The organism is Snodgrassella sp. W8158 (genome assembly GCF_016100435.1).
Lineage (GTDB): Bacteria > Pseudomonadota > Gammaproteobacteria > Burkholderiales > Neisseriaceae > Snodgrassella > Snodgrassella alvi.
The window spans coordinates 401,154-516,496 of record NZ_JACFSM010000002.1 but is presented as its reverse complement, the minus strand read 5'-3'; the positions used below and the strand labels follow the sequence as shown (position 1 = coordinate 516,496).

The following is a 115,343-nucleotide window of genomic DNA, read 5'->3' as shown; positions in this document are numbered from 1 at the left end:
AACAACCTGCATAAAGGCAGTGTCGACCAGGCAAATTTTGCCGTCCTGAAAGCACCGGATATCCCATCAATTCTGGTTGAAACAGCTTTTATTTCCAATCCGACTGAAGAACGCTTACTATCTAACAGCGATTTCAGAAAAAAAGTTGCAAACTCAATTAGCAGCGGAATTAAGGATTATCTGTCTACAGCAGTGCTGGCGCGCCGCTGATAAGAATCTCCGGAAAAACAAAAAGAAAATGACTAAATGATATTAATTTTAAGCAATCAATATTATATAAACATAATAAAGACAAATCGGATACCTAAATATCAAAATAATTTATTTTATAAATTTAAAGTTTGAACAAATTGGTATCAGATAAAAAGAAATACAGGATATTGATTGTGGTTATTCATTCCGCCAACAATCAATATTCTGTAATAATTGAAAATTAGTAAGTATTAATAGAATTATTAATTAATTATTAAAATAACAAAAAAACAATTTATTTAATAAATTTGATAATATTTCGTAGCTATTAATAACTATGAACTTATTACAAAGCTATAGATTAAATTATTAAAAATAATTCAATTAAATATTACTGGCTTCATGCCATATATCAAATATTTGCTTTTCACCCAGTTGCAAAACATCAGTTAAATATTTCCACCAGTTATCATCGTTTAAAGCAAAAAACTGAGTTTCCAGAATGTAATTGCGAATCTTGATTAAATCAATTCCCTTTAACACATCTTCTGCATCTTTCACTAATGCTTCTTTATTTTTCCCCAGAGTGATTTCCAATTGAGAAAGCATTTGTGTGCGGGATAATGAACCGGCATTGTTACGTTTATCCTGCAAGCGTAACTGTTCAGCATCGGCTTTTTCTATCCAGCTATTTGTTTTATCAGACCATTGATGGTAAATATCAGGACAAGGTATTGTAGTTACAGTAGCTGGCAATACGCCCAATTCATTGATTACCACCATTTCTCCGGTTTTCTTACTATAAACGGTTTCTCCGCGATGATCTTCAATATACTTCCATGTTTTACCCGTCCATTGAGCAACAAATCCATGTTTGAATTCCGGCTGTTCAGTCTGAATACATAATGCGGGAATTAAATAATGACCATTATTTGCCAGAGGGTCTAAGTCAGCGATAGTTATTCCAACAAAATAATTATTTTCGTCTAACTGGCATACAGGAATAGTTTTTGCTTGTATTTCCATTTTCATTCCTTAAATTTTAATGCAGGCTAATAATGCGATATTTTTTGGACGATTTTCGTTTGCGGTAGGTACTACTCTACTAGCATCAAAACCAAAATCATCAGTCTTGTTATTTTTGTCCATCAAATTAGTGTTTGCTGAATAACGAGTGCCTACATCGTAGAAAGCGCCAGTAAGTGTATCAAAACTTACACCTCCGGCTCCACTACAGATGCCTGTAATATTTCTGATTGCATCACTTTGTTTACTACCAAATACTCTTTCAGAATCAATATTGTTTCCATCATCCCATGCCCTAAGAAAATAACCTCTTAAATCAGGCAAATTAAACGTCGTTTTACCATCACCTGCTCCAAATATCGTTCCAATGGCAGCAAATAAATTTGCATATACCGTTCGAGACAATGCAGTTCCATTAGCTTTTAGCCAGCCAACAGGTGCTGTTTCCATGGCGAAAAACTGAACAGCTCCAGCTGGCGTGGCATTAATATCTGCACTACCATCAAATGGCACACCATTTATTGTACATATTGTTTGTAATCTGGTAGCAGTAGCAGCATTACCCGATGTATCCTGATTACCCTTAATATTGACACCCGGTAAATTTATATCTGTTTTGGCATTAAATATAACACCACCAATTTTTCTGGCTGCTATCTGAGCTGCATACGAGGCTGTAGCCGCATTTCCGGAAGTATTCTGATTTCCGGGCTTATTTACTCCGGGTAAATCAATATCTGCTGAACCATCAAATGCGACCCCACCCACATTTCTGGCTTTGCTAAGTTTGTCAGCTACCTGTGCTTTTTTGGCCAAATCTGCGCTGGCAGCTGTAGCTGATTTATCCAGTTTATTGTCTTTGAGCCATTTGGTTCGATTGGCTAACTGTCGTGTCGGTACATTATCGATACCATTTTCACCACCCAATACCGGATCGGATGTTTCCCATTGATAAATACCTTCTTCCCAGAACGAAGATTCTTTTAAATTTGCCATTAAGCAGTTCCTTTGTTAAATGAGCCATCCCGCTGTGCCTTTCCGTTATGCTGTAGTGGTACAGCAGTATAATCGAGACTGGAAAGCACACAGCGTGCCGGAGCAAAAGCAGCCAGAGTTTGACGTAATAAAGCTGCCTGTTGATTGGTAATCGGGTGATTCAGTAAAATACGGTAATGCGCCCAGTAACTATTATGTCCGTGTACATAGATACCATCGCGCTGAATATTACCGTTGTGCCTCTGGTGATTGAGCCCTTCAATAATCGTTATTTCACCAAAGCCAAGGCGGCGGACAATCTCCCGTAACGACCAGGGTGTTCCCTTGTTACGGTGAAGCTCGTATGCACCTTTAATCAATTGCCTTTTAGCTTGATCGCTTTCTGCCAGCCAGTATCCGTTTACTCCGAGAATACAATGGCTTTCAGCCAGAAGTTCAAGATGATCGGTCAATACCAGTTCTACTAGCCGAGGCATAAGCTGTGGTGTAGACACCAAATCAAGACGTAATCCCAGAGCAGCCAGTGCCCGCATACGCTGATCACGCTCAATCACTTCTGCATATGTCAGCCTAGCCATCCACTGCCTCCTCTGCTATGCTCAGGGTCAGATCAGTACAGTGTGCCCATGTATCAGCAGCAATCTTAGTCAACGCTAAATCCGGTGTGGCAACGTTATAAACACCATTAACTTTTAATAATGACTGTATAACTAAAGGGACTACATCTACTCCGAGTCGTTGCTCCTGACTAATCTGATATTGCTGCCAGGCAGTTCGGGCTGCTGCAAGTACAGCTCGTGCGTCAGTTCCTATATACAAAGTTAATATTGCATTTACCTGATAAGTAAAAGTTTTAGGAGCCCGTACAATTACCTGATCACATAGTGGGCGTACCCGCTCATCAGACAAAGCTGACTGAACCTGATTAACTAGTTCTGCTGAAGGCAAGCCGGTTTTTGTAAGCAAATTCACTGCAACAACACCCCCCAAGGGTTTACCTTGTTTATCAGTATCATTGCTTACATAGACATCAATGATGTCCTGACTTACCTGTCTGGCAAAATATTCATAGGCTCCTACAGGTCCGGCAACTGAAAATGATTCAGGAGCAAGCAGAATACGTACCCGATAAGCATCATCGCTTTCAACATCTACTCCGCCACTTGATGTCGTGACATTGCTGACCTTAATTTCAGTAATATCGGTCAAATGATCAGCTAAAGTGTTTATCTGGCCTGGTGACCAGCCATTTCCTATGATTCCCGTTGCCTGACAGACAGCATTGAGCTCAATGCTGGGAGTGGTTGCGGTAAGCATACCTGCTACTGTAGTAGTAAATATCAGCGAGTCCACTGTAACTCTGGTTTCTTTCGGGATCACAATCTGCTCTTTACCTTTTAGTACAGCCTGAAAGCGAAGTGTTGTTTGTGCCGGCTGGGCCTGTAATCGCGGAGTGTTAACATCATCACCACATAAATCCAGCATCAGGCCGGTAGCAAAACGAACATGCTGCTGCCTGTAAGCCTCATTTACCTGTTGACGTGTTAATGCTTCACGATAGGCGTAAGTATTAATCAGTAAGCGTTCAATATGCGCCGGCTGTAGTGTTTTGCCGGTACGATTCTGATAATCATTTATGGTATCGGCCAGAATCGTTGCCAGATCGTCCTCAACTATTTTTACATCTGTTCGTGAAAGCTTAGTTAAATCTGTCATTTTTGTACCAACCCAATATTTGTTTGATAAATTTCACCGGCTACCTCTTCTGCGATCCGCCAATGAACAGTTATCGTCAGTTCAGGTGCGTGACCAGTAAAAGAGACTTGCTCCACTACCACACGCTTTTCCCAGGTTTGAATAGCGAGAATCACCTCACGCGTTACTCCCGGAATAAAGACATCTTCTGGTGTATCCAGATAGTCCAGATGGTCTGAACCAAAAGTCGGCCGGGTTACATCTGTCCCTTTACGGGTTATTAAAATATTCAAAATACATTGATTAATATCATCAATACCGGTAACAATATCGCAGCCACTATCCAGTGGCGCTAGCTGCCAGTGGCGGGTAAGCGGTGTTATGGTCATAGCGGTTTTCCAAAAATAAAAAATCCCTGTCAGAATGAACAGGGATATAAAAAATAAGAATTAGCAGAGCGTTTCGCTGATTATCAGTTTGGTTTGCCCGTATTTCCACCTGAAGTCAGATCAGGATGAGTATGACTCTTAAGACTTTTACCATCGGCTACCACATCTCCGTTTTCAACCTTAATTGTGCCGGTTATTGAGGCTGCCGTACCACCACCGCCGGAACCGGCCATTCCGCCCTGATAGGTCAGTTGCCCCTGTACCAGTAAGCTGCCGGTAGCAGTAGTAGTAGGTGCATCAAGAGTAATATCACCTGCTTTAACCAGTACCGTATCTGCTTCTACAATTACTGCTCCACCAGTCTGAACACATACTTCACCACTATTGCGATTATGGCTGATCACCGTACCATTACTGAATTTTTTCATCCAGACATTATTATTATTTACCGGTGTGCTATCAGCCTGATTGTATAAGGCTCCCAAAACCACACCATTTTCTCCCCGTGCATCCAGAATACAGGCGACTAGCTCCCCTCTGTCAGGCAGTGAATAAAAACTGTTTCCGCCTGCAGCAGCAGTCAGCATTGGCAGCCAGTCAGTCTGAATATTTTCTAATGCCGGTAAACTGACTTTAAGCATATGCCGTCCGGCATCTATGGATTCAATAATACCAAACTGTAAAGTCGCACCGAATTCATACAGTTTCTGCATGTTTATCACCATCTGCGTTATCAGCAATATATTCAATCATATTTATTTCCAGAGACGTTACATAACCTGAACTGCGGCCCAAATTATGGCTTGCCTGCTTAATCTGGTAATTTCCCGACATTTTGCCATAACCGCTCAGACGAATAATCTGACCGGCTACCAGCTTGACATTACCAAAAAGATCCAGAGTGCCGGTTACCTGACACTTGCGTGCATCGGCCAATGCAGCATCTGCACGTGCAGCTAATTGCTGCTGTGATTCCCCTTTATTAGCCACAATTTTCAGCTGGTCACCGCTTGCACCCTGTTTACTTTGCGGGCGTAACGGCTGTCCTTTACGCTTAACCGTACGTACTTGTTTAGCCTTAGGGTCGTAGCCTGAAGCAACCACTTCATTAGGAACGCCTTTGATCTGATCGCGAAAACTGGCTGACTCAATATCTTCTGGCAGCAACACCAGTACCGGTTCCTGTGCAGTTAATTCCGTATTGGCAATAAAAGCCAGAGTCTTATCAACAATTTTAAAAGTATAGCCAAACTGTTTTGCTAGTCGCGCCAGAAATTCAACATCACTTTCCTGATACTGTGTGATACGTTCAATTTCCAGCTTGGCAATCGGATTTTTAACCACCAGTTGTAATCGTGCGGCTACTGTCTGTACAATTTTTTCCAGAGTGGTTTTTTCATACGCCTTAGGCTGTAAAGTCCGGCTGGCCGAAGTAATGCCAGTTGAAAGCGCTTTCAGAGTAATCACATTTGGTTTAAATGCATAATCGATATCCGCAATCTCAAAACTACCAAGATTCACCAGACCGGTAAACTGATCACCCAGAGAAAACGACAGCAAATCACCCTGTTCAGGATACCAGTTACGCAACCATCTGCCATCTGTATCTTCAAACGACACAGAAAGCTCATCTGATTGCTCCCCCAGATAATCCGTATAACTAATGCTGATAAGATAAGGCTTAATTGCTAATGTAATGTCTTTTTTTTCGTATTCGATAGTGAAATCCGGCATAGTAACCGGATGTGTTTTGCTTAAGCCTGATAATCCTTTTAGCATATTTACCGCATCCATGGTGGCATATCCTCTTGAGCAGCATGAGTATCAGACCGGATAACCGGAATCAGTACAGTCAGATTTGCCGTAAACTGTTCAGCCAGCGCTAAATGCGGGTTGGCCGCAATCAGCCTGTCAATCATCGTGGCATCACCATAGTATTTATGTGCAATCAAATCCCAGCGATCCCCTTCACTGGTCTGATATTGCAAGACTGAATCAACCATAATCAGACCTCATCTTTTCTTGCAGCCAGCCATGCCGTCAATGACTGGGTACCTGCAGTTGCATTTCCAATACTGTCTTCTACCGTTGCTAACACTTGTTCACTGGTATTCAGCCAGTCGCCCCACTCTCCGCTATCGTAACCGGTTTGTATTAAATTAATACATGTTTGCAGCTGACAGGCTGCCTGACCTGTGTAAGACAGAAAATCTGCTGCTCCGGCCAGATTTCCGAACCATTCACCAATCTCAGGTAAAGTATTCAGTTTATCCAGAGTCTGACCACCTATAGACAATACATCTGCAATCAACCCCATCCAGCCCGCAGTATTATGCTGAACAGTACGCGCGCGCGTAATCAGGTTCTGAATATCAGTAATATTCTGTTCAACAGAATGATAAATACGCACACCAGTCTGAACCGCTGCGGAAACTTTATTAACCGCGCCTTTAACCGACTCCGGTAAAAGAGCAAGCAACGGATTCTGTCCGGTCATGATTCCCGGTGTTGGTAACGGATTATTCGGATCACCAACAAATTCAAGCAATTCAACACTAATTTCGCGCGCCGCCGTACGCCCTTTAGCATCCTGGATCAAAGTTGTACTGCTTAATTGCTGTATCACAAACCAGCCCGCAAACCGCCCGGAACCGAACACCAGTGCCAGCGCCTGCTGCGCTTCTTTAGCACTAATCAGCGCATTATAGGCATTATCCGGATTAGCCAGTTTCCAATGCAGCAGCATACCAAAACGTATCGTAGTCAAATCATTACCGGTAGCCTGCAGGCGCGGTCGCCCGGCCAATACATCATGTTTGGCAAAAACAGCACTGTGCGTTTCTTCATAACTGGTGAAACTATCCAGCACTTCAAAGCGAATATCCCCTAGCATTGCATACATCAGTAACTCCTCAACTCTTTTGCCTGCATCATGCGCCGGTACATATGTTCAAATTCACGCTGGCTCAGTGCAAGCGCCTGCTGAATGACTGAACGGTCAGCATTACCATTAACCTGAATTGTTGGATTAAAATTAATGGTTACAGCACTTGAATCATGTCCGGCCGGATAACGCTTCTGTGCAAACTCTGCTGCATTTAGCTGCATTTTTTCATTTAACTGTGCAGTCAGCTTTCCGGAACCGGCTTTAAATTTCTGCTGTAAACGCTCAGCTACCTGACCTATCGCCGAAACAGGTTTATCCGCCCCAAGATCAACTCCCAGATGCATTCCCTCCATCAGCGAGCTGCCTATACTTTTAAATACCCGGCTGGGGGAATTAATACCCAATACTGATTTAGCCTTATTAATAATTTTACTGGCAAACTCACCTACAGCATTAACAGCTTTACTGATACCTTCAGTAAAGCTTCGGACCAGACTATCAATAATATTGCGCCCGAATTCACTGAATTTAGCAGGTAATTCTCTGAAAAAATTCATACCGGCTTCAAATTTGGTCTTAACCGTATCCCATAAACCAATAAAGAATTTCTTGATTGGCTGCCAATATTTATAAATCAATAAGGCGGCCACACCAATTGCCAGCGCAACCCAGCCTATCGGTGACATCAAGAAGGCTCGGCCTACTGCCATAATTCCCTGACGCAGCAAATTAAGTACAAACCTGCCTTTACCTAAAACACTAAACCCCTTCCCTAAATTCGAAAAAACCGAAAACAGAGGTTTCACCGCCTTAGAAATCAGACCAAAAGACTGCACAATTTTTTTGATGGGAGCCATTGCTGCACGACCAATTGCACCAAATGCTTTTTTCAATAAACCTAATGCAGCACGACCTTTACTAAAAACAGCAAACTTTTTTCCAATGCCGGACAGCTTACTGCCAAAAGACATCAGTTTCTGACGCAATGAACCTGCAGATTTTCCTACTGAGGAAATTGCAGTTCGAAGACGCTTAAATACAGAACCACTTTGCTTAAGCTCACGTGCCACCTGAAAACGGGCAAAAATAGTACGCAGAACAGCCAGCGGACCGGTAACCATAGTAATCGCATAACGAACAGTCAGTAATACCATCCGTAAGCCTGCCATTCCAATACCAAAAGCCACTACAGATTTAATCAGCGTCGGATGTTTCTGAATAAAAGGCAATACAGTATTAAGCAGCACATCTTTAGCCACCTGAGCGAAAGTATTAATCTCCGGTGCAAGAATAGCACCAAAAGCATTCCCGACTTCAGCAACCGAATTTTGCAGATTTTCCATACTGACAGCCAGCGTATTTGTCTGCAGCTCTGCTCGCTGATCAAGAGAAGGCTGCTGATTTATTTTAGTTTGCATGGCCTGATAACCGGAATGACCACCTTTAGCAGCGGCTGAAGCAACTTGTCCGCCCTTCCCGCCAAACACAGCATCCATCATATTCAGTGCAGCGCGTTCACCATACTTAGTTTTAACAGCTTTAAAGTTCGTTTCCAGCTCACTAATAACCACACGCATGTCTTTAAGTGAACCGTCTTTATTAAATAAATCAAACTTTACACCGGATTTCTGCATCATCTGGCGCATTTCCGCATTCATAGCTGACGTAGCCAGATGCATAGCTTTAGGCCCCTGAGCCAGCCTATTCAGAAATTCTTCCATCCCATCTGCGGCCACAGCTTTACTGATACCGCCTTGTATTGCCATACCTTCTAAAGCATATATTTTTTGCTGGTTCTGTAAACCGGTCAGATGAAGCCTTTGCAGAGGAGAGGCCATAGCACTTTGAAATTTTTCTATATCTTCCAAACTCATTCCGGTCGAATAAGCCATTTTCTGTACAGCATCCAGACCGGCTGATAATTCAGTATCTTTCAGCTTATAAGTTTGCATCAGCCCATTGGCAACAGAAATATCCTCAATTTTTTTACCGAATAATGCATTAAAACTGGCTATTGACTTCATACCTCCCTGAAGTAGCGAATCATCAGACATATTAGCCATCTTCATATTAGTGGCAAGACTGGTAAAATCATTTTTATTTCCCCGCTGCTCAAGGCTTAGCTGTGCTGTTCGGGCATTAATCTGATCAAATCCGCCTAATCTGCTATCATTTTGCATCATAGCCTGCTTCAGCCCGGTTTCAGATGTTTCGCGCTCCATATAAATTTTTACAGACTTTTCAACTGGTTTCATCAAAGCTTGCAGCGTGCTCTTAGTTTTGCTTAATTCACTACCGATTTTAGTGCGTTGCTCCAGAACCTTATTTTGTCTTTCAATTGCCTGAGTTAATTTATCCTGAGCATTACCCGCTTTAGCCGTCGCTGCTGAAAAACTATCAATAGAGCGAATTTGTCCATGTAAACCTTGTAAAGCTTTTCCCATCTCCTCAACATGCCGGGTCGCTGTACTGATAGCAAAGCCAAAAGCCTTTACAGAACGGTGCACCTCACCAAAATCAGAAACGAATCCATTATCCATAACGGCACCAATATATTTTTCTCCAATTACCTAACTGTATTGGAATCTACTTATTTATATTATTTGTTGTTTCGATTACTGTGACTGTCAACTTATTATCACTTCATAACCACGCTTATAAGCTTACAACAAGTTAACAGCACAGTTACTTCAGACAGCAACCAGTTATAGTTTGCTGTATTTGGCTTTAATCTGCCGGTTAGCCTGTTGCTGCCATTGCAAAATTTCCTCTAGAGACATTTCATCAATATCTGCCGGAGAAAAACCAAACCACCACGCTAAATCCGCAGCTGCCTGATAAAAACTATCCCAATCAGTGAGTACCCAGACAAAACTGACGCACCTGCGTGTAGTCCTCCCATGACAACTCATCAAAATCTTCACTTTGCAGACCAGATGCCATAGCCAGACACTGAGCTTCCTGTAATACTGCATTATCAGGATACTGTTCTGCAGCACGTTTAAAATCTTTAACCCGTACCCGGCGCAATGTCAGCTCCGTTATCGCACCACTTGGTGTTTGCAGTGGTTCCGCCAGTTTAATTACTTTGCCTGTACCCAATTGTTCTTGCAGATTTTGCGCTTCAGTTTGTGCCATATTTATTCCTCGACTAATCAATAATTACTGAATCAATTCAGCATATAAAAATACTTCAACCATAAAAAAGCTCACTCCAGTAATCAGAGTGAGCATTCAAATACATCAATACAAATAAAAATTACATACCAATATTTGCACGCATCTGCGCCAACATATCCACACCATTTACCCGGTACTGATTGGTAAATGCGTTGTAATACAACACTTCACGACCAGCTACTGTCTGATGAATTTCGGTAGCCTGAAAAGTGCTGGCGAATTCAGCTTTTTCTTTCGGTTTATAAGTTCCCAACGGATTTTTGCTGAAAGTTGCCATTACAGTCACGACCATCGGAGCCTCAGCTGCAAGTCCAGAAGCATTAAATGCCTGCACATTGGCACGAACCATTAACTGACAAGCTTTGAAAGGGTTATATACTTTTGTAAACACATCCGGATAGAAACTATTCCAGGTGATTTCCCCTTCCAGTGCCTCAATCCCGCTAGGCAGTTTTACTGAGCCCACCAGACCCAGACCTTTAGTTTCTGTCTGACCAACAGAAATATCCGGTAATTTAAACTGACTGGCACGGCCTAACTGACTATTACCATTAACATAAACATTGGCATTATAAATTGCATTAAATTCTGTCATAACTCTTTCCTAAGCGGCAGACTGGTTACTAATCAAATTAGCCAGATAAGTACGGGTCATCACACTGGTATTAGTGATACGTTCTGCAGGCAGTTTAGGCGTATAGTCATACTTAATTGGTACCTGCCCTTTACTGAAAGCATCAGCCAGATCATAGTCATAATCCAAGCTAACACTAAAACCAACAATACTCTTCAGCGTACCCAGATAGGTGCGCACTGTACCCAGAAGGCTGTCAATCAGCGCATCATCAATCGGCAAATCAATATACTGTAACTGAGCACGGCGAATTGATTCATTAATCAAATCACCAGTACGCTGTGCAGTTTCAAAGTTTTTAATATGTGTTACTGCCGGGAAACAGGCCAGACGGTTACCCCATAAACGGAAACCAGTACCATAACTATTAAATACCGTCGTGATACCCTTTTCATTCAGACGATTGGTTTCTGCCTGCGGATCATCAATACGTGCAGTCAGCGAAACCTCCATACCCGTTACACCGGACAGTTCACGATTGGAAATACTGAACCAATAACCCTGTTCAACATCAGTTCGCATCCGTAAACCGGCCGCATGAGTAGCCAGACTTTCCAGCTCACCACTGGTACCGGTAACATAGGGATAAAATAATTGCGCCCGATCCGAAGACGTCTGAAAATTAATATTACCGAGTGAACCGCGCCCCTGAACAGCCTGAGTAAGCGTTGTTCCTTTCGGTGCAGCAATATAGGCAATAGCTTCAAGCTTATCAGCCAGAGTAACCATAGCTGCCGCCACAGTCGCTTCCGCATCAAACTGAGGCACAATAATAATTTTTGCATCTGCTCCCAGCCGGGTAAAACCTTCCGTAAGCAGTTCCATCCCTTTGCGTTTACCGGTAGCTGCCTCGTAACCGCCGATAATATCCTTTGAAGTTACCTTACTTGGATCAAGATAAGTATAACTAATAGATACATCTGAACGCATTTGAACAAAAGTCAGCTCACCTGTTTCATTATTCAAAGCATAGTCAGTACCCTCTGATAATGTCTGATTACCAGCTAGAACTGTATAACCTGCCTGTACAGCCGGATGTGCTGTTTTTGCAGTCAGCGTATCACCGTCAATAATCAGTAACTCAGAATCAACGACCGTTTTATGTTTATCCGGATCCAGTACATTCACTACATAAGCAACACCAGACTGATAACGAGTCCAGATATTGGCCGCATCAGGTAAAGTGAAACCTGCACCAGTCAGCAAACCAAACCGACTGAAATCTTTAACAGTCTGACATACAGTTAACTCATTAACCGGACCAGACATACCGGTACCGACAATTGCAGTAATTGCCCCGTCTACGGTATAGACAGGGCTGCTGCCACCATCAATACGAATTGTTTCAACACCATGCAAATAGGCTGCTGCCATGATGATTTTTACTCCTTCGAAATTACAGAATGTGAAATAGCTCTGGCCTTAATCTCACCACGAGTTGGTATAGACTTGACCAAATTTTGCTGATTAATCACCGGACGCTGCTCCACCTGAAGTGTCTCGGTGCGAGCGCGTAACCGGTATTGCCAGACTCCGTCGGCCTCACCCAGAAAGCGCTCACTCAACAATCGGATTTGCTGGCAATGTTCAGGCTGGAATCCCACTAATGCCAGACGTAAAGAATCGAGTAAATCCAGAACACCGTTTTCACCATCCAAAGCACGTGCAAAAACAATAAAACGCAATTGCAAATGCCTTTCCTGTACAATCAGATCCGTACTGCGCGGCTTTTTAAATTTACTGCGCTGATAACCGATTAAGACCGTACCCAGCGAATGAACAAACTGATAATTCTTTAAATTATTTGGCATCAGCTGTACCGAATAATCCGGCAGAGCCTGCTGAATATGTATCAGAATATGGTTCAGAAGAGCCCTTGTTACAGCCATTGACATACCTTTCTTTAATGATCATGCTTCAAAATTTAAGCAATCTTCCCTATTCATCCCGTTAATTTCATTTAAATTGATATAAAAATAATGAATAGTTATGTTCAATGAATAATTATTGAAAGTTAGTTTTATATATATTAAATAAAATTAATCAAAAATCTTAAAATTAAAAAAAGCTACCATAAATTCAAGGCAGCTTGCATATCAACAATAAACTATTGTATTTTAAAACATCTAATTAAATTTCATTCAGCTTTAGATAATAAACAAATATTACGTTCAAACTTATCTTTATTGTTAATATAAAATTCTTGTGTTAAGGGATATCCTCCACCAAAACCACTAATTTTTTCGTTTGCTTTTGCACAAATTGAATAAATAATATTATGATTTTTATCAATAATATCTGTTCGCTTAAGTAACGATCCAACTTTAGGAAATGCAAAATTTCCACTTATTGGTGCCCACCAAAAGCCATTCTGTATCCATGTGGCTCCATCATTGTAAGATATACTGTAATAACCATATTTATAACCTGTGGAATTATTTTCGAAATCCGGTTTTGGAAAATCATTTTGTTCTTCACTATTTATAATGGTAGTCATGTCCAGCTTATTCTCCATAATTCAATCCTTTTATAAAAATTCAAACGGATGTTTTAGTTAAAATTACGTAGCAAGATTTTTTCTTAGTTATCTGCTATGTAATTTAAATTTCAACCTCCATAAATATGAGTATAAAATCACGCGAAAACCGCAATTTAGCAAATAAGTATTATTAATATTGATCTTAATTTATCAATATTAAATAAATATATAATTGCAATTTTTATACCCATAAAAAAATCCGCTTATTTCAAAGCGGATTTAATCTAAAATCTGGCGGAGAGGAAGGGATTCGAACCCTCGATACGCTATTCACGTATACACGCTTTCCAGGCGTGCGACTTCAACCACTCATCCACCTCTCCGTGAGAATGGAATTGCGCGCATTATAACGAGAGCGTATCTTTCTGGCAAGAACTTCGCAATCCGGCTACTATAAAATCAGCGATAACAATCCTGCCGCAATCAGAGGTCCGACCGGTACTCCGCGTAAAAAAGCCACACCAATAATAGTGCCAATCATTAAACCAGTGACAATGGTCGGATTAACCTGCATCAAATGAACACCGCGTCCGCCCAACCATGCCACCACTATACCTACCACTACCGCAGCCATGGTTTTCCAACTGGTTACCAAAGCTGCAATTTGTGCGGGCTGAACCTTACCAGTAATTAAAGGAGCCAGTACCCCTATCATAAGTAACATAATACCCAGTTGCACACCGTATTTTTCCAGTACAGGCGCATATTTAAGCAAAGGCGTTTGCTGCACCAGCAAAATAATCAGTGCAGAAATGGTTACAGAAGGGTTATGCCCGATAATACCCAAAGCCACAAACAATAATAGCAACAAAGCATTTGCATTACTTGCCCAGAAAGACATATTCATCCCCTGATTTAAGATTATTGAAAATAAATACCCGTATCAATCCCATTGCAACGATATGGGTAACTGATACAAATGTACAAAACAATAAACCATAATCAAAGCCTGAGCAATTCATGTTTGTATATCAGAAATTTTTCCGATTTCATGAGGGTTTAAACGAGCCTCATCTTCCTGCCCCAATCCGACCAGACTGCGTAAACGTGTCATATAATCATTAACATCCAGCCCCTGACCATATCGTTGCGCCTGCCATAAAGTTTCAGCCAGAACTTCTATCATATCGTGTTCCGCTTTTACCCAGTCGCCAGCATACTGCTGACACAAACGCTGATGAATAGCAGCAATCCCGAAAGGCTGATCTATCGCTACCTGCTCCTGTACAGACAAATGTAAAGATAAATGCAGAAACGGATTAGTTTCTCCTTCTTCAGGCCGCCATACCCGGGTTAAATACTGCTCGATATTTTCCAGATAAGGTGCATATTCAGTGTGTGCAGTAATAATTCTTAACGCTTTTTGTTGCAGCGCATCCAGCAACTGCGGCTGCTGACGTTTACGCCATACATCCGCAAAAAAATGACGTACATCATTAGTATTGACATCATACATAACAGCACTCATTGCAGACAAAATAATGCAAATTATAAAACAATGACCTTATTACTGATAATTTATTACTTCTATCGCAACCAGTTTCTTCTTAATAATCCTTATTTCTGTAACAGCACATATTTTCAAAATAGATTAATAATCGGACATCAATAACTATTCATTTAATTGTATATCAATCAAAATAAAGAAAAATTAGCTGATGTATACAGTAATTACTGCTAGCCTTACCGCAGCTGAAATAATAAACAAATCATAGATTTTTTATTTTCTTATAAGACAGACTCATCCTATCAATTGGCATTATCAGATTGCCAGTACCGTAACTTCATAAAAAGCTGGCAAATAACATACGATATGAGTTAACTGTTTGCACTAAATGTGCTATGGCATACATTTTACCTGTACTGGTGCCGTTGTTCTTTCACAATAAGCTGCCCCCTTCGCATTAAGAACAATGTAATGAGGGATTTTCTCATACGCACAAACTACTGATGGATCCCTTAATGTATCTAGAACCCATACTTCTTTGTTTTTTTTATACTCAGGTACTAATGATGCTTTCATACATACTGGACCATCATATACCATGACTTCAGTAAGTTTATGAATACCATGTCCGTCAGAAAATGTTGGTGGACAACTCACAACAGGTGTCTGAGCATAGCAATTAAATGAAATTAGTCCAAGAAAATAGACTGAAAATAATATCGCATTTTTCTGATTATTCAATAACATAAAATTGATCCCCATCATTAGAAACGTAGCCATGACCCTTAAATTGGATTGAGCGAAAATGTAAAGGTACGCTATTCCATTGATCATAAACATTTATAGCGGCAGCTGTTCGACTAATATAAATTGCAGTATGGTCATAAAATTTACCATTATTATTGAATGCTGCTATATCTGTAACATATTGAATATTAATTATTTCCTTTAACCCTGGTGCCTTTTTCCAAAAACAAACATGTAGTGCTTTTGCAAAATATTTGACTACAGCAACACATTCATGCAAGTGATTCTCCAACCCAAATTCCATGCTCTTTAAACTCCTCAATTGATAATAATTTATCATTTTCTTCGGAAGTGAAGATTATTTTTCTGGGAAAAGAACCGGTAGCATAGATAACTATGCAAAATCACCAAAAAAAAGTATAATTGCCAGACCATCTGGGGGCGACCTTGGTTTCGACGGGGGTTGCAAAGCAGATGCGTGCATACCGGGGTCTCAGATTCCCGTTAAACACTGAATTTATATAGTCGCAAACGACGAAACTTACGCTTTAGCCGCTTAAGGCTAAACGTTGCAGCGGTTCGCCAATGGGCCGTGTGAGGCAACTCACCGCAACGACATTTACATTGGCTGGTTTAATGTCGTGTTGTCTGGCATTAAACAAGATTTATGGCAACTGGTTTACAAACAGCCTGTCTGTCGGCGGTTTGTGAATAAGATTCGAAGTTGGCAAGACTAAGTATGTAGATCGCTCTGTAGAGGACTTTCGGACGGGGGTTCGATTCCCCCCGCCTCCACCAGTCTTTCTATTTTTATTTCAAATTCTTTCTAATTTCTAAATATCTATATATTACAACCTGTCAAAAATTATAAATATAAAGTTTCATTTCTTTGAAATGCAAAAAAGCTCCCTTGCGGGAACTTGTGTAATCAGCTGTTTAAGGTTAAGCATACCTGTTAATTTTTAAGAATTATAACATATTTTATGATTTAGTCAATAATAATTTTTAATTAATTAAAAATTATTATTGGTAATATTTAAAAAATAAATTATATAATTAATTTTGCTAGACTTTTATCCAATAAACTAATAATCAAAATTATATTATTAAACAAAAATAGACATACTGTTACCAGAAAAATATATCGTTTTATAATCATTTTTATATATAAAAGACTTTAATCAACTGATTTAATCTGATCTTTTTAGCTTGAAAAAAGCAAAAAAATAATTTAAATCAGATAAATTATAGCTATAATTATAAAAATATTTATAAAATTTCAAAATGAGGATAATCCTTACTGGTTTTCCAGTCTCCGCCCCAGATTATCTTCACTCCAAGTTCAGCAGCCGCTTGCTTCATTGCCAGCGCAATAGTCCGGAATTTATTCAAATCAGTCCAGTCAACAGGATATGGAACCAGATCCACAGCTTTGCCTGTAACATGTTTACTGGCATAAGGATTATTTAACCAGGTCACCTTACTTAAATTTGGCTGAGCATATTTTACCGGTATTCCTTTCTGGCTGCATTGTTGTGCCGTTCGCCCCTTACCATAATTAATACAGCATTGCTCACGCGAACGCACCCCTTCAGTTATCATAAAATCCTGATTTGTTATCTGTATAGCCCGCTTTACCACGTTGGCCAGGCTGCAATTGACTCCATACAAACGCTGTAAGGATCGGTTACTTAATTTATACATATTTATCACCCAAAAAAAGCAGCCCAAAGGCCGCTTGATTTATATTTATATTTAATCTTTTGTTGATTTATCACTGCCAATAAACTCTTCTGCTTTTTTACTAACAATATTCATTATGCGTTGTGCCAGTTTCGGTGCAGCAGCTTTAAATGCATCAAGAAACGATGTAGTTGACATTCCTGCAAATACACCAACTCCGGCAAAAAGCCATGGATGATTCTGTGGGAAAAAATAATCAGTTATTGCCGCAGCAAAAATCATTCCCAACAAGACAAATAAAATTGTCATAAACCAACCATAGCGTTTGTAATCTGTAACCAGTAAAGAACCAGCCAGCCCACCTACCAGCGCAAATAAAATACAGACGGAAAAAGCATCTTTTAAAAACTCCATACTTTATCGTCCTTTATATTTAGAATCTTCAATCCGTTTAGCGTAGTTGATCAAATTTCTCCCTGCCAGAGCACATACCACAGCCAGCACAGGATAAGTTGTCATTCCGGTTGTTAATGGTGGATAAGAGGCCCAGAAAGTAGCTGAAATTACAGCCCATATCAATGCTGAAAAAATCAGCAAATATCCAGACAGTACACTGCATCGATTAGACTTAAATATTGCAATAACCAGCTGTGTTAAAGCCACACCTATCAGTAACACAGACAGTGTTAAAGGATGCAATAGCAAAAAACCTTTATATAGTTTCAGATGAAAAACTTCGCTGCCACCCAAAATAAATATGCCAGCAAAACCAATCATAACCATCGCACTGGTAACAGTAATCACTCTTGTACCAGTATCAAACAACCATCTTTGTAATTTATCTGGTAAAAATCTTAAATCCAGCAGTGAATAAAGTAATTGAAATACCAATTCCACATTTTTCATAAATCTTCCATCAAATCCTCAAAAAAAACCGGCTAAAAGCCGGCTTTAATACCAATAGATTATAAATATCTATTTATAATCATAAATATAAACAAATATCTTCCAATATATTTTTAATCTTTTATGAAATTTAAAATACAATTAAATAATATAAAACTATATTTTATATTCATAATTCTGATTTAAATCGTTTGTAATATTGCGAAATATCTTTAACAACAAATTAGCCATACCTTTAATTTTATAGAGCATGGCTAATACTCAGTGAAAATTAAAATACCTCTTCAGCCTGAATGTTTACATCAATTTAGCGAGGTATTCACGTGCTGATTCCTTGGCAGGAGAGTCCGGTATTTTTTCAAATAAAGGTAAGAAAGCTTTATGACATTTATTAAAAATGCTATCCATACCATAGCCAAATTCATGAATTTGAGATTCATATTTACTACCCAGGATACGGAAAGCAGGTAATAAATGTTCATACATCAAACGCATTTTCTGAGAACAAACAAATGATTCATATAAATTTACCAGACTTTGTACCGAAACATGAATTTCGTCTGAACAGTTTTTAGTAACTTCCTTACTGTTAAAATTAACTTTTTTAACAGCAACCCGGCTTAAAAGGCAAATTACATCAATAAATTTAGATGATGGGACTTTTTCATAGCTGACACCATAACGTGTGCGTACAGCCTGCCATAATGTCATAGCCAGTTCAGTCTGTTTTTCAGGTTCAACAGACATTACCAGCTGTTTGTGCAAAGTCTTGATCATGGTAATCTGTGCCGGTAACAATCCAGAAGCGCCATTTTCTTTAACCAATCCAGGTCGGCCACGCTTTTTAGCTACTCTTGATTTACGCCAATGTGAATGAATGGCTTGAGAACACTCATTCTGATACACCCCAACCAATTCCTTCAAACTGTCTTTTACTTTTTTCGGATTAATGCTTTGCAACCAGTTAGTCAGTTTTTTTAACGGAATAACCAGAATTTTTTTAGTGCCACTTTTGTTTGGTATAGATAAAAATCCACAACCATATTTTTGGTAGCAGCCTTTTAATTTACGATGCTGGGTTGACCAATCCAGTCCAATCCCCTGCACCACGGATTTCATGCAAACGTAAATAGTATTTTTGACCTTGACAGTAGCCAAACTACTCCCATGAAAAGAAACAAATGTGATATCATTATCCATTCAAAACTCCTTAAATTAGTCTTGGGTTTTGTTTATTTAATACCTCATAGGTGGCAGCCTTTGAGGTATTTCCTTTTTAAAAATAAATTCTATGTATCTAAATTTTAGTTTTTCAATTTTAACCTTATACAAATTAACCAATATTTAATAAAATATATTTACAAACTATATAATAAGTTGATTAGCTGTTTTAACTTTATGTAAGTTTAAGGTAATATAAACTTAATTGGTTATTAAAATAACCATTTAAAAGCTATAACTTCTATGAATATCCAGATGAAATCTGTATCATTAAATGATATTGAATTAATCGGCCAAATCATTTACAGAGGAGGCTTCTTATAGACTCTTTAATTACAACCTCAATATTTATAATAAATGTTTTCATGAGATATTGAGTCGAGTACTAGAAATGTGCATTCGACTTAATATATAAATATAAAATTCTAAAAAATATTAATAAATTGACTTTTATGAATTACTGTCAATTTGAAAATTTCAACATTTATATATCTTATATTTTAAAATACAAATATTTAATCTATTTTATAAATATTCAATTTCAATTTATTAATATATAAATATTAAACTAAAATTAAATATAAAATAATTAATTAGATACTACTTTAAAAATAAAATATAAGCTGAGCTATAAACCTGCTTTAATTTTACTCATTCAATAACGAAATAAAAAATTTAACTTAATAGCAAAAGGAAGTGAAAACGCTATCTCAAGACGCAAAAAAGCTCCCTTTCGGGAACTTTAATTATCAGCTGTTTAAGGTTAAGCATACCTATAAAATATAAATGTATTATAATCATTGTAAACTAATTGTCAAGAAGAAAACCGAAAATATTTTTTAAAATCTGATTGTGTTTTCATTTCTTGCCAAAAAAGCCACAAACTTTGTTCAATTGACTCATTCCAGTCCTTACTGGAATAACGTCTACGCTGATTACGTTTGATTGTATTTTGGTTCTGACGTTTATATAAAGGACTTAATTTACAGTATTTACTGGATAATAAAGCAAAAGCTTCACGATTTTTGTAAAACAGATTTCCCATAGATGCTTTTACCATATCATACACTTCTGGCTGATAAGTAGGATAAAGTGTCTGCTGAACTTTTTTTTCCGGTGTATGTGCCTGATATTTCCATTCTATACTTCGGCAATGCCCTTTTTTGATTGTGTCTCTCATGCAATATTCATAAGCGCGCAATACATTTTCCGCCAGATCTACTTCAAATTTATAGTCTTTCATAGATATACCTTAATCTAATAAATATGCTATTTGATTTTATTTTACAATAAATGGTTTAATTTATTATATTTTTCAATTAGGAATTAATATTTAAAATATACACTCAGATTAATATTGGTTAAATATTTTTTTGTAAAATCATATGATTCCTTTTTTATATAATAGATATTCCTTATAAATTAAATTATGCATTTGTATTATCATATAATTTAATAAATATATCTTTACTTATGCCTTAAATAAAATTGATTATAATTAATAGAAGCAGTAATTATCTATTAAAATTGTCATAATAATAAGTTAATAACTAATAAAATGCAATTCATTGCCTAATTATATAATCACTAAATAAGATTAGGTATAAACTAAGGGTCAATTATGTATACTGGTAAAAAATTAGGTGAGGCAATTAAATCGGCGATTGAACTCAAAGGCGTCCGCAAAGCGGATGTAGCTCGTGCATTTGGAATCAAGCCGCCTTCAGTAACTAGTTGGATCCAGACTGGTCGTGTAGATAAAACACATATTGACAAGCTGGTTTCATATTTTGCCGATGTTGTTCAACCTGAGCATTTTGGTATTGGTTCATTTGAAACTAACGAAATTTTGTTTAATGGTTATAAAGTGCCCTTACTATCATGGGTAGATGCTAACAAACAGCTGGACAAAAATGCTCTAACAGAAAGCAATATTATCTGGGTACCAACACTACGCAAACCTGGAAACCAAGCATTTGCACTTGAAGTTAAAGGTGATAGCATGGAACCTGAATTTACTACAGGCGACAGAATTATTGTTGATCCAGAGCATTCTGTAAAAAATGGCTGTTTTGTTATTGTGCGTGAAAATGACAGCGAAGCCATGTTTAAGCAGTATATCAGTGAGGGTAGCTATCATTATTTGAAACCACTTAATAATCGCTACCCGATTATTAAAATGTCTGATAACTTTTATATTTGCGGGGTTGTCATAGAAAAATTTAAAATATATATCTAAAAATTTGACTTGTTTATTGCTAATTTTTGAATACTTATAGCATTAAATGAATAAACATAGAAAAATATTTATTACTAGCTTAGATATTTTGGAACCAAGGAAATTATCCCCTACCAATCTGAAAAAATCAAGATTAATTAAAATGAATTTTATTCATATAAATTCATATTTTCTGCAAATCAGTTTAATATAAATCAGCACAATGCGTAAAATTAATTCCGTCTTATTATGTGTTAATAAATTTTAATTTTACAATAAATATTTAAAATCAAAATATTATTTTTATAGCAAAATGGATGAATCAATTATCACTTAAGAATTGAACTATTAATAGCAAATTTGTGCAGCGTTTTTTATTGGTAATTATGACCATACTAGCTCTGATTAACTCTTAATACTTTACTAGTTAATATATAGCTCTAAATATTAATAGTAGCATATAGCATAGTTGTTACTATTTTTTAATAAAATGTGATGGGATTATAATTAAGCCAATATTTGATAACAAATCTGAAGCCTATAATAAATTCGATAACACTTTAAAATATAATATAACCGCTCATTTATGATGAATTATAAACAAATCTTTATATAAATTTATATTAAATAAATGATAAAATTAGGCTATTGAAGCATTATTACAAATGTGATAAATTTTGACTTTTATTCAGAAAGTGATCCATGACCACATTCGGCGAACGTCTGGCTAAGCTTCGTGAGGGTAAAAATCTTTCACAGGCTAAATTAGCAAAAATGGCAGGCGTTCCACAAAGTACAATAGCTCAAATTGAAACAGGCAGAAATAAAAGCACCAAAAAAATCATAGAGCTTGCAGAGGTTCTTGATACCACACCGAATTACTTATTAAACGGTGTAAAGGACTTAAGCGTCGTTCCGTTATCCTCTGAAATTGGTAGTTATTCTGACAAAAATATTAGTAACAGTATTGGGGCATATGTGAAGATTCCATATTATGATATTAGTTTATCTGCAGGTATGGGTAACGCAACCTGGATAGTTCGTGATACTCAAGATAAATTGCTTTTCAGAGAAAGCTGGTTACAAAGAAAGGGGCTTGATGAGTCATCTCTTAAAGCAATGTATGTCCGTGGCGAATCTATGGAGCCATTACTCTATGACATGGATACAATTTTGTTAAACATAAATGATCTGGAAATTGTAGATGGCGGTGTATATGCAATAATCTATAAAAACAGATTATATATAAAAGAATTACGCAACACAGAAAATGGTATAGATATTATTAGCTATCATCGTGACTATGAAACTATGCATGTTACACAGGAAACATATGATCAATTCAAAGTGCTTGGTAAGATGGTCTGGCGAGGAGGTTAAAAGTCTAAATTCATACCGCTATCCAATAGCGGTTTTTTTTACGTCATTCAATCACAAAATTAATCTTTAAAACATATAATAATCAAATAATTATAAAATTTACACTTAAATTATCACAAAAATGATTGCAAATATTTAATTACAATTGTAATATATACACATGGAAAAAGTTAAGAAACTAATGGCTTTAACATTAAACAAAACTTTAAAAAGGAAGAAATTTATGACGGAACTAATTACTCTTTTTCATAAACTTAGGTTAAATAACTTTTGTATATTTTATTTGTTAATTATTTTCTAAATAGACTTTAGCCAAAACAGAATTAAAGTGAGTTTAAAAACTACAGCATATTTGTCACATATAAGTATGTTTCAGTTTTTAGAACTTGGTAATAGCAAATTTTTTATTACTACCACTTAATCATATTTTCAAGGAGCTAATTATGTTGGAAATTGTCAAACCTTCAAGCGAGAGAATTACATATCCGGTAGCTCGCAGAGATCCGGAATATGGATTTATTGTTTTATTTTTTTCTGAAAGCCATGGAGTAGTTATTTCTACAACTGAAGAAAATGAGTACAACATCGGCGACACATCTCTTAGTTGGTTATCTTGTAAAAATAGTGATGATTGGGAACCAATCGATATAACCATTTCTGGCTAAAATCAACCGTTATAAGTACTGAGAACATAATAAAAATAGATTTGAATAAAATTAATACACTTACCTTATTTTGATTAAAACATAAATAAGAATTTAAATAAATACATAAAAATATTAATTTATTAATTAATAAAAGCATGATGAAATAGTATATTTGCCAAAACACATAAGCAGGTCTACAAAGGAGAAACATTGATAAATTATTGATTATCATGCAGGTTAATTTTTTGACTACCTTTATCAGTATCAAATTTTTTTAATCATCTGAAAAATTGTGATAGTCAGTATTTAATAAAGAGAAACATGAGGAAATCAAACGAGGAAAAAAATAAGAAAAAAGTTATGAACAGTAAAGAATATAATCTTATAAGCGCTGTTATATGAGAGGCATAGTAATGATTAACAATAAAATAACTTTACTCCATTTTAAAGACGAGGAACTGATTAACTATGTATGGCAAAATAGTGAAAAATTTACCAACACCTGTTTAGAAACAGAACTTTGTAAACGCCTGGATAATCGTCTGAATTGGATAAATCCGCTGCTATTACAGCAATATGGCTATGCAGATTGTAGTGCTTTAATAGCAGATCTGGATATGCTTGCCCGACTACGCAACTACTTTTACCCTAATATTGAATAATAAAATAAATAAAAAGATATATGAATACATTCATTGTATCAGCTGCTAAAATTCCTTATGACATAATCGTAAATTTCTATGAAATAAACCCAACTGATTAAATGCTATCCATGATATAAGACTAATTACTGTTGATCTTAAATATAATAATAAATTATATAAGCAAAATTTATATAAATAATGATAATATGTTTTATTAATTGTCAGAATTCTTCTTAATTTAAAGGAATTTCTATGTGGCTGAAATTTAAAAAATGTTTTTTAATATTCGCAGTTGTAGAAATAGTTACTTCATGTAGCCATATAATTGAAAACTCACTAGATACAAAATCATCTACTCATGCATCAGATACCATACCTGACAATAAACGGATGATAAATAACAAGGATATTCAACCACCAATTTCACAGGAAACCATATCTGATATCTCTGTATCAGATTTATTAAAAAATTTACCCGATTATACATCTGATAGCTACGCCGCCGATCGAGGTGTCTTCAAAAAAGTAAATATTTATGACAGTTATGCAGCAATTAATCCCAATGCTTTCAAAAAGGTAAATGTTGACAAGTACGGCAAAAGGCTAAAGGCAAAATATCAGCTCAAGCTGAATACAGATAATATTGCAAGTTTGAAACATAATACTACATATCTTGATAACCTGAATATTTCTACGATATTAAAAGAAAGGTTATACAAAGCATATCCTGATAGTAAATATAAACCTGAGTTAGACGCTGCTGTAAAGAATATAGCTGCTTCATTATCTGATAGAAATAATTTTTTTATAAATAACTCAGATCAATTCGAATATCAATTTCTTCCAATGGTAAGCGATTTCTATTTTGATTCAAACGGAAAATTCATTAGTATAAGCTATCGTATTAAGATTCAAATAGAAATCAAAAATATAAACAAACCAATAAAAATAATTGTACCAATAGTATTCAGAGCCAAAAAATATAATTATCTGAATTAATACTTTAAGCCGGTATGCACTGCATACCGGCTGTTTGATCCTGACAAATTATTCAGAGGAGATAATCTGAATTTAAATCCAATAATATAAATCAGACAAAAATATCTGACCCGTTTTTTAATATCCTCATAACCAGCTAAGCTGGTTTAACAAACGCTAAACCGCCTGCAAATACTGACGCCAGCGAGCAACCTGTGCGCGTACCTGAACCGGCGCAGTACCGCCAATATGATTACGGGCAAGAAGACTGCCCTCAGGAGAAAGTACCTGATAAACGTCTTCTTCTATCAAGCCGGAGAAAGACTGTAATATATCCAGCGGTAACTCACTTAATTCCCGTTGCTGCTCTTCTGCCAGTCGGACAGCACGTGCAACGACCTCATGACTATCGCGAAAAGGTAAACCTTTTTTAACCAGATAATCAGCCAGGTCTGTTGCTGTTGCAAAACCTTGCAAAACTGCCGCACGCATATTTGCAGGTTTAACGCTAACACCTCGCATCATCTCTGCGTAAATACGCAAAGTATCTGTCAAAGTATCAACTGTATCAAAAAGCGGCTCCTTATCTTCCTGATTATCTTTGTTGTATGCCAGTGGCTGTGATTTCATTAAAGTAATCAGCCCCATCAGATGTCCTACAACTCTTGCGCTTTTTCCACGTACAAGCTCAGGTACATCAGGATTCTTTTTCTGCGGCATGATACTGGAACCAGTACAGAACCGGTCGGCAATGTCAATAAAGCCAAAACGCGGACTCATCCAGTAAATTAATTCTTCACTCAGACGGGAAAGATGTACCATCAGAATGGATGCTGCAGCAGTAAACTCAATGGCAAAATCGCGATCAGACACTGCATCCAGAGAATTCTGGCAAATTTCTTCAAAACCAAGTAATTGAGCAGTTATCTCGCGTTGAATAGGAAATGTCGTTCCGGCCAGAGCAGCCGCACCCAATGGCATACGGTTTACACGATGACGGCAGTCCAGCATCCGTTCACTATCACGCCCCAGCATTTCCACATATGCCAGCATATGGTGGCCGAAGCTTACAGGCTGAGCTACCTGCATATGAGTAAAGCCCGGCATCACCACCTCTGCATTTTTATCGGCCAGATCAACCAAAGCAGATTGTAAATCTTTAATTAACAGAACAATACTGTCTATTTCATCACGCAGCCACAAACGAATATCTGTAGCAACCTGGTCATTACGACTACGTCCAGTATGTAAACGTTTACCGGCATCCCCTACTTTCTGAGTCAGTAAATGTTCTACATTCATATGAACATCTTCCAGATCTACTGACCAGTCAATTTTACCGGCAGCAATTTCTGCCAGGATTTCCTGCATACCGGTTTTAATTGCTGCAAGATCTTCTGCACTAAGCACGCCAGACTGATGCAGCATCTGTGCATGCGCCAGAGAACCCTGAATATCACATTGTGCCAAACGTTTATCAAAAGTTATTGATGCTGTGTACTGTTTAACCAGTTCACTTACCGGTTCATGAAAACGGCCTGACCAGGCTTTTTCACTCATACTTGCTCTCCACTATAACTCAACAATATTCAAAAAATTTACTAACTGCAGATTATAACCACTAGCCTGACATCATTTGCCTCTATCATATAAAGACAATAGTCGCTACCGTGCTTTTTCTGATCACAATACACCCCGGGCACGCTCAGCATGAAAGCGTGTTTGAAAATCTTCGAATTTACCAGCTTCAATAGCCAGACGCATTTCTGCAGTCAGTATCTGATAATAGCGCAAATTATGTATCGTATTTAACTGTGCACCCAAAATCTCGCCCACACGCTGTAAATGATGCAGATAAGCCCTGCTGAAATTGCGACATGTGTAACAGTCACAGCTTTCGTCCAGCGGACGCTGGTCATGCCAGTATATGGCATTTCGGATTTTTACATCACCAAAACGGGTAAACAGCCAGCCATTGCGAGCATTGCGGGTAGGCATAACACAATCAAACATATCAATGCCGCATGCCACACCGTATACCAAATCTTCAGGTGTACCTACTCCCATCAGATAATGTGGTTTATGTGCCGGAAGTTTAGGTCCGATAGCACGCAAAATACGGTACATTTCAGGTTTTGGTTCACCCACAGACAGCCCGCCTACAGATAATCCGGGAAAACCAATTTCCTCCAGTCCGGCCAGTGATTGTTCTCGCAGATCCTCGTACATTCCACCCTGAACAATACCGAATAAAGCATTCGGATTATTCAGGCGTTCAAACTCATTTTTACTGCGTTCAGCCCAGCGCAAACTCATTTGCAGAGATTTTTCGGCTTCTCTGGCATCTACATTTCCGTCAGGACACTCATCCAGCTGCATGACAATATCTGAATTGAGTACCGTCTGAATCTGCATAGAAATTTCAGGAGACAAAAACAGCTTGTCGCCATTAATAGGACTGCGGAAAGTACAGCCTTCTTCTGTTAATTTACGCATTTGTGCCAGTGAAAATACCTGAAAACCACCGGAGTCTGTCAGTATTGGCCGGTTCCAGCCAATAAAATCATGTAACCCGCCAAAATCACGGATAACATCGAGTCCGGGTCTGAGCCACAGATGAAAAGTATTGCCCAGAATAATCTGTGCCTTGATTTCTTCCAGATTACGCGGCGACATAGCCTTAACTGAACCGTATGTTCCTACCGGCATAAATACTGGTGTTTCCACCGTACCATGATTCAACTCCAGAGTACCACGACGCGCAAAGCCATCCGTGCGCTTTAAAGAAAATTTCAGCATATTAAATAATTCAGAGGCAAAAATTATGACAGAATATATTATTATAGCCTAAAGCACCACATTTCGCCGACCAAGCATTGCCAAGCAAAATCCAAATCGCTAAAATAAATTATTTGACAGAAGCAAAAGTGCATTTAAGTAACTTTGGCTTCTATTTACCCTTATAAATATAATCAAAAGCAGCCATTTGATTTTCTCACTTGTATCAAGCGAGTCTGGTCTGTTGTTTGTGGAGTATGCATGCTGAACATCACCCTGCCTGACGGTTCTGTCCGTCAGTTTGAAGCGCCATTAAGCATAGCTGACATTGCCGCTTCCATAGGTGCAGGCTTAGCCAAAGCCGCAATTGCCGGTAAAATTAACGGTAAACTGGTAGATACATGTGATCAGGTAACAGAAGATGCACAAGTCAGCATTATTACAGCCAAAGATAAAGAAGGTGTCGAAATCATTCGTCACTCCTGTGCACATCTGGTTGGTCATGCTGTTAAGCAATTGTATCCGGAAGCCAAAATGGTTATCGGGCCGGTAATTGAAGACGGCTTTTATTATGACATCTGGTACGAGCGCCCATTTACACCCGAAGATATTGCTGCAATTGAAACTCGCATGAAAGAATTGATTGCACAAAATTATGATGTAATTAAAAAAGTTACCCCTCGCGAAGAGGTAATTAATGTATTTAAGCAGCGTCATGAAGATTATAAGCTGCGCCTGATTGAAGATATGCCTGATGAAAAAGCTATGGGTCTGTATTACCATCAGGAATATGTAGATATGTGTCGCGGACCACATGTCCCTAATACTCGCTTCCTCAAGAATTTCAAACTGACCAAGCTTTCAGGTGCCTACTGGCGCGGCGATGCTAAAAATGAACAGCTGCAACGTATTTACGGCACAGCCTGGGCTAGTAAAGAAGATCTGAATGCTTACATCCAGCGTATTGAAGAAGCAGAAAAACGCGATCACCGCAAACTGGCAAAACAAATGGATTTATTCCATTTGCAGGATGAAGCACCGGGTATGGTATTCTGGCATCCCAAAGGCTGGTCACTGTGGCAGGTTATTGAACAGCATATGCGTCGCGAGCTGTCTGCTGCCGGCTATCAGGAAATCAAAACACCCATGATTATGGATCGCACATTATGGGAAAAATCCGGTCACTGGGATAACTACAAAGAAAACATGTTTATTACTGAATCAGAAAAACGTGTTTATGCTGTAAAACCCATGAACTGCCCTGGTCACATCCAGATTTTTAATCAGGGGCTGCGCTCATATCGTGATTTACCGCTGCGTCTCGCTGAATTTGGTTCTTGCCATCGTAATGAACCATCTGGTGCCCTGCATGGCCTGATGCGCGTACGCGGCTTTACTCAGGATGATGCGCATATATTCTGTACCGAAGATCAGATTGTCAGTGAAGCAAAAGCATTCAATGAGCTGGTAATGCGTATTTACCGTCAGTTCGAATTCAATGATGTAGCGGTTAAATTATCCTTGCGTCCGGAAAAGCGCGCTGGCTCTGACGCCATCTGGGACAAAGCTGAACAAGGACTGCGTGATGCACTGACAGCCTGTGGTGTAACCTGGGAAGAACTGCCCGGAGAAGGCGCTTTCTACGGACCTAAAGTAGAGTACCATATTAAGGATGCATTAGGCCGCTCATGGCAATGCGGTACCATTCAGCTGGATTTCGTTCTTCCGGAACGTCTGGGTGCAGAATATGTAACAGAAGAAAACGGACGAGCCCGTCCGGTAATGCTGCATCGCGCCATTCTAGGTTCACTGGAACGCTTTATCGGCATCCTGATTGAACATCATGCAGGTGCATTTCCTCTGTGGCTGGCACCTGTACAAATGGTAATCATGAATATTACTGAATCACAAACCGAATATTGTCAGCAACTTGCCACGCGATTAACCGCAGAAGGATTCCGCGTGCATTTAGACTTGCGTAATGAGAAAATTGGATACAAAATCCGAGATAACAGTACGCAACGCCTACCCTATCAACTAGTTATAGGCGAAAAAGAAAAACAGGACAACAAGGTTGCCGTTCGCAAACGCGGCGGTGAAGATCTTGGTCAGATGGATATTGAAACATTCATTAGCCAGCTGAAACAAGAAGCCTTGTCTCTTCATTAAACCGTGAATAAGGAGTACGACCATCGCTCAAGAACGCGAAGCACGCATCAACGGTGAAATCACCATTAAAGAAGTGCGTTTGATTGGTCCAACTGGCGAACAGTTGGGTGTAGTATCGACTCAGCAAGCCCTGAAACTGGCCGAAGAGCACGATGTGGATCTGGTGGAAATTGCCCCCACTGCCAAACCGCCCGTCTGCAAATTAATGGATTTCGGTAAATTCAAATACGAGCAATCCAAAAAACGCGACGAGCAACGCAAAAAGCAGAAACAGGTACAGGTTAAGGAAATTAAATTCCGGCCTGGTACCGATGAAGGTGACTATCAGATTAAATTGCGTAACATTGTTCGCTTTTTGACTGACGGTGATAAAGTAAAAGTTACCTTACGTTTCCGCGGACGCGAAATGGCACATCAGCATCTGGGCGCAGAACTACTCAAGCGTATTCAGGCTGATTTAATCGAAATTGGTACCGTTGAGCAGTTTCCAAAAATGGAAGGTCGCCAGATGGTAATGATTATTGCAACGAAGAAAAAATAATCATTAACCGGAATTTCAGCCTGTCTTAAAAAAGTCTCATTTTATCTCAGTAAAATGAGACTTTTCATTTTATTAAAAACACAAATAATAACTTAACAAATTCGGATATATCTGGTCATAAGTTATTAACGCTATATTGTCTTAGCAGTACAGGTATATTATAATCCGCATCTTGTGCATCGCCGCTGTGCATGAATCAAATTTTAAGCGGCAAAAACCGTGGTGTGCGGGTTAAAGTGCTGAATTCAGCCACCCCTCGCCTGATCAAACAACAATGGAGTTTTCCCATGCCGAAAATGAAATCCAAATCAAGCGCGAAAAAACGCTTTAAAGTATTGGGTAACGGTGGTGTAAAACGCGCTCATGCGTTCAAACGTCACATTCTGACGAAAAAAACCACCAAAAACAAACGTCAATTGCGTGGCACCTCTATGGTGAATGAACGCGATATGGCTTCTGTTCATAAAATGTTACCCTACGCTTAAGGAGTTTAAATTATGCCTCGCGTAAAACGTGGTGTTACCGCTCGTGCACGTCATAAAAAAGTTTTAGCGTTAGCCAAAGGCTATCGTGGTCGTCGTAAAAACGTCTATCGCATTGCCAAACAGGCAGTAATGAAAGCCGGTCAGTATGCTTATCGTGACCGTCGTCAGCGTAAACGTCAGTTCCGTCAGTTGTGGATCGTTCGTATTAATGCAGCAGCCCGTCAGAATGGTTTGTCTTACAGCAAATTCATGAATGGCCTGAAAAAAGCTGCCATTGTTATTGACCGCAAAGTACTGGCTGATCTGGCTGTATTCGATCAGGCTGCATTTGCTCAATTGGCAGCACAGGCAAAAGCTGCTTTGGTCTAACAGACAAAAAGCTTAGCAAAAAGGAAACTTCGGTTTCCTTTTTTTGTATTTCTGCTTTAGTAAAAAATTTCCTTCATTGTTCCATCAATATTTAGCATTGTTGAACAGATGAATTTCGCGCTAAAATAATCTTTTAGTACATATTTTATTATAAATTGTTATATAGCTCATTTAAGATCTGATATACGGTAATCGATAAAATACAGCTGCCATATTCAGCAAAACTAAAGAGCATCAAAACATATTTTCATTATATTTTAAGTAAAGAATCTTGTTATGGAAAATGCCAACCGCATCGTTGCCGAAGGCATCGCTGCTGTTAATTCAGCCATTGATTTACCTGCATTAGAATTAGTAAAAGCCCGCTATCTTGGTAAAACAGGTGAATTGAATGCTTTATTAAAAACATTGGGTAAAATGTCGCCAGAAGAACGCAAAACAACTGGCGCACATATCAATGAGTGTAAAAACCAATTTCAGGATGCATACAACCGACAACGTGATGCATTAAATGAGGCAAAACTTCAGCAGCAACTGGCGGCAGAAGCGCTGGATGTTACCCTGCCCGGACGCGGACAAAATCTCGGGGGTTTGCATCCGGTTACCCTTACTTTGCAACGTATAGTAGAACTGTTTCATAGCATGGGTTTTACTGTAGCAGACGGACCGGAAATAGAAGATGATTTTCATAACTTTCAGGCTTTAAATATTCCACCAAATCATCCGGCCCGTGCTATGCAGGATACTTTTTATGTAGAAAATGGTAACGTACTGCGCACCCATACATCTCCTATCCAGATTCGTTACATGCTGGATAAAAAAGAGCCTCCGATTCGCATTATTGCTCCCGGACGTGTATACCGCGTCGATTCAGATGCAACACATTCTCCCATGTTTCATCAGGCTGAAGGATTATGGATAGAAGAAGGCGTTACTATGGCCGATCTGAAAGCAGTCTTTACAGACTTTATCCGCCGTTTCTTTGAACGCGATGATTTACAGGTACGGTTTCGCCCTTCCTTCTTCCCGTTTACAGAACCTTCAGCAGAAATTGACATCATGGGTGAACGCGGCTGGCTGGAAGTAGGCGGCTGCGGCATGGTACACCCCAATGTATTAAAAAATGTCAATATAGATGCAGAAAAATATACAGGTTTTGCCTTTGGCATCGGTCTGGATCGCTTTGCCATGCTTCGCTATGGCATTAATGATTTACGCCTGTTTTTTGATAATGACCTGAATTTTCTTAAACAATTTCAGGATTAAGATTACTGATCATGTAACTGACAGGTAATACTGAGCGGACTAAATCCCGTAAATATAGCGATTAAATAGTTAGATTTTACATTCAGCCAGTTATCAATTACTGATTGTACAGAATACCGGACACCGTATTAAAAATGAATTTCTCAGATTTAACCTACCGGAAACTGCCAGAAAATTATTTAGTCCAATTAAGTAACCTGAACTAATTTCATTAATCAAAGATATCAATTCCAAAAGTAAAAAAAAGCGTCTGTAAGGCTTTATAATCGTGTCACTGAGCATGCCTGAATCAGCCTCCGAACTTTTGGATTAAACCGAAACAGAATATATACTGGAAGCATCATGCAATTTTCTCAAAATTGGTTATATTCATGGATTAACCCTGAATTATCTGCACAAGAGCTGGCACATTTATTAACCATGGCCGGACTGGAAGTAGAAGAAACCACCCTGGCTGCCCCTCCATTTCATGGGGTGGTCATCGCCGAAGTTAAATCTGTAATCAAACATCCGGATGCAGACCGTCTCAATATTACACAGGTTGATGCCGGTACAGGAGAACTGATACAAATCGTTTGCGGTGCTCCTAATGTACAACCGGGAATCAAAGTACCCTGTGCATTAGCCGGAGCCGTCTTACCGGGTGATTTCAAGATCAAACCAACAAAAATGCGCGGACAAGTCTCTAACGGAATGCTGTGTTCTGCCAAAGAATTAGGTTTACAAGATGAAGTAAACGGCTTACTGATTCTGCCTGCCGATGCACCAGTCAGCAATAATATCCGCGATTATCTCAATCTGGATGATGCTCTGCAAACCTTAAAAATCACACCTAACAGAGCAGACTGCCTGAGTATAAAAGGCATAGCACGTGAGGTGGGCGCTTTAACCCAGAAACCACAAAATCCAATAAAGATTGTTACTAATCCATCAACACTGGATGCCAGCCAGCCTGTCACCATCGAAGCACCGGAAGACTGTGGCCGTTTTATCAGCCGGATAATTCGCGGAATTAATATTAATGCTGTAACGCCTGCATGGTTAAAACAGCGGCTCGAACGCAGTGGTCTGCGTAGCATTAATCCTCTGGTTGATATAGGTAACTATGTCATGCTTGAGCTGGGTCAGCCAATGCATATGTTTGACGAAGATAAAATCTCCGGCAAACTGATCGTGCGGCGTGCCCATGAAGGTGAAACACTGGAATGCCTCAATGATAAAACCGTAACTCTAAGCAGTAACACACTGGTAGTAGCTGATGAAAAACAGGTTCTGAGTATTGCCGGATTAATGGGTGGTGTTGACAGCTCAGTAACAGACAGTACGCGTAATGTTGTGATTGAAAGCGCATGGTTTACCCCGGATATCATTGCCGGAAAAGCACGGCAGTATGGATTCGGTTCAGATTCATCATTCCGTTTTGAACGCGGAGTAGACTTTAATTTACAACAACAAGCCATTGAACGGGCAACTACGCTGATAAAGGAAATCTGTGGCGGTGAAATTGGTGCAATTACAGAAGCAACCGGTAATCTGCCTGCAGTTAAACAGGTAAAAGTACGTACAGCAAGAGTAGCAAAAGTATTAGGCGTTGCCATTGATTCAGCCAGAATTGCCATTATCCTGCAGCATTTAGGACTGGAGCCACAAGCTTGTGAAGATGGCTTTATTGTTACCTCACCCAGCTTCCGTTTTGATATTGAAATCGAAGCCGACTTGATAGAAGAAATTGGCCGCGTGTATGGTTATGAAAATATTCCCAATGATCATACCAATGGCAAATTGAATATGGTAGCTTTGCCGGAAACACAAAAGCCACTGTTTAGTGTTTACCATCAACTGGCTAATAGCGGCTATCAGGAAGTAGTCAGCTACGCATTTGTAGAAGAAGCATGGGAACGCGATCTGGCCGGTAATACTGATCCGATTCGTTTACTAAATCCGATAGCCAGTCAGCTCAGCGTTATGCGCTCTACTCTGTTTGGCGGCCTGATTGAAATATTACACAATAATCTGAACCGTAAACAAAACAGAGTACGATTATTTGAAGTAGCACGTGTATTTCAAAAACAAAACCAGCAATATACACAAACCACAAAAATTGCCGGTCTGGCTTATGGTTCTGTCTTTCCTGAACAATGGGCAGTACCCACTCGCAACACCGATTTCTATGATGTCAAAAACGATGTTGCAGGCCTGTTAAGTGCACATAAAGTAAATTATCGCGCGGCACAGCATCCTGCACTCCATCCAGGCAGAACCGCTGAAATTATCATTGATAATAAAGTAGTTGGTATTATTGGTGAATTGCATCCGCGCTGGACACAAAAATACGACCTGCCCTTGTCGCCTATTTTATTTGAGCTTGATTTAAGTGCTGTTCTGGCACAAGCCAGGATTACTTATCAGCCAGCATCTAAATTCCAACCAGTACGGCGTGATCTGGCCTTTATCATCTCCGAACAAACTACTGCTGAAGAGCTGATCAATGTGTTGTCTACTGTGAAACATCCAGCCATTCAGGAAATATCTGTTTTTGATGTTTATCGCGGTAAAGGTATGGCGGAAAATACGAAAAGTCTGGCGGTCAAAATTATTTTACAAAGTACAGAACAAACCTTAACTGATGAAGAAGTTGAAGAAATAATGACAAAACTCATTGATACAGCAGCCACAATTGGTGCACAATTACGTACTTAAAAAATTCAAACTGGGCAATTTGCCTAGTTAAAAATTTACATACTTGAAAACAAAAACTAATTTAGGGATAATAATGCCCTCTTTAATGAAAGAAATTCTGATATGACGCTGACAAAAGCTGAACTTGCTGATATTCTAGTTGAAAAAGTTGCCGGCATGAGCAAACATGATGCCAAAGAAATTGTTGAACTATTCTTTGAAGAAATTCGCAGTACTCTTGAAAAGGGTGAGCAAATCAAAATTTCCGGTTTTGGCAATTTTCAGTTGCGCGATAAACCACAGCGCCCTGGACGTAATCCAAAAACCGGGGAGGAAGTGCCAATCTCTGCCAGACGCGTTGTTACTTTCCACGCATCACAAAAACTGAAAGGCATGGTTGATCACTATAACGGAAAGCAAGCTTAAACAACACACACTTGTCCGTATCAACATAGTGATATTTCACTCTCGAAGAGCTATGCCGCCTGGCAGACATCAGTGCCAAGCAATTCTCTGTCTGGCAACAGACACATGGCATTATTGTAGGCTATGGCGGTAAGCACTATACCCGTGCTGATGTGATTAAAGTCAGACAATTGCGCGACAGCTTTACACCATATATAGACCCATTTACACGTAATCAGGTAGATGCTGATGGTAATCCCGTCATTAATGCACTGGAAACCCGTCAGCAAATTGAAAAAGTAGTAGATAACCTGAATAGTGTACTTGCTAAGTAATACGATTACTTTTATAATCGCTTCCTTTACAAAGTCGGAGTGTGGCGCAGTCTGGTAGCGCACTTGCATGGGGTGCAAGGGGTCGAAGGTTCGAATCCTTTCACTCCGACCAAAATAAATAAAAATACAGCCAGTCAGGCTGTATTTTTATTTTAACAATTTCACATATCGTTCGATACTGAATAAATTTATTATCGAAATACTCTAACCGCCTCATCACCATCAAATGTAGTAGAAAACCGAATATAACCAACCTCTTTTAATTGACATAATAATTCATAGGCAATAATAAAATCCGAAGATTTATTTTCAACCATCTGAATTTGCAAAGCCTGTACACGCGGTTCATATTTTAATAAAGTTAAAGTGATATATTTCTGCAATACAGACAGGCTGGAGGGTAAATGACGATAAATAATGCTTAAATCAGGTAACCCGTAATCAGGTATATGTTTCACACTTCCTCGACGCGTATTTAATATGCGCTCGATATTATTCATAACACTATAAATATAGCGTTCTTTAGGATCCAGACTATCAAACGGAACATCTCCAGAAAAATTTAAAGTAATTTTTTCCAATAAAGACGCATCAATCATAATAAATTTATTTACGCTTTCATAATATAAAATAATTATTTAGGTTTATTTAATAAATAACCATCAGAATATTTTACTATTAGTACATCAATTATTTATGACATACTACACACTACTTCTTGACATCAGGTAATATTTTTTGCACCTTCTTCCCTATATTTTCCTGAGCTTTTTGTTTACCCTGCTGTTGCAATTTATCCAGCTGTTCCTGCATAGCCTGCTGAGCTTTTTTGGCCAACTCCTCCTGTTTTTTCTTTTCTTTTGATGCTTTTTTCTCCGCTTTCTCTGTTTTTTTCTGTGCTTTCTCTGCTTTTTTTTGCTGCTTAAGTAAATCCTTAACCTGTTTTTTAGATTTTAACTGAGCCTGAGCACCGTCCACCAGAATATAATTATTTCTAAATAATTTTAAATTATCTATAGGAATTAGTATTTTCCATGTTTTATTATCAGACTCTGGTTTATTAAAGAAAAACACTAATCCAAGATATTGTGTTTTACTATCTATATCTCCTTTTATATTCTGTGTATCAAAAGGATAAATCATACGTATATCTTTTTTTACCAGTTCGTCAGCAAGAGCATTGTCTGAATTAGTAAGTAAATCATAATAACTTGCCTGATTAAATAGATTATCACTATTTAACTGAAAGATTGCCATTCTGAAAGTATTTTGCTGTGAATTATCGGTCTGATTTAAAAGATGCGCAGAAACCACCATGAAATCATAATGATAATGTTTTAACTCAACTGCATCTTTACCTACCTTGCGTGCATCCTCATAGCCTTGTTGCAATAATCCACAACCAGATAATCCTGCTAGTAAAATTAATACAGCCAAGAAACGAAAATTCATCTATAACACTCCAAGAAAAATCGAAAATAGCATACCGGTTTCTGGCTGACCAGCAGTAACACCAGCTCTGAGTTGCTGGGGATTACTACCATTTAATTGTGCCTGTGGTAATAAGTCGGCATTGATTTTCGCTACCAGCTCTACATCCAGAGTACATCCCACATATTTCCTGATTAAGGTCTTCAAAACCGTTCTCAAAGGCTGATCTTCATAAAGTAAATTTAATATTGCATAATCATTAAGTTGTACAGATACTCTTATTCGGCTGTTGGCATCGTACAAAAAGCGGCCCAGCACTGCAGTATCAAAAGCTATTCCCTCACCTATGGATCGTTGCGGTACAGGATATCTAACAGCAATAAACTCATCTATAACTACTTCACTGGCGGCAGGAAGTACATAATGAACAATTTCTTTTAAACCAAAAATATTTTTATTTTTTTTATTTAAATTCTTTATAACACCAAGGTAATAACGCGGGTCAATATCTAATTTGCTCTTACCGTGAATTAATGTCAGAAATGCCTGAGAAAGACTATCTGAAGCATCAGGTTGAAACTGAAATTCATAATGAAAACGTTTCCATATCTGATAAAATATAGTCATCATACGGTGATGGAACATATCCAGAAAAGCTACTAGATTTTCCATACCATCTTTTTTTTCAGCACCTTCTGCTATCAACCAGTTTGGCATGACACCGTCAGTACCGATTAATCCCATGAAAGTAGTAAAGACTACTGGTAGCTTGTAATCATATACAGATTCAGGCAAAGCATGCTTTAATTCACTGGCAGGAAAACCAAGATAAGGCCATGCACAAAATTGCAGCGTCAGTTCACTATCACTCTGCAAATCAGGTACGCGTAAGTTAACCTGATGCGACTCCAGTAAATGACAAAACTGAAAAAAATTATAGGCTTCTGGCGCCAGCATTAATCGATTGAATAAACTGGCATTCATAAAATTTTTTCATCCACGCTTACTGGCCAGCTAAAAATCATTGCTTCTGGCTGCAATATGACATTTACCTTTATAGCCAGATTTAATTGTGCATAAGCTATTAAATAACAGTTCAGTACATAAGCAAATAAAGCAGCATCTGCTTCATTGATAAATCCGGTACTATCCAGTTCGATATCAATTACTAGGCATCTAATCATCATACCATGATGCATAATATGTTGAATTTCAGTTTGAACAGAGCTAATAGCTGCTATATTTTTTTCATTTGCTGCTGCTGTTGACCAGTTCAATAAGCGCAAGCTATTTTTCAGGGTGCCGGTATCTAAGGTAGCCAGATAATTATTACTCATCTCAAACAATAACTGCCATTGCTGATTTTTATAATCAGGCGGATAATGTAAAGCAGTAGGTATCATTACCATCTGAGCATTTTTTACGCCTAGCACAGGTGAATGCAGGCTTAGTATTTTATTATATTTAGTTATCTGACGAGGCAGATTACCATTAGCACCAAGAATACTGATAGAAAAAATCTCTTCTTCTCCGGATTGCATTTCACCACTAAAAGTAATGAAATTATCATATTTATTACCGATTCCCTGACGTGTACGGATATAATAATAAGGTCTGTCCTTTTCAAGAATACTTAGCTGACGTTTGCCGTGCTTAAACTCATTAAAGGGCAAATAATACTTTCTGTTACCACTTATCTGACTAAATGACTCCACTTCGGTAACCCCACACACAGTTACCTGATCTGGAACTGAAAACATAGGTGATAGCCTATACTCAGTATGCAAAGGAGAACGCACAACCGGTTCTGCCTCCAAATCAAACAGATTAATTACAGGTACACAAAACAATTTTAAATAATTGCGGTTAAATACCAGCTCCAGAGGAAAATCGCGATTTAAATGAAAATTTATCAATAATTCATGTTTATCATTATTGAAATCTTTTCCACTCAGATTATTTAATTGAAAAAAAAGAAACTTTTCTTTAAAGAGAAAATATTCCATCAATAAATTATGTTCATTTGCCTGATAGTTCTGCAACCATGTAACTGAATCATAATTAAAATTTGTTCGATGCAGTTTTATTTTATCGCTGATAATGTTTAAATTTTCATCAACAGTAATATGTGACAAATAATTTATTAAGTAATGATAAATACTCAGTCTGGTTTCTATTTCACCAACAAGATGAAATTTGAGGGAAAAATTATCCGGTAAGCGAATATTCTGACCCGCGTCTGTTTGACGTAGCTGCAAACGTAACTGAATAACTGATTGCCCGAGATCATTGTGAACAAGACGGAAATCATTTATTTCAACAGGATAAATATCAACTGATTGAGTTGTCCGGTACTCACACGATATACCTGTATCAGAATCAACAGCAGTCTGCAATATTAAACCTGCGGGAATATGCTGATCATTCGTATAAATCTCTTCATTTAACATTAATTGCACTATCGACATGGAGGCAATAGGCTGAAGATGATGTGGCCACAGCAATGCTAATGAGCTTTCAGTTAACTCAGGCATATCATCATCAATTTTTTGATACAATTTTGCAGTTAAAAAAGCAAATCCTTCAAATAGCCGCTCAACCATCGGATCCCGCTCAAGAGAATCCTGCATTTTTAAATACTGTGCTGCATCAGGATGAACCTCTGCAAAATCCTGTCCAGCCTCTTTCAGATAACGCATTTCCGCTTCATAATAACGCAGAATATTGTCTTTTTTTTCCATATTTTTCACTTACCTATACAATAATTGATGCGCCAGAAACGGATTGAGTAACACCAGTTCTTTTTTCAGCTCTTCAATTTGTCCAGCTATAAACTCTTTATTATTACCTTTGATAGTGATAAATTTTTGCTGTAAAAGCTTTAACAACTCTTGTTTGATCTGAAAAGTTAATTTTTTATTCCATTCAAATAATGGTTGTTGTGAAAAGGGCTGATTAAGCTTTTCCAGCAGAGATATTGCAAATTCTGTTTTGCCACTTTTAATAGCTAATCGGGCAAGTAAAAATTGTTTGTAGTATAACTGCTCAAGCCCTTCATCAAATTGCACAGTAGACAGCCATTCCATCGTTTTATCAAAACCCTGCTCTGCCAGAATGACAAATGCCTGTGCGTCAATATCTTCGGTTGATGTAAGCTTATTATCGGAAGACAATTGCATTTCTTCTACATTTTGCTGCTGAAAACGTGCATGAACTGCAATCCAGTCTAAAGCTTCACCGGAAGCAAAAGGATGATTATCATTAAAGGATAATGTTTCGAGTCCGGGTACACGGTTAAGCAGAAAAGCCATATCACTGCACAGCATATCAGCCCATACATTTGCTTCAGGTGCCAAATGCTGCATTGCATTCCAGCTCAGATATTGCAAATCAAGATAAAAGTGATTGGAAGCCTCCATAAAACCGGCATGGCATTGTTCTAATAATCCGTTCCACTCTTTACGCTGATACAATGTCTGTAAGCGATTTATCAGTTCCTGTCTCGGAGGAGGAATTTTTGTCAGTCCGTCCTGATGCAAAGGTAACTGCTCAAGCATATCCCATCGGAACTGACGCAATAATCTGTATGATGCATAGGGTTTCTGCTCTTTATCGGCAATGAACTGCCCTACAGTTTTCATTGTCTGCATCAAATCCTGAAAAGAACGTAAAATTACTTCATCATTATCAGTACTATTACTCTGGTTTGAATTATTATCAGTAGTTACTGAATCAGCTTGACTAATAGCTGCCTGAGTTTCACCAGCAGGCACAGGTAATAAGCTGAGTAAGCCATTGAGCTCATCTACTGTCGCTTCAAATTGTGCAGAAAAATTTTCCTGAATCAGCTCACATAATATGGTAATTACCTGATATTCGTTTGATGATAATGTACTTTGGCACAATAAAAATGCATCTTCCATTTTTGTGCCGCCCAGCCAGCGAAACATCGTTTTAATAAGGGTGATACGTTGGGGCTGAAAAGTAGGCGTATATATTGCCTGCATTCCATATATTAATAATAAACCTTTAATCAGTCCCTGAAAGGCTTCACGACGAAACAATACATAAGTCAGATATACAGCTACGCGAATATCTTTACCTACGTTCTGACAAAGATAATTAGCTGCGTCTTCAATTTTACTCAACTGAATATCGCTGACCTTTTCCAACTCCTGCCGGATATCCAGAAAAGAATCATGATGTGTAACATCTTCCGGTTCTCCCTCCACTGGAGCCAGAAGATATTCAATATTGTCCCATAAAGGTTTTATATCTTCATAGATTTTCCGCTTCTGGAGAACTTTCAGTGCTGCACTAATTTGCATTTTGATCCACCTTGAAAACCTGTTGCGGCAAACTTGCCCCTTTTAACTTCAATAATGTAATCAGGTCGTTAGTTTGTAAATTCTTCAGATTCATTTCTACAACCCTATTTTTTATTATCCACTTAAGATGATAAGTATCATCATCATTTTTACGTGCCTGAGCCTTTTCAAGTAAACGCAAAATACTCAAATCACCAACTACTTCAAGCTGAGCAGTCTTATCTGTCACATCAGACCACTGAATTGAAGCCTTTTTATCGGTACTATCACTAACAGACCAATTCACTTTATGCCAGAAAGATTTTTCATTATAAAATTGAATTTTCTGTTTATTAAAATTAAATGTAATCTGTTTAACTTCGGGAGTTGGCAATGGCATTATTTCAAAAGAAGCGGTATTTGAGCCATCTGAAACAAATTCTAGTAACTGATTTAATTCATTTAAACCAGTTACAAACTGATCATCAATCTGAACCTGATCCATTACAGCAGGATTAACAATCCACTGATTACCAACAAGATTCAAAATTTTATTTAAATATTGCTGATTAAACTGTGCAACAACACCCTTTTGCGGATCAATAAATTTCTGTAATTCAGGCAAAGAGACATCGAGATTGCTGGAAGGATTCAGTGGATAACGATTAGCAAAACGAGAATTCCATTGCGAAACCACCATCTGCTGCCACAATGCATTAATATTGTTTAAAGCCGGAAGCAAAATTGCTTTTTTAGCATCAGCAAAAGGATAAGTAAGTAAAGTGTGCCCGATATCCTGCCATTCCTCTCCCAGATTAGCTACTTGTAAGTTGATAGATTCTTCAGCTTTAGCCAGATTAGAACCATCATCACTATTCAAAATAGTATTGAAAGAAAGTTGTGAAGCAGAGGCCTGATTATTAGCTCCCTGAACTTTCTGTACTTCAAGATACATAGCCAGCAGATTTTCCTGATACTGATCCAGTTTACGGCTGGGTTGCTTATTCCTATCTTCAACTGTTTTAATCAAATCTACAATTGGTTCAAATTCCTGTAAAACTCCTTTGCCTTTTTCAGTCCGGTCTTCCGGATATCCGATACTGGCATTAAACTGAATGGCTGTTAGTAACTTAACAAGTACTGAATTCTTTTTATCTGAATATTTTTTCAAACGATCCATCTGTTTATTCAGACCAGTAACCGGTACCCACTGTATACCAGATAAAAATTTTGTCCATGCTTCAAAATAATCCTGCTTGTACAATGCCATTATCTGTTTACGGATATCCGTATTTTCGTTGCTTTGTTCAGACTCATTCAGCACCCATGAACCATTTTTAAAATGCTCAGGATTAAGTTTATCAATTTCCGGTTTAAACCATTCGTTCCATGCACGTGCAGTAAATGCACCATGCAATTTATTCTTATTTGTCCAGAATTGAGTGCTATCTTTGCCAGCCAGCTGCACTAAATCAATATCCCTATATTTTTCTAATGCAGAATCCAGCATATTCTGATAAATAACAACATCTTCCTGCTGCTGATTAACAATATTATTCAATACTCCCCGACTTTCTGCCACCAAAGCAGAATCTTCATTCAGAAACCAGCTTCGATGTTTCATCATATTCCGGGTATAAAATCTGAATATATTCTGAGCAGCATCGGCTTTTTGTAAGCCTTGTGTCCGATACAGGCGTGATAAATAATCACTTAGAAAAATATTATCCAGACGTTTAGGTCGACGTAACATTAAATATGCTTTCAGAGCATTAAAACCTTCGTCCAAAGCAACTGCATTACTGGTTTGTTCTGCAATTTTCTCTGTTTCCGCCGCATTTGTTTCAATTACGTTAGGTAAAGTCTGAAGCTGCTGTAAAGAACTCAGAACCAGAATAATCTGTTGATCAGCGGGTTTTATCAGCCATTTTTTTGCAGCCTTACCATAAGTTACAAATGCTTTATTCAGCAAAATATCATCATGATTGAATCCAAGACGACGGTAAAATGGTTTCGGAACATTATTTATCAATGCAATATGATGTTGTAAACTGAGTATAGAATTAATCGCATTGTTGCTGCCCGAAGATTTATTCACGCTGGTGATTTGGTTTCGGAATGACTGTGCCTGCCTGTAATTACTGGTAAAAGCATACAGAATCATTAAAAAGGTTACAGTACAGATTACCAGACCAGCTTTGGCCAGTCGCTGAGTAGCGGGCTGTAGAATCAATTTAGCAGGTTGCTGATTTAACTGCTCTGCCACCATCGCCCATGTTTCCCACCAGTTACTCTGTTTAGCCTGTATAGCCATACCAGTAAACCAGGGTTGCTGCTGTTCAGAATAATTTTCAGCCGGATTTAATTTAGTAATAGCAATGGTATCAATCAGAGACAAAAACTGTCTGTCCCGGCTTTTTAAAAAAGCCTGAATAAATAAATCCTCAGCTTTAATTTTGATATCTGAAACAATATTTTCTGTTGGCAATGACCAGGTAAAAACCTGATTAAGAGGAAATTTATTTAAATCAATCTCACTTTGAAAGACATGGATAAACGGAATTTTCCAGTTTAACAGCTGATAAAATTTTTCCAGCCAGACTGAAGTAGTATCGTGAGTAACCGGAGTTTTGTTACTTTTCATATCACGCAATATTATTAATCCATCAAAAGGACAATGATATTTGCCGCGAAAAGCCGGTATGGATTCAATTTCATCCACATCATTAATCAATACCAGATAAACATTGTCAACCTGTACCCACCCTGTACGCTGTAGCTGCTCACTCACGTCGCTGAAAGCATCCGGTTCACCATGTACTGCAAGAATATAACAGCGATTTAAAATAGATAAAGGATATTTCTGATCCAAATAATTCTGAAAAGCCACCAAATTCTGCTGTGCAGGACTTTCACGTGTATATTTCGAACGCTCAATAAAGCGGATTGTCCGTTCCTGCCCGTCAATAACCACAAAAATACGCCAGAATAATGGCAGTATAATGCAGAGAAATAAACCGGCCAGTGCCAGTATTATCAAATGAAATTTATGATTTTGCAGCCATTTTTTATCATAATACCAATATAAAAATGCAGTTAATCCGCAGATAAGTATCAACCAGAGGAAACTGCATAATAACCATAATTTGAGAATTTTAGGGCGCTGGGTAATTTTCTGATTCACCTGCGCTAATTTGGATAATTGGCTATTTACACGTGAACTGAATTGTCTTAACGGGTTCCACCTTAACATAAACGCGCCTGTAATTGAATTTTACTTAACCTGGGAAACAGGTATTATCTTTTCTTTATGATTAAATAGTACTACATAGGAATGTTTATGCGCCTGATAAACTGCCAGCAGCAATTGCATCCAGTCACTCGTATACTGTAATTTTTGAAAAAAATCCGGTTTATCTATACTATACGGCAAGATTTCATAATCTTTTGCAGTTAAATCTTCAGTCAATTCTTTTATTTCCGGCTGAGTTACTTCTTGTGCATGGCTTTCAATCTGGAAACCAGAAACTTTTTCAGTCATGGCTGTAAAAAAATAATCCTGATCCATACGCCACATTTGTGTATCAAAAGCTCGCTGTATTTTTGCTATTTTTCCTTTTCGGGCAAAAATCATTGCCAGATACAATTCAAACTCAGGCTGGCACTCAAACCCGAGTAATAGAATTTTTTGATAAAGTTCTTCCTGAAAACGGTCAATAATCCAGTTTAAATCCTCAAACTTAACATAATAATCCGGTACCGCCGGACAATATCCGCCTTCAGCAATAACAAGCTCCCTAAATACCAGCCAGCTTTCTCTGTCTGCTGCCCATAGCCATAAATACTGTGTATATTGTTCAGTAAAATATTCTTTTGAAGATAATATCTGAACCAGTTGTGATAAAACAATATGCAAACGGTCAGAATAAACAGAAGAATTGCTCTGAACCGGTATTTCCATACTCATTGATTCAAATACAGATTTCTGCCGCTCTTCTGGAGACAGTCCTAGATATGTATAAAAATCGGAAGCATGATTTAACTGGCCGCAGTGCAATATTACCTCTTCCAGTACCATATATTCCGACCAGTACTTTTGATTATTCAAAATTTTTTCATTATAAACAAACTGATTATTACGCTGGTAAATTAACCATAACTGATACCAGATACAGCGCACCAGCAGAAGTAAAGTTACTAATACCACTGCCGGCATTACAGATATCATCCACTTTTGCCAGTGTACTGTGATTTCCAGTCCGAAATGGGTAATAATTGAATCTGCATATTTTTTATTAATACCAATTGCCAAAGCATATAAGGCCAGCCACGCAAGCCAGCGAACTGGTCTTGGCGGCAGCCATGTAGTCTGACGTTGTATACTATTCGTAATCATGCCAGCCTAAATAATCTAACATAATATCCATAGGCGGTTTTTTACTCTTTACCTGATGCAGGGCTTTAAAAACCACTTTACCCTGCTCAATTTCCGCTTTGGTCATTTTGGTTTCAACTACAGCAAGATTATGCGGTGCTTCTCTGTCTTTAAGAATTGCAGCACTGGCAAACAAAGCCCATGCAACAGAAATATTTTTAGGCAGAATTTCGCCATTAAGGGCCATCACCCCCAGATTGTTCATGGATTTGCCGTCACCTCTGTTCAGACCATTAAAATAATAGCCCATCGCCTTGCCCCAATCCTTTTTTACACCTAATCCGCGCTCATACAATACGGCGAGATTACCATTGGCTTTTACATTGCCTTTTTTTACAGCCTGTTCATAATATTTTGCTGCGGTAGCATAATCCTGCGGTACACCCAAACCCATTTCATACAGCGTACCCAAACTGTTATATGCCCGTGCATCATCATTTTCATTAATGGCTTTCTGAAATAAAACTAAGGCTTTATCATATTGCCGGTTTTGAGCAGCAGCAGCGGCATCATCATATGTACCCGCCCAGGCCATTTGTATCAAAGCAAAGCATAAACAAAATGCTGTCAATATACGTCGTAACATCTTTCAGCCTTTCCTATATAATTTTCTGCAAATTATTCCTAAAAAACTGAACACGTTCTTCCTGGCTTAAAATCAATCTGGTATCAGCTTCCGCAGCAAGGACATATAGCTGGTTAATTAACATCCTTTCACCGCCATACTCATCTGCATCCAAAGCAATACCATAATTACGCCGGTAATTATATGCATCAGCCCATAACAACAAAGTATCATACTGTTTTTCAGTAAAAACAAAACCATTTACATCAAATTCATTCTGATCACACTGCGGATAATCGGCCTGATAAATTACCCACTCTCCGGAATCATCAACAAAAAACCAGCGCAACATATATTGATGCAGCCAGTTTTTTTGTGAATTTGTTAACACCATGTTAACCGGATCAAACATATCTGGTGCATAAAATCGAAGTAATCCCTCTTTTTTACCCCATTTCACTTGCATGGCACGGCGAAGATGAACTTCTAAGGTACCAAAAGGATAGTTGCTGTTGAAAGCCAGCAAGCGATTATTCATATGAGTAATTTCACATATTTTTTCCAGTATTTCCCGATGGTTTTCATTCCTGATATCAAGTGCCAGCAACAGCGGCCCTTCTTCCTTGATATGAGATTCGGGTGTTTGCTCAAATAGCAGAGAATACTGCAATGCCGGCTGCCAGTTTTCTATGGCAGCCAGAAGAGGATAGTCACAAGTACATAAATCGATAATCAGAAAAAGAGTTTTCTCATCAGTCTCATTAGTAAAATTGATAAATTGTGCCAGCACGTCACGATAAGTATTCATTGATTATCTCTCTACAATGCCAACACCTTGTGCACGTGCCTTGCGCAAGCACTCAAGACAAACTGAACCAGGTAATTCCGGTAACGGGAAATTACCGCCCTGTGGCCCCTGAAACTGATGATTACCTTTATATTCAATCGGACCGGGGCTATACAGGCTGATTTTTCCACCTTTAATTTCTATATAAGCACCACCGCTGGCCAGCTTGATACCGCTTTTTGCATTAACCAGTACCTCATCACCTACAGACTGAACAGAGATTTTTTTCGCCGCAGTAATTTCCACTGCGCTACCATGTGAAGCCAGACGCGCAGTTTTCTTACCGGCTACCAGATTTAAATCTTCTGTCTGAGCCAATACCTGTACAGATTTGACGGCAGTTTGTGTAATGTTTTCACCGGCACCGGTAAATACATCTTTACCCGCCTGCTGATGAATATCCTGACCAACACTGTTAAGAATAGATTTTGGTGAAACCTGCGCCATTCCGGCGACTGCACTGGTTAAAATAACCGGTTTTTCCAGATAAGCACAGTTTTCACCTAAATCAGATAATGTCTCTAGTCTGGGTTTGAGTGAAGTATGCTTGGCTGTCACGTCGGCAAGATGACTGGCCTGACTGAGTGCACCTTCAATTTCTTTGACTGCTACCGTACGATCCATTTGCATGCCGTTGGCGGCAGCCTGATTTTCAGTAGTCAGATATAATGCTCGTGCTGAACGCAAAGCTCCCCAGCCATCAGTTCGCAGCTCAAAACCTTCTCCACGCTTATCCCGTCCGCTGTCTACCAGATGCCCCAGATTAAGCTGGGTTTTATGGTACTCAGTAGCCATTTTGATATGTTCATGACCGCTGAGGTCTTCCATGCGGATTTTATTATTTGCCCAGGTACGAATTACATTACGGGTACGCCATGTATTAGGAACATGGTCCGGCTGAGTGCTGGTATGCAAAACGCCAATAATATACGGCCGGTCGGGATCACCGTTCTGAAAAGCCAGCTGTACTTCTGTACCTACGTGCAGCGGGAAATGCTGCCCGTACTGCCCGCCCGCATAAGGCTTAGCCAGACGGATGGGTCTGCTTTCACCACCCGGCTGCCAGCCATCCATATCCAGATTAAACTTAACGATGTAACGCCCCATCTCATCAACCCATGCATACGGCCCCTGGCCGGCATCACAGATGGTTCCCGGTATCGTTCCGTCTATAATCGGGTGTTTAATCGGCTCCGGACGCCACTGGCTGTCTGAGGGTATAGCGGAGAATGAATTAATGTAATCTTCATCGCGCGCACCAGAATGATGAACACTGACCAGCAGCCACTGACGAATATTGCCTACTCTGGCATCAGAGGAAAATCCCATGGTAAAACCGGGAGCAAAGCTCTGAACATTACTTTTACCAGTGGCCAGAATATGGCGGGATACAGAATGCTCATGCAGAATTCGGGCATATTCCTGCGCCTGCCCGCTATCTTTATGATGAAAAAATCCGTAGATATAAGGCTGACCAAATGCTGCAGGCTGCTGCTCATTAAAGCCGGCTTTGCCTAGCAGACTGTTATTAGCATCCCGATAGTTATAATCTTTAATCTGTACACTTTCATACTGAGCTTTATAGCGAACATGAAATTCGGATACAGAATATTTTGCCATCAGCCCCTGCATTAATTGCTGTTTCAAATTATCCTTGATACCCTGTGCCGTAGCATTCACATCAAATGAGAGCTGCGCTTCCAGTTTGCTTTCCAGCCCCTCCAGATCACTTTCTAAACCAGCATCCGGTTTGAATGGTAATGCCTGCTGCCGCAGCTGAATATAATGGCTTACATCATCAGCTACAGAAATTACTTCATTGGAAGCTGTCTGTGTAAAGGTAAACCATAATCCTTCACGAGCCAGTACACGCTTGATAAATGCATAATCGGTTTCCCGATACTGCATGCGATGTTCATAGCGCGGTAACGAACGGGATGATTTCAGCAGAAAATCTTCACTGGCAAAACCATGATGACGCAGAATTTTCTCAACAATACTCAGTGCCGTCTCATTCTGAAACAGCCTTGTGGTAGTAATACGGTTCAGTAAAGCCAGGCGGGGCACAATAGTAAATCGATAGCAGGTTTCATCAGCACTGGTTGCTATTTGTTCCGCACTCTGAATAACACCATGCCAGCGCCGGTTGTCAGAATCATCGAGCTGCTGCCGGGATACCTGCATCACTCCGCTCCAGTCAATATCCGGAGCCATCTCAAACATTACACGCTGATGAATAAAATTTTCCAGAGGTAAGTCAGCAGCCATATGCGTTGCTTCAAGCTGTAACACGTAATAATCATCCAGCTTTTCTTCCAGATTGAATCTTCGCACCGAAAACTGGTCAAAATTAGCCAGATTTGCGTTCAGTTTCAGATAATAACGCTGTTGCATTTAATCACCCTTTATTAAACCTTTATACATGACTGACAGTTCTGCTTCCGTATCAGCCGATATAGTGCTGATACGGAAAAATATTCCCGCATACAGGTTGCTGGCTACAAAATTTAAAAAACCAATACAATTTAAAATATATATTTACTCAATTTATATACAGTCCAGTCTGCCGTATACTGCCAACTATATTCCCGCATAAAATTTAAAAGCAAAACAAAAATATAATATCAGATTCAATCTACACTTGTTCACAGATTCGGTTAGTTTTCACAGCAGCCAGCCAAATCCGATTTGAATCTGAAATTACTTTTCAGGATTATAAGATGTAAATATTTTTGAAATTTACATATAACTGATTTAATAATTTTAACACAAAAATACTTATTTTATATATAAATCAACTTTTCAGTTATTTGTGCAACACTATTCATCATTTTTGCTTTTTATGATTCAAAACCAAATCAGATAATATACTTTCACCTTTGCACAGTTTTATCAGACCGGCAGAGAAATAATCATGCCGGTCGTAAGCCTCAGACAAGCCAGCTTTCCAGCACTTTGGCCATTAGCTGCAAACGGTATTTCGGTAATGATTGCAATTCAGCCGGAACATTTCCGCTGCGCAGTTGCTGTACCAGCTGAATAATTTCTGTCTGGCTGCGGTTAGCAATATTTTCCGGTAAGAATTCATTCAGCTCCAGATCCGACATTCCCATACTGCTTAGTGTGGTTTTGCTGATGTTATTTACTACTTGATCAGCAATATCACCCTGCGCATTTCGATAAAAAACCTGTGCAAGCGTCTGCGGATCATTGACGCCATTGTGCATAAGCGATACGGTAGCCTGAGTCTGCTGCAGCAGATTTTGCTGATATTGGGCAATCTGATTACTCAGGTAATCTGCCATAGATTGCGGATTAATATCCGCCAGTTGCTGTTGCGCCGGTAATACATTTACCGGACTGCCATTCGGAACCGTTATATTTCCGGCTTGTATGGCATTTTGAGCTCCATTTAAAGCCTGACGGGCTTTATCCAGATTACTGAGATTGTTTAGATTTAATCCATTCACCAGTTGCGGATCAAGCTGTTTGAGTAATTCCTGAGCATGCTCCAGCGCACTGGCGTCCCCGCTACTACCCGACGATTCCAGTAATGATTGCAGCTGATTAATATTTTTATCAATTTTGCTAATCATTGTATTTAGCTGTTGTTCAAGCTGAGCGGCTGTTTCGGCACCGCCAGCCTCGGCCTCATTGGCTTGTGCTTCGCTTGCCTTAGCCATTGCTGCTGCCTGGCTTTGTGTTAATTCAGCCTGTTTCTTTTGTTTTTCAGCTTCGGCAGCTGCTTTAAGCGCAGCCTTTTGTTCCTCCAGCAGCTGGCGAATCTGCTGTAGATTTTTTATTGTTTCATCGCCATATTTTGCTATTTCCTGAGTAATCTTATCTGCAAAATCACGTCCATTCCATTCAGTTAGTTTTTCATGGGCTTCTTTTATTTTCTGAATTGATTGCTGCGAATTCTGATACAGATTATAAATATTTTTAATATTTTTACCGTTAAGTATAATTTTTCCGGTATCAGGATTGACTGCAATCGCATCAAATCCGTTAATCAGTGCTTCATATGCTTTGCGTTCATTTTCTGTTACAAAAAATTCAGGGTTATTGAGTCCTAACAAAATATAGGCCGGATTACCATAGCGGATAGACATATAAGCACTGCGAGCAAGACCGGCGATACCAATAAGATTATTCTGCAACATTAGCGGTGTAATCTGTTTATTAGACGTTGAACCACTGAATACAAGCCGGTGTGCAAAATAACTGGTAAATGGTTCACGGTCATTCAATATTGAATGCATGTATTTGGCACGCGAATCATGAATCTGTTCGTCAAACAGCGTAACTATTTTTCCGAATGTTTTGGAATACTGCTCCGGTGTTTTTTTAATTTTATCCATTAATACCGTTACATCACGCTTATCTTTGCTATTAAGCCGTTCCCAGACGCTGGATAAAATTGCCAGAGCATTATCCTTGCCGGATACCTTTTCCGGCTTTTTGCCAGACTTATCTTTTGCGGCTTCTGCTTTTTTCTTACCCTTATTAATTTTATCTTTTACTCTGTCTAATATAATGCCTGTAGCTACAGCGCCAATATCCAGATTTTCAAACAGCCCGTCAAAAATAGAACCAGACTTATCCTTTTTATTAGATGATACTATCGGCGGTGTTGCTCCCGTTGCTACCGGATCACCTTCAAATCCATCATCCTGAGAAGGAGGCGGAGGCGGAGCTTTTTTTTCATTTTTTGCCGGATCTCCAAAATAAAGCTTATCGCCTTCTTCATGTATATTTTTAAACTCAGCCGCCTCATCTACATTATTGAGCATATAAATACTGCCGGCAAAAGTTTTCATTAAGAATCCTAATGACAGGAAAGATTCAAAACGAAACTCATGCAGATAATCTGCTTTGAATTCTTTGGCACTTTCCAGCATATCCCAACCATCATTCACCGGATCATAATTTTTATTAATCATGCCATTTAAAAAATCATCGCGTTTTTCTGCCGGTATGTCTCCCAAACCGGCCTGCTGCCATAATTTATCATCATCTGCAATTGAATCAGATGATGCCGGCACTAAACCACCGGAGGCATTAGAAAGTTTTTCATTTGCCTCTTTGCGCCCCTGAGCAATGATTTTTTCCCGTGCGCTAACCTGTTCAGCATCTTCTTTTTCTCCGGCAGATCCTTTTTTGCGTGTAATGGCCAGCCCCAGAAATGTAGCATAACCATCTATTCCGTCTTTAACCCAGCGCAGAATCCGCCAGGCCGTAATATGATGAACCTGCTTCTGCAAACTCTTCGTGATATTGTCGAGAACAGTTGTTTCCAGCCAGGCATTAAACCGCTCTACCATTTCAGGTTGTGTGTCAAATTCCTTAATAGTATTTTTATTCATTTTCTCATAACGTTTAAGCTGAAATTTTGGCTTTTTTTTCATTTGAGAACTTAAACTTGGATGCTCTGCCCAAACTTGTAAAGGCATGCCATGCTGCCAGCAGCGTTTATACATATCATGCAAAGTTATCTGAGCTACTACATGCCCCATACCAAAGTTACTTTTAAACTGTGCACCCGGCGGATAGCCGCCGCCTATATCCGCATGGACACCAGGATAAGTATACTCACGAAACTCAGCGCCGCCACCACGCGGATAACCGCCGTCAATACAGATACTTTCAACGGAAAAACTTCTGCGCTGTTCATGCCCGGCCACAAAGTGATAGCAGCTTTTTACAAAGCGCGCAGCCGCTGCCTGTTCCAAAGACATGGTGCCATGCGCCCAGCCAAAATGACCACTAATCAAGGAAGTTAGCGGAGACATACCTACATTGGCTACCGTATCGAACAAACCAGCCATTTCGATATAGATCGGGATACCTCTAAGCTTAAGATAGATAAATTCAGGTTTAGGTTCAGTCTTCTTATCATCCTTGCGATTGGCATTGATATTGGCAGACTGATTCAGACTGGCCGTGGTATTGGCTCCGTTAACCGGACCGCTGTTGTTTGAATTTTTATTCGTACCATTATTATTGTTTTGCTGATTACCCGTATTATTGCCCGGGGCTTTAGGCGGCGCTGACTGCGACCCTTGTCCCGGCTTGGCTCCGTTCTGTGTTGTATTCTGTTTAACGCCACTGCTAGCCGCTTTTTCCTGTTCTATCGCCTGCTTTTGAGCTTCTGCCTTTGCTTCCGGATATTTACGATAGTACTCGCGTAATTCTTTTCGTTGCTGGCGACGCTGTTCCATCAATTTTTCCAGCTGTTTTTTTGCATCGGCATTCTCCGGACGCTCCAGCAAGTATTCCAGCAGCCAGTTAATAAAAGTACGCCCCTCAGCCGCTCCGCGTGAAAATCCGATTACATACAGTTTGATTGCCTGTGGTAATGGCTGATTACTGTTGGCAAAAACCAGCGATTCTATATACTCATCAAGCTGGTTTTTACGGCCAATTTTTGAATCCATGCCTTTAATCATTTTTTGCGCTGTTGTTAATAATAAAGGCTTTTCATTAAAAACTTTACATAGACCTAGTGTGGCGCATAAGCGTGTCAGTGCCCAGTTAATCCGCGACTGCCCATAGCGTGCAAACATCTCACCACTGAAACCCGGATCCAAATCACCGATTTCTTCAAAACGCGTTCCCACGCCCTGAATATAATGTTTAAACCAACCATTTTCTATCATAGGCGAACTATAGCTAACCTCACCCGGTGTTCCTCCTGCTCCCATACAGGCATGGAATAAACGTGCTACATTACTGGTACGAGGATAGGTATACGCAGCTATCATTTTGGCTTGCGGTGCTGCTTTTTCCTGTTTTTTCAGTTCATCTTCAGTAGGTGCTTCGGCACCGCTGACTACTTTATCTGCCTTTTCATGATTATTGGTACCATCAAAGAAAAAACTGATTTTAATGATTTTCTGGCACGGCTTGTCCTCTTTAGGACCCTTATAAAAGCAATCACCTCTATTTTCCTGAATTACCTCAATTGAAGCCGGCAGGCGCCCGCCCGGCTCAGTTGGAAAAACCTGTGGCTTATGCATAACCGGCCAGTCAAAATCAATATCTTTCAATGGTGGTAACTCATCCAGTACCCCTTGAACTGCATCTATGCCTTTTTGAGCTATCTCACCTATACCTGTGCCAATCTCTCCTATTTTTTTACCGGCTTTATTAATTACTTTTCCGATAGCACTGGGTTTATCATTCGGGTCGTCGGTATTGACTTCGGGACGGTTTAAACCAAATATATCTTCTACCATATGTCCCAAATTAAACTGCTTATCGATATTTGAAGATTTAGAGCTGCCATTGGCTTTTGGTTTACTATCATCAGGCTGTTTTGCATTATCAGTCATAATAATCTCCCTTATTAATAAAATTATTGTACTTTACTGCCACTTACCGGTAATTTGCCTTCTGCTTCCAGTTGCTTGATATAACGCGGTAAGATTACCTGCGGAATATTTTTACGTTCCGCTTTCACTGCATCCATTCTGGCTTTGTTGCGGCGATAATCTGCCATCGATTTAACTACTGGGCGTGGCGTACACAATTTCTGGCTTTCGGCAAACAGTTTGTAATGCATTGGTGTATTACGACCTTCTTCTATCGTCCCATATGTAATAAATATCTGATTACAAGCTAGAAAATGTACCGTAATATTTGCTACTTTACCAAAATCATCACCGGCTGATGGCGGTGGTGGTGGTAAGGGTATTTCAGTAGAATAATATTCATCATATCTATCTATAATATTTATTTGATTATGATCAAAATTCATTCCAGATGTATTTAATGCTTTTGGTCTCCAATCAGGATAAGGTATGACTTTCCAATTAATTTTCATAGTCATTCCTGGTGTCCATTTTGCTTTTAGTGCCGCTGCGCCACAGGTAGCTCCTCCTCCATAGCGTTTTTTACCAACCTCATAAATATCAACACCTGGTGTACCCGGAATACATCCTCCACCAATACTTCCACCATCCATATCTTCATAATTGTATCCATAAGACTCAACAGGTGCTGCATAAGTACGATTTTTACCTGAAGTTATGCCGACAAAGGGTTCGAAATGGCTGGTACAACCAGTTAATTCGATTGCTGCCAGCATCGCCAGCCACATCCATGTTTTTTTCATCTCTTCTGCCTTTCTTGTATTTATATATTTATAGTTATTGCTGACTTTTTAAAATTCTATCTACCTATATCCTATTATTATAAAAATGATTTAACTTTGTTTATTGTCAATATTTATTTGATTATGAATCTTTATTTAGAAGTAGTTACCGGCAATTTGCCTTCTGCTTCTAGCTGTTTGATATAACGCGGTAAGATTACCTGCGGAATATTTTTACGTTCCGCTTTCACTGCATCCATTCTGGCTTTGTTGCGGCGATAATCTGCCATCGATTTAACACTTGGGCGTGGCGTACACAATTTCTGGCTTTCGGCAAACAGTTTGTAATGCATTGGTGTATTACGACCTTCTTCTATCGTCCCATAAGTGATAAATAACTGATTGCAAGCAAGAAAATGTACCGTAATATTTGCTACTTTACCAAAATCATCTCCGGCTGAAGGTGGTGGCGGTGGTAAGGGTATTTCTGCTGAATAATATTCATCATACTGATCAATTATTTGTACTTCTTTTTTATCTATATTTACTCCTGCAGTATTTAACATATGCGGTTTCCATCCCGGATAAGGTAAAACTTCCCATTCTATTTTCATAGTCATACCCGGTGTCCATTTTGCTCTTAGTGCTGCTGCACCACAGGTAGCTCCTCCTCCATAGCGTCTTTTACCAACTTCATAATCATCAACACCTGGTGTACCCGGAATACATCCTCCTCCGATACTACCCCCGCTCATATTTTCATAATTGTATTCATAGGCTTCAACAGGTGCTGCATAGGTACGGTTTTTACCTGAGGTTATGCCTACAAAAGGTTCGAAATGATTGGAACAACCCATTAATTCGATTGCTGCCAGCATCGCCAGCCATATCCATGTTTTTTTCATCTCTTCTGCCTTTCTTGTATTTATAGTTATTACTGACTTTTAAATTTCTATCTACCTATATCCTGTTATTAATATGAATTAATTTTGTTTATTGTTAATATTTATTTGATTATGAATCTCTATTTATGTGTCGTTACCGGCAATTTACCTTCTGCTTCCAGTTGCTTGATATAACGCGGTAAGATTACCTGCGGAATATTTTCACGTTCCGCTTTCACTGCATCCATTCTGGCTTTGTTACGGCGATAATCTGCCATCGATTTAACTACTGGGCGTGGCGTACACAATTTCTGGCTTTCGGCAAACAGTTTGTAATGCATTGGTGTATTACGACCTTCTTCTATCGTGCCATATGTAATAAATATCTGATTACAAGCTAGAAAATGTACCGTAATATTTGCTACTTTACCAAAATCATCACCGGCTGATGGCGGTGGTGGCGGTAAGGGTATTTCTGCTGAATAATATTCATCATATTGATGAATATTATTAGCTTCTGCACGATCAACATTTACTCCGGCTGTATTTAAAATTCTCGCTTGCCAGCCCGGATAAGGTAATATTTTCCAATGAATCTTCATAGTCATACCCGGTGTCCATTTTGCTCTTAATGCTGCTGCACCACAGGTAGCTCCTCCTCCATAGCGTCTTTTACCAACTTCATAATAATCAACACCTGGTGTACCCGGAATACATCCTCCTCCGATACTACCCCCGCTCATATTTTCATAATTGTATTCATAGGCTTCAACAGGTGCTGCATACATGCGGTTTTTACCTGAGGTTATGCCGACAAAAGGTTCGAAATGGCTGGTACAACCCATTAATTCGATTGCTGCCAGCATTGCCAGCCATGCCCATGTTTTTTTCATCACCCTAACCTTTTTGATATTTATAGTTATTGTTGAATTGTACAAATCTTATCTATCAATATCCTATTATTATAAAAATGAATTAACTTTGTTTTTCGTCAATATTTATTTTATTAATCTTTATTTATATGTCGTTACCGGCAATTTTTTCAAGCTGACAGATATCACGCAGTAAGATTACTTGCAGAATATTTTTACGCTGTGTTTTCAATGCATCCGTTCTGGCTTTATTGCGACGATAATCTGCTATTGATTTAATGACTGGGTGTAGCTGACACCGATACTCACGTTGCTGAAATTATATGGTCAAATGATTCTTTTGCGAGTAAGTTTATTTCAGGCGGAAATGTTGATTTAGTAATTCTATCCACCAGTTTAAAAAAATATAGGTAAATTTTAATAATAGTAAGAAGACAGGAAAAACCAAAGATTTTCTGAAAATGAAATTTAAGCTGTAGAGGCAAATGAGCAGGTTAAATTTTAGATTGATTTTTAAATTATAAAAAAGGCAGTACTGAACACCAGTACTGCCTTTTTTTTTAGAAACTATTTAATAACGTCTGCTTCTGACCAGCTGTGCTTTACGCTTCAGATAGACTAAAGTACCAAATCCGCTCCAGATATGCACCAGACGGGTAAATGGAAAGATTACAAATACACTCATACCCATAAAGAGGTGTAATTTAAAAATCGGGCTGACATGCGCAATAATATCCGCTGCACCGCCTCTGAATGTCACAATATGCTGAGCCCACTGCATAAGACTAATCATTTCTGCTCCGTCCAGATGATGAGCGGAAACATGGATAGTACCCAGCCCCAGACAAAGCGTAATCAGCAACCAGATTAATACCAGTTTGTCGCGCCAGCTACTGTTGGCCAGTAAACGTGCACAGCTGAAACGCCGGTAAATAAGCATCAGTAATCCGATTAAAGCAAGGGTACCCATTATTCCGCCGGCAATCATTGCTGTCAGTTGCTTGGCTTCATGAGTAACACCAAGTGTATCCCAAACTACTACAGGCGTAAGCAAACCGACCAGATGTCCGAAAAACAGTCCGAGTACACCAATATGGAACAGGATATTGCCAATTCGCAGCAGACGCGGATAAAGCAGCTGGCTTGATTCAGACTTCCATGAATACTGATTAGTATCAAAACGAATCAAACTGCCCAGAAAAAAAATACTGGCGGCAATATAAGGAAAAATGCCGAAAATAAATTGATTAAGGTAATACATGCTGTCTCCCGGCTAATTGAATTTTTTATTGCGGAAAAATTGCACTTCCTGCACAGACGGCTGATTTAATAACGGTTCGAGCCCTTCTGCTGTTGGTCCGAATTTTTCCAGAGCTTCATCCATATTGCGTACTGGTGCAGCCTGCAATGGCTGCGGTTTAACTGGAGATAAAGCGACAACTGCATCCATAACCGGTGCATACACTGATTTACTCTGATGCAGGTTGTCAGCTATATAGCCAATCACATGTACTGCATCAGCAAGTAAATTTTTGGCTTCATCTTCGGCAACATGAGACAAAAATTCTAAAAATAAAGGCAGATAATCCGGCAATTCATTATCAGCCGGTTCAAAGCCGTGTTTCTGATACTCTGCCAGTAAGTCGACCATCGCCTGACCACGGATGCGATCTTCTCCATGCAGATGTTCAAACATGTGTAAAGCATGTTTGCGACTGCGATCAAAAGTAGCTACATATACTTCCTGAAGATCGATTTCATCATGCGTACGTAAATGTTCAAAAAATGGCTGTAATACCGAAATCTGATTAGCAGATAACTGATCGGCCAGAATTGAATGCAATTCATCCGTATGGTCTAACCATTCCTGCCTTGGATAGCTTAGTAAAATGGATAAAATTTTATACATTTGTCTGTCCTATGAGGCCGACTGACGATTATTTTTCTTACGCAGTCCATGAAAAATAATCGGTGAAGCTTTACGTGTACCAAACAGGCTTTCTTTGCTGTGACCGTTATGGCAGCCATCTCCAAAAGAAAATCCGCAACTGGCTTTTTCCTCAAAAGTATTGCTGACCAGTTCTTTATGTGCACTTGGAATGACAAATCTGTCTTCATAATTGGCAATTGCCATTACCTGATACATTTCTTCAATTTGCGCAGCACTCAAACGATGTCCGGACAATTCCTGTAATGCCTGCTCTTCAGAATAAATATTTTTGCTGCGCATGTATTTACGCATATCAATCATGGTTTGCAGCGCGTTAATAATTGGCTCGGTTTTACCGGCAGTCAATAGATTGGCCAGATACTCAATCGGAATTCGCATATCTTTTATTTCCGGAATCAGGCCATTCTGACCAATAACACCGGATTCAACCGCAGACTGAATTGGTGATAACGGCGGAATATACCAAACCATCGGTAAAGTACGATATTCTGGATGCAACGGAAATGCCACTTTCCATTCAACCGCCATTTTATAAACCGGCGAATTCTGAGCCGCCTGTATCCAGTCTGCCGGAATTCCCTGAGCCAGTGCTTCTTTGGCAATTTCAGGATCATTCGGGTCAAGAAAAATATCCAGTTGCTGTTCGTATAAATCCTGAGGATTTTCTATCGCAGCACTCTCACTGATCCGGTCTGCATCATAGAGGAGTACACCGAGATAACGTATTCTGCCAACACAGGTTTCTGAACAAATTGTCGGTTGACCGCCTTCAATGCGCGGATAACAGAAAATACATTTTTCCGCTTTGCCTGCCACCCAGTTGTAGTAAATCTTTTTATAAGGGCAGCCAGAAACACACATACGCCAGCCACGGCATTTATCCTGATCAATCAGGACAATCCCATCTTCTTCACGCTTGTATATAGAGCCGGACGGACAACTGGCCACACAGGCTGGATTCAGGCAATGCTCACACAGACGCGGCAAATACATCATAAATGTATTTTCAAAAGCAGCGTAGATATCTTTCTGAATGCCATCAAAAAGTTTATCTTTAGAACGCTTGGCAAATTCACCGCCTAAATCATCTTCCCAGTTCGGTCCCCAGTGAATTTTATCCATTTTCTGCCCGGTTAATACCGAAACAGGCCGTGCTGTAGGCGGTGTTTGCATCAGTGGTGCATTTTGCAGATGCTCATAATCATAGGTAAACGGTTCATAATACTGGTCAATAGCCGGCATATTAGGGTTGGCAAAGATATTGGCCAGTACTTTGAGACGATTACCCTGCTTCAGTTTCAGCTTGCCTGAATTTTCACGTACCCAGCCACCTTTATACTGTTCCTGATCCTCCCAGTTTTTCGGATAGCCGATACCGGGTTTTGTTTCTACATTATTAAACCAGGCATATTCAACCCCGTCACGACTGGTCCATACATTTTTACAGGTAACAGAACAGGTATGACAGCCAATACACTTGTCCAGATTTAACACCATTCCGATTTGTGCACGAATTTTCATGATTGTGTCCTTTTTATTCTGTCACCGGTGTTTTGGCCGGTTGATCCAGCCATTCCACTCTGTTCATTTTGCGTACTACGACAAGCTCATCACGGTTGGTACCTACCGTACCGTAATAATTAAAGCCCCATGATAATTGAGCATAACCACCAATCATATGCGTTGGCTTCATAACTACTTTAGTGACTGAGTTATGAATACCTCCGCGTTTACCGGACAGCTCTGAACCGGGCACATTGACAATTTTTTCCTGTGCGTGATACATCAGAATCATGGTTTCAGGTACTCGCTGACTTACCACTACCCGTGCAGTCAGCGTACCATTCACATTGAATACTTCCACCCAGTCGTTATCTTCGAGACCGGCACGTTTAGCATCAATTTCAGAAACCCACACATGCGGACCACCGCGTGATAAGGTCAGCATTCGTAAATTATCTGAATAAGTACTGTGAATACCCCATTTCTGATGTGGTGTGATGAAATTCAGTACGATTTCAGGGTTGCCGTTGCTTTGATGGCCTTTCACGTTCAGCGTGGTTTTCAGGTCTACAGCCGGACGATAGGAAACCAGTCCCTCACCAAACAGCCGCATCCATTGATGATCCTGATAAAACTGCTGCCGGCCGGTTAAGGTGCGCCATGGAATCAGTTCGTGCACATTGGTATAACCAGCGTTATAGCTGACTTTTTCACTTTCCAGACCAGACCATGTGGGTGATGAAATAATCTTGCGCGGCTGTGCCTGCACATCGCGGAAACGGATAGCATCGTCTTCACGGGCAATGGCCAGATGAGTATGGTCGATACCTGTATTTTTTGATAAAGCTTCCCATGCCTTAACTGCCACATGGCCATTGGTCTCCGGAGCCAGTGTCAGAATCATTTCCGCAGCATCAATAGCTGTGTGCAGTTTCGGCTGGCCTGTGGCCACACCTTCGGATTGGGTGTTGTTAAGTTTGCGCAGTAAATCTACTTCTGCACCAGTCTGCCAGCTAATACCTTTACCACCATTACCGATTTTTTCCAGCAACGGTCCTACTGAAGTGAATTTGTCATAAATAGCACCATAATCACGTTCAACCACGGTCATTTTCGGCATGGTTTTGCCCGGTACCGGTTCACATTCACCCAGTTTCCAGTCTTTCGGGTCAAACGGCTGTGCCAGCTCTTCTGGACTGTCGTGCATCAATGGTGTTAATACCAGATCCTTACGTACACCCAGATAATCTTTGGCAGTTTCGGAAAATGCTTTCGCCAGACCACGATAAATATCCCAGTCAGTTTTACTTTCCCAAAGCGGTTTTACTGCCTCACTAAGCGGATGGATAAACGGATGCATATCCGAAGTGTTCAGATCATCTTTTTCATACCAGGTGGCTGTAGGCAGCACAATATCTGCATACAGACAGGTAGTGGACATACGAAAATCCAGTACGGTAAGTAAATCCAGCTTACCCTCAGCTGCCGGACGCACTTGTACATCAATCGGCTTAATAGCATCAGTTTCATCACTCATCAGTGCATTTTGTGTGCCAAGCAGATACTTGAGGAAATACTCATGCCCTTTACCGGATGAACCAAGAATATTGGAACGCCAGACAAACAGATTACGCGGGAAATTCTGCGGATTATCCGGATCAGTACAAGCCATATCCAGTGCGCCCGATTTCATCTGCTCAACAGCAAATGCAATCGGATCTTTACCTTGTGCTTCTGCATCACGGGTCACATCAAGCGGATTACGTCCCAGCTGCGGAGCAGAAGGCAGCCAGCCCATTCGTTCAGCTTTAACGTTGAAATCCAGCTGACTCATATCAGCCATCTGACCGGCATGAGTGGGCGCAATAACTTCCGACATCTTCAGTTTTTCATGCCGCCACTGGCTGGTGTGTGCATAGAAGAAAGAAGTACCATTCATCTGACGTGAAGGCCGGTTCCAGTCAGCAGCAAAAGCCAGAGGCGCCCAGCCGGTTTGCGGGCGTAATTTTTCCTGACCGACATAATGACACCAGCCGCCGCCGCTCTGACCGATACAGCCGCACATCATCAGCATATTGATAATGCCACGATACGCCATGTCCATGTGATACCAGTGATTCAGACCGGCACCCACAATTACCATACTGCGACCATGTGTTTCATGCGCGTTTTGGGCAAATTCGCGTGCCACCTGAATCACCAGCTCCGGCTTCACGCCGGTATGTTTCTGCTGCCACAATGGTGTATAAGGCACATCAGCCAGATAATCATCGGTAACGCCATCACCACCAAAACCACGGTCAATACCATAATTGGCACACATCAAATCAAATACTGTTGTTACCAGTATTTTTTCGCCATCTGCATTAATTATCTGCTTAACCGGAATATTTTTCACAATGACTTCTGCTGCATCATCCCCGCCGAAGTAATCAAAAGACACACCCATGATGGCATCATGATTATCTTTAAGTGATATCAGCGCTTTGATTTCTGTACTGTCAGATTTTTGTGCCAGCAGATTCCATTTACCCTGCTCACCCCAGCGAAAACCTATCGATCCTTTCGGTGCAACAATATCACCGGTATTTTCGTCGATAACCAGTGTTTTCCATTCAGGATGATTGCTTTCATCCAGCCCGCCTGCTATCTGGCTTGCACGCAGGAAGTAGCCCGGCAGCAGTTTACCGTTTTCCTGATTAATCACCACCAGATTAGGCATATCTGTCAGACGACGACAATAATCAATAAAATATTCTGACGGATTCTGCAGATGAAATTCTTTCAGAATCACATGCCCCATTGCCATTGCCAGTGCAGCATCTGTCCCCTGTTTTGGTGCCATCCAGATATCACTGAATTTCACCATTTCACCATAATCAGATGAAACTGCTACTGTTTTTGTACCTTTATAACGCACTTCAGTATAGAAATGCGCATCCGGAGTACGTGTCATGGGTACATTTGAGCCCCATACCATCAGATAGTTGGCGTTATACCAGTCGGCAGATTCTGCAACATCGGTTTGTTCACCCCATGTTTGCGGGCTGGAAGGCGGTAAATCGCAATACCAGTCGTAAAATGACAGCGGTACACCGCCAATCAGACTCAGATAACGCGAACCGGCAGCATAGCTCACCATCGACATTGCCGGAATCGGAGAAAAGCCAATTACACGATCCGGGCCAAATTCTTTAATTGTGAATGCATTGGCAGCAGCAATAATTTCATAAGCTTCTTGCCAGTCCAGACGGACAAAACCGCCCTGACCACGCTCAGATTTATATTTTTTCGCCAATTCCGGATTCTGAGTAATACTCTGCCAGGCCTCAATTGCATTCAGAGTCTGGCGTTTTTCACGCCACATACGCAGCAGAGAAGCGCGAATCATCGGATATTTCACCCGCTGTGCAGAGTAAACATACCAGCTATATGATGCACCACGCGGACAGCCCCGCGGTTCATGATTGGGTAAATCGGCACGTGTACGCGGGTAATCTGTCTGTTGCATTTCCCATGTAATCAAACCGTTTTTAACAAAAACGCGCCAACTACAGGAACCGGTACAATTTACTCCGTGAGTTGAACGTACAATTTTGTCATGCTGCCAGCGCTGGCGGTAAGCATCTTCCCATTCTCTGCTCTCAGCCACCACTGCCCCATGTCCGGCAGAAAATGTTTCTTTGGTTTTACGTAAAAAATTCAGTCTGTCTAAAAAATGGCTCATGAATTTGTGCTCCATAGAGGCAAAAGCCTCAAACAGTTTCTTATTGATTTATATTTTTTCTGCACCATTATCTATGACAATGGTGCGATCACTTCAAATTAACAACTCGTAACTGATTGTTTGCGAACATAAAACCAGTAATTAACTATCAGACAGCTTACATAGAAAACAATAAAGCCCCATAAAGCCACTGATGCGCTGCCTGTCGCCTCAATCGAAGAACCAAAACTTTTCGGAATCAGAAAACCACCATAAGCACCGATTGCGCCCATAAAGCCTAATACCGTAGCTGATTCTTTAGTGGCATGAGCTTCTGAGGTTTTAACATCGCCCTGATGCAGATGACGATGAAACTGAGAGAAAATCCGCGGCACCTGCGCATAAGTTGAACCGTTACCAATACCGCTAAAGGCAAACAGCAACATAAAACTACAGAAAAAACCAACAAAACTGCCTTCATTGCCGCCTATAGGCTGAAATACCAGAACGCCAATAACCCCGACAATCATCATGGCATAGCTGATTTCAGTAAGTTTTGCCGCAGACATCTTGTCAGACAACCAGCCACCCACGACACGCAGTACTGCACCAACAAACGGACCTAAAAAGGCAAATTTAACTGCATCCAGATGCGGGAAAGAATGGCTGATTAATAACGGGAAAGCAGCCGAAAAACCGATAAACGAACCAAACGTGCCCACATAAAGCCAGCATAAAATCCAGTTGTGCAACCGCTTGAAAATGACAAACTGTTCCTTTAGTGAGGAATGCATGCTGCCAATATCATTCATCCCAAACCATGCAGCCAGCGTACTGAGCACAATAAATGGTACCCAGATAAAACCCGCATTCTGCAACCAAACCTGTGCAGAACCCTGTGGCGTAGAAATTGTCTGAGACTCACCGCCCATTGCACCAAACAGGCAGCTAGTAATCGCCAGTGGCACAGCAATCTGTACTGCGGATACGCCCAGATTGCCCAAACCGGCATTAATCCCCATCGCCTGACCTTTTTCCGATTTCGGGAAAAACAGACTGATATTGGACATAGATGAACTGAAATTTGCTCCGCCAAAACCACATAAAAGTGCCAGAATGAACATCGTTGTATAAGAAGTATTCGGATTCTGTACAGCAAAGCCCAAACCCAGTGCAGGAATCAGCAAACTGGCTGTAGAAATTGTCGTCCATTTGCGGCCCCCGAAAATCGGAATCACAAATGAATAGAAAATTCGTAAAGTTGCACCTGATAATGCCGGCAAGGCCGCCAGCCAGAACAGTTCATTGCTGCTGAACTTAAATCCAACCAGTGGCAGTTTTACTACCGTCACACTCCATACCTGCCAGATGGCAAACGCCAGTAACAATGCAGGAACGGAAATCCATAAATTTCTGCGTGCTATTGCACGACCACCTGACTGCCAGAATTGTTGATCTTCCGGCCTCCAATCTTTTAAAACTTTACCCATATCAAACTCACTTTATTGGTGCTTAGGGTTTTTCAGAGAAAAATGCATCCAGATTAAACTGATACATACCGTGCCAAACATCAGCATGAAGGAGGTAGAACGTACACCTGTCCAGTCTACTAACCGACCAAACATAATCGGCAACAGAAAACCGCCCAGTCCCCCGGCCAGACCCACTACACCAGAAACAGTACCCATATCATCCGGAAACTCATCAGAAATAAACTTGAATACCGAAGCTTTACCGATTGCCATAGCCACACCGACCACAAACAGCAGCACAGTAAATATCGTTGCATTTAAACCAATATGCATATCCAGATGACCATTCACTGTACGAATAGACATTTGTGTTTGCGGATAAGACAACAGAAAGAATGCAATTGCGCAAATCCACATTACAGCCCAAGTAACTTTATAGGCACCGTATTTATCAGACAGCCAGCCACCGAACGCACGCAGTACACCCCCCGGCAGAGAGAAGCATGCAGCCAGCAACCCGGCCTGTGCTAAGCCGAAGTTATATTCGTTAACATAGTAATTCACCATCCACAGCGAAATACCCACATAGCCACCAAACACTACCGAATACAGCTGACTGTATTTCAGCACTTGCGGATTTTTCATTAATAACAACTGAGCTTTCAGACTTGGCTGTTTAGCAGAAGCTGCTTTAGGCTCCGGATAACTGAAAAACCAGAACAGCACTGTAATAACCAGCAAAATTACGGCATATACGCGGGGTACAGCCTGCCAGCCATATGCTGCAATCAATGCAGGTGCCAGAAACTTATTTACGGCAGAACCAGCATTACCGGCTCCAAAAATACCCATTGCCAAACCTTGACGTTCCTTACGAAACCATTTGGCCACATAAGGAGTACCAACAGAAAATGAGCCGCCTACTAATCCCAGCCACAGCGCAATCCAGAGAAACTGACTGTATGTGTGTGCATATTCAAGCAGCCAAACTGCCGGAACACATGACAGCATCAGCAGAAAAAATACAATACGGCCGCCAAAACGGTCAGTCCAGATACCTAAAGGCACCCGGATAAGTGATCCGGACAGTACAGGCATCGCTACCAGCAAACCAAATTCAGCTTCACTAAGTTGTAATTGTTTTTTGATAGGTATTCCCAAAACAGCAAATATCATCCAGATCATAAAACAGACAATAAATGCAATCGTGCTGGAAGTAAGCACTGTTACCGATTTTCTAACACCAGAATCCATTCTGTACCCCCATTAATAATTCTCTTTAGTGTACGTAATCACCTTTTCATATCCAATTAGTCATCCGAAGCAAAATCATTAATCAGAAAGCACAACGCCAAATAAGCAAAAAGGCCTATTGACAAACTCAATAGGCCTTTATCAAATTCTGATATTCAGTAGCTATTATCCGATACTCAACTCATTTGTTTATTTATCCAGACCATGCTCAATGGCATAGACAGCAGCCTGCACCCTGCTGGCTACATTTAATTTGCGTAAAATATTCTGAACATGCACTTTTATAGTGCTTTCAGTCACATCCAGATTACGCGCAATCACCTTATTACTATTCCCACGTGCCAGCCAGCGCAAAATTTCCCGTTCGCGCGGTGTCAGTGGTTCAGTAATTTTCTCGTCAGCCTGCTCCTGCCTGCGCAACCTTGTTACCAGCTTACTTGTCATTTCAGGCGATAACACACTATCACCGCTAATCGCTTTTTCAATACTATCCAGCAAAAATTCCGTATCAATATTTTTTAACAGATATCCGCGGGCGCCTAGCCGCATACATTCGAGTAAATCGCTACCATCTTCAGATACTGTCAGCATCAGCACCACCTGCTGCGGATTATGATTTATCATCTGCGGTAGTGCTTCAAGTCCTCTCATTACCGGCATATCCAGATCAAGGAGTACAGCATCCGGCTGGAGCTGTTGCTGCATTTTTACCCCTTCAAGCCCGTCTGTGGCTTCACCGACCACCTCAAAACGCTCACAACTATCAATCAGTGCACGCAAACCACGCCGAAACAAAGTGTGATCATCGACAATCAGAATCCGGTACTTATTTTTATTAAGCATTATTAAATTCCCAAAAATTATTCCTGCGCATGAATATACTGACGCGGCACCATCAACTCTACACATACCCCGTTATTTTCACGTGCAAATATTTTTAATTCTCCATTAATTTTGCCGGCTCGTTCTTTCATGATATGTACCCCCACATGCCCGTGCAGCCCCTTCTGAATGAGCGTATCCTCGGCAAAACCTATTCCGTTATCTTCAATACAGAGATTCAGGCGATCAGCCAGATATACCAGCTTCACCCGCACAGCATCAGCATGCGCATGTTTACGTACATTTGATAATGCTTCCTGCACAATGAACACTACCTGCAATTGTACATCCGACTCTACCTCATACACATCGCCTTCTACCGACCAGTCTGCAACAATATCTGTTTGTTGTTCAAATCTTTTCATCACCTCCTGCAACGAACTGATTAGCCCTTCTGAAACCAGACGTACCCGGAAATTTGACAATAATTCGCGTACATCATCATAGCATTGCTGAATACCCTCATGAATAAAATCCAGAGTCTGTTTAGCCTGCTCTTGTTTCTGCTCTGCAAGAGATTTTTCCAGTACCTGTATCTGCATATTCATAAATGAAAGCGACTGCGCGATACTATCATGCAATCCTTGTGCCATCAGGTTACGCTCTTCCAGTATCGCCATCTGCTTATCCAGTTCATTCAGGCGCATACTTTCAATCGCTATCCCGAACTGGCTGCAAACAGTTGAAATCAGACGTTGATTTTCTTCACTCAGTGCAAATGGCTTCAGTGCAAACAAATGCAGCATACCGATTTCATCATCTACTGATTTCACTGCAAATGTCAGACAAAACGGCAGAACCTGCTGCATCTGACAGCAATGATTATTTTCCTCATGAATGACCAGCGATTGATTATTGTAATTAACCACAGACTGATGCAACCGCACACAGCGCCCGCCATCACAGCGATAATCACGGAACATATCTACCTGCTCCTCTGTCAGCCCGTCCGAACCGGCTACTTCAAGCATCTGTGAATGGCGATTTTTTAACTGCACCACACAGGCATCCGCACCACTGAATGCCTTCATTTTATGCATAAATATTTGTACCAGCACCGTCAGATCATGCTGTTCCTGAAACAATGAGGTCATAGCATATAATACCGCTAGCTCACGATTACGCTTAACCACTGCCTGCGTTTGCTCAGCGACCCGGTTTTCCAGCGTGTCATATACTTCATACAATTTGGCGGCCATCAGATTAAAACCCTGTGCTACCTGCCCGAACTCATTGGCCGTACCCACTTTCAGGCGTGTATCAAAATAACCCTTACCAATCTGACTGATGCCCTGATTCAGACGTAATAGCGGCGAAATGACCAAATGATGCAGTAACAGCAAAGACACAATCGCAGATAGTACAGCCATCATTAATACTAGCGCCTGTAGCCAGCGCAACAGCCTAATATTGTGCGTATTATCTTGCTCAATAAGCAAAACCAGCCGGTCAATTACCGCAGTGAATTCTCTGGCCTGAGCAAGGAAAGCTTCTCCGCTTAGTCTGCCCTGTAAATAAGCTTCACGGTCAGCAAGAAAATCCTGCAACTGCTCCTCAATTTCCTGAACTTGAGTTAATAACTGTTTATGGCGCTGGCCGTTCATAACCCCGGTATCATGCAATTCGTATAAATGACCAAGTATTTCCTTAAATTGACGCTTTTCATCCGCAAACTGCTGCTCTGCACCCGGTGTTTTCGTGACCAGTACCATATAAAACACCCGCTTGCGCAGACTGCCGGCTTCATTGATTGCCATTCCCAGCTCTTCCAGCCGCCATGAGGTATTCAACGACAACCCTACCAGACTGGTAGCCAGAAACAGCCACACAGCAATCAGCACAACCAGGACTTTTGATAATTTCTGTCCGCGTAAAAACGACCGATCAAACTTTTGCCACAGATTTTTCATAACACCCCAATCAGAAAACTGGCAGCACTATAACGCAAAAGTCAAAATATATCTTTGATATTTATTTAAACTTTGATAAGAGTAAATTTATACATTGTTTAATTTTGGATTTTATTAAGTATTGCATCTCCGAATTTGATATTGAGCAAACAGACTGGTCTGCTTATGGAACCGCCATATTTTATTGTTCTGAAAGTATTAACATTATTGATATTGGCTGATAAAAGTATTCAGCAATGGAAAATATTTGATTCAGTGTTAATGAGCCAACGCAGAATATGAAGAATGCTCAATGAGTGCTGTAGATATCCAGTATCAAAAAATTATTTAAATCAATAAATAATATATTTTTGACAATAACAATTAAGATATTTATCCAGCAGCTTAATTTCAAGTGAAATAAGCTGCTGGTAAAAAGAAAAAATAAGACTAAGCTATCAAACGGGCAATTTAAGTAATACTGAGCTATTACTGCAAACCAAATTACCAAAAAGCACTAGAATAATCTTTGCTCAAAACGGTTTGGCCTACCTGGCAACAACATCAGTATAATAAACCAAATTTGCCCGATAACCGGTACAAGAGTAATCAGAATCCACCATGCAGAACGGTTTGTATCATGCAGCCGTCTGAACTGAAGTGACAAAGTCGCTATCCACACAGCAAAGCAGACTACCAGAAAGACAAAATCAATCGTCCAGTCGCCCCATGTATAGATATCATTAATCGGATGTCCGAGCATTTTTTCAACTGCATACGTCAAAATTATTCCAAGAACATAGTTAATCACAATCGGCCACCAATAATCAGCACGATTAGAAGTCCCTGAAAAATTCAGAATGTTATGCCAGAACCGTTTGTAAGATTCAATCATAAATTCATCTCCAGATAATTAATATATTTACATTTATATAAATTTTAAAATTAGGATTTATATTTCAAACATTGCCAAATTATCTTAAGACTTATCTATAAACGATTCAAACAACTTAACTTTAAAAACAATTACTTACAATATTTATTTATTGATAAAAATTGATATATATATTTTTTTATAATTTATCAATTATGAGAATTTATATACTTTAATTAATATATTTGTATATTTATTTGCGTTTTTATACGTACAAATCAAAATTAATTATTTGTTTGACATTATTTAAGCATAGACCGCATTTCAGCGTAGCAGACAATTCTTAATAAATATGACATTTTATTAAAAAAAGCTGTAAAATGTATAAATTAAACAACATTATTACAATCAATTCATTTTGATCATACAAATAAATACAAAGAATTAACTCAAATACTTAATTTGTTTAATATTCAGACTGAAAAATTTAGTTTAAATCTTCTATTTATCGTTTTTTTTATAAATATCTATATATCAGTAATTGAAAAAATTCAATACTATAAATTGATATTAAACATACCGTACTACCGAATATTATTTTATTGAATTTTTCATCAGATGCTGAATACTGATATCAACTATTATGCAGCAATACTGTTTTTTTAAAATCATCACTTTAATAAAATACTAGTACATACTAAAAGGTACATTTCATATTGATATAAAAAAACGCATATACAAATATGCGTTTAAGAAATCTATTCAATAAACTTATTTGAAAAGACTATCCATCCAGATGGCTATTTTGCGGAGCCAGTACAGTGCGATTGCCATTACCTTCAGCAGCAGACACGATACCTTCTGCTTCCATCTGCTCAACCAAGCGCGCAGCACGGTTATAACCGATGCGCAATTGTCTTTGTACAGAAGAAATACTTGCCTTACGAGTTTTAATTACCAGCGCCACTGCTTCATCATACAGAGGATCAAGCTCATCATCGCTACTGCGTGACGATGCATTGCTGAACATATCATCATCACTGACCCCGGCAGTTAAAATATCATCAATATATTGGGGCTCACCAAACTGTTTCAGATAATGTACTACCCGATGCACTTCTTCGTCGGCGACAAAGGCCCCATGCACACGCTCCGGATAAGCGGTACCCGGTGGTAAAAACAGCATATCCCCCTGTCCGAGCAAGTTTTCAGCGCCCATCTGATCAAGAATGGTACGACTGTCTACTTTACTGGATACCTGAAAAGCAATACGGGTTGGAATATTGGCTTTTATCAGGCCGGTAATAACATCTACACTGGGACGCTGGGTAGCCAGTATCAAATGAATACCGGCAGCACGGGCTTTTTGCGCCAGACGCGCAATAAGTTCTTCAATTTTTTTGCCGGCTGTCATCATCAAATCGGCAAATTCATCAACAATCACAACAATAAAAGGCAGTTTTTCCAGTGGTTCAGGATTATCCGGCGTAAGTGAGAACGGATTAAACAGTTTTTGATTGCGTGCACCCAGCTCAGCAATTTTCTGATTGAATCCGGCCAGATTACGCACACCTGCATGACTCATCAGCCGGTAGCGTTTTTCCATCTCGTTTATGCACCAGGTCAGCGCATTGGCAGCCAGCTTCATATCCGTAACCACAGGCGCCAGCAGATGAGGGATACCTTCATATATGCTCAATTCAAGCATTTTCGGATCAATCATAATCAGGCGTACATCTTCAGGTGTGGCTTTAAACAGCAAAGACAGTATCATGGCATTAACACCTACCGACTTACCAGAACCTGTTGTTCCGGCTACCAAAAGATGTGGTGCTTTAGCCAAATCCGTTACCACAGGCTGACCGGTAATACCCTGACCAAGAGCGAGTGTCAGTTTAGAACGGGATTGCTGAAATACCGAAGCTGAAAAGATCTCACTAAGACGGATAATCTGTCGTTTGGGGTTAGGTAATTCCAGCCCCATACAGGTTTTGCCCGGAATCGTTTCGACTACCCGGATAGAAGCAAAGCCCAGACTGCGTGCTAAATCTTTTTCCAGATTAACTACCTGACTTCCGCGAACGCCCTGTGCCGGTTCAATTTCATAACGAGTAATGACCGGGCCGGCAAATGCATCGATGACACGAACTTTGACTTTAAATTCAGCCAGTTTTTCTTCGATGGTGATACCATTTTCCAGCAAGGTTTCTTCACTTTGTTGTGCCGCGGGATCATAATATGGTGGTAATAATAAATCCATCCCCGGCAGCATAGGTTTTAACTGTGGTTTATGCACCGGTGTGACGGCCGCTGTCTTATGCAAAGCTTTTTGCAGTGCCATACCGATAGCAGTTTGCGATGGCTGAGCACTATAGTTTTTTTGTTCTGTGGGTAGTGACTGCCGGTTATTTCGGATAACTACTCCGGCGCTTTCGACAACCGGTACTGATTCAGTTTGTTGTTCATCTTTTTCAATGACTTCGACATGATTAACAACTTCCGAACTGCCTTGCGGTTGAGTTTCAACCTTTGGCAAAAATGCAGATATATCTGTATTAGCTTCTTCTTCGTTGTAATGTTCATGCAAAGGAAAATAATCTGGCGTTTCTGTCTGCTCTTCAATTTCAGCGAAAAACGGATCTTCTGTAGCCAATACCGGAGTTTCCGCCACAGCAACATCTCCATCACTATCATCAGATAGATAGGAAGCGTTTCCAATACTAAAATCAGAATTCTCATAATAAGAATTTTCTGAATTATTATTGACAGTTACTGCCTGCTTTACTGTTGGCATATCCTGAGAATAATGAAACTGACTTCTTCTCGGGCGCAGATTCTCAGTGAAATTTTCATTCTGCTGTACTGGCTGCCGATTAAAAGAATCGCTATAGTCAGTATTACTGCTGGTGTAATTTTCTGCTACAGGAGCATTTCCAGTCGCAACTGTAGTAATAGATGCTGGTGGCATGGAATGAAAGGGTGTAAATCTGGTTGACAGTGGTGCCTGTGCACTGCCGGCGGCATCTGTAAAACCTTTGTCTGCAGACATATCAGCTACTGGTGCTGTCATTTTTACTGTATGGCTTTTACCGATACGTGCAGCTGCCGGAATAACACTTTCTCTGACTACCGGTCGCTGAAATTTCTGTTTGTTCACCGGTGAATCGGTTTTGGCCAGATTCGCATATATTTCATCTTCAGCTATTACTGGTATGCTATAACCAGAATTAAACTGCTGGGCATTTTCGTGATGGCGCTGTCTTGCCAGTCGCTGACGCAGCAGATTCAAACGAATATCTTCTTCGTTAATAATTTGCACACCATTATGTTCTCTCCCGAGTCTATGCTCATGAACTGACTGCTCAGGAATAGTAGTTACAGAATGCGGCAAGTGCGAAGGAGCACCAACAGAATTACCCAGTTTGTGATGGGTAGCCTGTTGTAAATCATCCAAATCAAAATTTTTTAATGCCCGGGCTTTTAACAAAGCAGCCTGTTCGGCTTTTGTACGCGAACGAACTTTATTTAATATCGGATCATCGACAGTAATTTCTTTCGCATTGCGATTGCGCTGCTGATTCTGACTGTTTAAAGGTTTGTACTGCCATTTAAGCTGAATAACTTCAAGAGCAGGCGCCTGTTCACTAACCGTATCAGTAAGCGGATGAGTTGCCACTTTACGGGTAGCTTCTGCCAGAGTAATTACTTCCAGATTTTTATCCGGAGGGAACACCACAGCGGTTTCAGCATGCTCATCACTGGTAATCAGTATGTTTTGATCTGTCTGATCATCATTATCGATATCAGTCTCTTCGTCTGTATCCGGCAAAATATTTTCTTCGGCCACAGCTTCAGCATGAATATCATTACCATCGGCAGCATCTTCTTTTAAAGATTTAAACAATTTAACCGGAAACAAAGGGTTATCCTTTATTACCGGCAATTCATTATCAGTTTCGACTGTGTCTTGTAAACTATCTTCATTTTCACTGACTGTTTTATCCGTTTCACTTTTTACCGGTATAGGGGCGGATTCAATAACTGTAATCTGAGGAGTAACCGGTTCAGATTCCGATTTTTCAGTCTGTTGTTCTGGCTGACAGCTCTCACCAGTACTATTAGCCGGTACAGCCGGGTGAATTTCTTCATGATTATTTACAGTATCTATTGCTTCAGATTCAGTCTCTTGCAGTTCTGATTCTGACGGTTGTTCTTGTTGCGCTGAACTTTGAACTGTCTGATTGCGCTGTACAAGCTTTTGCGCCAGATAAGAAATACGGCTTTTCAAAGAGGGTCTGGCAACCTTCAATACCGGAAACTGACCTGCCTGAAACCGGTTTTCATAGCGAGTCAGATAGGTCAATTCCAGTTGCCATTTGCGTTCCTGAATATTACGCCACCAGAATAAAGCGCCTATAGCAATAATTAACAGTATTAATACAATCCACCACATACGTGTTCACGCTGCCTTATGGTTAATATCTGGTTAACAGACTATTTTTATTATTAATGCGACAAATTGACTTCTATATTATCAATTAAACGGGTAGTTCCCAAGATTGCAGCAGCCAGAATAACCAGATTTTTATCGGATATCTGAGCTTTTGTCAGCGTTTGTGCCTGCCTGATTTCAATATAATCAACCTGCCATCCATTTTGTTGCAAATACGTTGCGGCACTATTTTCCAAAGCCGAAAAGTTAGTATTTCCCAGCTTAATTGCATCGGCAATATTTTGTAACTGTGCAAACAACTGTGCTGCCTGTACATGCTCCTGTGCCGAAAGATAACCATTACGGCTGGATAAAGCCAAACCGGTTTGTGCTCGTTCAATTTCTACCGGAATGATTTCTATATTCATATTCAGATCCTGAACCATGCCTTTTATCACAGCCAGTTGCTGATAGTCTTTTTTACCAAAACAGGCTACATCAGGTTGAACAATATTAAACAATTTAGTTACTATTGTCGCCACCCCGCGAAAATGACCCGGACGGCTGCGCCCGCATAACTCATTCTGGATTGCCGGCGGTTCAACAAAATAACTCTGCACACCATTTGGATAAAGCTCGCTTTCATCAGGTGCAAATACCACATCAGCACCAGCTGCTTTAAGTTTTTCTGCATCCTGCTCTAAAGTACGCGGATATTTATCAAAATCTTCTCCGGCACCAAACTGTATCCTGTTAACAAATATACTTACTACCACTGAATCTGCATAAGCTTTAGCTGTACGTACCAGTGACAAATGACCTTCATGCAGATTACCCATAGTCGGTACCAGGGCTACGCGTTTAGCCTGCCTGCGCCATGAACGCATTTCAGCAATGGTATGTATTATATGCATAAATTATCCTGTAAAACTAAAACACACATAATTTATATACTGTTAATAAATGTCTTGTATATGTGAGAGTGAAATTATAACACTGCAAACCTACATTACAGAGTATCTGTAAAGCTTGTGTCATCATTTAAATATGTTACTATCAAACCAGACATGGCAGTAAGGATGCATATTATCAAATGTAAATTTTTGTATAGAACATCTTCCTTAGCCAATTAACCCATCTGAACTTAAGGAGCATTTATGAAAATCAAACACTGGTTCGCCGCTGCGGCCATGTGCTCTGCACTGGTGCTAACAGCCTGTAGCGGAAGTAAAAATAATTCAGAATCTGCATCTGCACCTGCACCTGCACCTGCACCTGCACCTGCACAGTCTAGTGCCGATAAAACTTATATTGTGGGTACAAATGCCGAATTTGCCCCTTTCGAGTCACGTACCGCTAATGGTTCACTTACCGGTTTTGATATTGACTTGCTTACCGCAATGGCTAAAGCCGGTAATTTCAAAATACAGTTTAAAGACCAGCCCTGGGATGGTCTGTTTGCCAGTTTAAATAATGGCGATTTAGATATAGTAGCTTCCGGGGTAACCATTACTGATGAACGTAAACAAAGTATGACTTTCAGCGATCCGTACTTTGATATTTCTATGATGGTACTGACACCGAAAGCAAAAACCTTTCATTCTCTGGCAGAGTTAAATAATATGCAGCGGGTAGCTGTTGCAAGTGGTCAGACCGGTGATCTGGCCGTTCAGAAAATACTTGGTGCCCAAAGTACCAAAATTGCCCGTTTTGATAGTGTACCTTTAGCCATTAAAGAGCTGGAAAATGGCGGAGTTGAGGCCATGGTTTCAGATGGTGCTGTTATCAGTAATTATGTTAAAGCCAACGGTGCTGATAAATTTACTATTAATAAGGTACCGGAATTTGGTGTAGACCATTATGGATTCGTGGTACGCAAAGGTGATACAGCCACAGTAGAAAAACTGAATGATGCATTGAAAAAAATTCGTGCCAGTGGCGAGTACGACAAAATCTACGCCAAATACTTTTCTAATTAAATCTTTCCCTGCCTTTTCAGGCAGTATTCATGATAAGCCTGTTATTAACATAACAGGCTTTTTTCATTAAATAATAATGTAATCTGCGCTGCGGCATTTATTATCACTTTTTACCTCCTGATTTGGCTTTTATCTGGCAAGGTTCTAAAATAGCCGTTTTCTTTAAAATAATATAAAACAGATATGAGTTATCGGATAACTGTTTTACCGGCAAGTGAAACTTTTTACGCAAAACAAGGGGAATCACTGCTTAATGCGGCTATTGAAAACGGTATTATACTGCCGCATGCCTGTAAAAGTGGCTGTTGTGGTGCCTGCAAGGCGCAACTGACCGAGGGCAAAACTACTGAAATCAATTCACAGGCGGCCTTGAACAGTAAAGACAGCAATCAGCAGGATATTTTATTATGCTGTCAGAGTGCTGAAAGTGATATAACAGTTTATCTACCCAATTATCAGGGTAAAAATAATCAGCCGGTTCAAACGCTGAATGCGCGGATTGATGATATTCGCTATTGTGCCAATGTAGCCATTGTTACCCTGAAACTGCCGCTAAAAAAACAGTTTAACTTTACAGCCGGACAATATGTCGATATTGTTCTGGCTGATAATTTACGCCGCAGTTACTCTATCGCCGGTTTTAATACCGATACTCGTCAGCTGGTTATTCATGTCCGCCGCCATACGGGTGGTGTTTTTTCTGAACAATTATTTGACGGACGGCTTCAGCAAAAAGATATTATTCACATTCACGGACCTTTAGGCAGCTTTCAACTGAGTAAACAGCAAAAACCATTAATTATGCTGGCATCTGGTACTGGTATTGCACCAATTGAAGCTATGCTGAATACTCTGGCTGAACAGCAATACCGGCAGGCCATCCATGTATACTGGGGAGTAGCCGCAGAAGAAAATTTGTACGATGCTGCCTTATTGGACAATCTCTGCGCCAAATTGGTTCAGGCAAAGTGGACTGCAGTACTGTCCCGTCCGGAATCAGCCTGGAAAGGAGCTCGAGGGTATGTACAGGATATCGCTTTAAATGATTATCCAGACATGAGCAACCATGAAGTATATGCATGCGGACATCCGCAAATGATTGCCAGCGCACAATCCTTATTCCTCAAACAGACTGCTCTGGCAGAAACAGCTTTCTTTGCCGATAATTTTACTCCTGCATCCTGAGTTATTTATGAAACTGACACCTCGTAAACATTATCTGCTGATGATTGTGTTATTACTTATTTACAGTCTGGTAATGATTTATGCGCTGGCTTATCCGCCGAATCCTAACCGGATTATTGAAACCTGGCTGCTTATGCTGCTTTTACAGCGTTTCTTCCCGAGCGTATGGCGCTGGCTGACGTGGTTAAGTGCTATTATTATTCTTTTATACCACCCTACTGCTACTCTGTACGGCCGGCCAAGTTTCGGCATTGTTGCTTCGTTATTAAGCACAACCGCCAGTGAAGCAAGTGAATATATTGGTGCTATTCCATGGCACACCTACCTTGCTACTATTTTACTGGCTGCCGTTCCGCTGTTTATTGTACGTTTTAATCGTAAAGCCGCAGCACCTCGCTGGCGCTTTTACTGGAGTATTCCGCTGGTACTGATTCTAATGATAATGACAGTACAGACAGCACGTAAGGGCTATACAACCGGTGGTTTTGCGTTGCGCGCACAACCAGTGGAATTTTTAGCAGATGCCTATCTGCAACCACGAGCCTATTTTGCTGCACTGGCAAAAATGAAGCAGGATTTAGCCAAACCTGACAACTGGCAAATCAGCAGCAGCCATCAGATTTATCGTAACTATGTACTGATTATCGGTGAAAGTGTACGTACAGACTATATGCATCTGTATGGCTTTAAATATGCAGATACACCATTTCTGGATAAACATGCCAATATTGTTATGGATAATATGCTGTCTGCCGGCCCCAACACGCCTATTTCATTATTACACGGCTTAACGCTAAGCCATGGCAAACCTTTCAGCATTCAGAATAATGTTATTACTCTGGCTAAGAAAGCCGGTATGGATACTGTCTGGTTATCTAATCAGGGGGCTCTCGGACAATACGATACATCAATTTCCACTATTGCTCATCAGGCAAATCAGGTGACTTTTCTGAAAACAACCGGATACGATTTTGGTATACGCAGCTTTGATGATCAGCTTATTGCACCGCTGCAAAAAGTTTTAAATCAGCCACTGCCTGCGAATCGGTCACGGCTGATTGTGCTGCATATCATGGGTTCTCATCCTAATCCGTGCGACCGTCTTCCACAACCAGCGCATCACTATGTCGATAATAACAACAGTAACTGCTATATTGACACTATCCGGCAGACAGACAATTTACTAAGTCAGATATATAGTGCATTACAGCACAGCGGTCAGCCATTCAGTATGTTGTATTTCAGCGATCACGGTTTAAGTCACGATAAAAACAGTTATGAAAAAAACAGCATCGTGCGTTCTGAAAGTATTCTTCGTCATAATGATCACTTTTATCAGAACTACCACGTACCATTAGTGATTATCAGCAGCAATCAAACCGGACAATTACGTAACAAAGCACGGCGCAGCGGCTTAGAATTGCTGGACGGAGTTGCACAATGGTTGGGAATCAGCACCCCACAACTGCCGTATAGTAAACAATTTTTCAGTGAAACGGACAGTACTCAGCTAGAGGTTCTGGATCTCAATCAGCGGTTACAACCTGTAGATAAGCTGCAAAACGATCCTCTCCCTGCACAATTGCAGTGACAATTACATAAAAAAACAATCTCTCTGTTTTTTTACAAAGCAGAGAGATTAAATTTTTCAAATAATTTCAGATTAAAGCTTTACATTTGATATGAATCAAAACACTTCTGAACAAAAACATTATAATGAATTTACTTTGATTGGTTTCCTCTTGATGTGTGTGTTTAAGTGTGGCTCTTCGCCACACTTTTTTTTATCTTAATTTTGACATTCTTAACATAATTATTCAATTGTTACTGATTCAAATTTGTTCTGATCAGCTTCCTGAGAATCCGCAAAATCCAGTACTACTTCATCTGACTGCGGAAGATAATCTATAAGCACAGCACCGCCCTCACTTAACCTTCCGAACAGCAATTCATCTGCCAGCAATTTACGGATACGTTCCTGTATCAGACGATGCATCGGACGCGCACCCATTGCTGCATCAAAACCATTTTTAGCCAGAAAAACACGCAGAGCCGGTGTAAATTCTGCCACAACCTGTTTAGACAATAACTGCTGTTCCAGAGCCAGCAAGAACTTATCAACCACTTTCGCAATAATTTGTTCATCCAATGCCTTAAATGGAACAATAGCATCCAGGCGATTGCGAAATTCAGGAGTAAAAGTATTCTTAATAGCAATCAAACTGTCAGACTGTTCACGCTGACCGGTAAATCCAAGATTCGGTCTGGCAAGCTCGGCAGCACCTGCATTAGTGGTCATAATGACAATTACATTACGAAAATCCGCACTACGTCCATTATTATCTGTGAGTTTGGCATAATCCATCACTTGTAACAGCACATTAAATACATCAGGATGGGCTTTTTCAATTTCATCCAGCAGTAACACACAATACGGCTGTTTATTCACCGCGTCAGTTAACAATCCACCCTGCTCGTATCCAACATAGCCCGGCGGTGAACCAATCAAACGCGAAACTGCATGCCGTTCCATATATTCAGACATATCAAAGCGTAGTAATGGTAAATCCAGCAACTGCGCCAGCTGTCTGGCAACCTCAGTTTTACCGACGCCGGTAGGCCCGGCAAACAGAAAACTGCCAATCGGCTTATCAGCCGGTTTCAAACCGGAACGAGCCATTTTTATTGATGCAGCCAGTACATCAATAGCCTGATCCTGTCCAAAAACTTTTGCTTTCAGGTTATCGGCCAGAAAACGCAATACCTGCTTATCATCATGAGAAACAGCAGTTTCCGGAATACGTGCCACCTTAGCGACAATAGCCTCAATCTCAGCCCGTCCGATAACTTTACGCTGTCTGGATTTCGGCTGAATTTTTTGTGCAGCAGCTGCCTCATCAATGATATCAATCGCCTTATCAGGCAGAAATCGCTCGTTTATATAGCGTGCGGATAACTCAGCAGCAGCCTGTAATGCTGCACGGGTATAACGTACCTGATGAAAGTGCTCAAATGCCGGACGTAAGCCCTGCAATATCTGTACCGTTTCCGGTACGGAAGGTTCTACTACATCTATTTTCTGAAAACGCCGGCTTAATGCATGATCCTTATCAAAAATAGTACGGTATTCCTGATACGTAGTGGCACCAATACAGCGCATACTTCCTTTAGCTAACGCGGGCTTAAGCAGATTGGATGCATCCATTGTCCCGCCGGACACACTGCCAGCTCCGATGATGGTATGAATTTCATCAACAAACAACACAGCTTTATCCAGCTCACTTAATTCTTTGATTACTGCTTTCAGGCGTGCTTCGAAATCACCACGATATTTGGTACCGGCCAGCAGTGCGCCCATATCCAGAGAAAAAACTACTGACCCCTTAATAGATTCAGGTACCTTTTCATTCACCAGCAGATAGGCCAGTCCTTCTGCCAGAGCAGTTTTACCTACACCAGCCTCACCTACCAGTAATGGATTGTTTTTGCGCCGTCGACACAATGTCTGAATCAGACGCTGCATTTCTTCATTGCGTCCGATTAAGGGATCAATACGTCCGGCCATTACCTCCATATTAAGATTCACTGTATACAGTTCGAGTGCTTTTGCCTCTGCTTTGGCTGCTTCTGTTTCATTATTCTGCTCGGTATTTTTATCCTGAGAAAAACGATGATTACCCAGTGTCAGATATCGCAGCACATCCAGACGGGTTACTGATTGCGATTCAATAAAATAGACAGCATGACTGTCTTTTTCCGACATTATCGCAACCAATACATCAACCGGCGTTACCTCTCCTTTTGCCTGAGCCGCACGTACATGCACGATAGCCTGCTGTAAAACCCGCTGAAAACCCAGTGTAGGCTGTAATTCAGACTGTTCCAGCTCATTATCCGGCAAAACCGGAGTGTTTTCATAAATACTCTGTTGTAACTGTTTAGCCAGCAAATGATTGTCTACACCCACAGCCTGTAATACTTCACTAACATCTTCACTTTGTTGCAACAGGCCGAGCAATAAATGTTCCACTCCAATAAATTCGAAGGCACGGCTACGAGCCTCGGCATAAACATATTGCAGAATTTTTTCAAGCTGTGCCGAAATCATATCCGACCTCCTGACAAAGTAACGTTATCAATAGCGACTGCAACCAATTTTATTCACTTGTATAAACAACATGAAGCATACACGATAAAATTCAAGTAGCGCCCGCAGAACTAATATTTCACCCGTAATTACCCAAACAGGCAATTCAGGCCTCTTCTACCAAACACTGTAAAGGAAAACCGGCTGCTTCCGAGCGTGACAAAACCTGATTACATTTTGTTTCTGCAATATCTTTTTGAAACACACCGCATATCCCGCTGCCTGATTCATGCACCATCAGCATAATAGCTATGGCCTGCGTATGTGGTAAATGAAACACATCCATTAAAATTGCAATTACAAAGTCCATTGTCGTGTAATCATCATTCAGCAAAACCACTTTATAGCGCTTTGGCGGCATTATCATGGATTTCTGGCTCTGGCTAACAATTTGTATCTTCGAATTTGACATTGTCTATTAATCTACATGTATCTGTGGGTTTTTAGTAACGGTTTTAATAATTTTATCATTTTTCGGTAAGCTTGCTTGACGTTAGTTCTTAACCTATGTAAAAAGACTACTTAACAAGTCAGACATAGACTGCCAGACAAACTGTTGTACAGTCGTTCACTATTTTTTTGGCCTTTTTGTGTCGTAAACTTGTTCTTTATTTTGTTTTTTATGTATAGGAAGTTTCATGGCAACTGGTATTGTTAAGTGGTTTAACGACGCTAAAGGTTTTGGTTTTATTACCCCAGATGAAGGTGGCGAAGATTTGTTTGCACATTTCTCTGCAATCAACATGAATGGTTTCAAAACCTTGAAAGAAGGTCAACGTGTATCTTTTGATGTGACCACCGGTCCAAAAGGTAAACAAGCGGCTAATATTCAGGCAGCTTAATCTTAGCCGGTTGTCCGGTTAGTCTAAAATAGCGGCAAAAGCCGCTATTTTCTGTTTGAAATTGAAGAAATTGTCTTTTGCAGGATAATGACCTAAATATTTATCTGTATCATTAATCTCTATTTAACTGGCCGTTGATATTCAGACAGTTAATATTCCTGCACGTAATTTGTCCTGAAATTCCTGTATCTGAATTGATATATTTCTTACTGAAACTATCTTAAAAGACAGAATTAATATCCAAATACAAAAACCGCAGCAATAAACAAGCTGCGGTTTTTTACAGGATAAATCGTTTAAATAATCTATCAGGACTGAACAGATGATTTAGCCGGTAACAGCAAATTAAGCACAATCGCCAGTAAAGCGCACAAACCCACACCAGCAAAGGCCATCGTACCAATCTTCACAACCATACCGCCGATACCGACAGTCAGTACGGAACTGACAATCACCAGATTACGCGGTTCCATCAAATCCACTTTGGCATCAATCAGCGTTTTCAAGCCTAATGAAGCAATAGTACCAAACAGCAACAACATAATCCCGCCCATTACCGGCAACGGAATAGAGCTGAGAAATGCATTAAACTTACCAAAAAAAGCCATAAAAATTGCAAAAACGGCTGCCCAGGTCATAATTACCGGATTACTGTTTTTAGTAATCATCACCGCGCCGGTAACCTCTCCATAAGTAGTAACCGGAGGGCCGCCAATCAGACCGGCCACACATACACCTAAACCATCACCCAGCAAAGTCCGATGCAAACCGGGGTCTTTGACATAATCGTGGCCTGTTACCTTACCAATCGCCATGATTCCGCCAATATGCTCAATAGCTGGTGCGATAGCTACGGGGAGCATAAACAGTGCAGCCTGCCAGTTAACCTCAGGTGTAGCGAAATGCGGCACAGCAAACCAGGGTGCCGCTGCCATGGCACTGGTATCTACCATACCGGTAAATAAGGCCATAATATAACCAGCAGCCACACCGATCAGAATCGGAATCAGCCGCATCATTTTGCTGCCGAATACTGTAACAATAACCGTTACAGCAAATGTGAAACCGGACAAAAATAATGAATGAGCGTAATCAACCACCTGCTTATCACCGGATCTGCCCATAGCCATACTGCTCGCTACCACAGCCACCGATAAACCTATCACCATAATCACCGGACCAATGACCACTGGTGGCAGTAAACGATGTACTGAAGCCAGACCGCGCCATTTAATTAATGCGGCAAAAGCAAAATACATAAAGCCGGCAGCAAACAGACCAAACATAGTTGAACCAAGTCCCCATTCCTGCATGGCATAAATAATCGGTGCAATAAACGCAAAAGAGGAACCAAGATAAATCGGTACTTTACGTTTAGTACAAAGTTGAAATAATAAAGTACCTATACCTGCACCCATTAATGCCAGTGCCGGATTCAGCCCTGTCAGCAACGGTACCAGAACCATAGCACCAAATGCTACAAACAGAATTTGCGCGCCGGCAAGCGCGAGTTTCAAATGGTGTCCCACCCTGACACTCCCGATAAATAAACAAAACCCAGTATTATAATATAGGACGTTATAAAAAATAGTTATAGTTTGTCGCCATCAGGCTAAAACTTGAATATTTTAATTAATCGTTAAAACAGCAGTTTAATTGTAAATTTAAAAAATAATCACCAAAAGGGCTTGCACGATTTAATTTTATTGCGCATAATGCGCTCCTCTTTCGCCGGCATAGCTCAGTTGGTAGAGCAGCTGACTTGTAATCAGAAGGTCCCGAGTTCGACTCTTGGTGCCGGCACCAGTTAAAAACAAAAAAGCATAATCTCAGGATTATGCTTTTTTGTTTTTAACAACCATCTACTCTTCTGGATTTTTTATTAACAAAATAAGTTAATACTTATGAGTGATTATCACTCATGCCTGTCTCTAAAAAATCAATCAGTAATTACTGAACTTTCGTCCTATCCTGCATTAAACTAATATGCGGCCTTGTCTGTTTTAATTATCGTATATTTATGTAATCGTAATTTATCTTTATCACTTGAGATTTATTGACAGACACAATAGTTTTATATTTATACAATGATAAATAATTTTAAAAATTAACAATTTATATCCGTTATTCTAAAGCAGAGTTATTATCACAGATATTAAAATATTGTTAGCAGAAACTAAAAATTTGTTTTAGAATAATTACACGCTGAACGTTTATCGCCCATCCATCTGAGTTAATCAGGATTACTGGATGGCATTTTTAATTGTAGCGGCTTCAGCATATGTATATTGCAGTAAAAAATCCATGTCTCAAAATATCTATCAGTTAAAACCGCATGAACGCCCCATGATGGCGGGCTCACCGTCATTTCCCGACCATCCGTGGAAAAGGCGTTTATGCTACGGCATCATTGGAACAATCGTTGGCTTAACTGCCGGATTTACCAATGGCATGATGCTGGCCAACATTCCCCAGATTCAGGGCTACTTGGGACTGACACCTGAACAGGGCGGCTGGATACAGGTATCCTATTACATGTTCAGCGCCATTATCAGTGTATTACTTTTTAAAATCCGCCAGAATTTCGGGTTGCCGCGTTATGTAGGCTATATCATTCTTGGGCTGATACTGACTAATTGCCTTCAGTTTTTTTTCCATGATTATTATATGGAATTATTCGCACGTGGTATGAGCGGGTTGGTAGGCGGCAGCTTAAATAGTGTAGCCATGTATTACATGATGCAGGCGATGCCGGCTATTCATCGTGGTAAAGGCATGATATTCGGGCTGGGGCTTACTCAGCTCAGCCAGCCGCTAGCCAGATTTATTTCTCCCCTGCTTTTACAGCACGAACAGTTTCAGCTTGTATTCAGTTTTCAGTTAGGTATGGCATTGCTGGTTTGCGGTGCAGTATGGCTGTTACCTATTCCCTCTGGCTATCTGGAAAAATCTTTCGAAAAAATTGATCTGATAAGCTTCCCTTTGCTGGCTGCCGGAATTGCCTTTATTTCTGCAGGAGCGGTACAAGGCAGGATTGTCTGGTGGGACAAAGACTGGATTGGCTGGCTGTTTGTAGCCGGCGTCGTATGCTGTATGCTTTCCGTAATTATTGAATACAACCGCAAACGCCCGATGCTGGATATCAAATGGATAATGCATACCAATGGCATGCTCCAGATACTGATTTTCGGTTCATTAATACGAGTAGCTTTATCTGAGCAAAACATGGGTGCAGCCGGTCTGATGACAGCTTTAGGCCTGAGTAATGACCAGATGATACATTTTTATGCGGTTGTTTCCTGTGGTGCTGCACTCGGATTGCTTACTAGTGTATTAACATTCAACCCTCTTGATATTAAATTACCTTTGGTCATTTCATTTGCCATTATTGCCATGGCCAGTTTTATGGAAGTTGGACAGAATCAGTGGTCACGACCGGTTAACTTCTATATTCCCGAGTTTATGATTGCCTTTGCTTCGCTGTTTTTCTTCGGGCCGGTTATGATGGAAGGACTGATACGAGCTCTTTCCAAAGACCCTGTATATATCATGAGTTTCTCGGCTGTATTCGGTTTTTCACAAACAGTCGGCGGGCTAATCGGTTCAGCGTTACTTAATGCTTTCATTACGATTAGAACACGCATTCATCTGATTAACAGCGCAGACAGTGCATACCTGACAGACCCGTTAGTCAATCAGGTAATTCAGAAGAATGCTCTGGCGAGCCAGAGTTTTAGTTTTGATAGCAGCTGGAATCATGCCTATGGTGTCAGTAAACTGATTCAACAGGACACCATGCTGGCACAAGTGGCTGCTTACAATGATTTATTTGTTTTGGTGGGAATCGGTTCGTTAATCTGCTTTCTGGTTGTCGGCGCACATCGCTGGTGGCATCAGATACACGGTACCAACCCTATCGGGCGTGAACTGAGAAACTATGCGGCTGCCCGCCAGCGTGCAATGCAAGAACCGCCAAAACAATAAAATAAAGAAGGACAATAATGACTGACACACAACAAAACAATCCGGATCAAAATCAGAAAACAACCGGCAATCAAACTGTACAGTCTGCTCCGGCAGCAAACAAAACCGCTAAAGAACAGACATCTGCTCAGCCAAATACGAATCAGGCGGGCACGAACCAGCAAAACAGCTCATCCGCTTCTGCCGGTAAGGCTAATCCCTCACCTGCCCAGCCGGCAGCCAGTCAGTGGCAGCCTCCTAAACGTAAATGGTTTGTAACAGCTATTCTGGTACTGGTATTAATGCTTGGTGTCCTGATGATTTTACGTGCATGGAAATTACCACCATTCCGCAACTCAATGGTATCAACTGATAATGCATATGTACGTGGTCAGACTACCATAATCAGTCCTCAAGTAACTGGTTACGTTACTAAGGTATATGTTCAGGATTTTGACGACGTTAAGGCTGGACAGCCACTCATACAGATTGATGACCGCATCTACAAACAAAAAGTTGCAGCCGCTGAAGCCGGAATTGGTTTACAGGATAGCTCTTTAGCCAATTACGAACAGAATCGCCGCAGTAAAGAAGCAACTCTAGCAGCCCGTGAGGCAGATATTGCCAATGCTCAGGCGCAACTGGAAAAAGCTCAGGCTGATATGGCCCGGGTAAATATTCTGGTTACGGATGGTTCGCTTTCCTTACGTGAACGTGACCAGACAAGAGCTGCGTTAAAACAGGCTCAAACCGGAGTTGCGGAAGCTAAAGCACAATATCGGGTTGCTCAGGAAGATCTGAAAAGCACTCATGTTAACAAGAGCGGCCTGAAAGCAAACGTTGATAATGCACATGCACAGCTTGGACTGGCTCAGATTGATTTATCCAATACCGTTGTCCGGGCGCCTGAAAGTGGCCGGCTAAGTGAAATCAGCGTCAAAAATGGTCAGCTGGTAAATGCCGGAACACAATTAATGTTTCTGGTACCCGCACGCAAATGGGTAGTCGCTAACTTTAAAGAGGCACAGACAGCCAATATCCGCGTTGGTCAGCCAGCATGGTTTACAGTGGATGCCCTGAACGGAGCCAGAGTCAAAGGTACCGTAGAAAAAATTTCTCCGGCTGCCGGCAGTGAGTTTTCTGCAATCAAACCAGATACCACTACAGGTAACTTCGTTAAAGTACCACAGCGTATCGCTGTCCGCATACGCATTGATACCAGTAATGATCTTTTTGAACGTCTGCGCCCGGGCATGTCTGTGGTAGTAAGTATAGATACAACCAGAGTGAAAGCATGAAAACACCTTTAATCAGACTGTTTACCCTGATCGCCCTATCAGTCAGTGCCAGTGGTTGTATTCCCAGAATTCCGAACATTCCGGCAGCTGCGCGGGTCGACGTTCCGGTACAGTGGCATGAACAGTATCATCACTCCGCTCAACATGCAGATGCACAATGGTGGACTCAGCTTAATGATCCGGTTTTAAACCGGCTTATCAGTGAAGCACTTGCTAATAACATTGATATCGCTCTGGCACAAACACGAATACAGGAAGCACTCGCTCAGGAACATGCTTCGCGCGCATCCTTACTACCCAGTCTGGAAGCCAGCGGCGGTACTTCACGGCAAAAAAGCCTGAATGCTTTTGGTATTGCTACCATTAACCGGGTAGAACAGCCAACATTTCAGGCTGCATACGAACTGGATGTTTTTGGTCAAAACCGTAATGCATGGAAAGCACGTCGTCTGAACCGGCAAGCCAGTGAAATTGCCGAAAAAGCAACCCGTCTGAGTGTCATCACAACTACGGTTAAATCTTATGTCACTCTGCGTGCACTTGATGAAAAGCTGAATTTACTGCAAAAAACTCTGGAAGCGCGTCAGCGAGAGCTAAAAATTGCTCAATCTAAAGCTAATGTCGGCTATACATCCAAGCTGGAACTGAATCAGGCACAGGCTGAATATGCAGCCACACTGCAACAGATTCCGGTAGTTCAATCCAGTATCAGCCAGCAGGAACATGCTCTGAGTATGCTCACAGGCAGTAGCAGCCGTACCATTGAACGCGGTTTGTCCTTATCGGAACTGCATGCACCGGCTATACCTGACATACTGCCTTCTGATCTGATGAAAAATCGTCCGGATATAGTTCAGTCGGCACTATTAATAGCTGCCAGTGATGCCAGTCTGGCTTCGGCTCAGGCACAATTTTTACCTTCTGTGAAAATCAGCGCTACATTCGGCCGTCTGTTTACCACTTCACCAATTAAAGAACCGGTTAATTTATGGAGTATAGGCGGCAGTATTCTGGCACCTGTATTCGAAGGCGGACAATTAAAAGCAAATTTTGATCTGAATGTCGCTAAACGTAATGAAGCTGTCTGGAACTATCGTAAAACTGTTCTGACTGCTCTGAAGGAAGTTGAAGACCAATTATCCGGCAGCTATCGCCTGCAGGAACAGGAACAAGCTTTGGAAATGGAAAGAGATGCACTGGCGAATGCCCTGCATCATGCAACAAATCGTTATCGTGCAGGTTATTCTCCTTATCTTGATGTTCTGGACAGCCAGCGCAATTTACTGAGCGTACAAAGTCAGCTGATTCAGAGTAAAGCAGATTATCTGAATTCACAGGTTTCACTTTATCAGGCTCTTGGCGGAGGCTGGACAGCACCTGCAGGTAAATAATTTCAGCAACAACCGCACAGGATTGAATACAAAGCAGAATAAACAGACTATAATATTTAATAAAGTCTGCTTATATGTATAAATTTGCTGTTTTAGCTTTATGTTAGAATAGTTCTTTAAGTATTAAAAACTACGTAGTTTTATCATGTCTATTGCTTCTGAACACATTGACCGGCTTTTACCTCAGACGCAGTGCAGGCAATGTGGATATCAGGGTTGTTTGCCGTATGCTCAGGCATTGAGTCGCGGCGAAGCTGAAATTAACCTCTGTACACCGGGCGGTACTGCTGTCATCAATGATCTGGCTAAACTGTTAAATGTGCAGATTCTACCTCCGGCTGATACACTTAAAGCTGCCCTCCCTAAAGCAATAGCTGTAATTGATGAAACCGAGTGTATCGGTTGTACGGCATGTATTAAAGCCTGTCCGGTAGATGCGATTATGGGCGCAACCAAACAAATGCATACAGTAATCAGCGCTGAATGCAGCGGTTGTGAATTATGTATTGCCCCCTGCCCGGTTGATTGTATCGATATGCAGCCGGTACTTGAACACTGGTTACCACAGGCAAGAACACTGACCGATGAGCAGAAAAGTGACCGTTTTGCCGCTGCTACTCAGGCAAGTCTGCGATTTCAGCATCGTACCGAACGTCTGCAACGCTTGCAGCGTTTAAAAGAGAAACAACTGCATGCACGCAAAACTAAAGAACCTGCAACAACCACAACTTCTGCAGCAAAGTCTGCCGGCAAAATTAATCCGGCTGCCCTGATTGCAAAAGCAATGGCTAAAGCACAAACGCAACAGATACACAGAAGAGTGCCTGATAATCAGAACTCTTTTCAGCAGCAGCAAATTGCCAAGGCACAGGAGCAGGCTAGTTACCGCCGCGCCATGCGGGATTTACAATATGGGAATGATCAGCAAAAAACAGAAGCTCTTGAATGGTTACGTTTGTATAAACAACAACGCGAATCCGAACAATAATGCGCAAAATCTGACAAAATTGAATAAAAATGCTAAAATCCTAAAATATGTCAAAATTAATTGGCTATATAAGTAAATGAAATTAAAAAGATGAAGAAACTAACATTCTTTCTGGGTTGTATGGCTGTTTTGCTTATAACTAATGCCTGTGCTTTTGCAGATAAGCCTGATACCAGATTTTTATCCGGTAACTGGGAAATCCGTTCTCTGAATGGTGAACCCACACCAGATACTTCTTCTCGCATTCGTTTTGATCCGAATACACACCAGTATTTTGCTTATTTCGGCTGTAATCATATAAACGGAACCTATCGCGACTATCGTCATACATTGCGATTAAGTAAGCCTTTCGGCATCACTAAACTATGTGCCAATATAGAAGATGAACGGACTGGTACCGGTACATTAGGTTTTGTTAAATCATGGCGTATAATCAATGACACTACTGGTGTACGTCTGCAATTACTGGACAAACACCGCTATGTAAGGTTAGAAGCGCGTTTAATTAAAAATACAGCAAACTAACTAAAATATACAAAAAAATTTATTATCAGATTGTAATCAATTTTAAAAGCTTAATCATACAACCGATAATACTGAGTTTAATATCAAAAAAACCGCATGGAATTAATTCGATGCGGCTTTTAATCAGATTACACCATTAGTGTGGTGCAATCATATCTTCAGGAATAACCCATTTATCAAACTCTTCTGCTGTCAGAAATCCAAGCTCTATTGCTGCTTGTTTCAAGCTTGTATTCTGTGCATAAGCAGTTTTAGCAATTTTGGCTGCTTTTTCATAACCAATATGACGATTCAGCGCAGTAACCAGCATCAGTGAATGATGTAAATTGGCATCAATTTTCTCTTTTACAGGCTCAATTCCCTGTGCACAACGCAGATTAAAACTATTGCATGCATCAGCCAGTAAACGTACTGATTGCAGAATATTAAACACCAGTACCGGCATAAATACGTTCAGTTCAAAATTACCCGAAGCACCCGCTACTGTAATAGTTGTATCATTACCCATTACCTGAGCAGCTACCATAGTCATGGCTTCGCACTGTGTCGGATTCACTTTACCCGGCATAATACTTGAACCCGGTTCATTTGCCGGAATAGTAATTTCCCCAATACCGCAGCGAGGTCCGCTGGCCAGCCAGCGAATATCATTGGCAATCTTGTTCAGACTAGCTGCCAAAGTTTTCAGGCTTCCAGAAGCAAATACCACTGCATCCCTTCCGGCAAGTGCCTCAAATTTATTAGGTGCACTAACAAACGGTAAACCGGTTAACTCAGCCAGTTTAGCTGCTGCTTTTTCTGCATACTGCGGATGACTGTTCAAACCAGTGCCTACAGCTGTACCACCCAATGGCAATTCATATAACCAGTGTAATGCCTGCTGCAAACGCTCTAATCCATGATCCAGCTGGCTGACATAACCACTGAATTCCTGACCCAGTGTCAGCGGTGTCGCATCCTGCAGGTGTGTACGACCAATTTTAACAATATCTTTAAAGGCTTCTGCTTTAGAAGCCAGCGTATCACGTAAAGCCTGCACAGCGGGAATCAAATGCTTATTAATCTGAATCGCTGTAGCGACATGAATAGCAGTCGGAAATGAATCATTGGTAGACTGAGCATGGTTAACATGATCATTCGGATGTACAGGTTTATAACTGCCCCGTGGCTGACCGGCTATTTCATTGGCCACATTAGCCAGAACTTCATTCATGTTCATGTTACTCTGCGTACCAGAGCCGGTTTGCCATACTACCAATGGAAACTGGTCTGCCAGTTCACCAGCCAGAACACGTTCAGCAGCCTGTACTATTAAGCCGGCACATTCTCCGCTGATACGCTCAAGCTGCTGGTTGGTTAAAGCTGCTGCTTTTTTCACCAAAGCCATTGCCTGTATCATTGCCGGAGGCAAAGTTTCGCCGCCAATATCAAAATTCTGCAGACTGCGCTGAGTCTGCGCACCCCAGTAAACATTTTCAGATACAGCGATTTCACCCATGCTGTCATGTTCAATACGTGTATTCATATCGTCTCCATGATTGTGTGCTTGTATTATTGAAGAAAAACAATAATTTGCGCACAAGGCAGGCATTAATTACATTCACAGAAATCCGGAATATACTTAATTCCCATTATAAACATGCATAATTGTGCAGCGATTCAGCCAATTTAGCTACAAATTAATTGTATTTATAAACATAAATTAATATAACCTAAAGATATACATGTTAATTTCCATTAATATGTATTTGCCTGCCAAACAATCAGTCTAAGTTTGATAATCTGTCAATACAAATATCATTTAGTTAATACATAATCGTCACTTCATCAAAAATAATAATAGCGAAACAAGTTTGTGGCAGAATAGCAATTCTGAGAACTACACAAATATAAGCAATGGATATCGCTTTTCAGTTATCGATATTACTGGCTCTGGGCATGGGCGCTCAATGGCTGGCATGGTATTTAAAACAACCGTCCGTACTCTTTTTATTGTTTACCGGAATCATGATTGGTCCGGTTCTGGGCTGGTTTCATCCTGATACTGTGCTGGGAAGTTTACTTTTTCCTTCTATTTCACTTGGCGTTGCCATTATTTTGTTTGAAGGCGCACTGACCCTGCAATTTCATGAAATCAGCCAGCACGGACGTGTAGTGCAGAATCTGGTAACGCTTGGAGCAGTGATAACTATTATCGTATTATCGCTGGCGGCATATTGGCTGTTTAATCTGGATTTTCGGGTAGCTCTATTATTTGGCGCACTTGTCTGTGTAACTGGCCCTACTGTTATTGCACCCATGCTACGCAGTGTACGTCCTCGTTCGAAAATTGCCAATATTCTGCGCTGGGAAGGGATTATTATTGATCCAGTAGGTGCCATTGCAGTTGTACTGGTATACGAATATATCGTTTCTGACGGACATGAAAATTCTCTATTGCTTTTTAGCAAAATTGTACTGGTAGCATTTATTTGCGGAGGTCTAGGTGCAGTATTTCTTGCCAATGCCATCAAACGCTACTGGCTGCCTGAATATATGCGCAACGTCGTAACATTTGCTTTTGTTTTAATTTTGTTTTCCGTATCCAATTATCTCGAAAGCCAGTCTGGTTTGTTAACCGTTACTATTTTAGGACTCGCCCTGGCAAACTGGCCGCAATTTCCTCGTCAAAGTATTCTCGCATTTAATGAATCTTTAACTTTATTATTTATACCTACACTGTTCATCATTCTTGCTGCCCGTATGGACGTTACTGCGTTACTGGGTTTAGGCTGGCGTGGGCTGGCTTTGCTGTTTATCGCAATGTTTATTGCACGTCCTCTGGCTGTATGGTTCTCTTCTTTTAATTCCGGCCTAAGTATCCAGGAAAAAATAATGATTAGCTGGATAGGTCCGCGCGGTATCGTCGCTGCCTCCATTGCTTCATTATTTGCATTACGCCTGCAAAATCAACACTTATCCGGAACTGAACTACTGGCACCAACGGTTTTTCTGATTATTATCGGCACTGTCCTGATACAGGGACTTGGTGCCAAAACCGTTGCCGGTATACTAAAAGTCCGTGAACCCGGTAATAACGGTGTACTGATTGTAGGCAGTAATGAAGTAGCTCTGATGCTGGCTACAACACTTAAGCAGCTTAATATTGATGTTTTAGTTGCCGATTATCACTATGTACAAATTGCCCGTGCGCGCATGAAAGGTTTGCGTACATATTTTGGTAACCCTGTTTCAGAAAATGCACAAACTGAGCTTGACCTGATAGGTATTGGCTATCTGTTTGCTGTTAGTCGTGATAAAGAACTGAATACATTATGTGAGCTGCAATTTCGGCATGATTTTGGCGAACAGAATATATATCGCATTCGTTTTAATGAAGAACAGGATTTAACTTCACGTGCACAAAAACAGTATCAATATGTTTCCCGCCAGCTTTTTGGGAAAGATGTTACTTTCAGAAGACTGGAAAATATGCTCGGTAAGCAGACAAAAATTAAAATTACCAATATTACCGCTACCTATGATTATCACCAGTATTGTCATGATCATCCGCAGGCTATTCCGCTTTTTTTACAGGATAAAAATAACATTTTGTATATCATCAGCTCTGAATTTCAGCCAGCAACAGCTATTGATAAAAAATTGATTGCACTGGATTATCAATAAAAAAACTCTGCAAATATAATCAAGATTTATTTTGCTTAATTACAACTTGTAAATTTAAATTTGAGAAATATCCAATAAAAATCTCATGTAACTCTTGGTTACATTATCACTAATCTTTCTCTATCGGAATCGGAGCAAAATGATAAAATTCTATGGGTATCCGGTCAGAGCCGGATACCTATAGAATTTTCTAAACAATCAGATATCAATTTTTGTCATTCAGTATAGATTCAAAAGCCTTCAAACGTTTATGAATTGACAGCAATTCAATAATGGTTTTCCATGAATTAATAAGATACTGAAATGATTCACGAACATTATTAAATACGTTAAGAATTTGATTGATTAAGCCCAGAGTCATGGTACCCGCTGCAATGGATGGAAATAACATAACAAGCCCATATATACCATCCAGCTGTAAATACCATATACTCACCATATTGAAATAGGCATAGTGAAAATACAGTCTGTAGTAATTAACCTTTACCCGTTCGAAAAGCTCTTTCAATGTCGCCGGCTGAGCACGTTCACTATCATCTTCCCCATATACCAGCTCTTTACGATATGCAGCTTCTACTTTTTGAATATTAAACTGAAGTCCGGGTAATTTAATACCGACCGCAACTAATAAAACTGTACCAAACAAGGACCAGCCCAGTGCTGCCCAAACCAGTGAATATTTTACTTCACCAATTATTGGTAATGCCGGCACATGGCTGGATAACTGAAACAGTAGAGGTAAAAATGCAATCAATACCATAACCGCCCGAACCAGACTGACACTCAACTCTTCTACAATAGTGGCAAAGCGCATTGTATCTTCCTGAACACGCTGAGAAGCCCCTTCAACAGTACGCAGTTTCGACCAGTTTTCAATATAGTAATAATTCATGGCTGTACGCCAGCGAAATACATAATGACTGACAAAAAAAGTATTTAATACAAATACTGTTACTGCAACCATCGCAATCTGCAAAAATGTTAGTATATTCTGATACAAATCACTGATCGGCCCACCCCCATTACTGAGCATCTTCTGAATCATATCCCAGAAAGGACCATACCAGGCATTAATCGTTACGTTTATCTGTACACTAAACCAGATATTAAAAAGAATTAAAGCAGAACCCCATATTGACCAGCGCTGCCACGGATGTTTTGCTACTACTGACCAGAAAACAGCAAAAATGATTGTAGCCAGCAAAAACCAGAGATAAAACCACAAAAATGCCGGCGACCAGAAACGCGAAAGACCAATAGTCAGAGGTTTGTCCGCATAGCCTTGCGGCCAGCCAAACCACTCTCCGGCACTCTCCCCACCACAATACCAGAGGGCAATATTTAGGCCTATCCACAATATGGCAGACGGAAAAAACCAACGTGGCTTTGGAAAAAATGAATGGAACACAATCTCATCCTGATGAAATAAATGCCGGTTAAAAATAAGCTATTATTAGTCTTAATTTTCTATAGCTGCGGGCAGCACAGTAAATACAGTTATTACATAACCAGCTATATTGTAAAGAAGCTATTAAATAGTGGCTTGTCTACAAAGTCAATTAATAATATTTAAATTGTTTATAATCAAATTTTTTCAAACAAAAATTTAATGTAATCACACAGCACCTGTATCAAATTCGATATCTGAGAAACCGGCAAAATTAAATTTTAGCAATGTAATGCTTTTAAGAAAATTTTCTGCATAAACATGCTCAAACAGATAATCCAAATTATTTATTATTTTCTGCCAAGACTAATAAATGTCAAAAGATTGACAGTACCCAACACTATATTAAGACAATTCAGAGCAAGAAATAAAAAAACAGAGCAGTATCAGAATATTTATTTATCTGAATATCTACTCTGTTTTCAGTATCACTACTCTAATTTACTTGTTTTCAAAGGCAGATTTATTCAATCCTGAAGTAATTAAGTTGATTACCATTTGTGCAGAATTACCGGCAGCCTGTTGCAGAAACTGATCAAAGCTGACAGAAGCATTTGCATCACCATTATCTGAAATAGCACGAATAATCACAAAAGGGATATTAAGCTGATAGCAAGTTTGCGCAATGGCAGCGGCTTCCATTTCTACAGCCACAACATCAGAAAATTTTTCTTTAATCAATTGATTTTGTTCAGCAGTACCAACAAACTGATCACCACTGACAATTAAACCAGTATAGATTTCTGCACCTGTAAATACGTGTGCGGCTTTTCTGGCTGCATCAGCAAGATACTGGTTAGCGTTAAATCGTGCCGGTAATTGTGGTACCTGCCCCAGCACATAACCAAAAACAGTTACATCAACATCATGATGAGCTATTTCGCAACCTACAACAACGTCGCCAATCTGAATACCGGCTTTCAAACCACCGGCACTACCAGTATTGATAACATAATCAGGTGTAAATCTTTCAATTATTACTGCTGTTGTCAGTGCTGCATTCACTTTACCAATACCACTCAGTGCAAGTATCACTGGTACGCCCTTAATCTCACCACGATGAAAATGAACAGCACCAGCCTGACTATCCTGCCGGTTATCCAGTTGTTCAAGCAGGTAATCCAGCTCAGGCTGCATCGCCGCAATAATGACAATTAAAGGTTTTTGCATAATTGAAACTTTATTCTGTAACAGAATCAAACAGCATAGCATAATCTTATTTTATTCACCACATGGATGTAATGACACAATAATTTAGCGGTTAACAGATGAATTATTTGAACAAAACAACCAATGCGGATTCAGATTCCGCCAGCTCAGAATAAAGACAATTGTGTCTGTTTCCTCAATAATTGAGCCAGAGCTGCACCTAATCCGCTATGCCGCTGCTGGTTATTTTTTATACCTTGTACTAGCTGTTTGGCCGTACCGCAAAAAGTAAACTGTTTTCTGGCTCTGGTTAATGCGGTATACAAAAGAGAACGGTTAAACAACGAATCATCAGCTGCTGCGCGCAACTGCGGAGCCAGCAACCAGACATCATCATATTCTGATCCCTGACTTTTATGTACCGTTATGGCAAAGGCTGATTCATGCTGTGGTAAGCGGCTGAGGGAAATTGAACGATAATTTGTCCCTTCAGCAAAATAAGCGAGTAAATGCCCACTATTATTCTGTTCAGGAAGAATCACGCCGATATCACCATTAAACAAACCCACACCATAATCATTCTGAGTAATCAGAATCGGCATACCAGCAAACCAGCTATCTGTATTCTGATGTAACTGAGTCCGTAAATAGCTTCGGTATTGCTGATTAAATGCTTCTGCATCAGTACGCCATGCAGTCAGCACCATAATATCGGTAAGATGGCTGAATACTTGAGTAATATTATTTTCAGCCACTGCCTGCCACCATAGCTGTTGCTGTGAATATAATTTGCGACACAGTACTTGTATATCAAATTGGTGCAGTTGTAACTGCTCCGGAAAACTGTTTACTGCATTAAGTGCAGCCGTCGCGTCACCATTGATACAAGCGGAGGCCAGAGCGCCAATACCCTGTGTCGCATCAAACCGGTAACTGTGAGTTAAAGTTGCAACATATTGAGCCATACCGGCATTATCGCTGACAGGAGGCAAAAACTGTTCGGGCAATAAAGCCGTAAGCTGTTTTTTCAGTTCAGGAGACAGTACTGTCGGCTGGGATAATTCAGCCAGCACATTTCCTGCGCCTACGGCAGGCAGCTGATTAGCATCTCCCAGCAAAATGATACGAACATCAGGCTTTAAAGCACGCAACAGTGCACGAAACAGAGACAAATCCAGCATCGAAGATTCATCCACCACCAGTATATCAACCGGTAAAGGATGTTCTGCATCAAATGGTCCTGTTAATAATGGAGGCTGTAACTGTAATAGGCGGTGAACTGTCTGACCTGATAAATCCGCCAGCAATTGTCTGCTATCATCAGATAATGGCAGTTTATCCAATGCACGTTGTAAAGCATTCGCCATATGTGCCGCAGCTTTACCAGTTGGTGCTACCAGTGCAATTTGCGGCGGGCGCGATAAATGCCAGGTATGTTTCAGCAATAAACCCAGTATTTTGGCTACAGTAGTCGTTTTACCAGTTCCAGGCCCGCCATTAATCACTACAAAATGCTGAATAAGAGCCAGTGCCGCAGCAAAACGTTGCTGGGCACTGTCGGCATCAGGAAACCAGTCCGCCAGATCAGCGGCTACATCCATATTCAAATGAACAGGCGGAATACTGGCCAATGCCAGCATAGACTCGGCTATATCCTGCTCAAGCTGCCACATTCTTCCTAAAAATAAATGATTGCTTTGCAAAATAAATGGCGTATAAGTACCAGCAGCTCCAACAAGAATTCTGCATTTACGAAGTGCTTCCGAATGCTGTCGGGGAACAATAATATAACTATCGCCACGATTAAGCGCCCATAACAGCTTATCTGCCCATGGCTGAATAATTTCCCACTCATGTTGGGCAACCACCCGAAGCACATGCTCAATTGCAGCGAGTGCTGGATGTGCAGACTGTTCCTGAGTTTCTGCCGGATTGATAGCTTCAGCCATATTTAATCAATCAATACAACCTATACATTCATACATCAACGTACATTGAATGGTACTAATTTACCATCTGTTACCGTCAATACTTCATCAAAACGCTGAGCAAGCTCATCATCATGGGTAACAACTACCAGACTTGTATTCAGTTCATGTTGTAAATCCAGCATCATATCCAGTACATTGCCAGCATTTTTCCGATCAAGATTACCTGTAGGTTCATCAGCCAATATACAGGCGGGATGAGTAACCAGTGCACGGGCAATAGCAGCCCGTTGCCGCTCACCGCCAGACAATTCACCGGGGCGGTGGGTCATACGCTGCTTAAGCCCTACTTTATCCAGCATTTCCTTAGCACGTTCTTCTGCCTGAACTTTCGGTATGCGTCCAATCAGTAAAGGCATCATTACATTTTCCAGCGCAGTAAACTCTGGCAACAAATGGTGAAATTGATAAACAAAGCCCAGATACTGATTACGCAGCTGACCTATGGCTTTCTGCCCAAGACGGGTAATATCTTGTCCCATCAGACGTATAGTACCGCTACTGGGTGTATCTAGTCCGCCAAGTAAATGCAGCAAAGTAGATTTTCCGCTTCCGGACGCACCAACTATACTCACACTTTGACCGCATCTGACTTTGAAATCTAAATCCTCCAGTACAGATACCTGTAAATGTCCGTCATCATAAGTTTTGCTGACATGCTCACATTCAAGAACATATTCTGGTTTATTCATAGCGCAGAGCCTCCGCCGGCTGAGTTTTGGCGGCACGCCAGCTTGGATATAAAGTAGCAACGAAAGCCAGTAATAATGAAATAACAGCAATCATACAAACATCAGAAAATTCTACATCTGAAGGCAGATAGCTTACAAAATACACTTGCGAAGGAATCAGGTGCTTACCAGTCAGATGTTCAAAAAAGGCAACGATCCGGCCAATGTTCAGCCCGAGTGTTACACCAAAAAACACACCGAAAAACGTACCGAAGAATCCGGCTATGGCACCCTGAATCATAAAAATACGCATGATGCCGCCCGGCGAAAGACCGAGTGTACGCAATATAGCAATATCAGCCTGTTTTTCGGTAACTGCCATTACTAAAGAAGAAACCAGATTAAAGGCAGCTACAGCAATGATCAATAACAGGATAATAAACATCATCCGTTTTTCCATCTGCACTGCATCAAAATAACTGCGATTTTGAAAAGTCCAGTCGCGAATCCAGATTTCATTGTGAAGTTTTGCCGGCACAATATTTTGAATGACAGACGGTGCATTCTGCGGATCAGCCAGCTTTAAACGCAATCCGCTTACATTATTTCCCAGCCGGTACAATTTCTGTGCATCAGTAATATGAGTTAAAGCAAGTGTATTATCCACTTCATAGATTTTGGTTTTAACTACACCTACTAATGTAAACTGCTTCAGCCGTGGCACCATACCAGCCGGCGTAACATTGCCATCAGGGGTGATAACGGTTATCTTATCTCCGATATTAGCACCCAGTGCATCGGCTAAATCTTTTCCCAGAAGAATACCAAACTCTCCCGCCTTAAGATCAGCAAACCCATTTTTGGGCATACCCTGACCATAATCTGCAACTTTACCCTCCAGTGCCGGATCTATTCCGCGTATTTGCACACCACGAACTTCGCCGGCATTAGCAAGCAAAGCCTGATCAGCCACATAAGGAGCTGAACCCAGTACTTGCGGATTACCTTTAACAAGCTTCTGCAAATCCTGCCAGTGCTGGTCCAGACTATTTTCATAGAAACCCATTTCAGCATGAGGAGCAACACTCAACAGCTGATTGCGGATTTCTTTTTGGAAACCATTCATAACAGATAAAACAACAATTAATGTTGTCACTCCTAATGCAATACCAACTATTGATACTGCTGTAATGAATGACATAAACCCATTACGTTTTCTGGCACGTAAATAACGTAAACCAATCCATGTTTCCAGAGATGCCATGAGTACTGTATTTCAATAGAAAAAACAGATTGTACCTGAGCGCAGCAGACAAAGTCATGCTTATACAGCAAATACCTGATTATTAATATTTGTAAAAAATTAATTTTTATCTTTTCAGCACGTTAAATAATATTCAGAACCAATACTAATTATGCTTTGCTGATAATATCAATTTCAATAATGAAAACCGCAAAGCCAAATGTGGCTTGTATGAATCAGTATGCAGCACAAACTGTTTAATATAAGAGTGGTAGTGAACAATCTCACCCATAGTCAAAAAAGTATTTAAAACTGACCCAAAACAAATTATTTACCCGATTTAACCCGCTTAATTTGATAAACATCAATGCAATATATTATATATATGTCATTGTAATATATAACCCTTTTGCTCAATAGATGATTATTAGCGTTTACGCTACCATGTATTTAAGTCTTTTTATCCCGTTCTGATGAACTCGTATCAAAATATGAATAAGCTATCTTCGCCCCTTTTCAATCCGCTGACGTTACCTAATGGTACTGTATTAAAAAACCGTTTAGTTATGGCTCCAATGACAACCTGTTGTGGTTTTTATGATGGAACTGTAACAGATAATCTGATTGATTATTATCGTGAACGTGCCGGCAGTATTGGCACAGTAATTGTTGAATGTGCTTATGTTGATACTTTAGGACCGGCTTTTCCGGGAGCAATAGGCATTCATAATGATGATTGTATCGAAGGTCTGAGCCTGTTAGCCACAGCCATAAAAGAGCGTGGTTCCAAAGCTGTTATACAAATCTATCATGGCGGACGAATGGTTGAGCCGCAATTAATCGGCGGTCAGACACCTGTCGGCCCCAGTGCGATTGCTATTCCACGTCCGAATGCAACGGTTCCTGTAGCAATGACAGCCGGCGAAGTTGAAGATATGATTGAGAAATTCGGCGAAGCTGTCAGGCGCGCAATTGCCGCGGGTTTTGACGGAATCGAAATACATGGCGCCAATACTTATCTTATCCAACAGTTTTTTTCACCACACGCCAATCAGCGCCAGGATAAATGGGGCGGCAGCCGCGAAAACCGCGTCCGCTTCCCGCTCGCCATACTTGAAATCAGCCGGCAAATGGCTAAAAAACATGCTTCTAATGAATTTATTATCGGTTACCGGTTTTCACCGGAAGAACTCGAAGTGCCGGGCATTACTTTTGACGATTCATTATTCCTGCTAGACAAACTCGCTCAAATTGGTCTGGACTATATACATTTTTCTATGGCTGCCACACTGCGGCCATCCATCATCGACAGCAATGATGAAACACCATTAATTGATAAATACATACAATTACGCTCTGCCGTATTGGCTAAGATACCGGTTATCGGCGTCGGTAATGTCGTGAATAAAACTGATGCAGAAACAGCAATGGCACATGGCTATGATCTCATCGCTGCAGGGCGCGCCTGTGTGGCCTATCCTGACTGGGCTGAACGCATTCAGAAACATAATGATTTACAGCTATCCATGAACAGCGATCAGCGTACTAACCTGAACATTCCCGAACCATTATGGCGCTTTCCGCTTATTCATAGCATGGTAAGAGAAATCAATACCAAAAAATTCCATGCCGGCACCTATCAGCAAACTGTCAGCGACGATTTTGATAACCAATTTGTCATAAATGTAGAACTGGGGCAAGACTTTATCAAAGATTTGTCTTTAGTCAATGCCGAAAAACTGGATCATGTTTCTATACGTAATTTCAATGAAATTAAAGAACGGATTCTGGCAGCCAACAGCCCTTATGTAGATGCAATCAGTGGCGCTACATCACAATGTGATGCATTTAAAAAAGCTGTAACCAAAGCCATATCAACCTCATATAAAGTAGCGACAATTGTAGAAGGCGGTGATGCTGATGATAAATCCTGTGACGTAGTCGTCGTCGGAAGCGGCGGTGCCGGACTGGCCGCAGCCATTGAAGCTCATGATAAAGGGGCTTCAGTAATTATTATTGAAAAAATGCCGGTTATCGGTGGCAATACCAACAAAGCATCCGCAGGTATGAATGCGGCTGAAACCCGCTTTCAGCAACAGGCAGGAATTACCGACCATAAAGAATGGTTTTATAACGAAACCCTGAAAGGCGGTAAAAATAAAAATAACCCGCAATTATTACACTACTTTGTCGAACATGCTCCCGCTGCAATAGACTGGCTGGATGAAAAAGGAATCCGGTTAAATAACCTGACTACCACAGGCGGTATGAGTGTAGACCGCACTCATCGTCCCGATAATGGTGCAGCAGTCGGCGGTTTTCTGATTAGCGGTCTGCTGAAAAATATTAATGATCGCGGGATAGAGGTAATGCTGGATACCTCTGTAACAGATATTGAAATGAAGGACGGGTGCATTAACGCAGTAATCGTGCGCGACGAAGAAGGAAATGAACAACGCATCAGCACTAAAGCAATCATTATCGCAACCGGTGGCTTTGGAGCCAATGCACAAATGGTCACCCATTATCGCCCTGATTTAGCTGATTTTGTCACCACCAATCATAAAGGAGCAACCGGTTCAGGCATTGGTTTATTACAAAAAATTGGTGCCGGCACTGTTGATATGAACGAAATACAGATTCATCCCACAGTAGAGCAAAATACCGCTTATCTGATATCAGAATCCATCCGTGGCGGAGGTGCTATTCTGATATCGCAAAAAGGCAAACGCTTTGTCAATGAGCTGGACACACGTGACAAAGTATCCAACAGCATCATTGCCCTTTCTGAACATTATGCCTATATATTATTTGATGAACAGATTTGTGCTGAAAATAAAGCAGCAGAAACCTATATCAGCAAAGGATTGGCGGTAAAAGCCGGCTCACTAGCTGAACTTGCAGAAAAGCTGAATATTAATCCGGATTCTCTCATTACCACAGTAGAGCGCTACAATCATTTTGTAAAACAGCAGCATGATGAAGATTTCGGACGTACTACCGGCATGCGTCACCAGTTGAACCAGCCATTCTTTTACGCTATCCGGATTGCACCGGGCATTCACCACACTATGGGTGGTGTAACCATCAATACGAAGACAGAAGTTCTTGATACTCATACAGAGATCATTAAAGGTGCTTATGCCGCGGGTGAAGTTGCCGGTGGTGTACATGGAGGCAACCGCATTGGAGGGAACGCCATTGCCGATATCATTATTTTTGGTATTCAGGCGGGTGATCAGGCTGCTGCATATGCTAAAAATCATTAATTACTGATAAATACCTCATCACTTATGTCTGGTACAAGTTACACCTATAGCCAACAGCTAATGGGAACAACGGTTTCCCTGAAACTGTTTGTTGAAAACCTAACCGCAGTTTCTGCCGTTTTTAACGCTATAGAGCAACTGGAAGCCCGGTTAACGGTAAACCGCTACCATTCAGAGGTGATGAGCATTAACCATGCTGCCGGCAAACAGCCGGTAGCAGTAAGCAAACTGGTTTTTGATTTAATCAGTCAGGCCAAAGCAGCCAGCCTGTTACCTGACAGCAAGTTTAATCTGGCAATTGGTCCGTTGGTGAAATTATGGAAAATAGGTTTTAACGGACACAGTATTCCCGAAAAAGATGAAATAGCCCGTAGACTAACATTGACTAACCCGCATCACATTGAGCTGAACCGGACAAATCAAACTGTATATCTGGCTAAAGCTGGTATGGAAATTGATTTAGGAGCCATTGCCAAAGGCTATATTGCGGACATTATCAAATTGCTCTTAGCTCAATATAATATTTTTCAGGCAATTATCAATTGCGGAGGTAATGTACTAACAATCGGCTACTCACCAATTACTGCTGACAGGCAATGGCATATTGGTCTGAAACGCCCTTTTGCCGAGGCAAACAATCTGCTCGGAATCATACATGTCGAAGACAAATCAGTAGTCACTTCCGGCATTTATGAACGCTATTTCATTTTTAACGACCAGCTGTATCATCACATCCTTGATCCGCACACCGGCTATCCTCTGAATAATGAATTGCACAGTGTAACCATCATTTCAGATAACTCATTAACCGGAGATATTTATTCAACTGTTTTCTATGGCTTAGGTATCAGACAAGGGTTGAGTGAACTGAAAAAAAAGCAAAATATCGGAGTCATATTCGTAACACGGGATAAAAAAATAATTATTCAATCCAATCAGCATTTCACATTTGAATTAACAGCAGATGATTATCAGCTCATCAGCTATTCTTAACTGCATTAACCGAACAAATACCTTTTATGATAATTTGCACTTTCCAGACCAGCAAAATCAGAATGTATATTTGTCTATGGATTCAGCATTTCTTCCAATACTTCAATCAGCCTTTGCTGCTGTTGCTGTGTTCCGACACTGATTCGTAAAAAATTATTGATTCTTTCCTGAGGAAAATGCCGAACCACTACACCATGCCTGCGTAACTCAGCAGCAATTTCCACAGCTGTTTTATTTTTATGACTTGCAAAGACAAAATTGGCCTGCGAAGGTAAAACCTCAAATCCGAACTGAGACAGATGTTTAGTCAGCCAGATACGGTTTTCAATAACTTTGGCACAAGTTGAGCGAAAATAATTTTCATCTTCGAATGCCGCAATAGCGCCTGCTTGTGCTAAACGATCAAGCGGATAAGAATTAAAACTGTTTTTAACCCGCTCAAGTCCTTCAATCAGCTCTGCTTGCCCTAGTGCAAGACCAATTCGCATACCGGCAAGCGAACGAGATTTTGAAAGTGTCTGCACCACAAGCAAATTAGGGTAATCAGCAATCAATGCCACCGCAGACTCACCGCCAAAGTCAATATAAGCCTCATCTACCAGTACCACACAGTCCGGATTGGCTTGTAATATCTGCTCAACCTGAGCCAGAGGCAAAATACATCCGGTAGGTGCATTCGGATTAGGAAAAACAACTCCGGCCTGAGCACCATAATAATCGGCCGGATTAATAGTGAAGTGCTCATCAAGCGGGATATAACGGGCCTCAACATCATATAACTGACAATAGACCGGATAAAAACTATAACTGATATCAGGTAATAATAATTGTTGTTTTCCCTGAAAAAAAGCAGCAAATGCCTGAGCCAGTACTTCGTCCGAACCATTACCCACAAAAATCTGCTCTCTGGACAGACCATAATAATCAGCAATGGTCTGTTTTAATCTATCTGCATTCGGATCAGGATATAAACGCAAATCTTCAGTAGCAGCCTGCATTGCTTTTAATACCAACGGAGAAGGCGGAAATGGATTTTCATTAGTATTCAGTTTAACCAGATTAGCTATTTTGGGCTGCTCTCCGGGTACATAAGGTTGCAGCTGTCTGGTTTTCTCACTCCAGAATTTACTCATTCTCTCTCCAGCCTGAATAAAATATTCAGTATTAAAATCTCAGAACTGACATTCATATCAACAATTATCATATTGAGCAAATCATGCTATTACAGGACCATTATTATACTTATGACATATTAACAAAGATTCAGCACTGAGGGTACTGAATTGCTCGGCTGATAAATAATCCAGCTTTTTAGCAATAAGTATACGGTATGTTTTTTCATTCAGACCACATACAAATAACATTTTTTCCTGCTGATGCAATCTACGGGCAAGAGCTTGTAAATGAAAAAATACAGTTACATCAGCATGACAGCCTGCACTCATATCCAGATATATTTTTTTAATATCCAGCGTATTAATAAGAAGATAGCTTTTATTCAGCAGCGTGCTGACATTAGCAAACAATAATATCTGCGGTAAAATGATAACCGCTTCTTGCGCAATAATCTGAACTTCAGGCAATAAAACCGGCCAGGCATGCATCCGGAGTGAATACCAGCACATTACTATCAGAGCAAAAGAAATCACCAGCCACAAACCCGTACAGACACCAAACAGAATAATCAGTATGGCAGATATACACAGCCACAATAAATCGCTCCATTGCCAGCAATATAAACGTAATTCACACCAGTTAATCTGAACACAAATAACATATAACGCAATTACTGCCAGCACAGGTAATGGTACATATGCCAGCCATGACCAGCAAAAAATCAGTGCCATAAGCAATAACATTGCTATCAGCGTATTACGCTTAATCCTGAGAACTTCATCAGCTATGTAACCTAAACTGATTACCATACCTCCGGTGAATGCTGTCAAAATATTACTAAAACCAACCAGGCCAACATTACGCCTGAACTGATTAGATAAATACTGACAACTTTCCATATATATTAATAGCGCTATTGTGGCACTTAAAAAAAACAATAATGGCCAGTCAGCATGTACGGGATTCATAAATGGCCAGAGCTGCACATTTTGCTGAACCGGAGTAGCAATTCCGACTAGCGCAAACGGCCATATATAACTGAGAATCCATACCAGTAATAATACCCATAAAGCCTTGGGCTGAGTTTTGCTTCTCCATAATACCAGCAAGGCAAATGATAAACCGGCCAAAACTACACTTGGCCAGTTCCAGCTTTGCCAATTAATCAGCAGTTCCCACATTCCCTGCCATGAACTATTATTGGCCTGCACACCTAAAATGACCGGAAAAAGCATGACAATCAGAGTCAGCGTCATACCCAAACCAATACCATGCCAGACTGGCCGTGCAATCCAGTTCAGACAATGTTTGGGTAATATCAGTGACATCAATAATAACCAGCCACCGGTAAACAGCGTAAGTAAACTGGCCACAGCAATACGTTCACTGACTACACCTGCATAATAGGCTATTGCCGCCATCAGCATTAGTGCGGAAAAAGGTGATGGTGTTAATAATATTTTTTTACTACCGCCCAAAAGCAGACTGCATAACAAAGCACACATCACACCTGCAATTGCCATAGAAACAGGTAAACCGGCAATACCAGCACAGGCTAGAGCCATTGGCAGGACATATCCCAATAATTTCCAGCCAGAAGAAAACCACGCCAATGGAGACAGTTTTGTGCTCATCAGTTTCAAGGTATTATCCTTTTGTCCATGTCAACAGGATTTATCTAAAGCAGTCGAGCAAGAATTTTGAGCTGAGTTTTGCAAGTGAAGATGAAGATCGAGTGCTGTCTGCCATGCCTGATCAGGGTTATCAGCCAGAACAGTAAAATGTCCCATTTTACGGCCGGGTCTCACCTGTTTTTTACCATACAGATGTAAACAGGCAGTTTTATGATTCAGAACAGCATTCCAGTCCGGTTCGCCGTTTTCAGACCAGACATCACCAAGAATATTCGCCATACAGCAGGGCTTTAATAAATCTGAGGCTGCCGGAGGCAAACCACACATTAATCTTACCTGCTGCTGAAACTGATCAGAAATACAGGCATCTAAAGTGTAATGACCTGAATTATGCGGCCGGGGAGCAATTTCATTAACAATCAACTGCATATCATTGCCTACAACAAACATCTCAACTGCCAGAACCCCTTGATAATTCATGGCCTGAGCCAGCTTAAAAGCCATATTTTCAGCCTGCTTTAATATAGCCTGAGGTAGCCTTGCCGGTACTAATGAGTACGCCAGAATACCATTTTTATGCTGATTTTCTGCGGGCGGAAAACATACTGCATACTGATTATTCAGACGGGCAACCACTACTGATATTTCAGCACGCAAATCTACTTTTTTTTCCAGCACACAGCGCACATGTTGCAATTGAGTAAAAGCTTCACGCAATTCAGCGATAGAATCAACTGTTTTCTGTCCTTTTCCGTCATAACCCAGAGTGGCTGTTTTCAGAATACCCGGTAATAATTTTTTCAGAGAATCATCAATATCAGATTCAGTGCTGATAACAGCATAAGGCACGGTAACCAGACCGGCACGGTCAATCCATTCTTTTTCCTGCTGCCTGTCCTGAGCAATCGCAACACAATCTCCCGAGGGCGATACAACCGTATATTGTGCCAGCCAGCGCATTGAATCAGCACTTACATTTTCAAATTCAGTTGTAACAGCAGCACATTTGGCCATATGCTGCAAAGCATCGGCATCATCGAATGCAGAACACAAATGTCTGTCAGCAAACTGTGCTGCTGGCGCATTCGGATCAGGATCCAGAACCGTTACCTGATAACCCATTGTCTTAGCAGCTACCGTAAACATTGCACCCAGCTGGCCGCCACCCAGAATACCCAGCATCGCCGGCGGCAGAATACAGGAAGAAAAACGAGACATAGTGGTATTAAATTACCTTACCAAGAATATAAATAAAATTAGCTGAAATCAAAAATTCCTGCAATGAAAGTCATCAGTATGAAATCGCCTTTTCTCATACATATTCGTTATATTTTTACCTGATAAATCAGATTAATAGCTTAATTACCACTTCTTTAGCAGCTATTATTTCACCAGTGAAACCACTGAAACAAACATAGTTTACACAGGCACAACATAAATAAAACTGATGTCCGTGTTTATAATTATGAATATAAAAACAAATTTTTCAATAAATTTAAAGCAATTTCATTAAGCATTATCTTAACATAATAAAATATAACATTACATAAACATGTAGAATTATATTAAAGTCAAAAGTTATTTACTTTTACCAAATTTATCAATTAAACAAAATATTACAAATATAGATTCGCATTATAAAATATAACAATAAATTTTATTGGATATATTTATTATATTAACAAATCTGTAAACAGATTTAATGAAACTGCTGGCTTCTATCATTACTGCAAGGTCGCAATTGTAAATGTCCTTGTGAAACATCCACACATAAATTACTGTTTCTGTCACGAATCTGTCTGCCTGTAAGCAACCAATTATTGTTCCTTTCCGGTTCACAGAAAACTGTCCCTACTGAATGATTTTTCACCGCCAGACAACGATTATTCAGCCATACCTGCCCCTGATGAAAATAAAAAGCCTCGCTGATTTCACCGCCGGCACAGGAATCGAGTGCTACCGACTGCCAGACCGAAGACATACCGTCATTACGCAGACAGCCATGGCTTACTGGCCGTAAACTAATACTGGATGCAATAGGATAAACTGGCGGATACGGAAGTGCAGCAGGATAAACCGGCGTATCCGTATAAATCACTGTTGCACCGGCAGGAGCATCAATATGTACTGTTTTATTAATGGTTGTAGTTGATGAAACGGGTAAATCAACATAAACATGACGTTCGCCACGACCTGAATGGTAGATAACAGCGGCCTCAGCTACAGAAAATAACCACTCTGACAAACTCAATACACCAAAAACTAAAAATAATTGTATAGCCCGAATCATTTTTATCTCCCGCAAATTGACCTTTTGATTAACGATGCCGGATTTCCCAACATTGATGAATACGAGTATTGCGAAAATCTTCAGGTATTGTTTTTCTGGAAATATTATTTACATCATAACGTTGCTCCAGAACCGGATTTAAAGTAAAACTACGCAGATTATTTGAAAAATACAAACTACCCTGTTTCGATAATAAACGCATTGCACCATCTATCAGTTTTTCCTGATCCCGCTGAATATCCAGAATATCCAGCATTTTCTTACTATTTGAGAAACTTGGCGGATCCATTACAATCAAATCAAACTGTTTGTGATCTTCAACAGCTTTCTGCAAATATTGAAATACATCAGCACGAACAATCTGATGAGCCTGCATATCCAGCCCGTTCAATTCAAAATTTCGTTGTGCCCATTGCAGATAAGTATTCGAGAGATCTACAGTTTCGCTGAATAAAGCACCGCCAGTTGCAGCATATACTGAAAAACTGCCTGTATAAGCAAATAAATTCAAAAATCGTTTTCCCGCCGCTATATTGCCTATTTTCTGGCGAGTATTACGATGATCAAGAAATAAACCTGTATCCAGATATTTATCCAGATTCACCCAGAATGCACGCCCATGCTCATGAATTACAAAATCCGTACCCGTAACACCAGTTTTTTCATACTGATCTTTACCTTTTTGCCTTTGTCTTTTTTTCACATGAATATGTTCTTTAGGCAGACCAGTCACAAATAAAACAGCCTCCACTACTTCAGCCAACCATTTTTCATAGTCTGTCTTATGCATCAACCAGCCCGTATCATATTCTTGTAAATGTACATGATCGGCATAAATGTCAGCAGCAAATGGATACTGTGGAATATCCCGGTCATACATACGCCATGCCTCTATATCCTGACGTTGTGCCCATTTACGTAAATGCTTAATATTTTTGCCCAGACGATTGACAAAAGCACCAATATCTTCACTCATAAATAAAATTTTACATTTCTGCAATAAATACACTAACAGTCACATTGTAACGGAAAAAACCACAGAAACCTTCGCACATTTACATATATAGATATAATAGCGCTCTTGCTTAAAAAGACCATATCTCTTATAATTAAAAAGATAATATTTGAAACCATCGTTTGCAACCTTATTAAATACGGCGAATTCATTATTACTTTAATAGTTATGTAATGCCGCTCTCCCAACACTCGCAGCAATGCGTACGTTGTCTGGTTGTTGTCGATGTATAAAATACCTAAACACACACGCTTACGACAACCAATTGCTATCTTTCCTTTGTTATTTTCTTTTTGGCTTAAGCTAGCAACAGTTCCCTGTAATCTAATTTCACATCAATAAACTAGATTATCACGTTTGGTTGGTCGTTTAACCAAAGGAAAATCATGACATTGTCTTTTTCAGATTTAAAACTAGACAAACAACTCACCAATGCACTCACTGCTGCCGGCTACGAAAATCCAACACCAGTACAACTTGAATCTATTCCGGCAGTTCTGGATAACCAGGATTTAATGGTTTCCGCTCAAACTGGTTCTGGAAAAACAGCCGCATTTTTATTACCAACACTGCAAAAACTGCTCAAACGCAGTGAAAAATCAGGCAAAGGCCCGCGTGCTCTTGTATTAACACCTACACGCGAACTTGCTCAACAGGTAGAAAAAAATGCTCAGATTTATGGTAAAAACATGCCTTGGCTGCGCACAGTAACGTTGGTAGGCGGTACAGCTTTCGGTCAGCAAATCCGTGCATTATCCCGTCCGATTGATCTTATCGTAGCTACTCCGGGACGTCTGATGGATCACATGCGTCAGGGACGCATTGATTTTGGCCGGCTTGAAGTGCTTATTCTGGATGAAGCAGACAGAATGCTGGATATGGGTTTTATTGATGATATTGAGACCATAGTTGCCGCAACTCCTGCTGAACGTCAGACCCTGTTATTTTCAGCTACCTGGGATGGTATGGTAGGTAAACTTGCCGAAAAATTAACACATCAACCGCAAAAAATCGATATTGCCCGGGAAGAAAAACAAGGCAAAATTGATGAAAAACTGTATTACTGTGATGACATCCGGCATAAAAACCGTCTGCTTGATCATCTGTTGCGTGATACCAGTATTGATCAGGCAGTAATATTTACTGCCACCAAAGCTATGTCTGAACAGCTGGCTGATGAACTTTATGAAAAAGGCTTTTCGGCTAACTGTCTGCATGGCGATATGCCACAAGGCTGGCGTAACCGTACATTAATGGATTTACGCAAAGGCCGGATTAAAATACTAGTGGCTACTGATGTTGCCGCCCGTGGTATTGATGTACCAACCATTACACATGTCATTAATTATGATTTACCTAAGCAGGCTGAAGACTATGTACATCGTATCGGTCGTACAGGCCGTGCTGGCCGAACCGGTCTGGCCATTACTTTTGCTGAAGTAAACGAGTATATTAAAGTACATAAAATTGAACGCTACCTAAACCGCAAACTACCTGAGCAAACTATTGCCGGTATGGAACCGACACGTAAACGTGCTGGTAAAATAGCGAATAAAGGTCGCCGCTCCTATGGTAATCACAACAAAAATGGTAACTGGAATGCAAACCGCCGTCAGTCTGGCGAACAGCAACCAAACCGTTCCCGCCAGAACATTCCGGCTGCCCGTCAGAGAAACAGTCAGCCAAACAGACGTAGTAATAGCCAACCCAAGCAATAAGCTCCTCACTTTATCGTAATAAAAGGTCAGGCTACTGATTCAGACCTGACCTTTTAACAATTCTGCGGTTTTTCTATTTATCATTTCCTCTCAATTTAAAGACAGACATACATCACTGTCTTGCAATATTCTGTTATATCTTATATATTGTTTAATGAACTAATAAATTATTACGTTAAAAACAATATCCGAACTGATAACTGATCTGCATTATTAATTTATCAGTAAACTTATACTTCCAAGTTATAAATGACAACAGTTGGTGCCCCACACCAGCAAGCGAGAAAGGATTTAACTATGCAACATCGTCGTAGATTACAAATTTTTCAGGCAGCTAAACGCGCTGCTTTTTATCAACATACTCAGGCTGTAAATGGCAAAGAGCAAACTCCTGAAAATGAAAAAGCCATTCACAATTTCGAACCTGTTCATCAATAAAATTTTTGCTAAAAAAGAGCCCTATCTGCAGAGATAGGGCTCTTTTTAAATATGCTCTCTTTAATAAAAACTATAAATAATATTTTCGGAAAAGTTATTACCAGTAACAAATACCTATAAACTCATTACATCTTATTTATAATAAAATTTCAAATACAAAAAGATTGCAGTAATGTGGATTTTTTTCAGCTGAATTTGTTTTAATTCAATTATTGAGTACAGATTCAATTATTATAAATCGGTATGAAAATATTTTTTAATCAGTTATTCCTTAGTATATTTGACCACACTAAATTAAATAAAATTTTTTATAAATCAAACGATTGACAATACAATAAATATCATCATATCCCAGTCCTAAAATTGAATATCTTTGCGCTAAAATAAAAATATTAAATTTCTCTGCATCTGCATTCATTTTGTAAATGACTTTAATTTGACTAGATAGACATTTTTATCTTTTATATACCGTCCCACTATTTCAACCTTTTCAGGATTAAGCTCCAGGAGCAATATTAATTATCATCAGCTATACCAGTCACTATAATATAGA

The 115,343-nt window shown here is 40.3% G+C and carries 94 protein-coding genes, 3 tRNA genes and 1 other RNA gene (1 of these 98 only partly in view); 31 read left to right on the top strand and 67 right to left on the bottom strand.

Annotated elements, in window-relative coordinates; genetic code table 11:
- Nucleotides 1-210 carry the end of an N-acetylmuramoyl-L-alanine amidase gene (locus H3V11_RS06840; protein ID WP_078474941.1) on the top strand. 1,113 nt of this gene lie to the left of the window's left edge, so 210 of the gene's 1,323 nt are visible here — the last part of the coding sequence; its start codon lies beyond the left edge, outside the window; its stop codon occupies nt 208-210.
- 366 nt (nt 211-576) lie between these two features.
- Here H3V11_RS06840 and H3V11_RS06835 read toward each other — a convergent pair whose 3' ends face one another.
- The 21 genes from H3V11_RS06835 to H3V11_RS06735 all read right to left on the bottom strand — a co-directional run bounded on the left by H3V11_RS06835 (nt 577) and on the right by H3V11_RS06735 (nt 16,036).
- Nucleotides 577-1,218 carry a hypothetical protein gene (locus tag H3V11_RS06835; RefSeq protein ID WP_198209420.1) on the bottom strand — a complete coding sequence of 214 codons (642 nt, stop codon included), beginning with the start codon at nt 1,216-1,218 and terminating at the stop codon, nt 577-579.
- A 9-nt stretch (nt 1,219-1,227) separates the two neighbouring features.
- Nucleotides 1,228-2,214: a phage tail protein gene (locus H3V11_RS11875; RefSeq protein ID WP_232335781.1), complete on the bottom strand. Its 987-nt coding sequence runs from the start codon at nt 2,212-2,214 to the stop codon at nt 1,228-1,230.
- Nucleotides 2,214-2,792 (bottom strand): phage tail protein, encoded by a 579-nt coding sequence (locus tag H3V11_RS06825; RefSeq protein ID WP_198223959.1) that lies wholly within the window; start codon nt 2,790-2,792, stop codon nt 2,214-2,216. The genes H3V11_RS11875 and H3V11_RS06825 overlap by 1 nt, the downstream gene beginning before the upstream one ends.
- Entirely contained in the window at nt 2,785-3,930 is a 1,146-nt protein-coding gene (locus H3V11_RS06820) for a baseplate J/gp47 family protein (protein ID WP_198223957.1), read from the bottom strand. The genes H3V11_RS06825 and H3V11_RS06820 overlap by 8 nt, the downstream gene beginning before the upstream one ends.
- The gene (locus tag H3V11_RS06815; protein WP_198223955.1) at nt 3,927-4,298 is read right to left on the bottom strand and encodes a GPW/gp25 family protein; all 372 of its coding nucleotides are present in this window, start codon (nt 4,296-4,298) and stop codon (nt 3,927-3,929) included. The genes H3V11_RS06820 and H3V11_RS06815 overlap by 4 nt, the downstream gene beginning before the upstream one ends.
- Before the next feature lie 83 nt (nt 4,299-4,381).
- Nucleotides 4,382-5,011, bottom strand: coding sequence for a phage baseplate assembly protein V (locus H3V11_RS06810; RefSeq protein ID WP_198223953.1), 630 nt, complete (start codon nt 5,009-5,011; stop codon nt 4,382-4,384).
- Complete coding sequence (locus H3V11_RS06805) at nt 4,995-6,092, bottom strand: phage late control D family protein (RefSeq protein ID WP_198223951.1); 1,098 nt, start codon at nt 6,090-6,092, stop codon at nt 4,995-4,997. Before H3V11_RS06805 ends, H3V11_RS06810 begins: the two co-directional genes overlap by 17 nt.
- Entirely contained in the window at nt 6,080-6,301 is a 222-nt protein-coding gene (locus tag H3V11_RS06800; protein WP_025330549.1) for a tail protein X, read from the bottom strand. Before H3V11_RS06800 ends, H3V11_RS06805 begins: the two co-directional genes overlap by 13 nt.
- Nucleotides 6,302-6,303: 2 nt before the next feature.
- On the bottom strand, nt 6,304-7,200 hold the full coding sequence (locus H3V11_RS06795) for a phage tail protein (protein WP_078474949.1): 897 nt from the start codon (nt 7,198-7,200) through the stop codon (nt 6,304-6,306).
- A complete protein-coding gene (locus H3V11_RS06790; protein ID WP_198223949.1) occupies nt 7,200-9,725 on the bottom strand; it encodes a phage tail tape measure protein in 2,526 nt (841 codons plus the stop codon). The genes H3V11_RS06795 and H3V11_RS06790 overlap by 1 nt, the downstream gene beginning before the upstream one ends.
- Nucleotides 9,726-9,890: 165 nt before the next feature.
- The gene (locus H3V11_RS11975) at nt 9,891-10,097 is read right to left on the bottom strand and encodes a GpE family phage tail protein (RefSeq protein ID WP_080690445.1); all 207 of its coding nucleotides are present in this window, start codon (nt 10,095-10,097) and stop codon (nt 9,891-9,893) included.
- Nucleotides 10,039-10,323 carry a phage tail assembly protein gene (locus H3V11_RS06780; RefSeq protein WP_025330546.1) on the bottom strand — a complete coding sequence of 95 codons (285 nt, stop codon included), beginning with the start codon at nt 10,321-10,323 and terminating at the stop codon, nt 10,039-10,041. Before H3V11_RS06780 ends, H3V11_RS11975 begins: the two co-directional genes overlap by 59 nt.
- 121 nt (nt 10,324-10,444) lie before the next feature.
- Complete coding sequence (locus H3V11_RS06775; protein WP_037475438.1) at nt 10,445-10,960, bottom strand: phage major tail tube protein; 516 nt, start codon at nt 10,958-10,960, stop codon at nt 10,445-10,447.
- Between the two features lie 9 nt (nt 10,961-10,969).
- Nucleotides 10,970-12,373 carry a phage tail sheath subtilisin-like domain-containing protein gene (locus H3V11_RS06770; RefSeq protein ID WP_198223947.1) on the bottom strand — a complete coding sequence of 468 codons (1,404 nt, stop codon included), beginning with the start codon at nt 12,371-12,373 and terminating at the stop codon, nt 10,970-10,972.
- An 8-nt stretch (nt 12,374-12,381) separates the two neighbouring features.
- The gene (locus H3V11_RS06765) at nt 12,382-12,888 is read right to left on the bottom strand and encodes a Gp37 family protein (RefSeq protein WP_198223944.1); all 507 of its coding nucleotides are present in this window, start codon (nt 12,886-12,888) and stop codon (nt 12,382-12,384) included.
- A 248-nt stretch (nt 12,889-13,136) separates the two neighbouring features.
- On the bottom strand, nt 13,137-13,514 hold the full coding sequence (locus tag H3V11_RS06760) for a hypothetical protein (RefSeq protein WP_084547100.1): 378 nt from the start codon (nt 13,512-13,514) through the stop codon (nt 13,137-13,139).
- A gap of 256 nt (nt 13,515-13,770) precedes the next feature.
- A tRNA-Ser gene (locus tag H3V11_RS06755) sits at nt 13,771-13,861 on the bottom strand.
- A gap of 68 nt (nt 13,862-13,929) precedes the next feature.
- Nucleotides 13,930-14,385 carry a DUF441 domain-containing protein gene (locus H3V11_RS06750; protein ID WP_037475441.1) on the bottom strand — a complete coding sequence of 152 codons (456 nt, stop codon included), beginning with the start codon at nt 14,383-14,385 and terminating at the stop codon, nt 13,930-13,932.
- Between the two features lie 111 nt (nt 14,386-14,496).
- Nucleotides 14,497-14,994, bottom strand: coding sequence for a DUF1841 family protein (locus H3V11_RS06745; RefSeq protein WP_198223942.1), 498 nt, complete (start codon nt 14,992-14,994; stop codon nt 14,497-14,499).
- 384 nt (nt 14,995-15,378) lie between these two features.
- Nucleotides 15,379-15,732 carry an STY0301 family protein gene (locus tag H3V11_RS06740; protein WP_084551596.1) on the bottom strand — a complete coding sequence of 118 codons (354 nt, stop codon included), beginning with the start codon at nt 15,730-15,732 and terminating at the stop codon, nt 15,379-15,381.
- The gene (locus H3V11_RS06735) at nt 15,719-16,036 is read right to left on the bottom strand and encodes a BPSL0067 family protein (RefSeq protein ID WP_174830039.1); all 318 of its coding nucleotides are present in this window, start codon (nt 16,034-16,036) and stop codon (nt 15,719-15,721) included. Before H3V11_RS06735 ends, H3V11_RS06740 begins: the two co-directional genes overlap by 14 nt.
- A gap of 133 nt (nt 16,037-16,169) precedes the next feature.
- Here H3V11_RS06735 and ssrA point away from each other — a divergent pair.
- Nucleotides 16,170-16,530: a transfer-messenger RNA gene (ssrA, locus tag H3V11_RS06730) on the top strand.
- Nucleotides 16,531-17,001: 471 nt separating this feature from the next.
- On the opposite strand, the gene H3V11_RS06725 is transcribed toward ssrA, so the two are convergent.
- The 5 genes from H3V11_RS06725 to H3V11_RS06705 all read right to left on the bottom strand — a co-directional run bounded on the left by H3V11_RS06725 (nt 17,002) and on the right by H3V11_RS06705 (nt 20,785).
- Nucleotides 17,002-17,436 carry a M15 family metallopeptidase gene (locus H3V11_RS06725; RefSeq protein WP_198223940.1) on the bottom strand — a complete coding sequence of 145 codons (435 nt, stop codon included), beginning with the start codon at nt 17,434-17,436 and terminating at the stop codon, nt 17,002-17,004.
- Nucleotides 17,437-17,487: 51 nt separating this feature from the next.
- Complete coding sequence (locus H3V11_RS06720; protein ID WP_084586276.1) at nt 17,488-17,829, bottom strand: hypothetical protein; 342 nt, start codon at nt 17,827-17,829, stop codon at nt 17,488-17,490.
- A gap of 3 nt (nt 17,830-17,832) precedes the next feature.
- Nucleotides 17,833-18,321, bottom strand: coding sequence for a hypothetical protein (locus tag H3V11_RS06715; RefSeq protein WP_084563694.1), 489 nt, complete (start codon nt 18,319-18,321; stop codon nt 17,833-17,835).
- 297 nt (nt 18,322-18,618) lie between these two features.
- Nucleotides 18,619-19,521, bottom strand: a complete 903-nt coding sequence (locus tag H3V11_RS06710) for a phage antirepressor N-terminal domain-containing protein (protein ID WP_110414152.1) — start codon at nt 19,519-19,521, stop codon at nt 18,619-18,621.
- Between the two features lie 835 nt (nt 19,522-20,356).
- Complete coding sequence (locus H3V11_RS06705; protein ID WP_110414151.1) at nt 20,357-20,785, bottom strand: hypothetical protein; 429 nt, start codon at nt 20,783-20,785, stop codon at nt 20,357-20,359.
- Nucleotides 20,786-21,163: 378 nt separating this feature from the next.
- Here H3V11_RS06705 and H3V11_RS06700 point away from each other — a divergent pair, with 378 nt between their 5' ends.
- The 5 genes from H3V11_RS06700 (at nt 21,164) to H3V11_RS06680 (ending at nt 25,430) form a co-directional block, all read left to right on the top strand.
- Nucleotides 21,164-21,781: a LexA family transcriptional regulator gene (locus tag H3V11_RS06700; protein WP_174830037.1), complete on the top strand. Its 618-nt coding sequence runs from the start codon at nt 21,164-21,166 to the stop codon at nt 21,779-21,781.
- A gap of 681 nt (nt 21,782-22,462) precedes the next feature.
- Complete coding sequence (locus tag H3V11_RS06695; protein WP_078474570.1) at nt 22,463-23,140, top strand: LexA family transcriptional regulator; 678 nt, start codon at nt 22,463-22,465, stop codon at nt 23,138-23,140.
- A gap of 443 nt (nt 23,141-23,583) precedes the next feature.
- Complete coding sequence (locus H3V11_RS06690) at nt 23,584-23,805, top strand: hypothetical protein (protein ID WP_078474571.1); 222 nt, start codon at nt 23,584-23,586, stop codon at nt 23,803-23,805.
- Between the two features lie 395 nt (nt 23,806-24,200).
- Nucleotides 24,201-24,449 (top strand): hypothetical protein, encoded by a 249-nt coding sequence (locus H3V11_RS06685; protein WP_198209448.1) that lies wholly within the window; start codon nt 24,201-24,203, stop codon nt 24,447-24,449.
- A 234-nt stretch (nt 24,450-24,683) separates the two neighbouring features.
- Nucleotides 24,684-25,430: a hypothetical protein gene (locus H3V11_RS06680; protein WP_198211206.1), complete on the top strand. Its 747-nt coding sequence runs from the start codon at nt 24,684-24,686 to the stop codon at nt 25,428-25,430.
- A 156-nt stretch (nt 25,431-25,586) separates the two neighbouring features.
- On the opposite strand, the gene argH is transcribed toward H3V11_RS06680, so the two are convergent.
- Together argH and tgt are read right to left on the bottom strand one after the other, a co-directional pair.
- Nucleotides 25,587-26,969 (bottom strand): argininosuccinate lyase, encoded by a 1,383-nt coding sequence (argH, locus tag H3V11_RS06675; protein WP_084552748.1) that lies wholly within the window; start codon nt 26,967-26,969, stop codon nt 25,587-25,589.
- Nucleotides 26,970-27,092: 123 nt separating this feature from the next.
- Nucleotides 27,093-28,208 (bottom strand): tRNA guanosine(34) transglycosylase Tgt, encoded by a 1,116-nt coding sequence (tgt, locus tag H3V11_RS06670; protein ID WP_198223938.1) that lies wholly within the window; start codon nt 28,206-28,208, stop codon nt 27,093-27,095.
- Between the two features lie 240 nt (nt 28,209-28,448).
- Between tgt and thrS the strand changes: the two genes are divergently transcribed.
- From thrS to H3V11_RS06625, 9 genes are all read left to right on the top strand, one after another.
- Nucleotides 28,449-30,356: a threonine--tRNA ligase gene (gene thrS / locus H3V11_RS06665; protein ID WP_078474576.1), complete on the top strand. Its 1,908-nt coding sequence runs from the start codon at nt 28,449-28,451 to the stop codon at nt 30,354-30,356.
- 22 nt (nt 30,357-30,378) lie between these two features.
- The gene (gene infC / locus H3V11_RS06660; protein ID WP_110414147.1) at nt 30,379-30,897 is read left to right on the top strand and encodes a translation initiation factor IF-3; all 519 of its coding nucleotides are present in this window, start codon (nt 30,379-30,381) and stop codon (nt 30,895-30,897) included.
- A gap of 287 nt (nt 30,898-31,184) precedes the next feature.
- A complete protein-coding gene (rpmI, locus tag H3V11_RS06655; protein ID WP_025330522.1) occupies nt 31,185-31,382 on the top strand; it encodes a 50S ribosomal protein L35 in 198 nt (65 codons plus the stop codon).
- Nucleotides 31,383-31,394: 12 nt separating this feature from the next.
- A complete protein-coding gene (rplT, locus tag H3V11_RS06650) occupies nt 31,395-31,751 on the top strand; it encodes a 50S ribosomal protein L20 (RefSeq protein ID WP_198223936.1) in 357 nt (118 codons plus the stop codon).
- Nucleotides 31,752-32,027: 276 nt separating this feature from the next.
- Nucleotides 32,028-33,017: a phenylalanine--tRNA ligase subunit alpha gene (pheS, locus tag H3V11_RS06645; protein WP_078474578.1), complete on the top strand. Its 990-nt coding sequence runs from the start codon at nt 32,028-32,030 to the stop codon at nt 33,015-33,017.
- Nucleotides 33,018-33,359: 342 nt separating this feature from the next.
- Entirely contained in the window at nt 33,360-35,717 is a 2,358-nt protein-coding gene (gene pheT, locus H3V11_RS06640) for a phenylalanine--tRNA ligase subunit beta (protein ID WP_198223934.1), read from the top strand.
- A 102-nt stretch (nt 35,718-35,819) separates the two neighbouring features.
- Nucleotides 35,820-36,122, top strand: a complete 303-nt coding sequence (locus tag H3V11_RS06635; RefSeq protein WP_025330518.1) for an integration host factor subunit alpha — start codon at nt 35,820-35,822, stop codon at nt 36,120-36,122.
- A 152-nt stretch (nt 36,123-36,274) separates the two neighbouring features.
- Nucleotides 36,275-36,436, top strand: coding sequence for a hypothetical protein (locus H3V11_RS06630; protein ID WP_198223933.1), 162 nt, complete (start codon nt 36,275-36,277; stop codon nt 36,434-36,436).
- Between the two features lie 35 nt (nt 36,437-36,471).
- Nucleotides 36,472-36,548 (top strand) — tRNA-Pro (locus H3V11_RS06625).
- A gap of 79 nt (nt 36,549-36,627) precedes the next feature.
- On the opposite strand, the gene tssE is transcribed toward H3V11_RS06625, so the two are convergent.
- The 25 genes from tssE to panC form a co-directional block, all read right to left on the bottom strand.
- A complete protein-coding gene (gene tssE / locus H3V11_RS06620; RefSeq protein WP_084550793.1) occupies nt 36,628-37,035 on the bottom strand; it encodes a type VI secretion system baseplate subunit TssE in 408 nt (135 codons plus the stop codon).
- 112 nt (nt 37,036-37,147) lie between these two features.
- Nucleotides 37,148-37,888: a type VI secretion system lipoprotein TssJ gene (gene tssJ / locus H3V11_RS06615; RefSeq protein WP_100125645.1), complete on the bottom strand. Its 741-nt coding sequence runs from the start codon at nt 37,886-37,888 to the stop codon at nt 37,148-37,150.
- The gene (locus H3V11_RS06610) at nt 37,889-38,851 is read right to left on the bottom strand and encodes a type VI secretion system baseplate subunit TssG (protein ID WP_100125646.1); all 963 of its coding nucleotides are present in this window, start codon (nt 38,849-38,851) and stop codon (nt 37,889-37,891) included.
- Nucleotides 38,848-40,608: a type VI secretion system baseplate subunit TssF gene (gene tssF / locus H3V11_RS06605; RefSeq protein WP_100153020.1), complete on the bottom strand. Its 1,761-nt coding sequence runs from the start codon at nt 40,606-40,608 to the stop codon at nt 38,848-38,850. Before tssF ends, H3V11_RS06610 begins: the two co-directional genes overlap by 4 nt.
- A 9-nt stretch (nt 40,609-40,617) precedes the next feature.
- On the bottom strand, nt 40,618-42,195 hold the full coding sequence (gene tssA, locus H3V11_RS06600) for a type VI secretion system protein TssA (protein ID WP_198206597.1): 1,578 nt from the start codon (nt 42,193-42,195) through the stop codon (nt 40,618-40,620).
- Nucleotides 42,185-45,427 (bottom strand): ImcF-related family protein, encoded by a 3,243-nt coding sequence (locus H3V11_RS06595; RefSeq protein ID WP_198206598.1) that lies wholly within the window; start codon nt 45,425-45,427, stop codon nt 42,185-42,187. The genes tssA and H3V11_RS06595 overlap by 11 nt, the downstream gene beginning before the upstream one ends.
- 21 nt (nt 45,428-45,448) lie before the next feature.
- Nucleotides 45,449-46,570: a hypothetical protein gene (locus tag H3V11_RS06590; RefSeq protein WP_198223931.1), complete on the bottom strand. Its 1,122-nt coding sequence runs from the start codon at nt 46,568-46,570 to the stop codon at nt 45,449-45,451.
- Nucleotides 46,557-47,195 carry a tetratricopeptide repeat protein gene (locus H3V11_RS06585; protein WP_025330509.1) on the bottom strand — a complete coding sequence of 213 codons (639 nt, stop codon included), beginning with the start codon at nt 47,193-47,195 and terminating at the stop codon, nt 46,557-46,559. The genes H3V11_RS06590 and H3V11_RS06585 overlap by 14 nt, the downstream gene beginning before the upstream one ends.
- A gap of 13 nt (nt 47,196-47,208) precedes the next feature.
- A complete protein-coding gene (locus tag H3V11_RS06580) occupies nt 47,209-47,982 on the bottom strand; it encodes a DUF4123 domain-containing protein (RefSeq protein ID WP_078474588.1) in 774 nt (257 codons plus the stop codon).
- A 3-nt stretch (nt 47,983-47,985) separates the two neighbouring features.
- Nucleotides 47,986-50,415, bottom strand: a complete 2,430-nt coding sequence (locus tag H3V11_RS06575) for a type VI secretion system Vgr family protein (protein ID WP_198223929.1) — start codon at nt 50,413-50,415, stop codon at nt 47,986-47,988.
- A 536-nt stretch (nt 50,416-50,951) separates the two neighbouring features.
- Complete coding sequence (locus tag H3V11_RS06570; protein WP_198223927.1) at nt 50,952-55,355, bottom strand: DUF2235 domain-containing protein; 4,404 nt, start codon at nt 55,353-55,355, stop codon at nt 50,952-50,954.
- Between the two features lie 23 nt (nt 55,356-55,378).
- Nucleotides 55,379-56,137, bottom strand: a complete 759-nt coding sequence (locus H3V11_RS06565) for a DUF3304 domain-containing protein (RefSeq protein ID WP_078474591.1) — start codon at nt 56,135-56,137, stop codon at nt 55,379-55,381.
- A 131-nt stretch (nt 56,138-56,268) separates the two neighbouring features.
- Nucleotides 56,269-57,021 carry a DUF3304 domain-containing protein gene (locus tag H3V11_RS06560; protein WP_025330502.1) on the bottom strand — a complete coding sequence of 251 codons (753 nt, stop codon included), beginning with the start codon at nt 57,019-57,021 and terminating at the stop codon, nt 56,269-56,271.
- Nucleotides 57,022-57,140: 119 nt separating this feature from the next.
- Nucleotides 57,141-57,893, bottom strand: coding sequence for a DUF3304 domain-containing protein (locus tag H3V11_RS06555; RefSeq protein ID WP_198223925.1), 753 nt, complete (start codon nt 57,891-57,893; stop codon nt 57,141-57,143).
- Between the two features lie 550 nt (nt 57,894-58,443).
- Nucleotides 58,444-59,133, bottom strand: a complete 690-nt coding sequence (gene narI, locus H3V11_RS06550) for a respiratory nitrate reductase subunit gamma (RefSeq protein WP_078474593.1) — start codon at nt 59,131-59,133, stop codon at nt 58,444-58,446.
- A gap of 12 nt (nt 59,134-59,145) precedes the next feature.
- Complete coding sequence (gene narJ / locus H3V11_RS06545) at nt 59,146-59,781, bottom strand: nitrate reductase molybdenum cofactor assembly chaperone (RefSeq protein WP_078474594.1); 636 nt, start codon at nt 59,779-59,781, stop codon at nt 59,146-59,148.
- A 9-nt stretch (nt 59,782-59,790) separates the two neighbouring features.
- Entirely contained in the window at nt 59,791-61,344 is a 1,554-nt protein-coding gene (gene narH / locus H3V11_RS06540; protein ID WP_037488730.1) for a nitrate reductase subunit beta, read from the bottom strand.
- A 13-nt stretch (nt 61,345-61,357) separates the two neighbouring features.
- The gene (locus H3V11_RS06535; RefSeq protein ID WP_025330497.1) at nt 61,358-65,053 is read right to left on the bottom strand and encodes a nitrate reductase subunit alpha; all 3,696 of its coding nucleotides are present in this window, start codon (nt 65,051-65,053) and stop codon (nt 61,358-61,360) included.
- Nucleotides 65,054-65,151: 98 nt separating this feature from the next.
- Nucleotides 65,152-66,522 (bottom strand): NarK family nitrate/nitrite MFS transporter, encoded by a 1,371-nt coding sequence (locus tag H3V11_RS06530; protein ID WP_078474597.1) that lies wholly within the window; start codon nt 66,520-66,522, stop codon nt 65,152-65,154.
- A 12-nt stretch (nt 66,523-66,534) separates the two neighbouring features.
- A complete protein-coding gene (locus H3V11_RS06525) occupies nt 66,535-67,758 on the bottom strand; it encodes a nitrate/nitrite transporter (RefSeq protein ID WP_110414136.1) in 1,224 nt (407 codons plus the stop codon).
- A gap of 189 nt (nt 67,759-67,947) precedes the next feature.
- A complete protein-coding gene (locus H3V11_RS06520) occupies nt 67,948-68,601 on the bottom strand; it encodes a response regulator transcription factor (RefSeq protein ID WP_174830023.1) in 654 nt (217 codons plus the stop codon).
- A 17-nt stretch (nt 68,602-68,618) separates the two neighbouring features.
- Nucleotides 68,619-70,550 carry a histidine kinase gene (locus tag H3V11_RS06515; protein WP_198206605.1) on the bottom strand — a complete coding sequence of 644 codons (1,932 nt, stop codon included), beginning with the start codon at nt 70,548-70,550 and terminating at the stop codon, nt 68,619-68,621.
- A 496-nt stretch (nt 70,551-71,046) separates the two neighbouring features.
- Nucleotides 71,047-71,424 (bottom strand): DUF805 domain-containing protein, encoded by a 378-nt coding sequence (locus H3V11_RS06510; RefSeq protein ID WP_198223923.1) that lies wholly within the window; start codon nt 71,422-71,424, stop codon nt 71,047-71,049.
- Nucleotides 71,425-72,187: 763 nt separating this feature from the next.
- Nucleotides 72,188-75,856 (bottom strand): DNA translocase FtsK, encoded by a 3,669-nt coding sequence (locus H3V11_RS11865; protein WP_232335779.1) that lies wholly within the window; start codon nt 75,854-75,856, stop codon nt 72,188-72,190.
- Nucleotides 75,857-75,909: 53 nt separating this feature from the next.
- Nucleotides 75,910-76,749 (bottom strand): pantoate--beta-alanine ligase, encoded by an 840-nt coding sequence (gene panC, locus H3V11_RS06500; protein WP_037391876.1) that lies wholly within the window; start codon nt 76,747-76,749, stop codon nt 75,910-75,912.
- Nucleotides 76,750-76,992: 243 nt separating this feature from the next.
- Here panC and H3V11_RS06495 point away from each other — a divergent pair, with 243 nt between their 5' ends.
- From H3V11_RS06495 to H3V11_RS06485, 3 genes are all read left to right on the top strand, one after another.
- Nucleotides 76,993-77,814 carry a basic amino acid ABC transporter substrate-binding protein gene (locus tag H3V11_RS06495; protein ID WP_198223921.1) on the top strand — a complete coding sequence of 274 codons (822 nt, stop codon included), beginning with the start codon at nt 76,993-76,995 and terminating at the stop codon, nt 77,812-77,814.
- 183 nt (nt 77,815-77,997) lie between these two features.
- Nucleotides 77,998-78,999, top strand: a complete 1,002-nt coding sequence (locus H3V11_RS06490) for a 2Fe-2S iron-sulfur cluster-binding protein (protein ID WP_198223919.1) — start codon at nt 77,998-78,000, stop codon at nt 78,997-78,999.
- Nucleotides 79,000-79,006: 7 nt separating this feature from the next.
- Nucleotides 79,007-80,590, top strand: coding sequence for a phosphoethanolamine transferase (locus tag H3V11_RS06485; RefSeq protein WP_198223917.1), 1,584 nt, complete (start codon nt 79,007-79,009; stop codon nt 80,588-80,590).
- A 222-nt stretch (nt 80,591-80,812) separates the two neighbouring features.
- Here the strand turns inward: H3V11_RS06485 and clpA are convergent, their stop codons facing one another.
- Together clpA and clpS are read right to left on the bottom strand one after the other, a co-directional pair.
- Nucleotides 80,813-83,107 (bottom strand): ATP-dependent Clp protease ATP-binding subunit ClpA, encoded by a 2,295-nt coding sequence (gene clpA, locus H3V11_RS06480; RefSeq protein ID WP_025330481.1) that lies wholly within the window; start codon nt 83,105-83,107, stop codon nt 80,813-80,815.
- 145 nt (nt 83,108-83,252) lie between these two features.
- Nucleotides 83,253-83,558, bottom strand: coding sequence for an ATP-dependent Clp protease adapter ClpS (gene clpS / locus H3V11_RS06475; protein WP_025330480.1), 306 nt, complete (start codon nt 83,556-83,558; stop codon nt 83,253-83,255).
- 226 nt (nt 83,559-83,784) lie between these two features.
- On the opposite strand from clpS, the gene H3V11_RS06470 reads away from it, so the two are divergent.
- Nucleotides 83,785-83,988: a cold-shock protein gene (locus tag H3V11_RS06470; protein WP_025330479.1), complete on the top strand. Its 204-nt coding sequence runs from the start codon at nt 83,785-83,787 to the stop codon at nt 83,986-83,988.
- Nucleotides 83,989-84,296: 308 nt separating this feature from the next.
- Here the strand turns inward: H3V11_RS06470 and H3V11_RS06465 are convergent, their stop codons facing one another.
- Nucleotides 84,297-85,517, bottom strand: a complete 1,221-nt coding sequence (locus H3V11_RS06465; protein WP_198223915.1) for a uracil-xanthine permease family protein — start codon at nt 85,515-85,517, stop codon at nt 84,297-84,299.
- Between the two features lie 201 nt (nt 85,518-85,718).
- On the opposite strand from H3V11_RS06465, the gene H3V11_RS06460 reads away from it, so the two are divergent.
- The 6 genes from H3V11_RS06460 (at nt 85,719) to H3V11_RS06435 (ending at nt 92,153) form a co-directional block, all read left to right on the top strand.
- Nucleotides 85,719-85,794: transfer RNA gene (locus H3V11_RS06460), tRNA-Thr, on the top strand.
- Between the two features lie 444 nt (nt 85,795-86,238).
- Nucleotides 86,239-87,972 carry an MFS transporter gene (locus H3V11_RS06455; RefSeq protein ID WP_198223913.1) on the top strand — a complete coding sequence of 578 codons (1,734 nt, stop codon included), beginning with the start codon at nt 86,239-86,241 and terminating at the stop codon, nt 87,970-87,972.
- 17 nt (nt 87,973-87,989) lie between these two features.
- On the top strand, nt 87,990-89,249 hold the full coding sequence (locus tag H3V11_RS06450; RefSeq protein ID WP_084551607.1) for an HlyD family secretion protein: 1,260 nt from the start codon (nt 87,990-87,992) through the stop codon (nt 89,247-89,249).
- Nucleotides 89,246-90,640, top strand: a complete 1,395-nt coding sequence (locus H3V11_RS06445) for an efflux transporter outer membrane subunit (RefSeq protein WP_100125340.1) — start codon at nt 89,246-89,248, stop codon at nt 90,638-90,640. Before H3V11_RS06450 ends, H3V11_RS06445 begins: the two co-directional genes overlap by 4 nt.
- Nucleotides 90,641-90,785: 145 nt before the next feature.
- Nucleotides 90,786-91,628 carry an RnfABCDGE type electron transport complex subunit B gene (locus H3V11_RS06440; RefSeq protein ID WP_100125339.1) on the top strand — a complete coding sequence of 281 codons (843 nt, stop codon included), beginning with the start codon at nt 90,786-90,788 and terminating at the stop codon, nt 91,626-91,628.
- Between the two features lie 90 nt (nt 91,629-91,718).
- On the top strand, nt 91,719-92,153 hold the full coding sequence (locus tag H3V11_RS06435) for an META domain-containing protein (protein WP_078474818.1): 435 nt from the start codon (nt 91,719-91,721) through the stop codon (nt 92,151-92,153).
- Nucleotides 92,154-92,289: 136 nt separating this feature from the next.
- Here the strand turns inward: H3V11_RS06435 and fumC are convergent, their stop codons facing one another.
- A complete protein-coding gene (gene fumC, locus H3V11_RS06430) occupies nt 92,290-93,678 on the bottom strand; it encodes a class II fumarate hydratase (protein ID WP_100125338.1) in 1,389 nt (462 codons plus the stop codon).
- 371 nt (nt 93,679-94,049) lie between these two features.
- On the opposite strand from fumC, the gene H3V11_RS06425 reads away from it, so the two are divergent.
- Nucleotides 94,050-95,819 carry a sodium:proton antiporter gene (locus H3V11_RS06425; RefSeq protein ID WP_198223911.1) on the top strand — a complete coding sequence of 590 codons (1,770 nt, stop codon included), beginning with the start codon at nt 94,050-94,052 and terminating at the stop codon, nt 95,817-95,819.
- A gap of 205 nt (nt 95,820-96,024) precedes the next feature.
- On the opposite strand, the gene sbmA is transcribed toward H3V11_RS06425, so the two are convergent.
- From sbmA to H3V11_RS06400, 5 genes are all read right to left on the bottom strand, one after another.
- Nucleotides 96,025-97,227 (bottom strand): peptide antibiotic transporter SbmA, encoded by a 1,203-nt coding sequence (gene sbmA / locus H3V11_RS06420; protein ID WP_100125337.1) that lies wholly within the window; start codon nt 97,225-97,227, stop codon nt 96,025-96,027.
- Between the two features lie 480 nt (nt 97,228-97,707).
- Nucleotides 97,708-98,436: a 5'-methylthioadenosine/adenosylhomocysteine nucleosidase gene (locus H3V11_RS06415; protein ID WP_198223909.1), complete on the bottom strand. Its 729-nt coding sequence runs from the start codon at nt 98,434-98,436 to the stop codon at nt 97,708-97,710.
- A 146-nt stretch (nt 98,437-98,582) separates the two neighbouring features.
- Nucleotides 98,583-100,364: an exodeoxyribonuclease V subunit alpha gene (recD, locus tag H3V11_RS06410; RefSeq protein ID WP_198223907.1), complete on the bottom strand. Its 1,782-nt coding sequence runs from the start codon at nt 100,362-100,364 to the stop codon at nt 98,583-98,585.
- 35 nt (nt 100,365-100,399) lie between these two features.
- Nucleotides 100,400-101,095 carry a lipoprotein-releasing ABC transporter ATP-binding protein LolD gene (lolD, locus tag H3V11_RS06405; RefSeq protein WP_198223905.1) on the bottom strand — a complete coding sequence of 232 codons (696 nt, stop codon included), beginning with the start codon at nt 101,093-101,095 and terminating at the stop codon, nt 100,400-100,402.
- Complete coding sequence (locus H3V11_RS06400) at nt 101,088-102,338, bottom strand: lipoprotein-releasing ABC transporter permease subunit (RefSeq protein WP_078475273.1); 1,251 nt, start codon at nt 102,336-102,338, stop codon at nt 101,088-101,090. The genes lolD and H3V11_RS06400 overlap by 8 nt, the downstream gene beginning before the upstream one ends.
- Nucleotides 102,339-102,808: 470 nt before the next feature.
- On the opposite strand from H3V11_RS06400, the gene H3V11_RS06395 reads away from it, so the two are divergent.
- Together H3V11_RS06395 and H3V11_RS06390 are read left to right on the top strand one after the other, a co-directional pair.
- Nucleotides 102,809-105,586 carry a flavocytochrome c gene (locus H3V11_RS06395; protein WP_198223903.1) on the top strand — a complete coding sequence of 926 codons (2,778 nt, stop codon included), beginning with the start codon at nt 102,809-102,811 and terminating at the stop codon, nt 105,584-105,586.
- Nucleotides 105,587-105,610: 24 nt separating this feature from the next.
- Nucleotides 105,611-106,579, top strand: a complete 969-nt coding sequence (locus H3V11_RS06390) for an FAD:protein FMN transferase (protein WP_198223901.1) — start codon at nt 105,611-105,613, stop codon at nt 106,577-106,579.
- A gap of 74 nt (nt 106,580-106,653) precedes the next feature.
- On the opposite strand, the gene hisC is transcribed toward H3V11_RS06390, so the two are convergent.
- From hisC to H3V11_RS06365, 5 genes are all read right to left on the bottom strand, one after another.
- Entirely contained in the window at nt 106,654-107,712 is a 1,059-nt protein-coding gene (hisC, locus tag H3V11_RS06385) for a histidinol-phosphate transaminase (RefSeq protein WP_198223899.1), read from the bottom strand.
- Between the two features lie 81 nt (nt 107,713-107,793).
- Nucleotides 107,794-109,329, bottom strand: a complete 1,536-nt coding sequence (locus H3V11_RS06380; protein ID WP_198223897.1) for a SulP family inorganic anion transporter — start codon at nt 109,327-109,329, stop codon at nt 107,794-107,796.
- 30 nt (nt 109,330-109,359) lie between these two features.
- On the bottom strand, nt 109,360-110,547 hold the full coding sequence (locus H3V11_RS06375) for a 5-(carboxyamino)imidazole ribonucleotide synthase (RefSeq protein WP_198223895.1): 1,188 nt from the start codon (nt 110,545-110,547) through the stop codon (nt 109,360-109,362).
- A gap of 481 nt (nt 110,548-111,028) precedes the next feature.
- Nucleotides 111,029-111,619 carry a ricin-type beta-trefoil lectin domain protein gene (locus tag H3V11_RS12060; protein ID WP_198223893.1) on the bottom strand — a complete coding sequence of 197 codons (591 nt, stop codon included), beginning with the start codon at nt 111,617-111,619 and terminating at the stop codon, nt 111,029-111,031.
- A gap of 28 nt (nt 111,620-111,647) precedes the next feature.
- Nucleotides 111,648-112,595 carry a class I SAM-dependent methyltransferase gene (locus H3V11_RS06365; protein ID WP_025330461.1) on the bottom strand — a complete coding sequence of 316 codons (948 nt, stop codon included), beginning with the start codon at nt 112,593-112,595 and terminating at the stop codon, nt 111,648-111,650.
- A gap of 425 nt (nt 112,596-113,020) precedes the next feature.
- On the opposite strand from H3V11_RS06365, the gene H3V11_RS06360 reads away from it, so the two are divergent.
- Both H3V11_RS06360 and H3V11_RS06355 read left to right on the top strand, forming a co-directional pair.
- Nucleotides 113,021-114,352: a DEAD/DEAH box helicase gene (locus H3V11_RS06360; protein WP_078475279.1), complete on the top strand. Its 1,332-nt coding sequence runs from the start codon at nt 113,021-113,023 to the stop codon at nt 114,350-114,352.
- A 297-nt stretch (nt 114,353-114,649) separates the two neighbouring features.
- Nucleotides 114,650-114,790: a hypothetical protein gene (locus tag H3V11_RS06355; RefSeq protein WP_157785008.1), complete on the top strand. Its 141-nt coding sequence runs from the start codon at nt 114,650-114,652 to the stop codon at nt 114,788-114,790.
- Nucleotides 114,791-115,343: the final 553 nt, after the last annotated feature.

Excerpts from the sequence above, each read along its gene's own strand:
- tssJ (WP_100125645.1), bottom strand. The coding sequence starts at position 37,888 with ATGAATTTTCGTTTCTTGGCTGTATTAATTTTACTAGCAGGATTATCT.
- H3V11_RS06380 (WP_198223897.1), bottom strand. The coding sequence starts at position 109,329 with ATGAGCACAAAACTGTCTCCATTGGCGTGGTTTTCTTCTGGCTGGAAA.
- H3V11_RS06565 (WP_078474591.1), bottom strand. The coding sequence starts at position 56,137 with ATGAAAAAAACATGGATGTGGCTGGCGATGCTGGCAGCAATCGAATTA.
- fumC (WP_100125338.1), bottom strand. The coding sequence starts at position 93,678 with ATGAATACACGTATTGAACATGACAGCATGGGTGAAATCGCTGTATCT.
- pheS (WP_078474578.1), top strand. The coding sequence starts at position 32,028 with ATGGAAAATGCCAACCGCATCGTTGCCGAAGGCATCGCTGCTGTTAAT.
- H3V11_RS06590 (WP_198223931.1), bottom strand. The coding sequence starts at position 46,570 with ATGATTACGAATAGTATACAACGTCAGACTACATGGCTGCCGCCAAGA.
- H3V11_RS06570 (WP_198223927.1), bottom strand. The coding sequence starts at position 55,355 with ATGACTGATAATGCAAAACAGCCTGATGATAGTAAACCAAAAGCCAAT.
- H3V11_RS06520 (WP_174830023.1), bottom strand. The coding sequence starts at position 68,601 with ATGCTTAATAAAAATAAGTACCGGATTCTGATTGTCGATGATCACACT.
- H3V11_RS06820 (WP_198223957.1), bottom strand. The coding sequence starts at position 3,930 with ATGACAGATTTAACTAAGCTTTCACGAACAGATGTAAAAATAGTTGAG.
- tssA (WP_198206597.1), bottom strand. The coding sequence starts at position 42,195 with ATGCAAATTAGTGCAGCACTGAAAGTTCTCCAGAAGCGGAAAATCTAT.
- H3V11_RS06495 (WP_198223921.1), top strand. The coding sequence starts at position 76,993 with ATGAAAATCAAACACTGGTTCGCCGCTGCGGCCATGTGCTCTGCACTG.
- H3V11_RS06760 (WP_084547100.1), bottom strand. The coding sequence starts at position 13,514 with ATGGAGAATAAGCTGGACATGACTACCATTATAAATAGTGAAGAACAA.
- H3V11_RS06805 (WP_198223951.1), bottom strand. The coding sequence starts at position 6,092 with ATGGATGCGGTAAATATGCTAAAAGGATTATCAGGCTTAAGCAAAACA.
- H3V11_RS06415 (WP_198223909.1), bottom strand. The coding sequence starts at position 98,436 with ATGCAAAAACCTTTAATTGTCATTATTGCGGCGATGCAGCCTGAGCTG.
- thrS (WP_078474576.1), top strand. The coding sequence starts at position 28,449 with ATGCTGAACATCACCCTGCCTGACGGTTCTGTCCGTCAGTTTGAAGCG.
- H3V11_RS12060 (WP_198223893.1), bottom strand. The coding sequence starts at position 111,619 with ATGATTCGGGCTATACAATTATTTTTAGTTTTTGGTGTATTGAGTTTG.
- H3V11_RS06705 (WP_110414151.1), bottom strand. The coding sequence starts at position 20,785 with ATGAAAGACTATAAATTTGAAGTAGATCTGGCGGAAAATGTATTGCGC.
- H3V11_RS06635 (WP_025330518.1), top strand. The coding sequence starts at position 35,820 with ATGACGCTGACAAAAGCTGAACTTGCTGATATTCTAGTTGAAAAAGTT.
- narJ (WP_078474594.1), bottom strand. The coding sequence starts at position 59,781 with ATGTATAAAATTTTATCCATTTTACTAAGCTATCCAAGGCAGGAATGG.
- H3V11_RS06765 (WP_198223944.1), bottom strand. The coding sequence starts at position 12,888 with ATGGCTGTAACAAGGGCTCTTCTGAACCATATTCTGATACATATTCAG.
- H3V11_RS06790 (WP_198223949.1), bottom strand. The coding sequence starts at position 9,725 with ATGGATAATGGATTCGTTTCTGATTTTGGTGAGGTGCACCGTTCTGTA.
- tssF (WP_100153020.1), bottom strand. The coding sequence starts at position 40,608 with ATGGAAAAAAAAGACAATATTCTGCGTTATTATGAAGCGGAAATGCGT.
- H3V11_RS06720 (WP_084586276.1), bottom strand. The coding sequence starts at position 17,829 with ATGGAGTTTTTAAAAGATGCTTTTTCCGTCTGTATTTTATTTGCGCTG.
- H3V11_RS06700 (WP_174830037.1), top strand. The coding sequence starts at position 21,164 with ATGTATACTGGTAAAAAATTAGGTGAGGCAATTAAATCGGCGATTGAA.
- H3V11_RS06440 (WP_100125339.1), top strand. The coding sequence starts at position 90,786 with ATGTCTATTGCTTCTGAACACATTGACCGGCTTTTACCTCAGACGCAG.
- panC (WP_037391876.1), bottom strand. The coding sequence starts at position 76,749 with ATGCATATAATACATACCATTGCTGAAATGCGTTCATGGCGCAGGCAG.
- H3V11_RS06455 (WP_198223913.1), top strand. The coding sequence starts at position 86,239 with ATGGCATTTTTAATTGTAGCGGCTTCAGCATATGTATATTGCAGTAAA.
- H3V11_RS06355 (WP_157785008.1), top strand. The coding sequence starts at position 114,650 with ATGCAACATCGTCGTAGATTACAAATTTTTCAGGCAGCTAAACGCGCT.
- H3V11_RS06530 (WP_078474597.1), bottom strand. The coding sequence starts at position 66,522 with ATGGGTAAAGTTTTAAAAGATTGGAGGCCGGAAGATCAACAATTCTGG.
- H3V11_RS06535 (WP_025330497.1), bottom strand. The coding sequence starts at position 65,053 with ATGAGCCATTTTTTAGACAGACTGAATTTTTTACGTAAAACCAAAGAA.
- H3V11_RS06360 (WP_078475279.1), top strand. The coding sequence starts at position 113,021 with ATGACATTGTCTTTTTCAGATTTAAAACTAGACAAACAACTCACCAAT.
- H3V11_RS06735 (WP_174830039.1), bottom strand. The coding sequence starts at position 16,036 with ATGGAATTTGGGTTGGAGAATCACTTGCATGAATGTGTTGCTGTAGTC.
- H3V11_RS06835 (WP_198209420.1), bottom strand. The coding sequence starts at position 1,218 with ATGGAAATACAAGCAAAAACTATTCCTGTATGCCAGTTAGACGAAAAT.
- H3V11_RS06810 (WP_198223953.1), bottom strand. The coding sequence starts at position 5,011 with ATGCAGAAACTGTATGAATTCGGTGCGACTTTACAGTTTGGTATTATT.
- H3V11_RS06585 (WP_025330509.1), bottom strand. The coding sequence starts at position 47,195 with ATGTTACGACGTATATTGACAGCATTTTGTTTATGCTTTGCTTTGATA.
- H3V11_RS06555 (WP_198223925.1), bottom strand. The coding sequence starts at position 57,893 with ATGAAAAAAACATGGGCATGGCTGGCAATGCTGGCAGCAATCGAATTA.
- H3V11_RS06750 (WP_037475441.1), bottom strand. The coding sequence starts at position 14,385 with ATGAATATGTCTTTCTGGGCAAGTAATGCAAATGCTTTGTTGCTATTA.
- H3V11_RS06770 (WP_198223947.1), bottom strand. The coding sequence starts at position 12,373 with ATGGCAGCAGCCTATTTGCATGGTGTTGAAACAATTCGTATTGATGGT.
- H3V11_RS06450 (WP_084551607.1), top strand. The coding sequence starts at position 87,990 with ATGACTGACACACAACAAAACAATCCGGATCAAAATCAGAAAACAACC.
- H3V11_RS06695 (WP_078474570.1), top strand. The coding sequence starts at position 22,463 with ATGACCACATTCGGCGAACGTCTGGCTAAGCTTCGTGAGGGTAAAAAT.
- H3V11_RS06800 (WP_025330549.1), bottom strand. The coding sequence starts at position 6,301 with ATGGTTGATTCAGTCTTGCAATATCAGACCAGTGAAGGGGATCGCTGG.
- H3V11_RS06525 (WP_110414136.1), bottom strand. The coding sequence starts at position 67,758 with ATGGATTCTGGTGTTAGAAAATCGGTAACAGTGCTTACTTCCAGCACG.
- rplT (WP_198223936.1), top strand. The coding sequence starts at position 31,395 with ATGCCTCGCGTAAAACGTGGTGTTACCGCTCGTGCACGTCATAAAAAA.
- narH (WP_037488730.1), bottom strand. The coding sequence starts at position 61,344 with ATGAAAATTCGTGCACAAATCGGAATGGTGTTAAATCTGGACAAGTGT.
- H3V11_RS06425 (WP_198223911.1), top strand. The coding sequence starts at position 94,050 with ATGGATATCGCTTTTCAGTTATCGATATTACTGGCTCTGGGCATGGGC.
- H3V11_RS06815 (WP_198223955.1), bottom strand. The coding sequence starts at position 4,298 with ATGACCATAACACCGCTTACCCGCCACTGGCAGCTAGCGCCACTGGAT.
- H3V11_RS06690 (WP_078474571.1), top strand. The coding sequence starts at position 23,584 with ATGTTGGAAATTGTCAAACCTTCAAGCGAGAGAATTACATATCCGGTA.
- H3V11_RS06580 (WP_078474588.1), bottom strand. The coding sequence starts at position 47,982 with ATGAATACTTATCGTGACGTGCTGGCACAATTTATCAATTTTACTAAT.
- clpS (WP_025330480.1), bottom strand. The coding sequence starts at position 83,558 with ATGTCAAATTCGAAGATACAAATTGTTAGCCAGAGCCAGAAATCCATG.
- H3V11_RS06780 (WP_025330546.1), bottom strand. The coding sequence starts at position 10,323 with ATGGCACAAACTGAAGCGCAAAATCTGCAAGAACAATTGGGTACAGGC.
- tssE (WP_084550793.1), bottom strand. The coding sequence starts at position 37,035 with ATGATTGATGCGTCTTTATTGGAAAAAATTACTTTAAATTTTTCTGGA.
- H3V11_RS06685 (WP_198209448.1), top strand. The coding sequence starts at position 24,201 with ATGATTAACAATAAAATAACTTTACTCCATTTTAAAGACGAGGAACTG.
- H3V11_RS06485 (WP_198223917.1), top strand. The coding sequence starts at position 79,007 with ATGAAACTGACACCTCGTAAACATTATCTGCTGATGATTGTGTTATTA.
- lolD (WP_198223905.1), bottom strand. The coding sequence starts at position 101,095 with ATGAATAAACCAGAATATGTTCTTGAATGTGAGCATGTCAGCAAAACT.
- H3V11_RS06470 (WP_025330479.1), top strand. The coding sequence starts at position 83,785 with ATGGCAACTGGTATTGTTAAGTGGTTTAACGACGCTAAAGGTTTTGGT.
- pheT (WP_198223934.1), top strand. The coding sequence starts at position 33,360 with ATGCAATTTTCTCAAAATTGGTTATATTCATGGATTAACCCTGAATTA.
- recD (WP_198223907.1), bottom strand. The coding sequence starts at position 100,364 with ATGGCTGAAGCTATCAATCCGGCAGAAACTCAGGAACAGTCTGCACAT.
- hisC (WP_198223899.1), bottom strand. The coding sequence starts at position 107,712 with ATGAGTAAATTCTGGAGTGAGAAAACCAGACAGCTGCAACCTTATGTA.
- H3V11_RS11875 (WP_232335781.1), bottom strand. The coding sequence starts at position 2,214 with ATGGCAAATTTAAAAGAATCTTCGTTCTGGGAAGAAGGTATTTATCAA.
- H3V11_RS06515 (WP_198206605.1), bottom strand. The coding sequence starts at position 70,550 with ATGAAAAATCTGTGGCAAAAGTTTGATCGGTCGTTTTTACGCGGACAG.
- H3V11_RS06795 (WP_078474949.1), bottom strand. The coding sequence starts at position 7,200 with ATGTATGCAATGCTAGGGGATATTCGCTTTGAAGTGCTGGATAGTTTC.
- H3V11_RS06725 (WP_198223940.1), bottom strand. The coding sequence starts at position 17,436 with ATGTATAAATTAAGTAACCGATCCTTACAGCGTTTGTATGGAGTCAAT.
- H3V11_RS11975 (WP_080690445.1), bottom strand. The coding sequence starts at position 10,097 with ATGAGTTGTCATGGGAGGACTACACGCAGGTGCGTCAGTTTTGTCTGG.
- clpA (WP_025330481.1), bottom strand. The coding sequence starts at position 83,107 with ATGATTTCGGCACAGCTTGAAAAAATTCTGCAATATGTTTATGCCGAG.
- H3V11_RS06435 (WP_078474818.1), top strand. The coding sequence starts at position 91,719 with ATGAAGAAACTAACATTCTTTCTGGGTTGTATGGCTGTTTTGCTTATA.
- H3V11_RS06575 (WP_198223929.1), bottom strand. The coding sequence starts at position 50,415 with ATGCAACAGCGTTATTATCTGAAACTGAACGCAAATCTGGCTAATTTT.
- H3V11_RS06395 (WP_198223903.1), top strand. The coding sequence starts at position 102,809 with ATGAATAAGCTATCTTCGCCCCTTTTCAATCCGCTGACGTTACCTAAT.
- H3V11_RS06375 (WP_198223895.1), bottom strand. The coding sequence starts at position 110,547 with ATGTCTCGTTTTTCTTCCTGTATTCTGCCGCCGGCGATGCTGGGTATT.
- H3V11_RS06510 (WP_198223923.1), bottom strand. The coding sequence starts at position 71,424 with ATGATTGAATCTTACAAACGGTTCTGGCATAACATTCTGAATTTTTCA.
- H3V11_RS06825 (WP_198223959.1), bottom strand. The coding sequence starts at position 2,792 with ATGGCTAGGCTGACATATGCAGAAGTGATTGAGCGTGATCAGCGTATG.
- H3V11_RS06680 (WP_198211206.1), top strand. The coding sequence starts at position 24,684 with ATGTGGCTGAAATTTAAAAAATGTTTTTTAATATTCGCAGTTGTAGAA.
- H3V11_RS06775 (WP_037475438.1), bottom strand. The coding sequence starts at position 10,960 with ATGACAGAATTTAATGCAATTTATAATGCCAATGTTTATGTTAATGGT.
- H3V11_RS06595 (WP_198206598.1), bottom strand. The coding sequence starts at position 45,427 with ATGTTAAGGTGGAACCCGTTAAGACAATTCAGTTCACGTGTAAATAGC.
- rpmI (WP_025330522.1), top strand. The coding sequence starts at position 31,185 with ATGCCGAAAATGAAATCCAAATCAAGCGCGAAAAAACGCTTTAAAGTA.
- narI (WP_078474593.1), bottom strand. The coding sequence starts at position 59,133 with ATGTATTACCTTAATCAATTTATTTTCGGCATTTTTCCTTATATTGCC.
- H3V11_RS06610 (WP_100125646.1), bottom strand. The coding sequence starts at position 38,851 with ATGAATGCCAGTTTATTCAATCGATTAATGCTGGCGCCAGAAGCCTAT.
- H3V11_RS06445 (WP_100125340.1), top strand. The coding sequence starts at position 89,246 with ATGAAAACACCTTTAATCAGACTGTTTACCCTGATCGCCCTATCAGTC.
- H3V11_RS06560 (WP_025330502.1), bottom strand. The coding sequence starts at position 57,021 with ATGAAAAAAACATGGATATGGCTGGCGATGCTGGCAGCAATCGAATTA.
- argH (WP_084552748.1), bottom strand. The coding sequence starts at position 26,969 with ATGAGTGAAAAAGCCTGGTCAGGCCGTTTTCATGAACCGGTAAGTGAA.
- H3V11_RS11865 (WP_232335779.1), bottom strand. The coding sequence starts at position 75,856 with ATGTGGTGGATTGTATTAATACTGTTAATTATTGCTATAGGCGCTTTA.
- H3V11_RS06710 (WP_110414152.1), bottom strand. The coding sequence starts at position 19,521 with ATGGATAATGATATCACATTTGTTTCTTTTCATGGGAGTAGTTTGGCT.
- H3V11_RS06740 (WP_084551596.1), bottom strand. The coding sequence starts at position 15,732 with ATGTTATTGAATAATCAGAAAAATGCGATATTATTTTCAGTCTATTTT.
- H3V11_RS06365 (WP_025330461.1), bottom strand. The coding sequence starts at position 112,595 with ATGAGTGAAGATATTGGTGCTTTTGTCAATCGTCTGGGCAAAAATATT.
- H3V11_RS06490 (WP_198223919.1), top strand. The coding sequence starts at position 77,998 with ATGAGTTATCGGATAACTGTTTTACCGGCAAGTGAAACTTTTTACGCA.
- H3V11_RS06715 (WP_084563694.1), bottom strand. The coding sequence starts at position 18,321 with ATGAAAAATGTGGAATTGGTATTTCAATTACTTTATTCACTGCTGGAT.
- H3V11_RS06745 (WP_198223942.1), bottom strand. The coding sequence starts at position 14,994 with ATGTATGATGTCAATACTAATGATGTACGTCATTTTTTTGCGGATGTA.
- H3V11_RS06400 (WP_078475273.1), bottom strand. The coding sequence starts at position 102,338 with ATGGCATCTCTGGAAACATGGATTGGTTTACGTTATTTACGTGCCAGA.
- H3V11_RS06390 (WP_198223901.1), top strand. The coding sequence starts at position 105,611 with ATGTCTGGTACAAGTTACACCTATAGCCAACAGCTAATGGGAACAACG.
- tgt (WP_198223938.1), bottom strand. The coding sequence starts at position 28,208 with ATGCTGAAATTTTCTTTAAAGCGCACGGATGGCTTTGCGCGTCGTGGT.